We start from the raw sequence: 98402 nt of genomic DNA on the forward strand, positions 1-98402 counted from the left end.
TTAACAAAAGAATCGGAACTAATAAAGGTTTTTTCAGATGTGGGAAAATCCCCTAATCCTTTATAGTCTCCCCCAATTAAAATTGTACCTCCTCCGGTTAACCCCGATGCGTCTAAAATACTATTAATGAGTCCTATTTTTTCTCCAGCTAACTGAAGGGTTCCCCCGGTTTGGGTGGGAGAACTAACATTAATTGCTCCTGATAAAATCGTGGTTCCCGGTTCAGTGGGAATTGCAACCCCTGATGCGGTTAAAATTACCTGTCCTTGTTCATTAACTTTTACTTGATTAGCATTTCCTAAGTTTCCTCCTGTTAATAATTCGGGTAAGGATAGGGGAGTAAAAGGGGAGGGAGTTTGAGGAATATCTGAGGTTAATTCTAAATTTAATAAATGTCCGTCTTGGGAAATTCTAACTAAATTTTCTCCCGTTACCGCAGCAATGGTAATGTTTCCTCCGGGTGCGGATACTGTTCCTGTATTTAAGACAGTTCCTGCTAATAAAGTAATATTTTCTCCGGGGGAAACCGTGAGATTTCCTAAATTAACTAAACTCCCTGGATTTTCTGAATTAAAGACAAAATCCCTAGGAGTTCCCACTAAAGTTTGCCATTGATTTTCTCCGATAGCTTGGAACCAATTCTGATTCCCAAAACCAATCGAGCTTGCTGTTGTCGCGGTAAAAGAGGCGGGAATATTTAAACTAGCATTTTCCCCAAAGACAATTCCCGCCGGATTGATTAAAAATAGGTTAGAATTGCCGCCAGTAACTTGAATTAACCCATTAATAAAAGAAGCCTCTCCCCCAGTGACTCGTCCTAATATATTTTGAATTTTGGGATTTGAAATAAAATTGAGAATTTCCCCTTGAGACAGTCCCAATTTTTCAAAACTATGAAATAAATTCGCACCGTCTCCCGATAAACGGCCGCCATTAATGTTAAACTGATTTCCTTGAGGCGTAACTTGGGTTCGGTGTCCATCCTGCGCCGGAATAATCGTTTGTGCAGTTATCGAAGCAGGAAATAGGCAAATTAAGAGGGTTGTCGGAAAGATTATCCGGGTAGTGAACAGAACCGGAATTCGCTGGAATAGTTGCAAGTTGGGGACGCTCGTTTGTTTCCGATTCATATCTTAGCCAATCCAGAGAAACCTGGATATATCCTATTCTAATTCTGAGTGAGTGGCAACTATTAATCTTTGTCAACAATCGTGAATTTTTATAAAATTAGGAGATTTTCCTGTAAACTAAAATTATGAACTCAATCCCTTCTCATTGTCAATGGATCAACAACAACAGCAAGTAACTTTAAACGAGTCTGTCGCTACAACAGATTTAACAACTTTGCGACATTGGCTACTAGATTTATTTTGTCAGTTAGCCTATAAAGAAGGAGATTTTGTCCTATCTTCCGGTCAACAGAGTTCCTACTATATTAATGGTAAACAAGTCACCCTTCACCCTCAAGGCGCTTTAGCCATTGGCCGTTTATTATTAGCAATGTTACCCGAAAATACCCAAGCCGTCGCCGGATTAACCCTCGGTGCTGACCCAATGGTATCAGCCGTGAGTGTGGTTTCAGCCTATCAAAATCGGCCCGTTTTTGCCTTAATTATTCGCAAGGAAGCCAAAGGACACGGAACTCAAGCTTATATTGAGGGGCCAACCTTACCCGCAGGCGCCCCAGTAGTGGTTTTAGAAGATGTGGTCACGACGGGACAGTCGGCGATGAAAGCGGTTAAACGCCTACAGGATGCGGGTTATCAGGTGAATCAAATTATTGCTTTAGTAGACCGACAACAGGGAGGCGGCGAACTCTACGCGGCGGAAGGGTTAGAATTTAGTCGCTTATTCACGATAGATGACTTAAAAGCCCATAACGCTAGTATCAACTGTGCAAAAATGTGATATCCTCCTGATATTTTCAATTTTGCGATATACCATCCCTTCCCAAAAAATTATCGATGAACAGCAAACATTTAATCGGGCCTGGATTTGCGCTGCTGTTAGGTACAGTCTTCCTGGGGGCTGCGGTTGCTAAGGAACTGACCGCAGACGAGAAAACAGTGGTTTGTAAACTCAAAGAAGTGGTTAAGGAGGCGGGAAGAGACGGTTATGAATTGGCATTTTGGCCAGTTGTCCGTAAGGGGCCTCCAAAAGCAAATGCGCCTTTAACGATGCGGCTTGATCCTTCTGTAGAATATTTATTTGTGGGCTATTGTGACGAAAATTGTACCGACGTGAATTTGAGTATTAAAACCCTCGGTGGACAAGTTTTACAGTCGGAGAAAGATACATTATCGGTAATGACCTTTAAACCGCCTGAATTCAAGGATTATGAACTCAATCTCAATATGGCCAGTTGTAGCACTAAAGATGGGTGTGTTTATGGAATTGGAATTTTAGCCCCTAAAGGCGTTAAAGTTCCCCATGCTCCCGTATTACCCAAAGAAATCGCTCAATTTGAGTTTTGTAAATGATTTGTTGTCGGTTGTCTGTTAACAGCTAACCGTCAACCGTCAACATTTCCCCTTCCTCCCTAGTTAGTTTTTAAGTAACGGTTACTAATGAAGGGTGCAGAATTTTTCCACACAGCGAACAAACATTTCTACACCCATTCCTAAAACCGTTTCATCAAAATCAAAACGAGGATGATGATGGGGAAAAGCCAAATTTTTATCGGGATTTGATGACCCCAAAAAGAAATAACAACCGGGAACTTCTTGGAGAAAATAGGAGATATCTTCGGCTGCCATAGTTTGACATTCGGGAACAATTCCCGCCGGAGTTTCTACCACCGTTTCCGCGATGCTCTGCACCAAATCCGCTATCCGTTTGTCATTAATCACCGGAGGATATAAAGGCGCGTAATTGAGTTCATAACTGGCTCCATGAATTTGACAAACACCCGCAATAATTTGTTCAACTCGTGTTCCAAAAAACCCTTGATAGCTCGGGTTAAAATATCGAACCGTTCCCAACATTTTAGCACTATCAGCAATCACATTATCGGTTTTTCCTCCATGCAGGGAACCCACACTCACAACGGCCGCCTCTAACGGATTAACATTCCGAGAAACAATCGTTTGTAAGGCTAAAACAACATGGGAAGCAACAAGAATAGAATCAATGGTTTGATGGGGAATTGCACCATGTCCGCCTTTTCCATAAATCGTACATTGAAATTTTTCCACCGCCGCCATTAACGCCCCGCTACGGACTCCAATAGTTCCCAAAGGTAAATTATTCCACAGGTGTAAACCAATTAAAGCATCTACATCTGGGTTCTTTAAAACCCCCGCCTCAATCATCGGTTTAGCCCCTCCTGGCCCCTCTTCGGCGGGTTGAAAAATAATTTTAACTACGCCTTGAAAACGATGGCGATGATGGGCTAAATAATAAGCTGTTCCTAATGCGATCGCTGTGTGACCATCATGACCGCAGGCGTGCATAATCCCTGGATGTTGAGATTGATAAGAAACATCATTTTCTTCTTGAATGGGTAAAGCATCTAAATCCGCACGAATAGCTAAAACCGGCCCTGGTTTTCCACTATCAATAGTCGCAACAATTCCCGTTTTAGCAATTCCAGTTTGATGATCAATTCCCCATTTTTTCAGGTGTTGAGAGACAAATTCTGCCGTCAAGATTTCAGTAAATCCCAGTTCAGGATACTGATGTAAACGGCGTCGCCATTCCACTAACTGGGGTTGCAAATTACGAATATCGAGTCGCAGTTGCGATATATGAACTGAATTTAAGCCCGGAAGTGTAGAAACCATTGGTATGCAGAAAAGCTAAAAACTATATTAAGAAGTAAAATTAATTATAACATTTATGAACAAGCTATTTCTGATTCCTTTGTTACAGCCTATGTAGAACAGGCAAGATGCCTGTTCAGTAGGTGTTGGGTTTATTAATAAATTGTTTGAATTAAGAAAAAATTATTTCTAGGTTTAAATTGGAAGCCATTTGAGTCAATTTTTCCCGATCCGTCGGAGTGTCAAGATGAGGCAAAATTCCTAAAATGGGAATTTGGGTTAAAGACTCGATCAGATGAATAGGAGTCCAATGTTCGATATCTGCTTCTGAACAAGGTTCGACACAATTTAAGATTAACCCTTGTAGAAATACTCCCATTTGTCGAGCTAAGGCTACATTAGCAACGGCTTGAGCGATCGCCCCTAAACGTACAGGAACGACTAAAATTGTCGGTAAATGCCAATCTCTGGCTAAATCAGCCACCGTTAATTCGGCCGTAACCGGAGAACCTAACCCTCCCAACCCTTCAACTAATACAAAATCCCGACTTTGTTGTAACTGGCAAAATTGCGACCAAACTAATTTTAAATCGATGGTTTTTCCTTCCAATTCCGCAGCAATTGGAGGAGCCAGAGGAGCTTCAAAATGTATAGGATTAATCTCTTGCAGAGATTGATTTAAAGCAAAATATTCGCTATAAAATTCTCGATCCCCAATTCCCGTTTGTATCGGTTTAAATACTCCTAAACTCCGCGATAAATAATAGGTTTGCCAATAGGAAATTAACGCGCTGGTTAATACGGTTTTCCCAACATTCGTATCCGTTCCCGCAATCAATAAATTCTTTTTCACAATTCAACCAATTTAACCTTTATTAATTTATAGCAGGGAATAGGGAACAGGGAACAGGGAACAGGGAAGTAGGGGCTTGTGTCCCTCCTCCATCGGTGTCAACTTAGGCCGAAAAACCAAAAGTTCGTTGATTTTTTTAAGCGTCCTAGATCCCCCCTAACCCCCCTTGAAAAGGGGGGAACAGGAGATCAAAGTCCCCCTTTTTAAGGCAGGGCTGTTTCATTCTACAAAATTGGGGAGACAAATTGAGTCCCCAATTTTCTAAATTAAAACCCNTAATCTGGGCTATAATTCAGAGGTTTTCGGCTTAAGTTGACACGGATGGGTCTCCTCGCCCGTCAACCGTCAACAGTCAACGGTTTTATTCCAACTGAGGGGCAGTAATGGGTTGAGATTCAGGTGCTGGGATGGGACTGGGTTCAGGCGTCGGTTCAGGCGTCGGTTCAGGAGTAGGACTAGGTTCTAATGGGGGTGCTGGGGAAGGTTCAGGAGCAGGTTCAGGAGCAGGTTCAGGCGTCGGTTCAGGCGTCGGTTCAGGAGTCGGTTGGGGTGTGGGTTTTGGGGTAGGAACAGGAGCAGGAGCAGGTTCAGGTTCAGGTTCAGGTTCAGGTGCAAAGGTGGGTTGGGGTGTGGGTTCGGGTTCAGGAATCGGGGCGGGTTCGGGTTCGGGTTCAACTTCAGGCGGCACAATCGGGGAAAGGGTATTAATTAACGTCAGGTCTAACTTATAGTTACTTTCTGGTAGCCCAGGAATCGTATTCAGAATCACCGTATAGTCTCCACTAGAGGGCAGAGTTCCTTGCCATAAAGAGACCGCTTCTCCCTGATTAATCGGTTGTTGATCCGGGCCAAGCAACGTGAACAACACTCCATCCCCACTCACAGACGCATAAAACTGTTGTCCAGCTTCGGCGGGAACGACATAGTTAGCGGCTTGATTCGCTTTCAGATTTCCTTCAATTACCGTCGGTTCACCCTCGACTAAACTCAGACGTCGGGTAGTGGGTGTTGGCTCAGTTGGAGAAGGTGTCGGGACTTGATTCGGTGAGGTAGTCGGCGGTATAACGTTCGGTAAGGGCAAAGACGGTAAAGGACTTGACGGATTAGCGAGGGGCGGATTCACCTCCGAGGGGGTATCTTGGGAGTTGCGATCGGCAACTTTGAGAAATCCTTTTACTAACGCCCAAGAGCCCCAAGCTGCTAAACAGGCCACCAAAACACCCGCCACAATCACCGTTGCGGGTTTATCCCAGAGGGATTGAGATCCCGACCAAATCGGATCGGGAGTAGGAGTTGAGAACGGGTTGGGGGTAGGAGGTGGAACAACAGGACTATTATTATTCTGGGCTTGCTGTTGACCGGATTGAGTAATTAACGGTCGTCCGACAGCTAGGGTCGGGAGTTGAGAAAAATTCGGGTCTGGGGGTTGGGGTGTGGGTGAGGGAACTGGTATGGGTAGAGTTTGAGTGGGGGGAAAATTCAAGGGCTGATTCAGGGTTTGTAGCGCTTGCTCAACCTCTGGGGCCGATTGATAGCGATCGCTCGGTTGCCGACTCAACATTCGATTTAGAATTTGAGCGAAATTCGGACTCACCTTAACATAAGGTTGCCAATTCCAAGATAAAGCCGTTTGATCGAGTAAATATTGCGGTTCTTGACCCGTTAATAAAACAATTACCGTCACCGCTAAAGCATATAAATCACTACTGGGAAAAGCTTGTCCCGTTTGAATTTGTTCAAAAGGAGCATAGCCTAATTTTCCCACGCGAGTTGCTGGAGGTAAGGTTAAATCAGGGGTATTGATGCGAGTTGCTAATTCAATCACCACCCCAAAATCGATTAAAATAGGCAATTGATCTTGATGACGTAAAATAATATTATCAGGAGAAATATCTCGATGAATAATGCCTACACTATGAATATGGGCTAAAACAGGCAACATTTGCCGTAAAAATAGCACCATTTCTGCTTCTGTAAACGTTTTAGGAAGACCAGCAGCCCCATTTTTTCGTTCCATTAATAGGGCATGATAGGTTTTACCTTCCACATAATCTTGGACTAAAAATAACCGTTGATTTTCTTCAAAAACTGCCCCAAATTGGGGAATTTGAGCATGATGAATTTGGTAGAGAATTTGCGCTTCCCGGCGAAATAATTCTTGAGATTTTTGTAGTGCATAAGTTCCGGCTTGGACGGGAATAAATTCTTTTAAGGCGCAGCGCTCGTTAAATCGTCCTTGATCTTCGGCTAAATAAGTCCGACCAAATCCCCCCTGACCTAAAACGCTGATCAAGCGGTAGCGGTTTTGCAGAATTGTCCCAACGGGAATAGCAGTTTGCGTCATGCGTCTAGGAGATGAGTAATCGAAAAACCCGGATGAAAATTTAACCTTTGTATTATAAGGCTTAGGCACAATTAAGCTAATTTAATCAGAATGAACTACAGAAGCAAAGATGTTGATTCCGCAATTTAGATTCATTAGATTTAATCAGATTATTATCCTTAATCTGGTGGTTAGCTGTTAACCGTCAACCGTCAACCGTCAACAGCCAACCGTCAACACTCAACCTAATTTAGCTTTAACAAGTTCCTGAACCTTTTTACCGTCTGTTTGACCTTTTAAGCGTTGCATGGCCAGCCCCATAACTTTCCCCATATCTTTAGCAGAAGTTGCACCCATCTCGACAATAACTTGATCAATAATGGTACTCACTTCTTCATCGGTCAGTTGTTTGGGAAGATATTCTTCAATGATGGCGAGTTCAGCTTTTTCTTTGTCCGCTAAATCCTCCCGTCCAGCTTTCTGATATTGTTCAATGGAGTCTCGGCGTTGTTTAGCCGATTGAATTAACACTTCTAATTCTTGAGCTTCGGTGAGGGAATCTTTTCCGTCTCCCCCAGCACTGGTTTCTTTCTCTAGCAGCACTTTCTTAATGCTGCGAACGGTTTCTAGCCGCAGCTTGTCCTTAGACTTCATGGCGACTTTGATATCTTCACTAACTCGATCTTTGAGACTCATGGCTTTTAACCTGACTTGCATCTGCTCTCCAAATCATAACAGACAGACCTTTAGACCAAAATACAGTTTCTTCTTGTTCTATTTGCTGAACTGTTTTAACATAAATTTCAGTATTTTCCCTGTTTTAATTTCAGCAATTTTTCTCCACAATTAATATAGAGGACGTTCGTGATCAGAATTTCAAGCAGCAGTGCTTGAACTTATCGAAAAACGACGTTTTCCCTTGGCGTCTGACTGTTGTGCGTTTGTACATCGAGCAATAGAATTCAATCCGCCAAGGCTGTTCCGAATTCCAGTCTTTTCTGGAATGATAAGATTGCCATGAATGAACTGTGAGGGTTCGCTGTGATCCGTTCTGCTATATTACCCCTTCCGTACTCTGAGCCATTGGTTGCTGATCATAGTCGGTTACGACTGTTTTCAGGATCTGCCAATACTCCCCTATCGCTGGAAGTAAGCCGTTATTTAGGCATTGACTTAGGGCCAATGGTTCGCAAGCGATTCGCCGATGGAGAAATTTACATCCAGATTCAAGAGTCAATTCGAGGCTGTGATGTCTATCTGATTCAACCGTCCTGCTATCCGGTCAATGACAACTTAATGGAGTTATTGATCATGATCGATGCTTGTAGACGGGCTTCTGCGCGTCAAATTACGGCCGTTATTCCCTATTATGGATACGCCAGAGCCGATCGCAAAACCGCAGGTCGTGAGTCGATCACTGCCAAATTAGTGGCTAACTTGATTACTGAAGCGGGTGCTAGTCGGATTCTCGCAATGGATTTACACTCGGCTCAGATTCAAGGATATTTTGATATTCCCTTTGATCATGTTTATGGTTCTCCGGTAATTTTAGATTACCTGATCAGCAAACAGTTATCCGATCTGGTTGTTGTTTCCCCAGATGTCGGTGGAGTCGCCCGTGCGAGGGCTTTTGCCAAGAAACTCAATGATGCTCCTTTAGCAATTATTGATAAACGTCGTCAAGCCCATAATGTGGCAGAAGTGCTGAATGTGATTGGCGATGTTAAAGGGAAAACTGCCGTTTTAGTCGATGACATGATTGATACGGCGGGGACGATTTCTGAAGGCGCTCGTTTACTGCGTCGAGAAGGTGCCCGTCAAGTCTACGCCTGCGCCACCCATGCGGTCTTCTCTCCTCCTGCAATTGAACGTTTATCCAGTGGGGTGTTTGAAGAAGTGATCGTCACCAATACGATTCCGATCAGCCCGGAGAAACAGTTTGAGCAGTTAACTGTTCTATCTGTTGCTAATTTACTCGGTGAAACGATTTGGCGCATACATGAAGATAGCTCTGTGAGCAGTATGTTCCGGTAATCAAGTATCCGCATCATCAGTTATCAGTCAGTAGAGACGTTGCATGCAACGTCTCTACACAGTCAACGGTCAACAATCAACGGATTATTGTTATTAACAGCCATGATAAATTTGGGCTTGACTTAATCCGAAATCCCGGAGATAATGGAGCCAACGTTTAGCAATATCGGCGTTAAAAAACGGCCCTACAGCTACTTTGGGTTCAAATAAACTATCGCGTTGATAAACGCCTGTTTCGGGTACACCTAATAAAATCACTTGTTCGGCAATTTTTGGTAAATCTTCTCGTTTCCCAGGAATCACAACAAAATAAGCCGCGTTCGTTTTCCCTCCATAAACCCCATATTTTTGTTGTGCTTGTTCTAATGAGGCTTCTGTTTCTGAACTCCAACGACCATTAACTGCACCCGGATCATAACCCATTGCTTGCAGTCGCCGTTGTAACTCTAATACAATTAATTTACTATAGTGTTGTCGTCCGAATAAGGGCTTATCCATCTATTGATATTTTAAGTGGATTGAGCGATCGCAGATTCCCTTCCTGATTGTAGCGGTTTATCAGGAGAATGGTTAGAAAAACAGACTAAGTAAATGAGCTTAATCTTTCTTTTTATAGATTTTCTTCCTGTTTAAATAATAAACAAAAAAACCTTATTCCTCTGTTATCAAAATCCCAGTTAGATTAATTATGTTATATATCATTTAACCTTTTATATTTAAAATCAATAATTTGATCGGCTGAGGGCTCACTGCTGTTATTGGGCCATCTGAATTCATAAAATTTAATTCTGGGGCTTCTAACTAGAAGAAAAATCAAAGATAGAGTAGCATAATAGCCAGATTCTCAGTTTTCATCAGAAAAACCATAGAGGGTAGTTCAATTATCAGTCATAACAGGACAATTTATTTATGGACTCTTTCTTTTCAGATAATTTATCCGCCTCCAGCACAATTCCTTTTCTGAATGTAGAAACGCCATTGGACTCCATCAGGGAAGGCCGCCAAAACCCGGCTCCGGTGACAGTGGCTTCTGGACAAAACCTCAACGGTATTAACTTCGGAAATACCCAATTCGGTTCCATCAGTGGAATTAAGTTTAATGACCTTAATCAAGATAGCCTGCTCACGGCTGGAGAACCTAGTTTAGCCGGATGGACTATCTTTATTGATACCAACAATAATGGCACCTTAGAAGCCACAGAACCCACCACTGTCACCAATGCGACTGGCGCCTATGCCTTCACGAACTTAGCTCCGGCTAGTTATACCGTTCGAGAAGTACAGCAAGCCGGATGGGTACAAACCACTGCTAACCCTGGCCCGGTGAACGTGACTGGGGGTGTAGATATCACCGGAATTAACTTCGGGAATAGCCAATCGGGTACGATCACCGGAATTAAATTCAACGATAATAATGGTAACGCCTTGTTTGATGCTGGGGAAACGCCGTTACAGGGATGGACAATTTTTGCTGATGGCAACAATAATGGCGTTCTCGATACCGGAGAAGGCTCCCTAGTCACAGGCGCGGATGGTCGTTACACCTTCGCTAATGTTCCGCCAGGGAATTATACCCTACGGGAAGTTCAGCAACCCGGATGGACACAAACAACCCCGAACCCTGGCCCAATTGGGGTGAGTGGGGGTACAAATGCGATTATCAACTTTGGCAACCGTCAGTTTGGTTCGATTAGTGGGGTCAAATTTAATGATCTCAATAGTAATGCCACCTTGGATACTGGGGAACCTAGTTTAGCCGGATGGACAATTTTTATTGATGCCAATAATAATGGCACCTTAGAAGCCACAGAACCCACTACTGTAACCAATGCTACTGGGGCCTATGCCTTCACGAACTTAGAGCCTGCTAGTTATACCGTTCGAGAAGTGCAACAAGCCGGATGGGTACAAACGACCCCAAACCCTGGTGCTGTGAACGTAACCGGGGGTACGGACATCACTGGAATTAACTTTGGTAATAACCAATTTGGTACGATCACAGGTTTAAAGTTCAGTGACACCAACACCAATGCCTTGTTTGATGCCGGAGAAACCCCGTTACAGGGGTGGACGATTTTTATTGATGCCAACGGTAATGGTACGCTTGAAGCCACAGAAGCTAGTGCTGTTACAGGCGCGGATGGTCGCTACACCTTTGCCAGCGTTCCTCCAGGGAATTATACCCTGCTGGAAGTTCAGCAACCCGGATGGACACAGACGACCCCTAACCCTGGCTCCGTTGGCATCAGTGGTGGCACGAATGCGATCGTCAACTTTGGCAACCGTCAATTCGGTTCTATCAGTGGCATAAAGTTTAATGATACAAACGCCAATAGTTTGTTTGATGCGGGTGAAACCCCTTTGCAAGGGTGGACAATTTATATTGATTCCAATGTTAACGGCGTTCTTGACCCCACAGAACCTACAACCGTAACCGGAACTGATGGCAGTTACGTTTTTACTAACGTTCCGCCGGGGAATTATGTATTGCGGGAAGTTCAACAAGCTGGATGGACACAAACAGTTCCCCCAGTACAAGCTTAATTAGTAATCAGTGTAGAGACGTTGTATGCAACGTCTCTACACTAATATTATTTATAACTTAAAATACTGTTCCATCACTATCTAACTTTAGAGGTGGAGAACTATCAAAACGGCGTTGTTTAGCAATTTCTCGTCCGGCGTTCCAGGTTCCGCCTTGTAATATTTTAACTAGAGGAAATTCTAGGGGAGTAAGATTTAATTTTTGGCGAATAATTTCAGCCATTTGATCGAGTATAATAATAGTTAGCGATCGCCATTCTATTATAACACTAGAATCAGGTTTATGCAATTTTTCAGATAAACTGGGATCTTTTAATTCTAATAATCCTAAATCTAAGCATAATCCCCCATTGCGATATTCTGCTAATCCCGTTAACTGTTCTAAATCAATAATTTTTAATCCTAAATCCTGTAAAGGTTCCAGTAAAGAATAAGTTAACCATTGAGAGAGTTTATGGAAGGGAACAAAGGGATATTGTGAATCTAATGCTTCTAATCCTGGATAATACCAAACATCCCCTAAATTAACGTGATTCAGGGTTAATCGTCCTGGCCAAATTTCTCCTAATCCTTCTAAAATAGTCGTTAAAACCGTAACAGCACTGAGTTGATTGTCTGGGGTTTGGGTTAAGAAATAATCGGCTAATTTTCCGGGTCTAGGGTTGTTTTCTCCAAATAAATGAGGGTAATTATATAACGTTTCACCTAATTTTTGTAAGAGTTCTAATCTGCCTTTAATTCCGGTTAAGGGATTATTTTGATTAACTTGAAATCCCGTAGCTAATTGAGATTCTGTTAAATGAATTAATCCAACTGCATCCGCTTGAAAAGGAGATTCAGGATCACTCGAAAACATCCCCTGACAGAACATTTGATAACTCGCAACTGCTAACCCTTCAGAACGTTGCCAAATTAACCCAGTTTCCGGTTCTTGATAGTACCATTTTTCTCCTGCACCTGCATCCAATAATACACTAATAATGGCTAAATCAAGTTTAGCTTGGGTTTGTTTTATGACGGATAAAGAATTTAACTGTTTTTGTAAGGTTTGAATTCGAGGAATATTCCCAACTTCAAAATGTCGCCATCGGGAATGGAAAGGAACATTCAGGTCAGGATAGTTTTTAATAATATTATCTACAACAAAATTAGCTACAAATTCTAATTTTTCTGGGTGATAACGAAAATGTTGTAATTGATCAGATAAAGCTAAATTAAAAATAAAATTACAGCGTTCTCGAATTGTATGAGGAGAACGAAAATAAGCGATCGCATTTTGAGAGGTTTCTGAATTGTTCATAGTTAAATCAATGGTTTTGTCCGTAGGGGCGGGTTCTTTCAGGAGTTATAATATTTACAGATAACCTTGATAAACCCGCCCTCTTTATTGTCTTTATTGTCAGTTTAGGTTAGACACAGAAACCGAGTTTTTCGTAGGGGTGGGTTCTCTCAGGAGTTAAGCAGTAAAACCAAATAAATTGTATACTGATAATGGCGAGATTCTTCATTCCGCTATAGCGGAATGAAGAATGACAGTATTCCGCTATAGCGGAATGAAGAATGACAGTGGCAATAATTTTGTATCATTGCTGATAATATTTACAGATAACCTTGATAAACCCGCCCTGTTTATTTGTTCCGAAATTTCTCTTTAAAAACCCGGTTTCTATACCCTTAATACTCTCGACCTTTAACATCAAGTAAGCCTTCAGAGTCTAAAACTTCCCCTTCTGTATAATACCCTGCCGCTTTTTTAGCTTCAATTTCCACCTTGGCATCCGCCGGAATTAAATCGTCAGGAATAGCAATGCGTTTAACCACTTCAATTCCCGAATTTACAATAGCATCATATTTCATATTACTCATCGAAACCAACCGATCAATGCGAGTAATTCCTAACCAGTGTAAGACATCCGGCATTAACTCTTGAAGTCGCATATCTTGAACCCCAGCGACACATTCTGTCCGTTCAAAATAAGCATCTGCGCGATCGCCTCCCGTTTGACGTTTACGCGCATTATAAACTAAAAATTTCGTCACTTCTCCTAATGCTCGTCCCTCTTTTCGATAATATACAATTACCCCTGCACCGCCTTCGTGGGCTGTTCTAATACATTCTTCAATGCCATGAACTAAATAGGGGCGACAAGTACAAATATCCGACCCAAAAACATCAGATCCATTACATTCATCATGAACTCGAACCGCCACAGGACGATCAGGATCAGTAATGGCTGCAATATCCCCGACAATATAAACCGTAACTCCCCCAATAGGAGGTAAAAATACTTGTAAATCAGGACGGGTAATTAACTCAGGAAACATCCCCCCAGTTTGTTCAAATATAGCATGACGTAAATCGCTTTCTGTCACCTTCAAACGATGGGCAATTCCGGGTAAATACCACACAGGTTCAATAGCAGCTTTTGTCACCACTAAATCCCCATTTGCTTTCATAATTTTCCCATCAATTTTTAACCGTCCTTTAGCGGCTGCCTCATACAATTCTGGCATATTAATATGGGCTTTTGTAATTGCAATAGTCGGGCGAATATCATAGCCTTTTTCAAAATATTCAGTAAAAACATCCCCAACCACAGCGCCAAAAGGATCGAGAGCGACAATTTTATCGGGATCTGACCAACTGGGATAGGGGCCAATATTGACAATGGGGGAGGTATTGGTTAAGTCGGCGCGGTGGTCGGTTTTCAGGGTTCCCTGAACTACTGCTAAGGCGCGATAAATGGCATAGGAGCCCGAATGTGTGCCAATAACGTTGCGGTGAGTAGGATCAGCTAGGGTTGCAATTAAGGGGCCACGTTTGCGGGGGTCGGCGTTTCCCCAATGAATGGGGATAGGTTTGGCGCCGTAGGAGGTGGGGTGAGATGTTAGAACAATATGCCTAGGTTTGGAATCTCGCTTTTCTTTGGCCATTGCTGTGTCCTCTAATTGAAGATATCCCTATTATTGACATATTTTCGATGTTGACGGTTGACGGTGTAGAGACGTGTCATGGCACGTCTTTACTGACTCCTCCTCCAACAATAGTGACAATTTCTAATACATCACCTTGTTTTATTTCGGTAGTTTCCCAAAATTGACGATGGAGAATTTCACCGTTATATTCTACAGCAATTAAACGGGAATTTAAGCCCTGTTGTGCTAAAAATTCGGGCAGTTTGAGATCAGAAGCACAGGTTTTTAACTCTCCATTAAGTTTTAAAGTAATTGTTTCAGCCATTAGTAATTCTTAGATTAATTGGGTAACACTTTGTAAGCTTTTAAATTTCTAACACGATTTAATTGGGAAAGAAAATATTGAGTCACTAAAGTCGGTTGTTCCGCGTTCATAATTGAACGAACAACAGCAACACGCTCGCAACCCGTCGCCATGACATCATCAAAATTATTCATATCAATTCCTCCAATAGCAAACCAAGGAATAGGTGAATTTTTAACCGCATGACGAACATATTCTAACCCCGCAGCAGGTCTTCCGGCTTTGGTTGGGGTTTCATAAACAGGCCCGACTCCAATATAATCAGCGCCTTCTTGAATGGCTCGTTTTAGGTCTTCTGGACTATGGGTAGAACGACCAATTAACCGTTGAGGGCCTAAGACTTGTCTCGCTAATTCCAGGGGAATATCATCTTGACCTAAATGAACTCCATCAGCATCAACAGCCAAGGCAATATCTACCCGATCATTAACTAAAAATAAGGCATTATAACGATGACACAGTTGACATAATTTTTGGGCAGTTTTTAACCGAATTTCATCAGTAGAATTTTTATCTCGATATTGAACTAAAGTTAATCCTCCTTGTAACGCCGCTTCCACAATTGCAAATAATCGTTCCCCAGGAGAAGTCACTAAATAGAGATAGGAATTTTGTAAAACCTGATGGCGTTGATGGGCGAGTAAACGGCTTTCTAAGGTATAAACTTGATAGCGCATTTGTTTAAAGGTTTTTCCCATTTCCGGGTGATATAATTTCCCGTATTCTTCGAGAACTCGTAACGCTTCTTGCACCCGGCAAAAATTAGCTTGTAATAATTGCTCAATTCCTGAACGTTGTTCTTCTTGGGGATGGCTTAATTCTGTGCCCGGATCATCGGTAGTATTCCGATAGGAACGCAATGTCATTGTATGCCAACGGGCAATTTCTTGGCGCAGATGTTTACATTCTTCTGCGAGTTCTCCACTACCCAGTCCAAACCGACACCATTCTTCAATAATTCTTAACCCTTCACGGGTGCGGTCTAAGTTGGCATCTAAAATACGATATAGGATCGGTTGTGCCAGGGGACTGTATTGTTCCTCCATCCAATTTTCCTCAATATAGGGTGTGATTTTCTCAGATCCAGGGTATACTATTTGCCAATCAATATTGATATTGGGTGCGTCGAGGCAAAGTTCAAAATTCTTAACAGCCAAAATGTTAAATTTAAGGCAAAATTAAGGCTGGTTTGACGCAACTGACATTTTAAACTAATTTCAGTGCGTCAGAGTGCCTTAATTTCTGCGAGTCGTTGTAGCGATGGGATGTCACTAACAGCTAAATCTGAATAGAGACGATCCCTCGCTACCAAAAGAGCACTGAAGCGCTATAACCGATAGAGGCGATAATCCCTAATCCGAACATTCAGTCTTACCCCCCCTGCAATGACAAGGCAACTCGCTATTCCTCAATCTTGCTCATCTTTTGTCCGAACTGCGATCGCATTTCCTTCTCCATTTTTATTAATGGTACTGCGATCTTTTTCCCCATTAATATTAGTTAGTTTGGGTTTAGGACTGTTTTACCCCATATCTGGGTTAGCAGTTCCTCCAAGAAATCAACCCATTACCCAGGCAAGTAATCGTTCTAATTCAGTGATTTATGTCAGTTCTACCACCGGAAATGATGGCGGACAAGGGACACAACAATCTCCTTTGAGAACGATTACAAAAGCGGTGAGTATGGCTCAAGCTAATACGGCAATTATTTTAGCACCGGGAACCTATAGCAGCCAAAGTGGAGAACAATTTCCGATTATTCTTCACTCGAATATGATGCTACAAGGAAATCCGAATACAAAGGGCAAAGATGTTGTGATTAACGGAGGCGGGTTTTATACCAGCCGAACTTTTGCCCGACAAAATATTGCGGTATTGGGAGCCAATGGAGCCAAAATTAGTGGTGTCACGATTACCAATTCCAATGAACGGGGTTATGGATTATGGATTGAATCGAGTTCTTTAATTGTTACTCAAAATACATTTATTGGCAATACCCATGATGGCATTTCTGTTGTGGGAATGAGTGCGCCGATTATTCAAGATAATTATTTTGCTCAAAACGGGGCAAATGGGATGACAATTTATGGGAATTCTCGCCCGGAAGTTCGGAATAACGATTTTCAAAATACCGGATTTGGAATTAATATTGCTCAAAATGCCGCCCCGTTTGTGATTGGAAATCGTGTTTTTGATAATAAAGATGGGGTCGTAATTCAAGCAAACGCTCGACCGATTTTACGCGATAATCAAATCGAACGGAATCAACGGGATGGTATTGTGGCGATCGCTCAATCCTTACCCGATCTCGGCAATACTCAAGAACCGGGACGCAACATAATTCGCAATAATGGCCGTTATGACCTCAACAATGGGACAATCGGCCAACAAATTCAAGCCTACGGGAATCAACTCTCCGCCGCTAAGGTGTTTGGAGCGATCGCCTTATCGGGAACCTACACCCCGGCGTCCGCCCCTTCTCCCCTAGTTAGTCGGGTTTTAAACTCCTCCTCTGCTCGTCAACAGCCAGTGGCCGTTGTTGCCAATGATCCCTCGACGATGACCCCGATTAATACCACATCCGCCCTTCCCGTCTATCTTCCCGAATCCAATCCTACAACTCAAAGCACCATTCCGATTCCTGTTCCTCCTCCCACACCGACCCAAACCCCTACAGCCAGAGCGATTCCCATCCCCGTCCCTCCTCCAGAGTCCCCTGGTTTAACCCCTTTACCCAATACTCGCACCCCCCAACCTGCTGCTAGAACTTCCCCATCGGCAAACTCAACCGCAGTGGGATTAGTCTCAGTATTTTCTCGCTTAATCTTAAATCGTCCGGCGTCTGGCTCATCGGCCCCCCGTCCCCAATCTCAACAAACACCCCAGGCCATTACCCAACCCCCCCAACCCATTCAACCTACCTCTATTGCTGCAATTGGGATTTTAGCGGTTCCAGGGCCAGATATTCCCATCGGGTCAGGAGGCGGTTTACTTCCCAATGAGGTATCGAGTGCCGGAGGTGGCGATATTCCCCTGAGTCCGACGGCTTTGGGATTACGCTATCGGGTTGTGGTGGAAAGTAGTAATGATACTGAATTGCGTCGGATTCGGTCAATTGTCCCAGAAGCGTTTCAAACGGTGGTACAAGGGCGACAGGTGATTCAAGCGGGAGCTTTTCGAGATCAATATCGGGCCAATTCGCTATTACAACAGTTAACCAGTAATGGATTAAGGGCCAGGATTGAATTGATGAATTAGTCTCGTTTGTGGCGACAACCTATAGGTGTTCAAAATAGATCGGCAAAATTAAGGGCTGAAACCTTTGTCTATTCTGGGTTTGAACTCTCTCTTTGTTTCAATGAGGTTGTCGTAACTGCTGAAAGCTTGATTATAAGCGGGTTTTAGCCTTTTTTTATTTTTACCCCTTGCTAAGTCGATGGCTGAAATGGTATATTTAGATCAGGTTGTCAGAATCGTACCTCGAAAACTAAATATATCAAGGGTTTCAGAAGCCTGCGGTTGAAATCAGCTATAATCCCTATCAGGGATTGAAACACTCATCCACGCCGCCAAACGCCCCCTCGGTAAAGTTGAGTTGAAATCAGCTATAATCCCTATCAGGGATTGAAACTCATTTTTATATTTTTCCGTGCATAGGGGGGACGGATGTTGAAATCAGCTATAATCCCTATCAGGGATTGAAACTAACTCCCGTCAATGCCAACAAAGCCCCCTACAGTTGAAATCAGCTATAATCCCTATCAGGGATTGAAACCAGAATTCCCCTGAAAAAGCACCCCATCCAACTACCCTGAGTTGAAATCAGCTATAATCCCTATCAGGGATTGAAACATCATGATGTTCGTCAATTTGCCTTAGAAAATCAGTGTATGAGTTGAAATCAGCTATAATCCCTATCAGGGATTGAAACAAGTTAAGGTCACGACGTAAGAATTAGTCCCACGTTGAAATCAGCTATAATCCCTATCAGGGATTGAAACCTCATAATGGATGAGTGTGGGCAACTTTTCCATAGTTGAAATCAGCTATAATCCCTATCAGGGATTGAAACTGTATGTACAGCAACATTGAAACACTTGCGTCCATTATTGTTGAAATCAGCTATAATCCCTATCAGGGATTGAAACAAAAAATTTGGGAAAAACGTCATGGATGGCGCTTTCGGTTGAAATCAGCTATAATCCCTATCAGGGATTGAAACCTAAATAGTCTGACCATTCCGGCTCACGACATTGAGTTGTTGAAATCAGCTATAATCCCTATCAGGGATTGAAACAGATTGGAGTTTGGATCAGGGATAGGATGTTCCAGTTGAAATCAGCTATAATCCCTATCAGGGATTGAAACGTTCTATCCCGTCCGAGTCTTCCCCGAACATCAAAAGTTGAAATCAGCTATAATCCCTATCAGGGATTGAAACCAAGCATTTTATCGTTAACAGGGATGTTAAAGCACCGTTGAAATCAGCTATAATCCCTATCAGGGATTGAAACAATCTGAAAAGATGATGAGAATCTATGATGCGGGCGTGTTGAAATCAGCTATAATCCCTATCAGGGATTGAAACTACCTATTCGGGTGCACAACACTACACAGACAACGTTGAAATCAGCTATAATCCCTATCAGGGATTGAAACGTACCCGGATACAGATGATATCGGAAAAGCAGTAAATGAAGTTGAAATCAGCTATAATCCCTATCAGGGATTGAAACATCTAACCTAACTACACCTGTAGACAGTCCAGTAGGTTGAAATCAGCTATAATCCCTATCAGGGATTGAAACAACCCAACTGTTAAGAGTCGCTTCTTTAATACCCGTCCTTCTGGTTGAAATCAGCTATAATCCCTATCAGGGATTGAAACCAGAAAAATCCGCTTTACAACTCCGGGGTTCAAGGTTGAAATCAGCTATAATCCCTATCAGGGATTGAAACCCTTTCACAGTGCAGCGAGCGCCCGAAAGGCAAAGTTGAAATCAGCTATAATCCCTATCAGGGATTGAAACCAGAAACAATTGATTTCATCGGGCCGTAATTGGAGTTGAAATCAGCTATAATCCCTATCAGGGATTGAAACGCGACACTTCCGGCTAACCAAGCTGCGGGATCTTGTTGAAATCAGCTATAATCCCTATCAGGGATTGAAACATGGGAATAACAAATTCTGCTACAGGAATATTAAGCGGGTGTTGAAATCAGCTATAATCCCTATCAGGGATTGAAACGAGGATAAAAAGTTAAAAGGATTCTTAGAGGGATTTTTTGAGTTGAAATCAGCTATAATCCCTATCAGGGATTGAAACGTCCTTATAGCTATCGCAAAAAAAATTCTGTTAGTGTTGAAATCAGCTATAATCCCTATCAGGGATTGAAACTACAACACTGAAGGCAAAAGCCATCATATTTATGTAGTTGAAATCAGCTATAATCCCTATCAGGGATTGAAACGGAAAGCAGCTGCTTCTAGTAAATTTGCTAACGGCTCTAAATCGTTGAAATCAGCTATAATCCCTATCAGGGATTGAAACGGAAATGCAAAATTAAACCCGCACAAATTCGGGGGTTGAAATCAGCTATAATCCCTATCAGGGATTGAAACAATAGAAAGGATGCGATCGCGATAATTCTTTTATTGTTGAAATCAGCTATAATCCCTATCAGGGATTGAAACTTCCGTATTAATTGATGATACAGCAACCAATAATTAGTTGAAATCAGCTATAATCCCTATCAGGGATTGAAACTACGATTCCTCTTACAATATTGACACAGATTTGTCAATCGTTGAAATCAGCTATAATCCCTATCAGGGATTGAAACCCGATATTGCAAAAGAAAGTATTTCCCGTAAAAATACCAAGTTGAAATCAGCTATAATCCCTATCAGGGATTGAAACGGGAGCTAAAATTCATAATTCGTAATTCGTAATTCGTAATTCGTAATTCATAATTCGTAATTCGTAATTCCTTTACTGGGATGGGTGAAGAAGCCCTGAAGGGCTTACTACGGGGAAGAAATTTTATCCTTCGGAACGTTTATTCATCTCAAATTCTTCTAAAGCGGCTTCAGAATTGGGTGCTGAACTTAACCAAAATTGAAACTCATCCGCAAACCGATGATTTAAAATAGCATCTCGAATGCGTTGGGTAAAACGAATTAATTCGGTAACATTATGAATCGAGATTAATGTATAGCCTAATAGTTCCTTCGCCCGGATTAAATGACTAATATAAGCCCGACTAAAATTTTGACAGGTATAACAGGGACAGGTTTCATCTAAGGGTTGAAAATCTTCTCGAAATTGAGCATTTTTTAAATTCAATCGTTCTCCCTTAATTAACGCCGCTCCATGACGGGCTAAACGAGTGGGAATCACACAATCAAATAAATCCACCCCCGCAGCAATGGCTTGAGCCATTTCTCGATAGGTTCCTACTCCCATTAAATAACGGGGTTTATTAAAGGGTAAAATTGGCGTTGTCACCTGAACAATTTTTTCAATTAATGTTACAGGTTCCCCTACACTCACGCCCCCAATCGCATATCCAGGTAAATCAAATTCAACTAATTCTTGAGCCGCTTTTTCTCGTAAATCCGCATAAATTCCCCCCTGGACAATTCCGAATAAGGCTTGGTCGGTGCGTTGATGGGCATTAATACAGCGTCCTAACCAGCGTTGGGTGCGTTCTGTGGCTTTTAATACCGCTTCTCGACTCGCCGGATAGGGGGGACATTCATCAAACGCCATAATCACATCCGCCCCTAATTCATTTTGAATTTGGATGGAACGTTCTGGGGTGAAGTTAATGATTTTTCCATCATGGGGAGAACGAAACGTTACCCCTTCTTCGGTAATCGTGCGAATTTGACTTAAACTAAAGACTTGAAATCCCCCGGAATCCGTCAGCATCGGGCCATCCCAGCCCATAAACCGATGTAATCCTCCAGCCCCAGCCACAATCTTTTCTCCAGGTTGTAAATGCAGGTGATAGGTATTCGATAAAACCATCTGAGCGCCTGCATCTTTGAGGTGTGCTGGAGTGAGAGTTTTGACATTTGCCAAGGTTCCCACGGGCATAAATCGTGGAGTTTCTACCCAACCATGAGGGGTATGAAATAACCCAACACGGGCTTTTGTTTGACTACAGCACGCCTGAACTTCAAAAGAGAAAGGGTGTGACATAAAAAAATAGAAAAACGGCTTAGGAGAATCGGGGTTAAAAACGACCCCCCTGCTTCCTATTTTCTATTCTAAACCTCTAAGGGAGCAACCGAATTAAAATTTTCGGTTTGAGGAGATTCTCATCCTTTTATCGCTTAGAACGGGCAGTCATCATCATCAATTTGACTATCCCAATTAGAAGACAAAACTTGATCCATAACCGCATCTAAAGCCGCTGCATTAAAATTGCGATTAAATTGTTCTTGTAAGGGATTTGTTAAAGGAATTAATCGTAACAAACGCCCCCCTTCTTGAACCAGATCAAAATAAGTTTCCTGTTCAGGAGACTGTTTGAGTTCTAAGTAATCAAAACTATAAACATTCAAATACAACGAATGATTCGCAACTAAAGTTGCTTGTTGAGGATTAGCAAAAACTTCTAGGATGTATCCTTCTGCTTCTGTGCATATTTGTCCGTCCTGAATATGCAAATAACGGACACGACCCAAATCAACAAGCAGTTTTTGCATATCCCGCTTGTTAAAAACGATACCCGTATCAATAATGCAAGGAGCAGACACCCTGTAATCTAGTTGGTCGTAACTCATGGAGAAAAAGCCTCAGATGTAATCTGTGAATTACAGAATGGCAATGATTCTGTTGAATGAAATCCGTAGTGACAAAATTTTCCCATCCCTAGGTGTAGAGGAATTACGAACAAAGGGGTCTGGGGGTACAGGTAGCTAACTCCAATACACTTTCCAAACCGGGAACCTTGGATATCTTATTCCTCTTTGTCAATCTAATGGTTTTAATCTAATAATTGTTGAGGGAATAGCTAGACTGAAGCGGGAATTTTGTTCAAACTCCTCTACAAGACTGAGGCTATTCCTGGGGATGATTAAAACCATACTTTTTACTGAATGGTAGATGTGGTAATTGTAGCAAAACTACAACTTTCCAAGCGGACAGGCTGAGTTTATAAGTCATCGATTCCTTCTCTACATCCGAAATGATCGGCAGCAATTAAAAAGGATGGATTCGGTTTCAACTCGATCTGTGATTTAACAACCCTGGAGTTGGTAAACTCCAATTAGCTTTGGCTTGAGTCTGACAAAACATGAGTTGTTATTTCAATTCTGGCATAACCTAGAAAATATTTATAGATCTATGCAAATTTAATTTTTGCTATGTCAGATGATCAGATGATGCGATCAATCGCTCAATTTTTCCAGCAACAGGGTGCAGCGTTAGGGGCGGCGATCGCATTTTATACCTGTGTTCCCATCCCCCTATCTTGGACGTTGGAGTTCCGAGGAATAGCCCGTTTTGCGCCGCTAATTGGGGTGTTGATCGGCGGAATTTTAGGATTAATTGATGGCGGCTTATCCCTATTGGGTTGTCCGGTGTTAACCCGCTCGGTTTTAGTGATTGTGACTGGAATTGGGATCACCGGAGGATTACATTTAGATGGCGCAATGGATACAGCCGATGGTTTAGCGGTAACTGATCCGCATCGACGCCTAGAAGTCATGGCTGATAGTGTAACGGGAGCCTTTGGGGTGATGGCTGCGATCGCGATTATCTGCTTAAAAGTCGCTGCTTTAAGGGATTTGAGTGGGGATCGAGGCTTAATTTTAATGGCTGTAGCCGGGTGGGGACGTTGGGGACAGTTAGTAGCGATCGCTCGTTATCCCTATTTGAAAGCCACCGGAAAAGGCGCGTTTCACAAAGATACCCCCTATTCGTCCTGGGATTTAATTCCCGGTGCGCTATTACTGATTTTGTTCAGTGGGATATTAATGATTCTAAATCCCCAGCGTTGGTTAGTAGCTGTAGGTTTGGCGTTAGGGGGGAGTGCGATCGCTATTTTAATCGGTGCTTGGTTTAACGCTCGTCTGGGAGGACACACCGGAGATACTTACGGCGCCGTTGTTGAATGGACAGAAGCTTTTGTTTTGGTGTTAGTTGTCGCACTCCAAGGGTAGAAGAGGAGTAGGGGGTTTGTAGGGGCGAGGTGACCTCCATTAGTGTCAACTTAACGCTAGAAGTAGGCGCTCAAACTCGAATTCACGCGCTATCTGATTCCCAGTCAATGATCCCCCCTAACCCCCCTTAACAAGGGGGGAACAGGAGATCCAAGTCCCCCTTTTTAAGGGGGATTTAGGGGGATCTAATCTCGGCTATAATCAGAGGTTTTCGGCTTAAGTTGACACCCATGACCCCGCCCCTACCCGTCAACCATTAACTACTTTGCTTCAATCCAGATTTTAATGCCTTCAACCCGCAGACCTTGACCCTTTGTGCCGCAGTATTGGCCGTTGATGCACACGGGAACATCGCCTTTATTTTGGATGTGAGCGGTGTAGAAAACGGTATAGTTAGGGGCTTGGGGGCCGACGAGTTCAATGGCAAAACCTTCAATTTGTCGGTTTTTACCTCGTTCTCCCACCAGTTGACCTTCGGGAGTTAGAGGCGTGTCCCCAATGGTGGCGATATGAGCCATGTAGCGTAAACTTAAACCCGCAATTGCTGGATCTATATTTACTTGGAAGGCTTCTAAACGGCGTCCTTGACCCCGTGTTCCAGCATATTCTCTCGCGGAAAAGGTGCGATCGCCCAATCCTTGTAAATGCACTAAAATTTTTAAGTTAATATTAGAAAGAGTTGCCTTGCCTTGGGCTTTAGCCGCAATGGGAGTATTACCAAAGATAATATTTTTACCTTCAATAGTTGGAGGTAATTTTGTAACATCAATACTGGGAACAATAATTAATTCTGGACTCCCAGATCCTTGAGGTTCATCTAGGATGACAATATCAGGAATTGCAGGTTTAGGAGCAACCGTAACAGATGGGGCTGTTTGTTTGACTGTAAAATTAATTTTTCCTCTGGAAATCGCCACACCGAGAGATTTGCCAAAGGCGCTAGTAATTTGTTCTTCTAAAATTGCCCATTGATTATCATCTAAACTGTCTTGTTTTTCGACTAAGCTAACTAACGCTACTAAAGGATGATTTCCAGTGGCTAAAGCTTCGGCGACCGAATGCAGTTGGTTTGTTTGTTGAGCAATTGCTGTTTGCAATTCACGCGCTTGATTTTGAGCCGTTTGTAACGGAGGAAAGTCTTTTTGTTCGTTGTGGGTGAGGGTTAAAACTTGCTCAATAATTTGCAGAGCTTGTCGGTGAGTCTTGTGATGTCCAGATGTGGGGGTTAAATTCTGCAATAAATTCTGTAACTGTTGTACAGAGGTCGCTTGAATAGCGGGTTGTTGTCCTTGGATGAGCAGTTTTTGTTGAATATCGCTAAAATCTTTAGAGTAGGCGATCAGTTCATCTACTAAGGTTTGTGCAGGTGGAGTTCCTGCGGTTTTCAATTTTTGTGCAGTTTCCGCGAGACGGTTTCCTAAATTGGGATAGCGTTGTGATAATGCAGTCAATTGTTGTTTTAACGTTTCGTAAGCCTGTTCCACAAAGAATAATCCTCCTAGTTTACAATTCGGATCAGCATAGGTAAATATCTCCTATGTTTAATTTTACAGTGTGATTGACATCACCATGAAGCTTTGTTTAACATCACCCCACTCTCTCGGTGAAAATCAGTACAGTAAATGTATCAGGATCACTGAAGATTCCGTAAAAATCTCTAATACTAAATATTGTGATGACCAATCAAAAGAGGGAGTTCCTATGACTTGTATTCGTGAGGTGGTTCAAGAGGTAATCTCTACAGGCTATCTTAGCCTAAGTGTAGAAAACAAATTGAGACAAATGTTACAAACAACCCATTATGATTCTGAAGATATTCATGCTTTTGCAAATTTGCAGTTAGCTGCAATGTCAGGACAGGTAAAACAGGAGTCTCGTGAATTATATCAATTGGCAATTATGCAACAATTTTAAAAGCAGGATCGGTTACAGGAAGCCAAGGATAACTAATTTTAAAGCTTTAATTCTTTACTTTTAATAAACTCATTTTTAATTAAGTTTAATTTAATTTTTTTAATGCTGTTTAGCTGCTTGTGTGATCTAGATCACTTAAGAGGTGTTAATTCAGTCAAAACGAATCGTGCGTATTCTCACGGAGTGGTGATCAGAACATCACAAGGTCAACCCCTGTAGAATCACTGACTTTAAGCCAAAATCCCTAGATTATAAGAACACAAGTCAGGATAGTTCATTCGTGAGAAACAGAAAAATGATCGTGGTTGTCAAATCTACTCAAACCTTTCTCAGTGCTAATGGTTCCCTCAAAACCATTCCCTTATCCGCAACATTTGGCGAGATTGAGTTGGAACAACTCGGTAAAATCGCTGAACACAATCAGTGGAAAACAGAAGATCTCGAACATCGGATTGCTCAAGCTCGGTTAATGGTCGATGCCAATTGGGCGAGTCCTAAAGATCATACTCTTTTAAAATTAGAACAACGGGGAAAATTACATCTGGTGGATGGGATAGAGTATTGGATGGTGGAATTAGAGCAAAACCGGGCGGCGGGAATTTACTTAAATCCAGATACTTATACCCTCGAAGTTATGATTATCAATTTAGAGTGGTTTGCACCCATTCATCGAGAAACGGTAACAACTCTTGAACGATTGATGGAGTTAACCGAGTCCGATTATCCTTAAAAAACCAGTGTTAGCATTTAATTATTTTGGAGTTGGGGTGAACCTGAATTCATCTCAAAGTCAAGGGATGGAACTCCAATTAGCATTTCAAATCCATGAGATGTTAATAAATTTTCCCAAGTCGTTGTTAAAGCAGCGTCATTCGGATTTTGACGTCGCAATTCCTCTAATATAATCAGGGCATCGTACTCTAATCCAATCGATTGATAAAGTTTAAAGCGCTCATAAGCACTCATGGGTTGTAGAAGTTTTTTTTCTATTTCTGTATAAACCGGAAGCCGGAGAATTTTCCCTTCAATTGTAGCACTACCACTCAAATCTCCTGTATTGTCACAGTTTACTTGAAAAGACCAGAAGTAAGGCTTATCTGTTGCTACAAATAACTCAGAAACGGATACAGGTAAACTCAAACGTAATAAACCTGATTGAGTCGCTAAATTGAATTTAGCTTCATAAATTGTTTCTTGATTTTGATCGGAAATTTTAAAGTCCGCACTCATTAAGTATTTTTCAGGATCAGAATTCACCGTTTTATCCCCAGTTTTACCCGATTTCAAGGGAGGAATATAAAACAAAAAAGTAGGAGCATCTGCTATAGAAGTAGGATATTTATTCATTAAGAATTTTTACCCTGAGTTAAGTTAAGCTAGTTAATCAAAATTTCGACTAAGATGATTATAGCTTAAGCTGATTTAAAATCAGCTACCTGATCACCTAATCCCTTGTTTTCCGGTTGTCTTTCTCGTTACCCAGAAAATATTGATGGCAACTCGGTTAATCGATAAACCGTTCATTTAGGTGTGGTTTAATCTATGAAATATTGGCAAAAATGGCTGCTTAATCCATCCCACCAAATTCCTTTAATATATGGAATAATTGGGGGTCTTTGGATTGCTTTTTCGGATCACTTATTAGCATTATTGGCTAATTATCCCCATTCAATTACACTTCTTCAAACGGTCAAAGGGTGGTTCTTTATCCTAATTACCAGTCTTCTTCTCTATTATTTAATTCGTCGAGAAACCCAGCGTTTGCAACTCTCAGAAAAACGGTATCGAGATTTGTTTTTAAGCCATCCCCAACCGATTTGGGTTTATGATCTGAAAACTTTGAAGTTTCTGGCGGTTAATGATGCTGCGATCGCTCATTATGGCTATTCAGAGACAGAATTTCTGAGGATGACAATTTCAGATCTTTGCCCTCCTGAAGTATCTGAATCTTTGCAGGTTTTAATCACATCCGATGCAGGAGGAATTGAGCCGGAAAATCTGTTTAAACATCGCCAGAAAGATGGGACGTTAATTGATGTAGAAATTCGCTCTCATCCCTTACAGTGGAAAAACCGACTTGCTAAAGTTATTTTAGCACAAGATATTACGATTCGTCTACAAGCTGAACGACAATTAGAGCGATATGCGTTTCAAGATTTTCTCACAGGTTTAGCTAACCGTAGTCAATTAGTTTATTGCTTAAATCATTGTTTAGAAAGCTCCACTACTGATCAGAATTTTGCTTTAATTTATATTAATTTATACCCCTTAAAAACCTTAAGATATAGCTGGGGTCATGGTTTAGCTGAACAATTGTTAATCGAGGTCAGTCATCGTTTAAAACGTTGTGTCACTGTTCAAGATATAGTCGCCAGGGTGGATAGTGAAGATTTTGCTATTTTAATTCCTGATTTTATTAATATCAATAACTTAAATTCTCAAATCAATCAAATTAAACATCAGTTTTTAACTCCTTTTAATTTAAACGGAACTAATCTATCTTCAGCAATTAGTATGGGAGTGGTTTGTCGTGAATTTAATTGGGAAAATCCAGAACAGTATTTACAAGCCGCAGATATAGCTCTACACTATGCTAAAAAACAGGGAAAAAACGCCACCCTATTCTATCATCCTCAAATGTTAGAAACAATTACCCAACGGGGAGCGTTAGAAACGGATTTACAACAGGCGATCACCCATAATCATTTGCGCTTACATTATCAACCCATTATTCATTTAAACACAGGAAATCTGATCGGTTTTGAAGCCTTAGTTCGTTGGCAACATCCCACGAAAGGTTTAATTCCTCCGGCTCAATTTATTCCCATTGCAGAAGAAACGGAGTTAATTATTCCTCTAGGACGGTGGGTTTTGGAACAGGCGTGTCAAGATTTATTCAAGTTACAAAAACAGTATCCTCATCTAAGCATGAGTGTTAATTTATCAGAAGTGCAGCTTCATTATCCCCCTTTATTAGAGGAAATTGATAGTATTATTCTATCTAATGGTTTAGCGTTTGGAAGCTTAAAGTTAGAAGTTACAGAAACAAGTTTAATGGAAAGTTCGGCTAATTGTATTACAATTTTAACTCAGTTAAAAAATCGAGGAATTAAAATTTTAATTGATGATTTTGGAACCGGATACTCTTCCTTAAGTTATTTACAGAATTTACCGATAGATACCCTAAAAATTGATCGGAGTTTTGTCAAGAATTTGGAATCTCAAGGTAAGGATCTGGAAATCACTAAAACCATTGTTAATTTAGCCAAATGTCTTAATTTAGATATTATTGCTGAAGGTATTGAAACCTCAGTTCAAAAAGAAATTTTACAGTCATTAGGTTGCGAAGCCGGACAAGGATATTTGTTTTCTCCTCCCTTAAATTGGGCAGGAATTACCACTTTTTTATCTTCTTAACCGTTCAGATTGATCAAATTTAGGATAAACTAGAATATAGTTCATCTATATTAAGGTTTCAGTAACGCTATGGGACTATTTGATCAAATTTTAACGGCTCTGAATGATCCTAACCAAACGGGAAATAGCGATCAACTCAGTAATATTATCAATACGGCTCAACAGTTTGGCAATCAATTAGGGATTTCTCCTGAAACCAGTCAAATGGTGATGTCAATGGTGGGGAGTTCCGTGCGGTCTTCTTTACAAGAAAAGCAAACCCAAATTGGAAACGATGGGGTACAAAATATAGTCAATCAATTCGGAGGAATAACATCTAACCCCCAGGCGGTAGAAATGTTATTTTCTTCGACTCAGCAACAACAATTAATTCAAACAGTTTCTCAACGGACAGGTATTAGTTCCGAAACAATTCAATCTATTTTACCAATGGTTGTTCCTTTAGTTTTAAACTTGCTAAAAACCGGAACAAATACACAGCAGCCTCAAGGAAGTTCTAATTCTGTTTTGAATAGTTTTTTAGATGCAGATGGGGATGGAGATGTTGATATTGCTGATGCTATGCGTTTAGGAGGACAATATTTTAAAGGTTAAAGGTTAAAGGGAATTGGGAATTACGAATTACGAATTACGAATTACGAATTACGAATTACGAATTACGAATTACGAATTATAGATTTTTGCCACTTCCCTGTTCCCTGTTCCCTGTTCCCTGTTCCCTATTCCCTAGCAAAAATCCTTAATTTCCAACACAGAAAAACAATGATTATTGAATGGTTAAAATTTCAAGTTCCTCCTGAACAATGGGAGACATTTATTCAACGGGATGAGGAAGTTTGGACAGCCGGACTTCAACAATTTTCGGGGTTTTTAGGAAAAGAAGTTTGGGTTGATCCTGAAAAACACGAAATTGTCATGGTGGTTCGTTGGGAGTCTCAGGAAAAGTGGGATGCTATTCCAGTCTCAAAAATTCAACAACTCGATGAAGAAATGGGAGTTTTAAAAATGCCCATTTTAGAAAGTCGATCCTATCAAATTCGGAAATTTATGCACTAAAATAGGGTTAAATCGGGGATGAAAATTTATGAATTAAAGCCAGAATAAAATTCACACTCAGAAACCCGACCGCCATCACTAAAATCATAAAGGTAGTAATACTCAGAATTGATCTCAACGGGTTGGATTTTAAGGGTTGATTGGGTTTCATGGTTATTCATCTCCTAGGAATTATTGTTTTCTGTCCGTTGCGTTATCGCTGCGACAAACCTCGTTTTCTAAGATTGAGGGTTGAGAACAGGCGTTAAGGGTGTTAAAATCCAGACAACCCAATGGCATGAGGGCAAAAATTAGGTTATTGCTGTCCTCTGAAAAGATCTTAACAGTTAAGCGATTAGGAAAGGAGTATCAATTAGTAAATTATTCGTGCATTTAATGATTATTTTCTGTATTCTGGAGTTAGCTACTCCGTCCCATATTCCCAGTAAAATAGACTATTATGTTTCCTCCAGCGTCTTCTGCCCATCCCACTCGACCCCATGCTATAACTTCTAGTCCTATGCAGATGCCCAACTCTATTTTTCCTAGAACGGTTTTCTCCTCGTTGAAACAACGGCATTGGTTAGAGTGGGCAGAGTATGTTTCTCTCGTGAGTTCCGCCATTGGCTCAGGGGTTGTTGCCCTTTCGGGTCAAGCTTTTTATGGAGTTGCCCCCTTAACATTAGCACTATCGCTGAATGTTGCCAACCGCTATCGTTTGGAACAACAAACCTACCAGACTCAAATGGAAATGGTTCAGGTTCAAGACTCCGTTGAAAAGTTAGAAAAAAATACTGTTAAAGTGGTAATGGGGTTGAGACAACAACTCTTAAATGAAATTGAATCTCTCCAACAAAAATTAGAGGAATTTCCTAAAACTGAAGCTTTAGAATCAGTTTATCGAGCCAAACAAGTTGCTGCTTTAGGACAGTCAGTAACATCCATGCAAGAACATATTGCCACCGCTTTAGAAGAAGTTCGAGATCAATTTCGTCAAGAAATACAGAGTTTTTCCTCAACTGAAATCGCTCATTTAGAGTCTTTACAAGAAAATTTAAGACAGTTACAGGATGTTACTCACGAGTTAAGAAATAATGCCGTTACTCAACAGGATTTTCAAGGGCGATTTGTAGAAATTCAAGATGTTATTCATCAATTACAACAGGGAAAATCCATACAACCAACTTCTGAGGTAGATTTGTCACAAATTCAAACAAAATTAGATGCACTGACCCAAGAACATCAAGAGGTAATTAAACCTCATCTAAGACGTTTATTGTCCGTTGTCAAAGAATTACAAACAACCCAGACTCGAACGTTACCAATTCCTCCTAAACCCCTGCCTAAACATCCCCTAGAATAAGGATTATTACCTAATCCTAAAACTAAAAAACTTTCGTTGAATTGCTCACAAAATATTTTATAATTTCAAACAAATTCTCAATCCTATTTACTCTAAGAGGAAAGTTCAATGGCTGTTTCAGAAATCACAGAAAAGTTGTTAGCCGCCAAAAAAGCTAAAGGAGTGACCTTTTCAGATTTAGAACAACTGATTGGCCGAGATGAAGTTTGGATTTCCGCCGTTATCTATCGTCAAGCGAGCGCTTCTTATGAAGAAGCCAAAGAAATCGTTGAAGCGTTAGGTTTAAGTTCAGAATATATTGAACCTTTGACAGATTATCCGGTGAAAGGATCACTTGATCCTGTAATTCCAACTGATCCGTTAATCTATCGATTTTATGAGATTATGCAAGTCTATGGAATGCCTCTAAAAAGCGTTATTCATGAAAAATTTGGAGATGGCATTATGAGTGCCATTGATTTTACCTTAGATGTGGATAAAGTAGAAGATCCCAATGGTGATCGGGTTAAAATCACGATGTCTGGAAAATTTCTCTCCTACAAAAAATGGTAATTATTTAAGTATTTCTCCTAGATTTCTCCGGGTTAAATACTAGGAGAAATGTTAATTAAAGCTTTCAAATATAGACATTTTTGGGTTCCCAATTAATTCCTTGTTACTAAGGGATAATTCTGTGATAGGATAAACAGATCTGAGTCGGTTTTAGCGGGGAACAGTCGCTAGAAGTAAGGGGAAAGTTTGGCGCAAATCCAACACTGTCCCGCAACTGTGATGAGAGGATTAATCTCTAAGTCAGAACACCCACCGAAATCAGACTATTCTTTCACACATCTGCGCGGTACAGGTGATGTTTACAATGTTTAAGACTTTTCCCAATCTGAGTCAGTATTTTTCGCTGCAAAAAAGCAATCGAGTCTTTTTTTTAGGGCTTAGTTTATTATTACTAATGACTCCTTTAATCTCCTCTTTAGCCGGATTTACTGTCATCCAAATGGTGATTGCTGGAGCGACAATAAAACTCGCTCAATCCTTCCAGCAAACGTTAGAAAATCGTCAATTACCCCTGATTAAATATTCGGGTTTTGCCATTTTAGCCATTGGTGTAATCCCTTTATCTTCAGGGATTTCAGGCTAATTCAACCCCATAAAATTACAGTAGAGCTATCTAATCAAACGTCTCTACTTTTGACCTTTAAACTTTGAATGCAATCTTATGTCTGCCAAAATTCCTGTTACAGTTATTACGGGCTTTTTAGGGAGTGGAAAAACCACCACCATTCGTCATTTACTACAAAATAATCAAGGGCGGCGAATAGCCGTTTTAGTTAATGAATTTGGAGAAGTCGGAATTGATGGAGAATTGATCCGATCTTGTCAAGTTTGTGACGATGAAACCCCAGAAGTGAACTTAGTAGAACTGACAAATGGTTGTTTATGTTGTACAGTTCAAGAAGAATTTTTTCCCGCCATGCAGGAACTTCTAAAACGACGGGATAAAATTGATCATATTGTGATTGAAACCTCTGGGTTAGCATTACCTAAACCCTTAGTTCAAGCCTTCCGATGGCCGGAAATTCGCACGGGAGCAACGGTTGATGGAGTGATAACGGTCGTAGATTGTGAAGCCCTTGCAAATGGCACTTTAGTGGGCAATATTGAGGCGGTAGAAGCCCAACGTCAAGCTGATCCTAATTTAGATCATGAAACTCCTATTGAAGAATTATTTGAAGATCAACTCGCTTGTGCAGATTTAGTTTTATTAACCAAAACCGATCATGTTGATACAGAAACTCAACAGAAAGTTGAAACCTGGTTAAAACAAGAATTGCGACAGGGGGTTAAAATTGTTTCTTGTCAACAGGGAAATATTCATCCTGATGTGATTTTAGGGTTTAATTCAGCCGTTGAGGATAATTTAGAAGCACGTCCGAGTCATCATGATACGGAAGAAGAACACCAACATGATGATAATATTAATTCGATTCCTGTGGTTTTAACTCAAGATTTTGAGCCCCAAGATTTAATTGAACGGTTAAAAACGATGGTTAAACAACAGGAAATTTACCGAATTAAAGGGTTTGTTTCTGTTCCTAATAAACCCATGCGATTAGTATTACAAGGGGTTGGCGATCGGATTGAAACCTTTTATGATCGTCTCTGGAAACCCACAGAATCTCGTCAAACCCAATTAGTGTTTATTGGGGAAAATTTACAAGCGTCTGAAATTAAAAACGCCGTTTTAGGAAATTAAACACCCCGTAGGGGCGGGTTCGAGTCAACCTTTAATACCCATAAACAATCTAAATAAACCCGCCCCGATCTTCAACCCAAATAATAAATTAATTGCAGTTTAATGGTGGGGGTTGGGCGGGTTTATATAGGTGATCTGTGGATATCATAAATTGTTGCGGAACCCGCCCCTACAATTCAATATTGTACCCCGTAGGGGCGGGTTCGAGTTAACCTTTAATACCCATAAACAATCTAAATAAACCCGCCCCGATCCTCAACCCAAATAATATTAATTGCAGNATAAACCCGCCCCTACAATTCAATATTGTACCCCGTAGGGGCGGGTTCGAGTTAACCTTTAATATCGAGCAAAAATCTAGCTAAACCCGCCCCGATCTTCAACCCAAATAATAAATTAATTGCAGTTAATGGTGGGGGTTGGGCGGGTTTATATAGGTGATCTGTTGGTATTATAAATTGTTGCGGAACCCGCCCCTACGGGGATGGTTTATCCCATTGCTGAACGTCCCTGTTTTCCTAATTTGAAGAATACGAAATAACCCAAACACAACATATAAAATGCTAAACCCACTAAAGCCAAAAAACCTAAAAATTGAGGGGTTAAGTTAGGATGAAACGTTTCTTTGAATAACCAAGGAGGATCTAACCATAGCCGACAATTAGAATCAGCAATTAATTCTTTTTGACCCTTAGAAAATGCACAATGTAAAAAAGGAATTAAAGCGATCGCACCCAAAGTATTATAAACCGTTACCGCCCACCGCCAAGAGGTAAAGATTAACTTCAGACCCGAAGGCGGCATTTCTGATACTTCCTCATTCAAATCTACCCAAAACCAGAGGGAAATCGGAATTAAAACCCGTGCCATAATAGAAGCTAGAAAACTAATGGGTAGGGCTGCGATCATCAGATATAAGGCAATGATCAACAAACTAGCAACACGCCAATAGGTGATCATTAACCGTTGAAGCGCTTCTGCTTTCTGAACAAACGCCCAAATTAATATTACTAACGGGATAATGACTGTAAATATAACCGCCAGTCGATAGTCTGTCCAGACCAGCGATTCTAACCAAGGAGATTCCACAGCAAGTAAACGATTGAACATCCTAAATTATCAAATCCAATAAAGAAAAATTAAGCAACTGGGTTAACTGACGTTAACTCCCAGTTGCTTATCAATTAGCAGAAACTCTTAGAAAAGGTTTCACCTTTCACCCTAGAAAACGACTGATTAGTCTTCATAAAGCCGACATTCAGCCGCATCGGGGTTATCGTCGCAATAGACTTGAAAAGAAGTTTTAGGTTTTTCTTGTTTTTTGTGTGAAGCTTCAGCTTGTAATTCTTCTACAGCATCCCAAGCCGCTGCACATTCTTTAGAGTTAGCGCCACTAATATCGCAGACTGTACGCGCTTCTTCCAGTTCTTTCTCGATGAGTTCGTTGATGTTGTTCATAAACCTTTCGTTTAATCCAATCTACTAAGTACAGGTTTTAATCCCACTTTAGAACATTTAGCAAGGGTTGCTCACTTTGTCCATTTTACTGCCTGGTGCAGCTAAAGTCTGGATTTCCCCCCTCACTGTAATACATCAATCTTAATATAACCACAAATCAAAGCTGGATTTTTTAAGATTTGCTGACTTTGAACCAACTATGTTACTAATCAATACATTAGGCTAGGCTTTGACACTTGTAGTAAGGGAGTTAACCCAGAGGGCAACAGTCAGAAACATTGCATCTGCTGTATTTCCCACAATCTGTTATCTTAACACAAAAGAGCAGACTTTTCAGGGAGGGTGAAGATGGCAGAATCGACAACCAAACCGATGCGCTGGGCAAGTGCTTTATCTCAACGTCCTTCATTAGAAGCGGCAGTCAAGGAAGTCGTGGAAATGGCTCAAGATGACCTACGAGCTTCTCCCGACTTAGGCTTAGTGTTTATTTCCTCAGCCTTTGCTAGTGAGTATTCCCGGCTGATGCCCTTACTCCAAGAACAACTCGGTCTTTCCACTCTGATTGGTTGTGGCGCAGGGGGTATCGTTGGCATGAATGCGAATCACCAAGCAGAAGAAATTGAGGGAGAACCTGCTCTGGGTTTAACCTTGGGCTATTTACCCGATGTTGAGATTCATCCGTTTCATTTATCCGCCGACGATCTTCCCGATTTGGATAGCTCCCCAGATCAGTGGGTGGAGTTAATCGGGGTGAAACCAGAAGATCAGCCCCAATTTATTTTGTTAGTTGATCCCTACTTCAGTCAAATTAATGATTTTTTGCAAGGCTTAGATTATGCCTATCCCGGTTCGGTGAAAGTCGGAGGACTGGCTAGCACGGGTGTGATGGGAGGTTCAACGGGGGTGTTTTGTGGTTCCCGACTGTACCCGGAATCAATTGTGGGTTTGGCTCTGTGCGGTAATATTGTGATTGAAACCATTGTTGCCCAAGGTTGTCGTCCCATTGGTCATCCCTACCGAATCACCCAAGGGGAACGCAATATTGTTTTAGAAGTGGAAACCCAACCGGAAGATTCCGAACGGGAAATGGCTTCTTCTTCTGGGGTATCGGTGCGGTTATCCCCCTTAGAGGCGTTGCAAGACCTCGTACAGGAATTAAGCGAAGAAGATCGGCAACTGGCCCAAAATTCCTTATTTGTGGGGGTGGTGCGCGATGAATTTAAACAAAAATTAGAACCAGGGGATTTTTTAATTCGCAATTTGATTGGGGTTGATCCTAGGGCTGGGGCCATTGCCATCGGCGATCGCGTTCGTCCGGGACAACGAATTCAATTTCATCTCAGGGATTCTCGCACCTCGGCTGAAGATTTAGAATTATTAATAGAACGCTATCAACGACAAGCTTCTTCCTTTCCTCAAGGGATGACGAATGCAGCAGCGTTTATGTTTTCCTGTTTAGGACGCGGAGAAGGGCTTTATGGGGAACCTAACTTTGATTCGGGACTGTTTAGACGGTATTTTAATATTCCTCTAAGTGGCTTTTTCTGTAATGGTGAAATCGGCCCCGTTGGAAATGGAACCTTTTTGCATGGTTATACCTCAGTCTTTGGCATTTGTAGACAAAGAAAACAATAAACCAAGCTCCACTCTGATTTAAACGAAAAAAGATTGATACCTCCCTGTATGCAATCTCTTTAAAAATTAACGGCTGGAAGTTTATGAAGGAAAATTCAGAGCATCTTTTGATTTTGACACAATTGTTTAAAGTGGGCATTGATCGGGCAGATTTAATGTTAGAAACGATCTCCCGATCTCCGATCAAATTAAAATTAATCTCTTTAGAGTTATTCTCCCCCCAACACTTATTGATCCAGTTGGAACAACGCTTAGGTTCAAAGGCTTTGAAAGCAATGGAACTTGTATTTACAGGAGAGTTTCAAGGTAATACTCAACTGGTGTTTCCTAAACCCACTGCGGCGATGTTAATTGATTTAATTGATAATGAAGATCGGCGAAAATTAGATAAAGATGCTTTTGAAAAAGCGATTTTTAGTGAAGTTGGAAATATTTTCTATAATGGCATCATGGGAGTAGTCAGCACATTATGTGAGTATGGCATTACTTATATGATTCCTAAATATAAAGAAGGAGATCTGAGAAATTTATTATTAGGAACTTTATCTCCTAAATATTCAGTGGCTTTAATTGGAACAGTTGAAATTTTTCCAGATCGAAATTTGCTATTTTGGTTTCAATTTGACACCTTGGAAAAGTTGTTAGAAAAAGGGACTAATCTTTCCGATTATTTTGATGTATGAGGGAATAGGGAACAGGGAACAGGGAACAGGGAACAGGGAACAGGGAACAGGGAACAGGGAACAGGGAATAGGGAATAGGGAATAGGGAATAGGGAAAAAATCATTAACTCCTGGCTCCTGGCTCCTGATGCCTGACTTTTAAACTCTTTTTAGGATAAAATTAACTGAGCAAAATTATCAATCTGATCAGTTGCACTAAATCCTTCAAAGTAACGGCGAACGGTGGGGGGAAAAACTTCAAAGTTAAATTGAGCATCTCCGTTGGCAATATCTGCCCAAAAATAACGCAGATGGGGAACTAATTTTTCCGCTTCTTGATTCGTTAACTTTAACGGGGGATTTGTTAACAATTTCATCATAAAAGGAAAAGAACGCTCACCCATCCATTCCCGTGATTTTAACGGTAAATCCGGCCAATTTTCAACGGCTGTAATTCGATGGGATTCAATCTTTAATACAGCTTTTCCTTGTGAATTTGTATTAACATGAATCACTCGGTAAGGATGGGGATAACTCACTAATGATCCCGTTGTAATATCATAAATTCCTTGCCATTGGGCAATATCTTGGACGTGTAAATGTCCCGTAAACACCAACTGCACTCCGGCGGCTTTTAACAAGTTCAAAAAACGAGGCGCATTTTCTAACATATAGCGTCGTCCCAAAGGATTCGTCGCTTGTCCCGGTAAATGTTCAATCACATTATGATGAATCATCACAAAAACTAATTGATTTTTAACTTGGGATAGGGATAACACCTGTTCTAACCACTCTAACTGTTCTTCCAGTAAACAGCCAATTTGATTTCCCTGAGCATCAAAATGATTAGAATTTAATCCAATTAATTGTAAACCTGGTAAAATTTCTTGAGTATAATCTAAACCGGGGCTTTGTTGATATCCAAAAGCTCGATAATATTGAGGAAATTCATTAAAACATATTACATCTTTCTGAGATTCTAAAATAGGAATATCATGATTTCCAGGAATCACATAAACAGGATAGGGAAGTTGGCTTAACCGTTCACTTAACCATTGATGATTCTCCCGTTCTCCATGTTGAGTTAAGTCTCCAGGTAATAAAAGAAAATCCAAATCTAACTGGCTTAAATGTTCTAATACTAATTCTAAAACCGGAATACTCACTTCAACTAAATGAAAGCGATTTGGATGATCCCAAATGGTCTGAGGTAGAGCAATATGCAAATCACTGACAATGGCAAATTTAAAAGTTAAGCTCATAAAGAAATCAGTAAAAGGGGGGAATAAAAAGGCATTAGTAACACAAGAATTAACACAATTAGGTTAGATTCTAACCCTCATGAGTTTGATTGACTTTGTGAATGGGCTTTGATCTCTTTATTAAAAGAATATAGCGAAATTAACCTGATCCTTTAACGAATATTAATAATTTTAACATTTGTGTTACTTTTCTTAATATATTTAACGCAATTTTAGATTTTTATTTTAATAGATAAAATAAAAGCGAGTTTCAACAGTCTGAAAAAAGCTTGAATATCAACCGAAATGTGTACGTTTCCATACAGAAAAACTGAATTTTTTCTGAGTAGCAATCCGTATATTTGCTTATTTCTTAACATAACGCTAAAAAGAGTTGAAATTCTTAAAGAAGTGTAATATAATTGGTAAATAATTGTTAAAATTTGCAGTATTATCGATGCACAAGGACTATTACGGCTTGTTAATCTCGGCGCTTAGTGTCCGTCATCGCTGGAAATGGCAAATTATTCTCCCTGAAGGCGGGTATTTGACCTCTAGCAAGGACTATTCTTCCGCAGAAGAAGCTCTAAGCGGAGGAAAATATTGGGTAGAGCGTGAGTCAACCTTTAATGCAATTAATAGTTGTTTAGCTCAGTTTTATAGTGCAGGTGTGCTCAATCCTTCGGAATACAGCAGTTTAATGGATTCTCTGCGGGGGATTACTCAACGCTGTTAATTTGAGTCTCTAGTTGTTGAATTTGAGACAGCCAAGTTTCTAAGCAGGAGGGAATTTCTTCCAGGGTTACGACCTCTAATAAATAGTTTAAATAACGCTTAAGTGTAAGAGCGTGAGATTCTGGATAATCGGCACAACAATCAGAAATCATCGCGGTTAAAAATCCCAATTGAGCGGTTGAAGCCGCCGTAAACAAAACACACACAGAAGTCGCTAATCCGGCTGTGAGTAAAAATCGTTTACCTCTTGTTTGAAGATAATCAATCAGTTGGGTATTTTGACATCCATCTAAAGTGTATTTTTCAAAGACTTTTTCCCCTGGAAGTTCCCGTGCACAATCTAATCCCTCAGCGCCGGATGTTCCTCGAATACAAATCGCACGTTCTCTTAAACGATATCGCGGTAGCCAATTAGAACCATCTGGTTCAAAGACTTCGCGTAAATGAATAACTTCTAATTCTTCTTGGCGACAAAAGTTGAGAAGGCGACTAATATTGTTGGGAAATTCGGGAAAGGCTTCTTGAATTTGAGGTGCCCAAAAATCATTTTGAACATCAATCAAGAGCAGTGCAAAGGGTTGCCATTTGTGAGAAAAATTAACAGTCATAAACAAATAAAGGGGAAAAGTTTAAAATAAGCAAATTGATTCTGGAGAAACGGGACATTCTTTTTTAGAAAGCGGATTCCCGATTAAGTTCAGTTCTTTTTAATATAAAGTTCCGTCAGCGTTAATAAGGTTTGATTCGCTTGTAAACAGTCTGTAGTTTCTAATTTTTTTAAGATTTCACTAATCGTTTTTCCCACTTCCGAGGAAAGATTAGATCGATTTTCACATAAGTTTTTAAAATCTCTAACTTCTGGTGTGATCGAGGGGGAAGAAGGAGACGGAATCGGTTCAAGATTTTGAGAAATAATAGCACAATTTGACAATCCCAATGTCAGAATAATTCCTAAAGGGAATAACTGGGGTAAAATCGGGGTTGATGTCATAGAAATTTTGGGGTTTTCTGACTAGGAAGTAACAAAAAATTTCGCTCTCGACTCAGAGGGTTTAAATTGATCAATCCAAGAAGTTCGAGAGTGACCGACTTGGTTCGCTTGCCAAATTTGACCGCTATTAATATCTAAACCTGTTAACCAACCTGTCCCATATACCCAAGTATCAATACAAATAGCATAGCCTAAATTGATCGGTTTACCATTCTTTTGACGGGTATGACCACAAATCATGGTTTTTCCTGAAATATGGGGTTTAGCGTTATGAAATTTAGTCCCAAATAAATCTTGATCTGATTGTTGATTTAAGGGAAGTAGGGGGTCAACATTACCATGAACAAAAAAATGGTTTTCTGTTTCCCAATAGTTCACACAAGTCTTTTCCAAAAATTCCCAATGGTGGGAGGGAATATTCCCTAAATTTGTTGTTGTTTGAGTTGTCGGATAGGAGGCTAAAGTTTCAGACCCTCCCCACCGACGCCAAGCTTCTAATTGTTCGGGAGAATTCCGCGCCTCTAACATCAGAACTTCGTGATTTCCTCGCAATGCAACTAACTGTCCGGTTTGGTGGAGGTTAATCAGTCTTTCGAGCACGCCATTAGAATCTGGCCCTCGATCAACATAATCACCGAGAGTAATGATTAAATCATCGGGTTGAGGCTGAATCATCGACATCAGGGTATCCCAAGCCATTGAACAGCCATGAATATCAGCAATCGCAATAATCCGCATAGTTAATTATGCACAATAACGGGAGTTCCGACCGATGCCCAGTCAAATAACCATTTGGCATGATTGACCGCAACATTTGTACAACCGTGAGTAACGGGCGTACCAAATAAATTATGCCAATAAGCCCCATGAATTGCCATCCCTCCATCGTAGTACATCGTATAGGGAACATCGGGGACGTCGTAGTCCGGGCCTGTCATCCGGGTTATCTCATATTTGGTGTAGACTTTAAAGACTCCGGTACGGGTGGGAGTGTCCGATTTTCCGGTGGAAACAATTACCGCATAAACGGGTTGATTTCCTTCCCAAGCAATTAACCGTTGTCGAGATAAATCAATTAAAATCCAGCGTTCTGAAGATTGCTGTAATTCCATCATATTACGAGCAATGAGGTTATGTTCTTCATTGGCGATCGCTAAATTTGCTTCAGTTAATCCTACTATTATTGTTAAAATTGCCCCGGTTGTCAGAATTCCAAAATAACGAAATCTTTTTACAGAAAAACTTCGCACTGAATTCAACCTATTGAAAGGGTTAAATCGGGAAAAAACGATAGGTTTTATTAAAGAGTTTAGGGTGTTCATGGTCTACTCCTCTTATTTAACTCAATTGAAATCAATAGATGCTGTTCTGAGATTCCATTAAAGGTTAAAATGAATAAAAATTGACACAGAAACGAGATGTTACCTTGACTGACACATCTTGATTAAAGGGCAATTCTCAGATCGAAGACTGTCAGAACTCATTTTACCTCAAATTTTGATTCTGTTCTCCTGATTTATTCACAAATTTAAGGGGGAATTTCTGAGAACTGTTGCAGGAGGGTTTGGGTTTTGTGGGCGATCGCATCCCAATTTTGTTCAGCCATTAAAGCTGAGGGAAATAAATCTCCGGCGAGTCCCACCGCGATCGCTCCGGCTTGAATAAAGGCAGCCGCATTGTTTAATGTTACTCCTCCGGTGGGTATCAAGGGGATATTTCCCATCGGCCCTTTGATACTTTTAATATAATCGACACCCCCAACCGCAGAAATCGGAAATACTTTAACACAACTGGCTCCGGTTTGCCAGGCGTTGATAATTTCTGTGGGGGATAATGCCCCCGGAATCATCGGAATTTCGGCTTGTTTTGCCACTTGAATCATGGCAGAGTTAGTATGGGGAGAAAATAGGAATTGAGCACCCGATGCGATCGCATTTTTGACATCTTCAACGGTAAATAAGGTTCCGGTTCCGATCAGACATTCAGGAAGTTCAGACCGTAACTCAGCAATTAATTCAGGTGCTTGATCGCTATTCCAAGTAATCTCAATTAACCCCATTCCTCCGGCGGCGGTTGCTTGTGCCATTTGTTTTCCGAGTTGCCGTTTGGGAGCACGGATCACGGCGATCGCTCGATATTTTTTTAACAGAGATAACCAGATTTGAGGTTGCACGTTACCTTGAAGATCAGAATTAAGATTTATTTTTTACAAGACAGAGCTTGATTGAAGCAATTATATCGTAAAATAGAACGATCTAAGCTCGATTCTCTTGAGTTAGCATGATTGATAATTCTTGCTGTTTAATTAAGTTATGTTAAAGTCATTAAAAATCGAAAATTTTCGATGTTTTTCCACCTTTGAGCTACAACAGCTTGGGCGGATTAATCTGTTAGTTGGAACTAATAATAGTGGCAAAACTTCTATTTTAGAAGCGATTCAACTTTTTTACAAACGAGATAGCCTAGAAGGTTTATCTGAAATTATGATCAGTCGAGGTGAATATCTTTGGAGTGATGAGGAACAAAAAACTCGTGAGCTTGATCTTCGTCATTTATTCTATGGTCATCAAATAAATTTAGGGAGTTCTTTCTCAATTTCTGGAGAATATAAGGATTTTCAAGAAAATCTTTCGATTGTTATAGAACAAAATCCACAACTCACATTATTTGATTATCTAAAAGATTTTGTCCTGTTGATAAAATGGCTACGCCAAGAAAAGGAAAATTTAGAACTCTCCTTATCGGGTAATTTAGAATTCCCTTTATCCGCTAATTTAGGTTTGTCTACAGATTTAATCAAGAAAATTCGTAGAAATCCTTTAAACTCAACACTAAAAACTCAATTTATTACCTCATCTTCTTTGAGAACCGAAAAAATGATGGAGTTGTTTGATCAAGTTGTTTTAACCCCAGAAGAAGATTTGATTACAGACGCACTAAAAACCCTTGAACCTAAAATAGAACGAATTGCTGCCCTCGGTTCTGACAAAAATGGTTTCAGATCAAATAGAGGATTTGTTATTCGTTTATCGGATAGCGATCAACGCATTCCAATTGGAAGTATGGGAGATGGAATTAGGAGAATTTTAGGTTTAACCTTAGCCCTTGCCAATGTGAAAAATGGTGTTTTATTAGTTGATGAAATTGATACAGGATTACATTTTAGTGCCATGTCTGATATGTGGAAATTAGTCTGGAATACTGCCAAACGACTCAATATTCAAGTATTTGCTACAACTCATAATAGTGATTGTTGGATAAGTTTAGCGGATCTGGCTAATTCTGAAATCCTGGATGGAGATGGAATTAAAATTCATAGAATAGAGAAAAATAAACCCAACAGTATTGTTTTTAATGAAAATCAAATGGCAATTGCGGCTGAACGAGGGATTGAGGTACGATAAGAAATGACAAAAAATAGTCGTTCTAATATAAAATCCCATTGTAGATGCTACAGATGATCCCTCCTAACCCCCCTGTAGAGACGTTGCATGCAACGTCTCTACAGGGGGGTATTTGTAGGAAACATTAAGGGATGGAATATAATCATGTATTACTGGTCGAAGGAAAGGAATCACATTACAACAACAAAAAATACCGCCCCCAACTCAAGTTAAGGACGGCGTGGGAAGATGGAATTTCGGAATTACCGACGAATATCCATTAAATTTGCATTAATCATGGTGGTATTTTCTAAGGTAGCTCCGGCTAAATCTGAAGCCGTTAAATTTGCACCTGTGAGATTAGCACCTGTTAAATCAGCATCGCGTAAATTAACACCACTGATATCAAATCCATATAAGCTACCTTCTTTTAACTTCACTTGACCTAAATTAGCAACGGATTGTTGAGCATTTTTGAGGTTAGCACCTGTTAAATCAGCACTCTCTAAATTTGCCCCAATTAAATTAGCATGACTTAAATCAGCATTTTTTAAACTAGCAATCACTAAACCCGCTAAACTCAAGTTAGAACGGCTTAAATTGGCTCGTTCCAAATTAGCACCATGTAATTTAGCTGCCACGAGATTTGCACCTTCTAAATTCGCTTCGGTTAATGCAGCCCGATTGAAATTCACTTCATTTAGATTTGCACCTTGTAAGTTCGCGCCCTGTAAATTGGCTTCTCGGAGGTTAGCACCCTGAAGATTAACACCAACTAACTGAGCGCCACTGAGATCACATCCAGGACAGTTTTTACTTTCCAATAGCTGCTTGAGATGGGCGGGGTTCTCGGCTTGAGCGGGAACAGTTAAACCCAAGATCATTATCACTACTGTGGTGGCTACTGTTGCGAATTTCATGCCCACACCCTCAGAAAACTCTATGTTCTTTCTTACTATTAATCATTATCGGGCATAAGGGTATGAGTAGAATCCCGGTTGCGTGTGATATTGTTGTGATCCCCGTGTGACGGAAATCACTGAGAAAAACTGTTTCTGTTGATACAGTCCCCCCTAAATCATCACCTCTCGGATTAAATTGCCTAACTGTTCTGCACTATTGGTTACGGCGACGGAGGCTGTGGCTTCAGTCATTTGTTGTAACGGCTCTGGTGATTGTAGCAGATACAAAACTTTACTGGCTAGCAAGTCGGCGGTTAAATCCTGTTGTTGAAACACCCACGCCGCACCCGCTTGAGCAAAAACATTGGCGTTATAGGTTTGGTGGTCTTCGGCGGCAAAGGGATAGGGAATTAAAATTGACGGGGTGTGAGTAATGGCTAATTCTGTTAAAGTTCCTGCGCCTGAGCGACTTACGGCTAAATTCGCCCGTTTCAAAAGGGCTGCCATATTATCGTAAAAAGGCATTGTAATATACTGAGGATGGTTTAACGCCTCGACATTGGGGTCATTGTTTCCGGTTAAATGGACAACCCACGCTCCCGCCTGGAACCAAGTCGGAGCCGCCTCTCGAACCAATTTATTCACACTGACGGCGCCTTGACTTCCCCCAACGACAACAATAACGGGAACGTCATCGGGGAGGTGAAAAGACAAGGGTTGAGAAGCGTTGAGAAAGTTAGAACGCACGGGGGTTCCAACGACAACGGTATGAGCACGGGACAGGTAGGGAATGGAGGCTGCAAACCCCAAGGCGACAGCATTACACCAAGGGCCAAAACTGCGGGTCACTTTTCCCGGTAAGGCGTTGGACTCGTGTAAAATCACGGGTAAACCCAGGGAACGAGCCGCGAGAATTGCGGGTGCTGCAATATACCCCCCAGTGGTGAAGACCCCTCGGAACTTTCCAGTTTTGAGGAGATGGCGGACTTGTAACCAAGAACGGGCGAATTTGGCGATAATTTTGAGCGTTGTGAAACTCAAGCGTTGCTGGAAGCCTTCAACGGAGATGGTATGGAGGGGATATTGTTGGGGGACTAATTCCCGTTCTAAGCGATCGGGGACGCCTAACCATTCTATCTCAAAATCGGACAGGTGTTCGGCAGTGGCGATGGCCGGAAATAAATGTCCACCTGTCCCACTAGCAGCAATGAGTAAGCGAATGGGTGTTTGACTCAAGTTTTTTCCTTATTATGCGTTCAATTGAATTTTTAAGTTACCTTGACACTCCCGGTGCCTGAAGGCGTGAGGATTCTGGGTTCAACGAAACCACTTAATCAAAGTACCTTGCAGTGCTTTAACCAGAGGTGGGATTCTCCCCCAGCTTTCATAGCGGGTATGCCCTACCCTATTCGCATTGCTGCGAGTTCTTTTTTGCTTGAAACAAATTTGTTTCAAAAAAACGGGTTGTTGAGCTTCCCATGAATCTTTTACCCACTGCTGGGGGGAAACTAAAACTGTGCAGTAGAACCCTATAGATTCAATTGTCAAGGTTCAACGTTTTACCGTTAGGTGACTAGGTTTTTATACAGGTTTTTTACCTTTCCTGTTGCTGGAAATGGTATCACAATCGGATGTCAATAGACAACCTAATATAAAGCCTAAGTAGAACTTAGGGGTTTTAAACCCATTTTTCTGATAAAATTCATACAAAATCGCTATTGTTAAACCGTTTAGCGGTTAACAACCCCTCCTTACCCTAGAAATAGGTGTGTTTGAGACAACCACATCTCTACAGAGGGGCAACCATACCCTTCTACCCCGAAAGGGGAAATATAAAGCCTAACTAAAAGTTAGGGGTTTCTACCCATTTTTCCGATGACAAATTTCCCAAAAATTCAACCGCAATCTTTCCAGAAAGGATCTTTTGTCGAGATGCGCCCTAGCTTGTCTCGACGAACAATCCCATTATTTTCTATACTTCTGGGAGTAGTAATGTGGGGAACGGGTGCAGCAATTTCCTTACCTGCTGATGCCGAAACCCCGGAAACAGCCCCTGCCAATATTACCAATCTTTTAACTCAAATTGATGCCGCTGCTAATCGTCAGGATGTCGAAGCCGTCATGGGTTTTTATAGTCCTAATTTTACCAATTCCGATGGCTTGAATCATCAAACCTTAAAAGAAGTTTTAACATCTTTTTGGGATCAATATTCTCAGCTTAATTATCGCACAGAATTACAGTCTTGGCAACAGAATGGGAATACTTTAACCACCACAACGGTAACAGAAATTACAGGAACAAAAACGCTTAAAAATCGAGAATTTAGCTTAACCGCAACCCTCACCTCACAACAACAGATTGAAGCAGACAAAATTGTTCAACAGGAAATTCTAGCGGAAAAAAATCAATTAACATTAGGAAAACAGCCCCCAACGGTGGTTTTTAACGTACCGGAAGCCGTCAAAATCGGTCAGGAATATGCGGTCGATGCCATTGTTCAAGAACCCTTAAATAATGAAATCTTAATTGGAACAGCAATCACACAACCTGTAACCGCAAAAGCCTATACTCAATCTGAACTTTTACAACTCGAATTTTTACCTTCTGGGGGTGTTTTTAAAGTGGGTCAAGCTCCTAATACTTTAGGAGATAATTGGGTTTCTGCTATTTTAATGCGTCAAGGAGGAGTAACGTTAGTCACCCAACGTTTACGAATTGTTAAATAATCAGTTATCAGTTATCAGTTATCAGTTGTAGGGGCGGGTTCATCAAGATTGAGGTGATTAACAAAGATATAAAAGAACCCGCCCGTACCAGTTATCAGTTTATTACCCAATTCGTAATTAGTAATTAGTAATTCGTAATTTCCTAAAACCTTATGGTTCCTTTACTAGAGGTTAAAAATTTAGCCATTCAGTTTTTTACCCTCGATGGGGTTGTTCAGGCGGTGAATGGAATTTCTTATCAGGTGTATCCGGGGGAAACTCTGGGAATTGTTGGAGAGTCGGGGTCAGGAAAAAGTATTAGTGTGTTATCAATTTTAGGATTAATTCCATCACCCCCAGGGAAAGTTACCCAAGGTCAAATCTTATTTGAAGGAAAGAATTTACTCGAATTCAGTTCTCAACAATTACAACAAATCCGGGGTGATGAAATTGCGATGATTTTTCAAGACCCGATGACTTCCCTTAACCCGGTTTTAACGATTGGAAAACAACTAACTGAAGCTCTACAAATTCATTTAAAATTAACTTCTGAACAAGCTCAAAATCGAGCTATTCAACTCTTAAAACAGGTGGGAATTCCCAGTCCTGAAAAACGGTTAAAAAACTATCCCCATGAATTTTCTGGGGGAATGCGTCAACGGGTTATGATTGCAATGGGGTTAGGATGTCAGCCGAAATTATTAATCGCAGATGAACCCACAACAGCATTAGATGTAACGGTACAAGCTCAGGTTGTAGAATTAGTTAAACAACTCAAAAATACACAGGGAATGTCTGTGATTTGGATTACCCATGATTTAGCATTATTAGCAGGATTAGCCGATAGAATTATAGTCATGTATGCGGGGCAAATTGTTGAACAAGCAACGGTGCATCAACTCTATAAAAACCCTCGTCATCCCTATACTATTGGACTATTAGAAAGTTTACCCCGACTGGATCAAATTCGTCAAGAACCGTTAAAAGCTATTGAAGGAACTCCCCCCAATTTAATTGATTATCCCCTGGGATGTCCTTTTGCTCCTCGATGTCGATTTGCGATTGAACATTGTTTTCAAGAAAATCCTATGTTGGAATTGATTGAAACCGAGCATCAAGTCGCTTGTTGGGTGAAACCAACTTAATAATAACTTTATTCCTACTCTAAAAATGTCCATCCTAATTTATCACATTACCCATTTTAACAATCTTAATTCTATTTTAGAAAATGGTGGATTAATGTCTAAAAATCAACAGTTAAAAAACTCTATAAAATATATTAATATTGCTCACGATAGCATCCAAGATAGAAGAAATAGAAAAAATGTTCCTTGCGGAAATTATGGCACATTACATGATTATGTTCCTTTTTATTTTGCTCCTCGTTCTCCCATGCTTTATACGATTCATAAAGGAAATATTCAAGGCTATAAAGATGGACAAAACTCCATCATTCATCTAGTTGTAAAAGTCGATGAAATTATAGAGTCAGAAATTCCCTTTGTATTTACTGATGGTCATGCTATCATGGATTATTCGGATTTTTATACTGATCTTAATGCTTTAGAAATGATTGATTGGGACGTGATGGAGTCAAAGTATTGGTTTGATAGGGATGATGATCCTAATCGCAAATGTCGTAGACAAGCTGAGTTTTTAATTTACCAATTCTGTTCTTGGGGTTTGATCAAAGAAATTGGTGTCATCAACTTGAGTATGCAAAGTCAGGTTCAGAAAATTTTACAAAACTTTGAGCAAAAAACTCCTATTTTTGTGCATCCTCAATGGTATTATTAAGGTATATTGATCAAGAAATCATTGAACAAACACAGCAATTCAAGAAATGATTAAGTTTGAGCAAGGAAACCTTTTGACAGCCAATACTGAAGCCCTAGTTAACACTGTAAATTGTGTTGGTGTCATGGGTAAAGGAATTGCTCTGCAATTTAAACAAGGTTTTCCTGAAAACTTCCTTCACTACAAAAAAGCTTGTAATGCCAAGCAAATTCAACCGGGTCAAATGTTTACCTTTACAACGGGAAATCTATTTAATCCTAAATACATCATCAATTTTCCCACTAAATTGCATTGGCGTGAAAAATCTAAACTAGAATATATCGAAGTAGGATTAAAAGCATTAATAGAAGAAATTAAACAACTTAAAATTCAATCTATTGCGATTCCTCCATTAGGTTGTGGAAACGGAGGATTAAATTGGATAGAGGTTAAACCGCTTATTTTACAGGCATTTGCGGAATTACCAGATGTACAAGTTCTACTGTTTGAACCGATAGGTGCACCTAAAGCCGATCAAATTCAGGTGACAACAGAAACACCTGAAATCACCCGATCTCGTGCTTTGTTTATTCGTCTGTTAGAATTATATGGGATTCCTGGATATCGCTTAACAAAATTAGAAATTCAGAAACTAGCTTATTTTCTACAGGTAGCAGGCGAACCCTTAAAATTGCGTTATAAAAAGCATAAATTTGGCCCTTATGCAGATAATTTAAACCATGTTTTGCAAGTATTAGATGGGCATTTTATCCGAGGTTATGGTGATAGAAGCAAAAACTCCGAGATGTATGTTTTACCAGAAGGTCAAGCCATAGCACAACAATTTTTAGAACAACATCCTGATGCGAATAATCGCCTTGAACGAGTGCATTGTTTAATTGAAGGATTTGAAACTCCCTACGGGTTAGAAATGTTAGCAACGGTTCACTGGGTAACAATAGAAGATCCCCAAGCCGCAGTAGATTGTGAACAGGCGATTAGGAGAGTACAAGAATGGAATGAACGCAAACGTCAAATATTTAAACCTAACCATCTTAGTAAAGCATGGAAACGTTTATATGAACAAAAGTGGTTAAATTGATAGCAAAATCAAGATTTTAGTTAATCTGATCATTGACATAAATATATGGATTTAATAATATTTATTTTGATAAAAATATGCTTCTATCCTCATCACAAAAAGAATCCATTTCTCAAAAAAATACTCCCCTAATTCGGGTGGAAAACTTACAAAAATACTTTCCAGTAATGCAAGGTATTTTGCTACAACGTCAAGTTGCAGCGATTAAAGCCGTTGATGGAGTCACCTTTAATATTCAACGGGGAGAAACCTTAAGTTTAGTGGGGGAGTCGGGTTGTGGGAAAAGTACAACCGGACGAATGATTTTACAACTTTCTCGTCCCACAGGTGGAACAATTTACTTTGAAAATACCGATTTAACCCGTTTAAACGAAAAAGAATTACATCCCTTTCGTCGCCGGATGCAAATGATTTTTCAAGATCCCTATTCTTCTTTAAATCCTCGAATGACCGTTGGTAAAATTATTAGTGAGCCCTTAATTATTCATCAACTAGCCAATGCTAAAATAGCGCAAAATCGAGTTAAAGAATTATTGGGATTAGTGGGATTAAATTCCGATGCAATTAATCGTTATCCCCATGAATTTTCAGGAGGACAACAACAACGAATTGGGATTGCGAGAGCTTTAGCGATGAATCCTGATTTTATTGTTTGTGATGAACCAATTGCGGCGTTGGATGTTTCCATTCAAGCCCAAGTGATTAATTTAATGCAAAACCTACAGCAAAATTTAGGTTTAACCTATCTGTTTATTGCTCATGATTTAAGCGTAGTTCGTCATATTTCTGACCGAGTTGCGGTGATGTATTTGGGCAAAATTGTTGAACTTTCAGATCGTGTTTCTTTGTATGAAAATCCTTTACATCCCTATACTCAAGCCTTATTATCCGCAGTTCCCATTCCTGACCCAGAATTAGAAGCAAAACGACAACGAATTTTATTAACTGGAGAAGTTCCTAGTCCCGTAAACCCGCCAACGGGATGCCGATTTTGTAGTCGTTGTCCCTATGTTTTTGAACAATGTCGGGTTGAAGAACCCCTCTTAAAAGATATCGGTTCAAATCATTCTGTAGCGTGTCATCTTATTTAATTAGGACTTACGCACTCTCCACGAAATTCTGTCATTCTGAGCTTGCGAAGAATCTCAGAGAGGACTGAGATGCTTCACGCTTTGTTCAGCATGACACTTGAGTGCGTAAGTCCTGTTAATATAAGAAAACCCTTTCTACTGCATTGAATAGAAAGGGTGTATTATCTAAGAAACGAGCTTAATCAGTTCTTCATCTGTTAAGTTGCGTTTGAGTTGAGTTGATAACTGGCGAACGGTGTCTAAAATCGGTTGAACTTCCTCTTTTTGTAAGACAATTCCATGTTGTCTTAAAATATTTAATAGGGTATGAGATCCCGAATGTTTTCCAACAACAACCCGATGGGTTAAACCAACATCGGCGGGATCAAAAGGTTCATAGGTTTTAGGATTTTTGAGAACTCCATCCGCATGAGTTCCTGATTCATGGGTAAACACATTTTTTCCCACAATAGCTTTCCAACCCGGAAGAATATTTCCTGATGCCATTTGGACTAATTGAGATAATTGTTGAAAATAGTGGGTTTTAATTCCCACATCAATTCCCTCAATTTGTTTTAAGACCATCACCACTTCTTCTAAAGCGGCATTTCCGGCTCGTTCTCCTAAACCAATAACCGTAGTATTAACGGATAAAGCCCCGGCTTTAATTCCTGCTAAGGCGTTAGCCGTTGCCATGCCTAAATCATCATGGGTGTGCATTTCTATCGGAATGGATAATCCTTGTACCAGTTTATCAACTTTTTTATAAGTTTGAAACGGATCAAGAATTCCGACGGTATCGCAAAAGCGAAAACGACTAGCCCCGCACTCTTCAGAGATTTGTGCCATTTCTAAAAGGAAGTTTTCATCGGCTCGTGAGCTATCTTCCCCCCCCACAGATACCCATAAATCTTGATCTTTAGCAAAAGAAATGGCTGTCTTTAAACGATCTAAAATTTGAGATCGAGATTGATGAAATTTGGCTTCAATCTGAAGATCAGAAGTGGGAATTGAAATGTGAACTCGCTTTAAACCACAGGCCATTGAGGCTCGAATATCCGAGATAACTGCCCGGTTCCATCCTAACAATTGAGCTTTGAGATTTAAAGCAACCATGGCTTGAATTGCCTGGACTTCTTCTCGTCCCATTGCCGGAATTCCGACTTCTAACTCATGAACTCCTATCCGGTCTAAAAGTTGAGCGATCGCCAGTTTTTCCGACCTAGAAAAAGCCACCCCCGCAGCTTGTTCGCCATCTCGCAGGGTTGTATCATTAATCCAAATTAAATTCATATAAAATAAGTGCGTTCATTGAGGTTAAACTAATGTCTATTCAAACAGCCCATCGGGTTTTACCTCTTACCTTTGATTCCTCACCTGTTCTGAGCTAGTCTTGAACGGTCAATCTCTGATCAGGTTTAACTTTTTTCAGGTTAAACTTAATCTGTTTTTCTTAAAATTTCCGGGTTTTCTCCTAACGAATTGATTAAATTATAGCCGCTTATCTGTTAGAAATTTAGCCCCAATCGTTGAGTTATCTCTCAGATAATCAAAAGATTTTAGCTCATTTGACATAAAATAATCCTCAAGAAATTATTAAGTTCTTAACAAGGTATCAAGCTTTACAGTAATACAGTGAATGACTGATCTACCGATAGCCAAAACTCAACACCCGAATCAGAATTCAAGCTATCATGATCTCAAGTCAACCCCGATCATTTATGGAGGGCCAGGGAACTGGCGAAACGTGCCTATCGAAACGATTTATGGTCAACTACAAGGTCTAAAGCCCAGTCAGCTTAAACGGTTGCAAAGCCTGTATCATCAACGATTACCGGGCGATCTGATTACAACCGCAGAATTTGCCCAGCGACTGGCTGCCATTAGCACAGAACTCGATCAACCCCTGTGCGCCTATATCAACCGTCGGGGACAAGTGATTCGCGTGGGAGTTGGAACCCCCCGCCAGACTCAAATTCCCCCCTTAGAACTGCCCCGTTATGGGAATGGACGTCTAAGTGGAATTCGCTGTATTGCCACCCAAACTACCCCCGAACCTCCGAAAGAATCAGCCCTCACTGCAATGGCCATTCAACGGTTAGACGTTCTGGTGGTTCTCACCTTAACCGGAAGCGGGTTTCAACGACGAGGAGGGGGTGAAACGGGCTATGTTAAAGACACCTATCTGGCTCACCTTGTCCCAGAAATGGACACGGCGAGCGATCAACATATTGATAATGGCTTTTCGGCTATTCCCTATTATTTGTCGTTGCCGATGAGTCTGGATGCCCTCTCGCAACAGGACTTTCTGGATTTAGTCACTGGACTAGAGACGGAATTTGAACGGGAATTTGTCGCCCGTGAAGTCGATTCTAGTCAGGATAAAGTGCTGTTAGTGGGGGTGAAAACTGAGAAAATCTCCCCCCAACGGTTTGAAGATGGGTTAACGGAATTGGTGCGTTTAGTCGATACCGCCGGGGGCCAAGTGTTGCAAACCATGAGACAAAAGCGATCGCACCCTCACCCCCAAACCGTTGTCGGCGAGGGAAAAGTCCAAGAAATTGCCCTGGTAGCCCAAACCATCGGGGCCAATTTAATTGTCTTTGACCGGGACTTATCCCCCGCCCAAGTTCGCAACCTGGAAACTCAAATTGGGGTAAGGGTTGTAGACCGAACCGAAGTCATCCTTGATATTTTTGCTCAACGCGCCCAGTCGGGGGCGGGGAAATTACAAGTGGAACTCGCCCAACTGGAATATAGTTTACCCCGATTAACGGGTCGAGGTCGGGCGATGTCTCGGTTAGGGGGCGGCATTGGGACGAGAGGGCCAGGGGAGACGAAATTGGAAACCGAACGACGGGCCATTCAACGGCGCATCGCCCGGTTACAGCAGGAAGTCAATCAACTGCAAGCTCATCGTTCGCGGCTGCGCCAAAATCGTCAAGTGCGAGAGGTGCCCACCTTAGCGTTAGTGGGCTATACCAACGCCGGGAAATCGACGTTATTAAACGTTTTAACCCAGTCGGAAGTCTACACGGCTGACCAACTGTTTGCTACTCTTGACCCCACGACTCGCCGTTTAGAGATTCCTGACACGATAACGGAGGAGCCTTTAAATGTGGTAATTACGGATACGGTGGGATTTATCCATGAATTGCCACCTCCTTTAATTGATGCTTTTCGAGCTACTTTAGAGGAAGTGACGGATGCGGATGCGTTAATTCATTTGGTTGATTTATCCCATCCCGCTTGGGAAAGTCAAATTGAGTCCGTGATGCAGATTTTAAGGGAAATGCCTGTGACTCCTGGCCCTGCTTTATTAGCGTTTAATAAAATCGATCAAACCGATGGGGATAATTTACGATTAGCCCAAGAAAAATATCCGCAAGCGGTTTATATTTCTGCGTCTAAAGCATTAGGATTAGAAACCCTGAGACAACGGATGGCGGCGTTAGTTCATTATGCGGTTTCTAATCGTTAAAAGGCTGTTAGGATAGAAACTAGGTTTCTGAATCAAACTTTCAATGTCAGCCGAAAGATCATTTCAGAAACCGGGTTTCTCATAGAGATCTAGTTTTAGCCAACAATCTCCAAGCAGAAACCCGGTTTCTTTGGTCGTGCGTAAGACCTAATATTCTATAACCCTAAACAATAACGAATTATTGCTTCAATTTCTACCATTTTAGTTTTAGAAATTCGTCCTGCTTGTTCTCTGCCCTGAACCGGATTAAGATTAACAAAATAAATCTCGCCTCTTTGAATGGTCATAAATCAGTTAAACCATCCATTTCAGTGATTTTAAATTCCTGTTCTATTTGCTGAATCTCAGATTGAATAGATGGATCGTTTGCCATCGCTTCTAATTGTGTTGTTAAGTTAGAAACGCTAATTTCTATTTCTTGATCTCCATAAGTAGCTTTTAATCTTTCTAAAAAGCTCTGATCAAGTTCACTAGCTTTTAAACGATAGGTAGTTACCATTTTGATTAATTATTTTTGTTTTGATTTTCGGGCTGACTTCTCCCCCTATTATACCTCATCATCCGCTATTCTCCTTGTATATGATTAAGCTTGATCAATCTCTTCGCGGGTGAGAAACCCATTGACTTTAATCGGATTTTCTGTTAAAATATCGATGATATCTTGGGTTTTAGTATTGAGTTGAGAACTGGCTAAATTATCGAATTTGTTTTTAACACAATTACTCTTACTTGATCAAATTTTGGGTAAATAAACGATCTGATCTTGATACTCATTATCAAAAGAGGCTTCAGCAATAAAAATTAGTTGATTGATATTTTCACCAATACTAAGTTTAGTACCCAAAATAAAAATTCCTGGGACATGACCCCCGCGTTCAATATGTTCCGCCAAGTGAACTGGCATTGATTTACGATTGTTTGTCACTAAAACAAAATTGTGTTCTTCACACCAGCACAAAATCTCTGGGTCTAAAGTGCTTAAAGGAGGTACATTAGGCTCGCCTATTTTCCAGACAACAAAATTAGGATTGCTTTCGATTAATTGTCTTTTATAAATAGGGTCTAAATTTTCATCAAGCAAGTATTTTAGACTTATTGGCTTTCTGTTGAGATTCTAATTCAGCTTTAAGCTTTCTGAGTCGAATAATTCCCGGTGGGGGATTTAGTTCTTGAGCTTTCCATTGTTGGTGACTCCATTCAAGCCAATCAGCTAAATAGGCGCTAATGGCTTCTTTGTTATGCAAATAATAAGTGATAGTGGCATAAATTTGTTCTAAAGTTAAAGAGGGATAAGATTGCAGAATTTGCTCAGGAGTGCGGGCGCGATGGATAAAATCATAAAGGATGGTTTCAATGCCAATCCGCGTCCCTTTTACCCGAATGTCATCTGGGCGTAAAAAGTTGAAGTAATCTTCTAGTTGCATAAGAGCTAACTCCTATTAATTTTTAACAGTCGATCCTGTTTAAGTTAGTTAACAGTTTAATGATAGCATATAATACCAAATCCGGTTAAATATTTCCTTATTGTTTGTTTAATCTCGAAAAGAGTAAATCACGCCAAAAGTCATAAACCGGGTTTCTATCACTATCTAGTTTTTCCCAAAAGTTCCTAACTAGAAAACCGGTTTCTTCCCTAACATTCCTCTAACCAACTTTGAATTACTCCTAACAAATTATCTTGACTGGGAGGAAACCCGCGTAAAGGTGCTTCCAGGGGTGCATCGGTTTATTGAACTCGGAAAGATTGACCAATGGCTTCAAATTGATCTAAATTTTGTTGTGTTAATTTTCGTCTAATTTCCGCTTAACAGATAATTTGCACCCAGAAGTCACACAATCTTGCAAATAAAGATTAATTAGCTCCTGGTAAGATATCCCTTCTTCTTGAGCCATCATTAACAATAAATTACAAGTAATATAGCCTAGTCTGTGAACAGAATATTTAATCCTTGACAAAAATATCTTTCTTGGTTACGATCAAATTTAATACTAATATTTTAATTTATTCCCCATGAAAAAAACAAATTTGCTGCAATTAAAGGAACAAGTTTTGTTAGAGGAAACTGAGCCTTTAGCAATAGAGTACAATGGGCGATTAGTGGGTTATTTTTATCCAGTGAGTGCAATGCCAAGCGCGATCGAGGAAATCGATTTAACTTTTACAAATTTAGTACAACAATGGCGCAATGAAACGATAGGTATTTCCTCCACTACAGATTTAGTTATGCACCCTGCTTACCAACAAATTATTAGGATGGGGCCAGTAGTAATTCCTCTGTTATTAAGGGAAGTCGAAAGAAAATCAGGGCGTTGGTTTTGGGCTCTGTGTGAAATTACTGGAGAAGATCCAGTACCTTTAGAAAAACGGGGTAAAACTAAAGAGATGACTCAGTTTTGGCTAGAGTGGGGGAAAGCAAAAGGTTACAAATGGTAGGAAATAATGCTTGGATACAAAATATTAAAGAATGGATTGAACAAAATCATCCTAATTTAGTGACAACGGGATATCAAATTACTAGCCCAGACACAACTGATTATAATTGTATTGCTTGGGCGGCTGGAAGTACAGAAGAATGGTGGTGGCTAGATGCCAAAGGTCAAGACTACTGGCCAGCGAATATACTGCGAGAGGAATCTCTGACTGCTTTTATTATGGCTTATCAAACTTTAGGGTATGAAGTCTGTGAAAATGCTTTGCTGGAAACTGGTTTTGAAAAGATCGCGATTTATGTTTTAGATGGAAAACCGCAACACGCATCCAGACAACTTCCTAATGGAAACTGGACTAGCAAATTAGGTCAGTATGAGGATATAGAACATAATTCTTTAGAGGGTTTAGAAGGTAGTATATATGGTGCAGTTTCTTGTGTGATGAAAAGGCGTTTGATTGAGCAGGAGTAATAAACGCATCAAAAGCGCGATCGCACTTCCATTGAGTAAGAAACCGGGTTTCTGAGAGATATCTTGTTTTCACCGAAAGTCTGTGAAAAGAAACCCGGTTTCTTTGCCCCACTAGAACTGACAACCTTGTTTCCTTGGAGTAGATGGGAAACATGATCGGTATCAAGTATCCAAATTGTCATTATTTCTCCGATTATTAGCTCTATAGCTAAATTTATGCAATTTCATCATCGTTAGCTAAACGCTCTTTTCTCAGACTTTCTGCAATCTCAGAAAAGTCGGGATCGTCCTGAAAAATTCCGGCAAATTTTACCCAAGGATTTTCCGGTTGTTTAGGGGCTTGCCATTCAATTTCTACTGGAATAATCTCTAGTTTTTCCAAACGATTATGTAAGAGGTCATTCAATTTTTCGATAGCTTCTTCTTGTGTTGAAGCTTCTACTTGGCAGTTAGGGAGTTCCAGAAAAGATGCGCTTATTTTTGTTTCATTAGAGCGATCGATCAAAATATGAAACTTCAGGGGAACTGACTGAGATATTTTTTCTGTTGATACTTTACTAATCATAAAGTCTTTATTAATTGATGGAGATGAATGGGATAGAATAATTTTAACGCATTTCCTCTAACCAACTTTGCATCGCTCCTAACAAATTATCCTGACTGGGGGGAAAACTGCGTAAAGGTGCTTCCAGGGGTTCATCTCATCAAAGTTGAGTCTATATTGATTTGCCAATTTTCATCAATAAATTGCAGATTTTCATCATAAATAAGCGTCAGTTCACCAAGATTTTTGGATTCATTATGATTAGATGAATTTTCAGCAAAACTAGGGTTAACTTTAAGGCAAAACTTGAGTTTAAGCCAGCGTTTTTGACCTGTGAAACCAATAGCACTACTGACTAATTCAGAAGACAGGGAATGCGGTAAAATAATCTCTTCATAAAATTCATCTTGTTCATCCCAGTATCCAGATATTTTATAATCGCATAATTCCAAATGTTCTCTGACAAGTGCGTTAGCATTTAGATTTTCTAATACTTCTGTTAAATCTTGCCAAACTGGATGATTTTTAAATTCAAGTATTGTCATAACTTTCTGTAATTAATGTTCTGTTACCAAACCCGGAAAATGTAATACTCCATTAATGATTCTTGCATGAAATCGCCTATCTCCTCCTTTCCCTAACACTTTTGATTTAAAATCAAACCCTTCAATTTCTGAAGGAACCAGACCAATATTCCCGCGAGGGGAAACAATTCCTTTTTCAATGGCTTTTAAATGTTTATGATTTTGGTCATATTTTATCCCCAGTTGGATTTGCTCTTTGCTAAAAGACACTAACTGACCGTTAGTTGTTTGATATATTATATTAGGCTGAATTTCTGCCCAGCTATTGGGTAGATGTTCCATTCAATTTTTACTAAAATTATTCAATTTTATTCTATCATTTCCCCTAACCAACTTTGAATTACTCCTAACAAATTATCCTGACTGGGGGGAAACCCGCGCAAAGGTGCTTCGAGGGGTTCATCGGTTATCCAGAGGATGTGTAAACCCAGGTTAGTATCGGCAATTTTGCCACAGCAGGTGAGGAGTGGGGGATGAGGTTTACAGTCATAATTTAAACGGATTAATAATATTGAGTTGTCCAGAAACAATTAACCCATCCTGCATATCTTCAGAATACAGAGTATCTGCACCACCCGATAAAGCACTGGCAACAATCAAACTATCCCAAAACGAGAAATTATATTGAGTGCGTAAATCAGAAGCTATAACAATAATATTGCGATCAATATCCATGACAATACAACCCTGATAAAATTCTTCAATAATCTGTCTAATTTTAATTTCACTAAGTTTGGCTTTTTTGCATAAAACAGCACAAACTTCATTAATCACTTGGGTACTAATCAAAATGTTTTTTTGATTAGTCAAATTGATAGCAATGTTATGCTTTTTAATTTCTTCAGAACGATCGCTATCTGGATCTATCAAAAATTGATATAACCATATATTAGAATCACAAAAACTCAGAGGATTTGGCATAACTAGAGTTGATGTATGTCATCTTTGGTTAATTTACGCACACCCGGAACGGAAATTGGATTTTGCGTTAATTCGGCAATGATTCCCGTTTGAGAAATTCTTTTAGGTTGTTTGAGGATAATCACTGTCACCTCGTTTTCTTCTCTTAAATCCTGTTGATATTCTTCTGGTATCTCGATGATACCTTGTTGGATTTTTGCTTTAAATTCAACGGAATTAGCCATCTTGTATTCTCCTTGTCTATGATTAAGCTTGATCAATCTGTTCGCGGGTGAGAAAACCATTGACTTTAATCGGCTTTTCTGTTAAAGTATCAATGATATCTGGGTTTTTCATATTGACTTGGGAACTGGCTAAATGATCGAGTTCGTTTTTAGCTTGAAACCCCTCGATAATGGCTTGGATTTGGGTAATCTGTTCTGGGTTTAACCCACTAATATTAATAGTTTTGCTCATCGTTGATGTGGATGAATAGGATAGGGTAATTTTAACACATTTCCTCAATCCAACTTTGCATCGCCCCTAACAAATTATCCTGACTGGGGGGAAACCCGCGTAAAGGTGCTTCGAGGGGTTCATCGGTTATCCAGAGGATGTGTAAACCCAGTTTAGTATCGGCAATTTTGCGACAGCAGGTGAGGAGTGGGGGATGAGGTTTACAGTTATGGAAAATTAGGGCTAGGTGGCGTTTTTGCAGTTGTTTTTTGAGGCTGAGAATCTGTTGTTTGAGTTGGGCAAAGTTGCTGACAGTGGGGATGTCTGTATCGGGGAGTGCGAGGGAGTAAATTAGGGTGCAAAGTTCTTGACAAATAGCGCTGGTGTCTGTTTCATCTGCTAAGGATTAAAATCTTGGGCGGTTTAAGTATTGCCATAGCTTTTGCAAGACATTGTTGGTTTTTTGATTATATGCGGTATAAAATTCTGGGTAGGTGAGGTTTTGGGCGCATTGCCAAATAAGTTGGTAGCATTGTTCGTAAAGGTCAAATTTATTTTGGTAAATATTTTTATTTAGATTATGCTTGAGTACAGCAACTAGCCGACAATATTGCTCGTCAGTCACAATGATTTTCCCCAATATATAGGCAACAATTCTTCTAGTATTTTCATCCGAAGTTTTATCTAGCAGTTGGAGTAAACGGAAAATCGCTTCCTCATTTCCCACTGCTATTTTACCTAAACTATTGGCAATAACCCTCCGGGTAGATTCAGCAGAAGTTTCACCAAGCAGTTGGATTAAGCATTTAATCGCTCCTTCATGTCCTGCTTCTATTCGACCTAAAATATCGGCAACCATTCTCTGGATTAATTCGTCTGAATTTTGATCTATGAGTTGGATTAAGCGGTCGATTACTCCTTCAGTACCGATTTCTATTCTATTTAAAATATCAGCAGCAGTCGCACGAGTCAATTTATTATTTTCATCTAGTAGTTGAATTAATCGGTCAATTGCTCCCTTATTTCCCTTTGCTGTTTTACTAAATAGATCGCTAACCCTTCTCTGACTAGATTGATCTAATATTGGGGATTTTGAAGAATATAATTGATCCACCTGCTTATCATTATGAGAAGTTTTATTAAACAGTTGGCTTAACTGGGCGATCACACCTTCATTTCCCACTGCTATTTCTCCCAAAATATCGGCAACACGACTACGGGTGTTATCATCAGAAGTTTCAGCAAGTAGTTGGCTTAACCGGGCGATCGCTCCTTCATTTCCCACTGCTATTTCTCCCAAAATATTAGCAACACGACTGCGGGTGTCATCATCAGAAGTTTCAGCAAGCAGTTGACTTAACCGGGCGATCGCTCCTTCATTTCCCACTGCTATTTTTACCAAATTATCGGCAACACGACTATATTCAGGAGAAGTGTCAGCAAGCAGTTGGTTTAACCGGGCGCTCGCCCACTCATTTCCCACTGCTATTTCTCCCAAAATATCGGCAACACGACTATGGGTATATTCATGAGAAGTTTCAGCAAGCAGTTGGCTTAAATGAGCGATTGCCCCCTCATTTGCCCCCGCGATTTTACCCAAATTATCGGCAGCACTCCTGCGGGTAGATTCATCAGAAGTTTCATCAAGTATGCGGATTAAATGATTGATTGCCCTTGAGCTATCAGTTTCTACTAATACTGCGTTTGCTCCTGCTTTAATTGAATACAGATAACTAACGCAACTTTTAAAAATTTGACTAACAATTTCATCAGCCAAACGACTATCTTTAAACTCAGGAACTATAGCCCCCGCGAGAAAATAAGCCCGATATTCATAGAAACCTCTATCCACTTTCGGATAATTCCAACTACCACAACCATCATCAAAATTTACCAACTTCTCAATAAACGCCTCTTTTTTCTCCTTTTGCACATCCTCCCGCCCAAACCACAGCAAAATCACCTCTTTCCACTGCTTCTCAAAAATCCGATAAGTCCCCAAACTTGGATTATCCGGTACATGATGCAAAAAATAACCCCAATCATCTACCGCCAACGCTGCAAAATACTCCTGAAACGTGGGATGATAAAACGCATAAACCCGCTCATCGGGATTTTCCACCGCCACCCCTACCAAATTCAACCAACCCAAATCTAAAGCCAACTTACACAACGGCTCATCAGTTTCCCCCAAAACCTCCGTTACCAAACCTTCCCTTAACCGAAACCGAGACTCAGATTGCTCCATCCCCCGCAGCGCCAACCTTCCCAACGCCGCATTCAACTCCTTTCGCTGCTTGGATTTCGTAGGAAAAGCCTCCTGCTTCCACTCATACAGCGCCTCGGCAAACTGCCTATAAAGCCCCGCCTTGGTTTCCGGTAAACCCCCCTGACGAATTTGCCAAGCACGACACAACAGCGCCAACCGCAGGGGATTTCGCACCGTATCCCGAATCCGCTCTTTTCCGTCTTTGGCTAATTCTGCCAGCAACCGCTCCCCTAACTCTGGGTGACGCGCAAACCAGCGATGAATAAATTGCCCCACCCCCTCCGGGTAGTCAAAATCGAGATTGCGATAAACATCAAACCCTTCCAGGGCATTTTTCCCCGCATCCCACACATTCTGGCGACAAGTCACCACCACTCGCGCTGAAGCAACCCAACCGCTAATCTGATTCGCCACCGTCGCTAGGGGGTTGCTACTCCCCATTTCATCCACCCCATCCAGCAACAGCCACACTCGCCCACTCTTAAACAGCAACGCCAGTGCATCTTCCATTTCCGGCGTTACCCGCACCGCCCCCAGAGCATCCTTGAGCCACTTTTGCAGTAGGTACTCCTCAACATTTCGCCTCTGCAAATCTGCCAAAGACACCCAAATTGCCACATCCCGCTCTGTCTCTGCTGCTACCCATTGGGCTATTTTCTGTAAAAGCGTGGTTTTCCCCGCCCCCGGTTCCCCCGTCACCGCTAACCTGCGCCCTTGACTTTTCGGACTTTGCCCCTGTTTCAGCACTTGGGCGAAAAACTCATCATTTTTATAAGTGCGGGTGACTTCTTCATACTCCTTTTCTGGCTGATAAAATTGGGAACCTTCCTCTGGCGAAACCTCCCCAGGGCGTTTTTCTTTCTTTACCTTTTCTACTAATCCCAGAGGCACATAAATATCATCAAGAGTATGCTCTACCCCATCGCCCGTAGTGAGGGGATTAGTGGTGAGTTTTTGTCTTTCTGCTAAGGCGTTTTGAGAGACTTCGCGCCAATTAATCGGCACATTTTTGGGTGCTTGACTCTCACTCGCACCCAATTTTTGCCAAAAATTAATCGCTTCTCCCAGTAAATTCGAGCGAAATCGCTGCTCAAATGTCTTTAATTTTGGATCTTTTTGCCTCTCATCATTAATAAAAGCATTCAAATTTGTGCTATTAATCCAGTCCCCCCGCTCATCTTGATGAGGATTGAGTCCCCGTAACAGCAACCTTGTCAACAAACCATGATCTTCCACCGCCACCGCCTCCTGAAATTGGCGACAAGCGGCAACCAACCAACGACTTACTTCTGGCCGATTTTGATTTGTGGTATATGCCTGATCAAAATTCTCATTAGTAAATGCTCCACTATGGCAACAGTCTAACCAAACAATTTGATTTCTTACTTGACTCTTGATTAATTCATCTCGCAACCAATCAAAAGGAATGGCAAACTCTCCACTGGGCTCGACATCACTAGGGCATAAATATCCCTTAAGTTCATTTTGTGCTGAGGTTTGTAGCAAGCCATGTCCGGCAAAAAATAGCAATGCTGTATCGGGATAATTATTATTAGCAGGATTGAATAGTTTAGAGATTTCCTCTTGGAGAATTTCCCCTTTCACCAAACCTTTTTCCTCCACCTTAATCGCCCCATCTTGGCAGATTTCTGGAAGCACTTTCACAGAATCAAATTGCCCGTAATCTCTGAGTACACGGGCAATTTCCTCCGCATCTTTTGAGGCTAGTGTTAAATTTTGTTCAGTAAAAGGATAGCGATTAATCCCCACCACCAAAGCCTGCCTGGTCATCCATCATTCCTCAATATGACTAGAGTTATGTCTGAGATTGCTAAATTCATTATACTCCAACCGCCACTGATCAGATAATTCGGGTAGTTGGTGTTGAGGAGGTAGTTTACCATCAAGGGATGTGTGGGAGCGATCGCCGTTTTCGGATATCTGCAAATTGACAATTGAGATAGGAGAAACCGGGTTTCTTCACAAAACTTTTTATTTTTACCGAGAGATGATATTAGAAACCCGATTTCTGGGGAAAATTAAACCGCAATAAAACGGCCTTGCAATTGTTCAGGAGAAACGTTAGAAACTACACCTAAAATTTGATTTGATCCCGTAACCCGAATCAGCGTTTCCGGTAAATAGGAATAGGAATTTGTTGATAATTCTAAGGTTAAATTTGCTTCTGTTAAACCTTCTGTTAAGCCAATTTGATCAATACCGGGTTCAAAATCTTCAATAATATCTGCTAACAATTCATCTGAATTAGAGGTACTTAAGGAAAGAATAAATAGATCTGAACCTGTTCCTCCGGTTAAATAGTCGTTCCCTAAATCTCCAGTTAATGTATCATTTCCTTCTTCTCCATAAAGATAATCAAAATCTTGACCTCCGGCTAAAAAATCATTCCCAAAACCCCCAAAAAGGATATCAAACTCTAAATTTCCATAAAGATTATCATTTCCCTCATCTCCATAGAGATCATCACCACCTTTTCCCCCAAATAGATTATCATCTCCCCCCAAACCATTGAGAGTATCATCCCCTTCATACCCATAGAGAAAATCATTATCGATTGTACCAATAATATCATCATTTCCGCTATAAATAGAAGGATTAATTGTTTGATTAATCCAATCTGCATAGACCGAAACTCTGGTATCAGAAGCATATTCACCAAAGCTATCATCTAAGGTATTAGTAACATCAATACCCGGTGTTCCTGAAGTAAAACCTGTGGAAGTCAAACCCGCAATTTTGCCATTAATAAAGGCTGGCCCCCCCGAATCCCCAGGACTAATATTGACTTCTGATAATCCTAATCCTAAATCATTAATACCAAATTCTCGTCCAAAGGCATCATTTTCGGGTAAACCATTATCAAAATCATAAACTAATTGTTTACCGGGTTGATTATTATAATAATAAGGGTAGCTATTAAATAATTCCCCAAAAGCATCATAACGATTTTGCCCCATTCTTTTTGTCGAAACAATATCAGCATACTCCTGTTCTCCTGAATTTCCAGTAGCAGCAAACCCATAGCCTACTTTTTGAATAATTTGCCCCAGTTCATCCGAACCCGTATAAATATCATAGCGATTGGCGGCTTCTGGTGCAGGTTGAGAGAGTTCTAAAATTGCAATATCATTGTTATAATTAAAATCAGAAGTCCAATCAGGATGAATATAAATTTGAGAAACAGGAATTGCAATTTGACCCGATGGTAAATCAAAATAAATGGTATAGTCTGAAGGAGAAAAATAATCAGGTTGTGCCAATTCATTCGTTACACAATGAGCAACGGTTAAAATATGACGTCCGGTTGTTAATAATGATCCTGTACAACTACCCCCATCAAGTCCTTGAATTTTAACAACACCATCTAACCCCATTCCGGGTTGTACTAAATAAGTCAAATCGTTGGGATTAGAGGTCGGAACAGAAATGCGAGGTTGGGGTGCAATTATGGGCAAAGAAGTTGACATTTTGTTTAACTTAAATCAGGATAATTTTGGAAGATATAGTCTGGGTATTCAGAAGAGAATGGGACAAAGACAGCCGCCAGGTTTCTGGTTTTTTTGAAAGATGATCCTGTAGAACCTTAATTTATATTAACATTAAGAAAAACTACTCAATCGCAGAACTCTCTATGGCCGCAACTGTTGAAATTTACACTTGGAGTACCTGTCCCTTCTGTATTCGAGCTAAAGCATTACTGAAGAAGAAAGGTGTAGACTTCACCGAATACGTTATTGATGGGGATGAAGCCGCACGAGAGCAAATGACAGAACGATCAAATGGCCCTCGTTCCCTTCCTCAAATCTTTATTAATGATCAGCACATTGGGGGTTGTGATGATATTTATGCCTTAGATCGTCAAGGAAAACTTGATCCCTTACTGGTTTAATTCTATTCTAAATCCTGGCATAATTAAAAACTTCTTATTTATTTAGGGTAAGTTTAAAATGCCAGGATTAAAAATTTAACCTTTGTTCTAATTTTAGCCTAATCTGTTAACCTTTAAGTGTGAATAAAGATGAGATTTGCTTTCATTATTGACCCGATAGAAAAATTAAATCCCAGTCATGATACTAGCGTTGCATTAATGGAATCAGCGCAACTTTTAGGACATGAAATTTGGGTGACACAAGCTCACCAATTAAATGTCATTGAAGGTCAAACTTGGGGACTTTTAACCCAGGTTAACCTCACACCCATTGTTAGAGATCAGAATCGTTGGGTTGTAAAAGAACCTTGGTTTTCTGTTGATCAATCCATTCTCCAACCGCTAGAAAATATGGATGCGGTGTTCATGCGAATTGATCCTCCGGTCACAATTCCCTATCTCTATGCAACTTATCTTTTAGATTATATTAACCCCGAAAAAACCTTAGTGATTAATTCACCTCATGGGTTAAGAACAGCGAATGAAAAAATGTATGCGATGCAATTCAAAGATTGTATTCCTAAAACGATTGTTAGCCGTGACAAACAAGTCATTAGAGACTTTGTTGAACAGGAAGAAGCGGGAGTTTTAAAACCTTTAGGAGGAAAAGCCGGAGAAGGAATTTTATTTTTAGAAGGGAGCGATCGCAATCTCAATTCTTTAATTGAAATTAGTACCCAACAGGGTTTATATCCGGTGATGATTCAACGGTTTTTACCCGAAGCAAAAGATGGAGATAAACGGATTATTTTGCTGAATGGTGAACCCATTGGAGCCGTTAATCGCATTCCTACGGGTCAAGAATTTAGAGGAAATATGGCTGTTGGGGGACGAGTTGCTAAAACTGAAATTACGGATCGAGAATATCAAATTTGCCAACAATTAGCACCTAAATTAGTTGCTGATGGCTTATATTTTGTTGGAATTGATATTATTGGAGGTTATTTAACAGAAGTTAATGTTACCAGTCCTACGGGAATTCGAGAAATTGATTTATTGGATGGGGTTTATTTAGGAAAGCAGGTGATAGAATGGGTAGAAAATAAAATCACGAACCGCTTTTGATCTGAGTTAATTTATAACTCTATTCTTCGGAGTAGTTCTGTATTATTTCTCCAAGCAATAACTCGCCCAGATTGATAAACTTTAGCTATAAAAGGCGGATAATTATTTATAGCAAATTTTGTCATTTTTGGCAAGGAATTCACAAACGTTAAAGCGATCGCATCTCCTGACAAATTTGTTGACGCTAAAACAAAAACTCTCACATTAGCTTGAGCAATACTGAAAAGCTGAGAGGTGCGATCGCCAATTTTTTCATTTTTTGTTAAAACAACCCAATGGCGATTTCCAACGAATTCCCTCTTCAATTAGGGTACGATCACATTGATAATCGATTGCTAGTTCATCAATAGATTCTCCGGCTTTATACCGTTCTGCTAAAATAATAGTGGGAATTCCTGTCCCCATTAAGACCGGACGACCAAAGGAAATGTGGGGATCAATCACAACAATTCGGGGTGAATTTATATCAAAATTCCGAGTAAAAGGAAATAGTTTAATCGGTAATCCTGATGGATCTCGTTCAATTCTGCTTAAAAATTGATAAAAAACTTCTTTTAAAGCTAATTGACCTTTTAAAGAAACATTTAATAATTCCCCAAACTGTTCCACAAATAGATTAACACCATCGGTTTGAAATTCCAGTTGAGCTAAGGGGTGCGGTGCAGAAAATTCTTGATTGAGATAATCTAAAGCTGCACGAACTTTAGCTAAAGGGACTTGATGAAGTCGTCGGATAGCACTTAAAACATGAGCTTCAATTAAATTAGTAAAAGATAGTTGTTTCTCGGAAGTAGAAGGTAATTCAATTAATGGTGTAAAATATTGTTTTCCTTGACGAGTGGGATAATAACGACCATAGACCCAAGACCTCAATGTTCCAGTCGGAAGTTGCAAATATTTTGCCACTTCTGTTAAGGAATAATTCGGCAAATCACGAACCTCTAAACCCATAGACATGATCTCTAATCCTTCAGTCATTTTAAGGCTGTTCATAACTGATAATATTATATCAAATTCGTGTTAAAATTTGATCAATATTTTAATTTCTTGAATCAGGAGAAACCATGACAACAGACACAAAAATTGGCATTGCCATAATTGGGACGGGATTCGGTAAAAAAGTTCATCTTCCTGCCTTTCAAGATCATCCTAAAACCCAAGTAGTTGCAATTTATCATCGAGATTTAGAAAAAGCAAAAGCGATCGCTTCTAGCCATAATATTCCCCATGCTCTGAATAGTATTGATGAAATTGTTGCCTTACCTGAAGTTCAAGGCGTTGCAATTTCAACCCCGCCATTTTTACATTTTGAAATGGCTAAAAAAGCCCTAAATGCTGGCAAACATCTATTATTAGAAAAACCCACGACGTTAACGGTTCAAGAAGCTAAATATCTGTATCAACTAGCGGAATCTAAAGGCTGTATTACCAGCTTAGATTTTGAATTTCGGTTTATTCCCGCTTGGCAACATTTTGCCCAACTCTTAAGCGAAAATTATGTCGGTCAAAAAAGACTAATTAAAATTGATTGGTTAGTTTCCAGTCGGGCGGATGAAACTCGTCCTTGGAATTGGTATGCACAAAAAGACAAAGGAGGCGGGGTATTAGGAGCAATTGGTTCCCATAGTTTTGATTATATTTCCTGGTTATTTGGTTCAATTAAACGCCTCTGTGGACAACTTAATACTTCAATTTCTTTGCGTCCTGATCCTGAAGCAGGAGGAGAATTAAAAACCGTTGATGCGGATGATATTTGTACCCTAATTTTAGAACTTCATGATGGCACACCTTGTCAAATTTGTTTAAGTTCTGTTACCTATCAAGGACGAGGACATTGGGTAGAAGTTTATGGAAGTAAAGGAACCTTAATTTTAGGAAGTGATAATCAACAGGATTATGTACACGGATTTCGCTTATGGGGAAGTCAAAAGGGGGAATCTTTAAGCGAAATTTCCATTCCTGAAGGGTTAGAATTTCCTCGGATTTATCCTGATGGTCGAATTGCGCCTTTAATGCGAGTAATTGATCGATGGATCAGGGGAATTGAACAGGGTAAAAGTTTAGAACCTTCCTTAAAAGAAGGGGTTTATTCTCAACTGTTAATGGATTTAACCCAGGAATCGAATGCAACTGGAACTTGGGTGAATGTACCCGCTTTTGAACCCTTTTTAATGGCTGAGTAGAACTGACAAAACTGATCATTTTAAGTCCTCAATATTGTGTAGTGATGGGCTACGCCCATCCTACCTGATTTTTTCTTGACACCCGACGGACTATTCAACGAATATCAATTGTGGTATTATAAATTTGCAACTCCTGTGAAAAATTTACTTTTCTGGCGTATTTTAGATTTTTAAATGTCTAATTTTATCGAATAGCTGGTATAATACAAGGTGATGTTGCTTTAAATTGGAACAATATCCGATGAATATTCGCATTGGCAATGGTTATGATATTCATAAATTAGTCACCGGACGGCCGTTAATTTTAGGCGGGATAAAAATTCACCATGAATTAGGTCTATTAGGACATAGTGATGCGGATGTTTTAACCCATGCCATTATGGATGCAATGTTAGGAGCTTTAAGTTTAGGAGATATCGGATATTACTTCCCGCCAACGGATGAAAAATGGGCGGGTGCAGATAGTTTAGTATTATTAAAACAGGTGAATCAACTGATTTTAGATCAAGGTTGGAAAGTGGGGAATATTGATTCTGTGATTGTCGCAGAACGTCCGAAATTAAAACCCCATATTAGCGCAATGTGCGATCGCCTTGCTACAACCTTAAACTTAAATTTTGATCAAATTGGGGTGAAAGCAACCACCAATGAACAATTAGGCCCCGTTGGTCGAGAAGAAGGAATTGCGGCTTATGCAGTGGCGTTATTAGAAAAAGTGAATTAAAATTGATTACGAGTCAAAAACACCGAATAGAAAATAACAGGAGTTTATGCCTCTAATGCCAATGGGCTATTAATATAATTGGGAGTTCAATTCATTTCTGAATCAATGATTATATTCAACAAACTGAATGGGTTAAAAAAGGCTTTAGTTATCCTATTAGCACTGGTTCTGAGCGCCTGTAGTGCCGTTCAATCCCAAATTCCGTCTCGGTTGGTGGTTCCTAGTCCTAGCGGCCCAGATACCTTTAATTCGCCTCTGAATCAATCCGCCTATAGTGTGTTTGGATATCTGTATGATCCTTTAATTCAAGATGACCCTGTAACGGGAGAATTAATTCCGAAATCGGGGTTAGCGGAAGCTTGGGAAATTTCTCAAGATAAACAAAAAATTATTATTACCTTAAAAGATGGGTTGAAGTGGTCGGATGGTGAACCTTTCACCGTTGATGATATTATTTTTACCTATAATGATATTTATTTAAACGATCAAATTCCCACCAGTTTTAAAGATATTTTGCGAGTAGGAAAAAGCCGAACCTTTCCGACCGTTAAAAAATTAGATAATCGTCGGGTTGAATTTGTTGTTGCTGAACCCTTTGCTCCTTTTTTGCAATATGTAGCGGGATTAACGATTTTACCTGCTCATATTTTAAAAGCTTCGATAACCGAAACTGATGCTCAGGGAAACCCTAAATTTTTAACCACTTGGGGAACCGATACGAACCCCCAAGATATTGTCGGGAATGGTCAATATCGCATCCAAAGTTATACTCCTTATCAACGAGTGATTTTACAACAAAATCCTTATTATTGGCGCAAAGATAAACAGGGAAATCCTCAACCTTATATTCAACAAATTGTCTGGCAAATTATTGAAAGTACCGACACTCAATTATTGAATTTTCGTTCGGGTTCCTTAGATACTTTACAAATTCAACCCGAAGCATTTCCCTTATTAAAACCCGAAGAAAAACGAGGACAATTTACCATTTTTAATGCGGGGCCAGAGATGGGAACAGTGTTTATGGGATTTAACCTAAATCAAGGTAAAAATGCCCAAGGAAAACCCTTTGTTGATCCGATTAAATCCAAATGGTTTAATAATAAAGCCTTCCGCCAAGCGATTTATTATGCCATTAATCGGGACGTAATGAAAAATAATCTCTATTTAGGATTAGGAGAACTGCAATTTTCTCCCTTTCCTGTACAAAGTCCGTTTTATTTATCTCCCGAAGCCGGATTAAAAACCTATCTCTATGATCCTGAAAAGGCGAAAAAGTTGTTAATCGATGCTGGATTTAAGTATAATAATCAAGGACAATTAACCGATAGTGAAGGGAATCAGATTCGCTTTACCCTTTTAGCCAGTGCGGGTAAAAAAATTAGAGAACAAATGGGAACCCAAATCAACCAAGATCTCGCTAAAATTGGCATTCAAATTGATTTATTATTTCTCAACTTTAATACCTTAGTAGAACGCATCTCCAGTTCTCGCAACTGGGATACTTATCTGGGTGGATTCTTGGGAGGAGGAGTTGAACCTCATGGGGGTTATAATATTTGGTCAGTGCATGGACGGTTACACACTTTTAATCAAGGGCCGCAACCCGGAGAACCCGAAATAAAAGATTGGAAAGTATCAGATTGGGAACAAGAAATCGATGATTTATTTGTGAAAGCTTCCCAAGAATTTGATCCCAAAAAACGCAAAGAACTCTATGGAAAAGCTCAACAAATTATGGCTGAAGAAATACCTTTTTTATATATGGTTAATCCTCTCGTCTTGGAAGCCATCCGCGATCGCGTTCAAGGCATTAAATATACCCCATTAGGAGGAGGATTTTGGAATTTGTATGAATTAAGAATTGCTAGATAATTAGTTATTGAATCCTGATGAATCCTGAAGCCTTACAACAGTTACTTGAATCCGTTGCATCCGGTCAAATTACCCCGACAGATGCGTTAGAAAAAATTAAATATTTTGACTTTGAACCCGTTGGAGATTTTGCCCGAATTGATCATCATCGGAAATTAAGAACAGGATTTCCCGAAGTAATTTGGGGACTGAATAAAACCCCGGCACAAATTATCAGTATTATCGAGGTGATGCGATCGCAAAATCCGGTGGTGATGGCGACTCGGATTGAACCAGATGTTTATCAACAATTACAAGCCAAAATCCCCGATTTATACTATTATGAATTAGCTAAAATTTGTGCGATTCAACCTGCTCAGATTCCCGAAGTAAATTCTAACGGAAACATTACCATTGTAACGGCGGGAACTGCCGATTTACCCGTCGCTGAAGAAGCTGCCATCACCGCTACCTTATCAGGTTTTGAGGTAAAACGGTTATGGGATGTGGGAGTAGCGGGAATTCATCGCTTACTGAGTAGTTGGCCTTTAATTGCGGATGCGGATGTGTTAATTGTGGTTGCTGGAATGGAAGGAGCCTTACCCAGTGTGGTTGCAGGTTTAGCCGATTGTCCGGTAATTGCAGTTCCCACCAGTGTCGGTTATGGCGCCAGTTTTAATGGGTTAGCACCCCTATTAACCATGTTGAATTCCTGTGCGGCGGGAGTCGGTGTTGTTAATATTGATAATGGCTTTGGGGCTGCGATTTTAGCTTGCCAAATTTTACGTCTGGGAGAACGATTAAAACCCCGAATTCAGCCTTAAAAAAAGGTTCAAATTCGTTTCTGTAAAAACAAGCGTCGAGGTTGTCCTAATAACACAGAATCCCAACCCGAATCAATCTCTTTTAATCGATAACCCATTTTGTAATAAAGACGTCTGGCTGGAGGATTATTTTCTAGGACATGAAGATAAACCTTAGAAAATCCCCAACATTGGGCCGTTTGTTCACAAATTCTAAGTAACTCTTGAGCAATTCCCTGCTTTCGATAGTGGGGATGAACTGCCAAATTAGACAAATAGGGATATCGAGAAGCCAAGGATAATTGCCAAGCATAACGCGATCGCAAACCCATTTCTACTGTTCCCAAAACATACTCTTTCGGATGTCCATAACCCGGCGTCGAAACCTCCGGCGAGGAAGCAACAGCAACTAAACATAGATATTGATCTGATCCCATTAAGAGACGAGTGCGTAAATCCTCATAAATCCCCAACCGTAAAATCGGATAAACCCAGCCCCAAATGCCCTCACGCCCATGAAAACTGTCGGCCAAAACATCTGTTAATGCCGTTAGATCTTCCAAGGTTGCGGGCCGAATTTGCAAACGAGAACAATCAATAGAATATCCTGTCGGTGGGGGGTTTCCCGTCCCACAGAGGTTTTCCCATCCAGCCCGGTTTCGGCATCCCAGGAAAGATGTATTCAATCTCGAAGTGGAAAACAAATGATTCACCAGTTTATGGATAACAAAATATTAGTAAAGATCAGCCAATTATTTTTAATTCTTGCACATCTAACTTCCAACAGAGAATCAGGGAATTCCGCACCCACGATTATCCAGGGTACAATAAATATTGTGCATCAATATCCTGATTGTGGTTTAACCAACATTTTTACAACAAAACTAGACAAAGATTAAAAAGGGTCTGGATTTCGGGCCTTAAAAATTGAACCCAAGAGCGAGTTTAACCCTTGGGAATCGATTCAACCTAGAATAGCGATGGATTCCAGTTAGGATTGATCAATAAGGTGTAGGGTTTGACGGTTAACAGCCCATCTGCCAACAGTCAACACCAACTTGTTGTCAGATGAAGCCAAGTTGAGGGTTTTCTGATCAGATCCTCTCATCAGGGATTAAATCTGTCGATTCTGACTGACCACCAACCTACAACCCTTGAAGAATAAGATCAATAGGGGGCATCCTCAACAATCAAGCAACTTGACACTTTGTTAACCCTGATAACCCGGTAGGGGCGGGTTCACCCCAGAAGATCTGTGTCACCCACACAGAACACAAGCCCCCTACAGCCCTTGCAGCAGGAGATCGGTGCATGAATTCCCAGAAACAATCTAAGCCGACTATCTTAGTTGTCGATGATGAACCCGATAACCTAGATCTGCTGTATCGCACCTTTCATCGGGAATACCGTGTATTGCGAGCAGAAGGCGGACTAACGGCGCTAGAAATTTTAGCGTCTCAGTCTGACGTGGCTGTGATTATTTCCGATCAACGAATGCCGCAAATGAGCGGGACGGAATTCCTGAGTTTAACGGCTGTTCAATATCCCGATATTATTCGGATTATCCTCACCGGCTATACCGACGTTGAAGATTTAGTCGAAGCGATTAACTCAGGTAAAGTCTTTAAATATGTTACCAAACCTTGGGACGCCGACGAACTCAAAGCCATCGTTAAACAGGCCTTAGAAACCCATACCGTTCTCAAATCTCGCACCGAAGAACTACGTCGCGCTCTCCAACAAGAATCTCTCCTCTACGCCGTTACCAATACCATTCGCTCCGCCCCCAACTATCGGGAAATGCTGCAACGGATTGTGGAAACGGTGGGTCAAATGTTTGAAGCCCAGTATTGCATTCTGCGACCCTTCCAAGACGGGCAAATGGTGGATGAATGGTTTATGTATCAGTCGGGACGAGGGGATATTCTGGAAACCCCCGATCCCCAAAAGCCCTCAACAGATCTGTTGCGATTATTGGTCTGGGAAACTACCGATGTGGAAGTGATCCAAGCTGTTGATACCGATGAACGGGTAATATCGGTACTGGCCCGCCAACAAGCTTATACCCAAACCCAGATTCGCTCCAGTTTAGTCGTACCCCTATTTTACCAACTGGACTTAATGGCCGTGTTAGCCCTACATCACTGCCAGGAGTCCCATATTTGGCTTGATCATGAAGTTCAATTAGTGATTACCGTTTCCGATCAAGCGGCTTTGGCCCTATCCCAAGCTCGCGCCTATGAACAGGTGCGAGAACTGGCGAAACGGGAAGCGTTAGTCAATACGATTACATCGGCGATTCGTTCTAGTTTAAATCCCCGCACGATTTTTGCCGCCATTACCCAACAATTGGGAGAAGCGTTACAAGTGGATGGATGTGCTTTATCCCTGTGGACAAAAGATGATGAATATGTCCAATGTGTAGGATTATATGATGCGGCTCGTCAGGCGTCGATGGTCAGCGATGAATGGTCGTTAGAGTCTCCCCCCACTTCCGTTGAATCCGTTGCCTCCGTTGAACCCTCGCTTCAGCTACAGCAGCCCCAAGAAATGCTGCCTCAATCTTTAGTTCCGATTCGGGGAAACCCGGTATTGCAACAAGTGTTACGCACCGGAAAACCCGTTGTGATTGATGATTTAGACCGCCAACCGGAATCGCATATTGCGGAATTCCCTCTGCGTTCGGCTTCCAAAGCGTTGATGGTGATGCCTTTGCTCTCCGATGGTCAGATTATTGGCAGTATTTCTCTGCGACAAAACACTCGAATTCGCAAATGGCAAGAAGCGGAAATTAATTTAGTGCAAGTGGTGGCGGTACAAGCGGCTTTAGCCGTACAACAGGCTCGTTTATATCAAAAAACCCGACAACAAGCCGAACGATTATTAGAAGCAGATCGGGTAAAAACGGAATTTTTTCAAAATATTTCCCATGAGTTTCGGACTCCTTTAACGTTAATGATTGGGCCGTTAGAATCGGCGATTAATCAACAGCAAGATTTACCCTTAGAACAATCGAAAATTGCCTTAAGAAATTCTAGGCGATTGTTACGGTTAGTCAATCAATTATTAGATTTACAACGGTTTGATGCGGGACGAATGCAACCTAGTTTTCGCCCCTGTGATTTAATTTCCTTTTGTCACAGTACCGTTGAATCGTTTCAACCCTATTGTCATAAGAAAGAAATTTACTTAGAAACAGATTTAAAAACCTGTCCTTTGTTGTATTTAGATTTAGAACGGTTTGATAAAGTTCTCTATAATTTACTCTCGAATGCGATGAAGTTTACGCCCACTGGAGGAACAATTACCTTAAGAGTTGAACCCCTGGGAGATCATTGTCGTTTGCAAGTTGCAGACACCGGAATTGGGATTAAACCGGAACAAATTCCCTATTTATTTGAACGCTTTCGTCAAGCGGAAGGTTCTGCAAATCGTTCCTATGAAGGGTCGGGTTTAGGATTAGCATTAGTTAAAGAATTAGTGGAACTGCATAAAGGACAAATTTCTGTGGAGTCGATTTATGGCAAAGGTACAACCTTTACCGTTTGGTTACAACAGGGAACGGCTCATTTACCCGGAGAACAAGTTTTGGAGATTCCGGCGGAGTTAAATTCGAGTCGCGCCTCGGTGGAATTTTCGGATGTGGAAGTGGATATAACGGAGGATGATAGCAATAATGGGGGGGAAACGGCGGAAGAAAATATACTTTTAGGGGAAAATACTTCCTCGACGAATTTAGTGTTAGTGGTGGATGATAACCCCGATTTACGGCGTTATGTCTCGAAGATTCTCCGCCAGTCGGGATACAACGTAGTGGTGGCTTGTAATGGGGCTGAAGGGTTTGAAATAGCCCAACGCTATCAGCCGGAAGTGATTATTACCGATTTAATGATGCCTTTGGTATCGGGGTTAGATTTAATTCGGTTAATTCGAGAAAACCCGGAATTGAAGGGAACTCCGATGATTTTATTAACGGCTAAGGCGGATGAAGAAACCCGTTTAGAGGGTGTGGAACGGGGGGCCGATGCCTATCTGTCCAAACCGTTTAATGATCGGGAACTGTTGGCAGAAGTGAAAAATTTACAATCTTTAAAAGAGAACGAACGCCGAATATCTGAGTTAAATCGATATTTAACAGAGTCAGTATTAAAACGATTTTTACCGGAAACAATGGTTAAAAAAGCCGCTACGGGGGAATTGGCGTTGGATCTGAGTCCTGAACCTCGGTTAATTACGATTTTATTTAGTGATATTGTCGGATTTACCCAGATGTCGAATCAGTTACAATCTCAGGGAATTGCGGTGGTGTTAAATGAGTATTTAGCAGAGATGACACGGGTAATTTTTGCCAATGGGGGCACGGTCGATAAGTTTGTTGGGGATGCGGTGATGGCGTTATATGGTGCGCCAGAGGAGTTATCTGCGGAAAAACAGGTCAAACAGGCGGTGAATTCAGCGCGGCAAATGTTGCGATCGCTTGATAAGCTGAATCAACGCTGGCGAGAACAGGGAATCATCAATCATCATGGCGTTGAACCCGTGCGTTTCCGATGTGGAATTCATATCGGGACGGCTGTTGTCGGGATGTTTGGATCTCAGGAACGTTCAGATTATACCGCCATTGGCCCTGCGGTGAATATGGCCGCTCGCTTACAAGAAGTTGCTCATCCCAATAGTATTTTAGTCTCTACAGAAGTAGCGAATTATCTCCCCGCCACTGAAATTTTAGCTGAAGAATTCCACAAATTAAAAGGTATTGGCGATCAAGTATTAACGTTTATGGTTAACCCCGAACCGTAGGGTGCGTAAGCTCCGCGCACGCACCATCCGTAGGAACCTGTTCTAAGTATTGTAGTGAGTCCTTTAGGACTCTGAGGCGTGAACGCCTCACTACAAGGAACCTGAGAGGATTAATTTAACCACCAAGACACAAAGACACAAAGGAGTTGTGTAGATTTTCAGAAACCGGGTTTCTTCAACTATCTTTTTGTAGATGCAAGAAAATGGCAGGATATTTAAAATCTATCTATTCTGCATATTTCATAATCCAGAAATCTGTAAATTAACTGAATTTGCGATCTCTGAATTACAGGGGTATATCTATTTCGGGTTTGGAAACTGATCAGATGGTTCTCCTGGGAAAAAGTTGGTGTCTAAAACTTCGTCTAGGGTATAGAGACATTCTGTGGGAAAATCTTGATCATTCAGGGAGGTTTCGCGTACAGCTAAGTCAATTCCACTTTGATAACCTTTGTGTAATGCTTCAGGAAGATAGGGTTTTAAACTAGGATTTTCTGTTAATAAATAGCCAATCTCTCGGCGTTGTTCGCGCAGGGTCACAAACCAACTTTTAGAGCGTTTATTCGGTTGAAACTGCCACTTGAGTAAATGACCGAGTAGAATTCCTAAACGGTTTTTTAACTCTTGGCGTTGTTGTTTTCCCAAAGATTGAATTTCCTCAGCCAGATTAATAATATCAAGGTGATCTAATGCGCCTTCGCGTAGCAGTTTGGCTTGTTGCTGTGTCCATCCATAAAAGTCTTGTTCATAAAGAGATGAGCTTTTTTGAAAGGATGGGCTCTGTTTTATATCCATAATATTAATTCAGAGGATAGAAAGAATTATATTATTTTTTAAAATCAGTGTCAAATTGTGCGATCGCAACTTTAATAAAAAAAGCGATCGCATCTTTTCATACCCCTCGTTTCTAGGTAGAAGTAGGGGAGATCGGATTAATTTAACCACTAAGACACAAAGACACAAAGGAGTTGTGTAGATTCTCAGAAACCGGGTTTCTTCAACTATCTTTTGATGATTCAACAAAGGTGATGGTAGAAACCCGGTTTCTCAAAGTTATTACCTGATTATATCACATTTTTTAAAATAATTAAAGACTGCGATCGCTCTATTAAAAACCTTTATATCGCAAGTTTAAATCAGTTGTAGATCCGACTTAAAATCCAATTAATCGTAGGGGTGAGGCGCGCCCAAAGTCCGTCAACTTAACGACAAAAGCCTTGAAATAAATTTCAGGCTTAAAGCTAAAGTCATCTAAAGATGACTGAAGGCTTGTCTTTCTTAACCCGTTTTAACGGGTTTGAGCTTTTAGCCCGAAATTTATTTCAGGGCATTATGACTTTCTAAACCCGCCCTTAACTAATTTTTGAAAAAAGCCTGTAGGGGTTTGATTCCTAAACGCAGGTGCAAAGAGGGTTTGGTTTCCAAACCCCTACAATAAAATTTTATAATTATAAACTAGGTTTTAGCTAGAAACAAGGTGTAGTTTTTAACGGCTTCGGGTTGAGAGGGAACGCCTTTTTTCATTAATATGACTCCATCTCTAAAGTCAATAATACCGTATTCTTTGTTAGCAGTTAACTGTTCAATGCGTTGAGTAATTTCTTTTAAGGCATTGCGATCGCCTGAAAACGCTACACCATATTTTTTTAATTGCCATAAATCGGCTAAAATATATTCAACAGAAATCACCTCTCCCGCATCATTTCTTAACTGATATAACGGAAACCTTAATATTTCTCTGCGACCGGATAAATGAGGCACAATATAAGTCGTTGTGGCGACACTGGCATCAGCAGGAATGGCATCCATTAACGGTCTAAAGTGAGCAACGTGTGACCATTGGGTTGTGATGGGAATATAAACCCAAGGATCAATAGAATCGGGAATAATAAAATAAAGGGTACGATTGGGGTTAGCGGTGAAACTAAAGAATAAGGATAACCCTATACAAAATAGCCAAAATCGTTTAAATTTAGGGGAAGGGAGGGAAACTTTAGCAACTGTTTCAGCAGTTAATTGAGCTTGTTCTGTTAAATGCTGTTGTCGATTTCCCCACCATAATATTGTTCCATAAAATAACCCTGGAACTACGGTTAAGGCATAACGAATCGTAATTGATAATACGGATTCTCCCTTAGCCATAAATAGTTTTAATAAGGGAAAACCTGCTATCATCCAAGAAGCGGGAGCAATGGCGGGAATAAAGGCTAAGGGCAACCATTGACCTAATAAATATTTTAATGTTCCCCAAAAGGGTGTAAAAAGTTCAACAATTAATCGCCCCGGATTACTAATAATTCCCCAGAGAATTTCTAAGGTTGAAGCTTCTTCTCCATCGGCATATTGACCAAACCGTTCCATCATAAACCGTTCGGAAATATCCGCCGAAAATAAAGGCATGATAAAATTAGTTAAGGTTAAAATATAACCAAAACTTAGAAGACAAACTAAAACTCCTTGCACCGGATAACGTTTACTTAAAATTAGATAAACCCCAATCCCAAATAAATTGATGCCGGAATCTTCCCGAACCATTAAAATTAAAATGGCACAGACCCAAAATAACCACCACCAGCGTTTTTCTATGGCTAGTAACGCAGTGAACATAAATAACGGAATTTGACAGATATCATGAAAATTACTCAGGGTGGGGCCGATCACGGCATTCGCAGCATAAAAGCTAACCGTAATTAAGGTGGCTAAGGGAGGTTCTAAGTATTGACGAGCTAGGACATAGAGCACCAGTCCAGCAACCGTGATTAATGTTACCTGTAATACGGTTAGGGTGACAGGGGAGGGAAATAATGTATACAGGGGCAACCACAGTAACAAAGCTGGAGTAAAATGCTGTCCTAAACGATGGTAGCTAACGCTAGGAAACTCTCCCTGGTGAACAACATTCGTGGACAGTGCAGAAGACAGGGAACTCTGAAACAACCGTCCGTGAGCGCTATTCCAAAACACTTGATTAAAAATGCCTTGGTCATAAGAGGCATAAAAACTGAAGTAACGGTGTAGAGTTAAGCCTAAACATAAGACAAAGAATGCGATCGCAACGCCTACGACCCATCGGAATGAGGAATTTTTTTGCCAGTTTTGCCAGCTTAGGAACATTCTGGATCTACCCTAATTTTTTACACGGTTATCACGCAAGCCCCCGATACACTCAAGACAGGTGGGGGACACAAGCAACGCTTCCGGTGAACAGTCTACCACTCTCTCCTAACTTCCCGGCTTCCCCAATTCCCCAAAAAAAATCAAATCTAAAGAAGATATTAAATTACACTATAGATAAAAGCAGTTGCCAATGCACTATCCTTCTTCGTTCAAAGACAGTGAAAACAGCTTATCGCACCTGCTCCAAACCGATTTCATGCAGGCATTTCCCGAAAAACAGTCTCCGTCTCCAGAAGCCTCCTTGCAGCTTCTTCTGTTTGTTGATCAACGTCCTAGCGCCGAGGAGCATATTCGGCAAATTTGTCAGTTCCTAGAGGAGTTAAACGCTCAAGACGAATTTGAGCTTCAAATTATTGATGTCGGTGAACAGCCTTATTTAGCCGAACATTTTAAGCTGGTTGCAACTCCAACCTTGATCAAAATTCGCCCCGAACCTCGGCACGTTCTCGCCGGAACTAACTTAGTGGCTCAATTAGAACATTGGTGGCCCCGTTGGCATCAAACGATGGATCTATTAGAGTTAGAAGCAGAACAGCCTTCTGCTTTGAGTTCGGCTTATCCGGTGGCTAATTCTGTGAATTCGGTGGCTTATGTGGCGGAATTAATTAAACTCAGCGATGAGACGTTTCGCCTCAAACAAGAGAAAGAACTGTTACAGCAACAATTACAGTTTAAAGATCGGATTATTGAAATTTTAGCTCATGATCTGCGGAGTCCTCTGACGGCAACTTCCTTAGCCTTAGAAACGCTATCTTCTGAGCAAATTACTCCGGCTTTGAAAGTGCGTTTAGTTCAGCAGGCTCGCGCTCAAATTAATATTATTGATCGGATGATTACGGATATTTTACAAACGGCAAGCAGTCCTAATATTCGTTTACAAATTCAACCGAATCAGTTAGACTTAACGGTTTTCCTTAACCGAATTTTAGGAGAATTAGAATCCCAATTTCAATCAAAATCTCTGAATCTAAAAATGGATATTCCCCATGATACCCCTTTAGTTTATGCTGATCAAGAATGGATTCGACAAGTGGTTGTTAATTTATTAGATAATGGGATTAAATATACTCCCAGGGGCGGAAGTTTACAAGTGAGTGTTTTACACCGCACCAGTCAAAAAGTGCAGGTGAGTATTTGTGATAGTGGGCCGGGAATTCCTGAAGAAAACCGCGATCGCATTTTTCAAGACCATTTTCGTTTAGCACGGGATGAAGCTCAAGAGGGTTATGGTATTGGTTTATCGCTATGTAAACGAATTATTGCGGCTCACTATGGTAATATTTGGGTAGATTCTAGCTTCACAAAAGGCAGTTGTTTTCACTTTACTTTACCTGTTTATCATTAAAGGGAACAGGGAACAGGGAACAGGGAACAGGGAACACTTCGACAGGCTCAGTGCTTCGCAGTAAGCAGTGAATGAGTTTCAGGATTTAGTAGAGACGCGCCATGGCACGTCTGTACAATTGTAATGGGTAAGCGCTATATAATTCTACCCAGTTTTCAATGCTTAATTTGTTGATGCGATCGAACTCTTTTATATAGGTTTTTGTTTGATAATATAGATACAAATATTCGTATCAAGCAGATATTTCATAGAAAAATATCCTCTCGCTGGGGAAGGTTAGGCTGTTCTCGATCATCGAGAAAATCCGGTGTAAATCGAGATAAATTATCCCACCAGTCTTCGTTTAAACTTGTTCTCAAGTCCGGTTGCTTCTCTAATTGTAAAAAATGACGATGCTTAATAAAAGCAATGTAATCTAAGACTTGATCGATAAGTTGATCGGGAAGATTTTCGAGTTCTTGAATCAGTTGATCTTTAGAAGTCATGGGGAATCATCCTATTATGGATTACTTAAGAATTGTTCTTCAAAGCGGCAATAATTTTTTCGTTAGCTTTAGGAAAGGGAAATTGATCGATTTCATCTAATGTTACCCAGCGAATTTCATCAGATTCTAAAGGCTGGGGTTCCCCACTGATATAACGACAGTGATAAACATTTAACGTTACTTTAAAATGAGTATAAGCGTGTTCAAGGGTCATTAAATGATCTTTGACTTCAATTTCTATTGCTAATTCTTCTTGAATTTCGCGTTTAATACACTCTTCTAGGGTTTCTCCCGCCTCTAATTTTCCCCCTGGAAATTCCCACAGCCCTCCTAATAACCCTTTCGCAGGTCGTTTATCAATTAAAATTTGTCCCTGTTGATTCCAAATAACACCCACACCAATAATTTTATGAGGTAGAGGAGAGGAAATTTCACGCATAGGAATTTGAGATTGAAGATTTAATAAATAGGCTTGACAATACAGTGTCCAAGGACATTCGGAACAATTAGGCGTTTTTGGTGTACAGACCGTTGCTCCTAAGTCCATAAGGGCTTGATTAAACTCACGCGGATGATTAGAATCAACTAACTGATCGGATAACTCCCAGAGGGATTTTAAAGCTTTTCCGGGGGGTACAGATAAAGCTATGAGTCGAGCTAAAACTCGTTTAACGTTTCCATCTAAAATAGAAATGGGAAGATTATACGCAGAACTAAGAATACCTCCGGCGGTCGTTCGACCAATACCCGGTAAACTCAAAACCGCTTCTAATTCATAAGGGAAAACCCCATTATATTGTTGCACAATTTGTTGAGCGCAGGCGTGCAAATTTCTGGCTCTGGCATAATATCCTAATCCTTGCCAAAGTTTTAACACCGTTTGTAAATCGGCTTCAGCTAAGTTGTGAATGGTAGGAAACGCTTCTAACCAACTTTGATAATAGGGAATTACCGTTTTAACTTGGGTTTGCTGAAGCATAATTTCAGAAATCCAAATTTGATAGGGATCGCTACTGTTTCGCCAAGGTAAATTTCGCCCAGTTTGAGCATACCAATTGAGAAGCGATCGCCTTAACTCAATAACATCAAATTTCGGCAAACTCATGGTTTAGGCTGCCGAAATTTTATCGGTTTCATCATCATTGAATGGAACATGATCAAGGGTTTTGATTATTCGTCCGAGGCTTTCTCACCCACTTGAATTGATTGCTCAAAAGCCATTCGTTGTTCGGCGTTGCGAAGAAAATAACCACTGATCATCGCGGACGCTAACAGTCGTCCTAAATGTTCACGACTTGTTGTTACCGTGATCCCAAAATGTTCTGAGGGTAAATTCCCCAAGAGTCCGATAATATTCCGTTCCATGACTTGAAAAACTTCAGTAGAATTGGGTTTAGAAAGTTGAGAAACGGTGTCAGGACTCATAGATTGGACATATTGCCATAGTAAGTTACCAATTTCTCCCCCCTCTTCTTGAAAAAACTCGGAATTTCGATTGGATCTGTCGCTCATGCTTCTGTCTCCCTTCTGCAAGAGTTTCAACGGCCTTAAATCTGAATTAGATTTTCAACTCAATAGATTCTTTATTTCTAATCTAGCAGGAAGTAGAGATGGTTTTCATAAAACATCTCTACTTGATCCCGGAGTATTACCCGACTCTTAAGAGAGGGTTAATTAACTGGCCATATAGTCGTCGATATCTTTTTTACGTTTTCGGAGTTTTGTTAACGCTTCTCGTTCAATTTGTCGAACTCGCTCTCGACTAATATTGAGGCGCTCCCCAATTTTAGCCAGAGTTAAACTTTGCCCATCTTCCAAACCAAATCGCAACGATAACACCTGACGCTGTTGTTCGGTGAGGTCGGCCATCATCACTTCTAAATCCGTGCGGAGGGAAGATTGCAGAGCAAAATCTTCAGGTGAAGTTCCTGTATCTTCTAAGAGATCTCCTAACTCCGTGTCTTGGTTATCACCAACTCGCAGATCCAGAGACAGGGGAAGACGGGCGCGTTCTAAATATTCTCGAATTTGTCGAGGTGTGAGTTCTAATTCCACCGCCAGTTCACCCATGGTAGCGGAGCGCCCCAGTTGTTGAGCCAATTGGCGTTGAGCTTTTTTGATTTTATTGAGTTTTTCGGTGATATGAATGGGTAAGCGAATAGTACGGCCTTTTTCTGCGATCGCACGGGTAATCGCCTGACGAATCCACCAATAGGCATAGGTGGAAAAACGATAGCCTTTGGTGGGATCAAATTTTTCGACCCCCCGTTGCATCCCAATAGTGCCTTCTTGAATTAAGTCCAGCAAGTCTACATTCCGCTTGATGTACTTTTTAGCAACGGACACCACTAGACGCAAATTGGCTTCCACCATTTTACGTTTCGCAGCTTGGCCTTGGTCAAGCACTCGTTCTAATTCGGCTTCTGAGAGCCCTAATGCCTCCGCCCATTCTGCTGGACTAGGCGCTCGACCTAAACGGGTCGCTAAGTCTTCCCATTCATCTTGAACAGCACTCAAGCGTTGAACTTGTTTACCGTAGAGAATTTCTTGCTCATGGGTTAGCAGGGGAACACGACCAATTTCTCGTAGATAAGCGCGTACAGAGTCTGTGTCTGAGGTTTTAGCAGTTTTCATGGCTCATCTCCGGCTGGATACCTTGACCTATATAGGTTTGATACGTCAAGCCCCTACTCGAAGCCCGAAAGAGTAGCAACCAAGTCTTGATGCTATTCTTTCGTCTAAAGTACGGACGGTTAGCCTAGGTGTTAAGACCTGGGATTTTTTTCCAATGTTAAGGACTGTAACTCGAATGTGGAGTCACAGTCTTAACATAACTCAATTATATGTTAAGAAGTTTAACATTTCTTAAAAATACTGACTATCTTCCCTAGGGCCTAATATACACCTGTCCAGATGCTATGTAGCAGGGGACAGGGGAAGCAGGGGAAGCAGGGAGACAGGGGGACAAGGAGAAGGAGAGAGGTTATACTCCTACGAGGGTAGCCCTTAACTCAACTTTTGACTGCATCAGATAAAACAAAATAGTGTAAATTTTATAGGCTGTTGTTTCTTGTCTGTCAAACGTTAACAGCCAACTGCCAACAGTCAACCGTCAATTTGGTCAGCACCCCGCTCTGAAGAGACGGGGCTTCATGCCTCTCCTTTGGATAGCTCGTACCCGCCTAAGCCTTAACGGGCTACGTTATCGGGAAGCGTTAAAGTTCTTACCTTGGGATGCGAAGCTAGTCCCAAGCTCTAAAACTTGAAAGTTAAACAGTTTTACGAGGGGTAAGACAGTGATGACCGAGATAGTACCGACCGATAACATTGGCGAAGCTAACATTACCTGAGAAATCAGTGGGGTAGAAATACCAAAAAAACCGGGAATCGGCAAATACAAAAATTTTTGTCGATTCCTAATCTAGTATTCACCGAGAATAAATTCTCCTGATGTGTCCCACTGAGCTTGCCGAAGTGTCGTTTTTCCTCCGCGCTCTGAACAGACGCGGTTTCCAAACTTCCCATTTTTTTATTATGACCTATTGTTTGGGGATCATTACTAATACTGGCTTAGTGATAGCGGCGGACTCGCGCACGAATGCTGGGGTTGATCATATTTCTACCTATCGGAAATTATTCGATTTTTCTAAGTCGGGCGATCGCGTGATTATGCTGTGTATGGCGGGAAACCTCTCCATTACCCAGGGTATTGTTAGCGAATTAGATCGGGATCTCAAAACCCAGGAAGATATAAATTTACATACCTTACCCTCAATGTATGAAGTGGCTCGATATATTGGGGTAAAACTCAGAAAAATTCAAGAAGTGGATGAAAAATGGCTCAAAAAAGACGGAATTGAACCCCAATGTTCAATGCTGTTAGGCGGTCAAATTAAAGGACAAGATCCCGCCCTGTTTTTGATTTACAGCCAAGGTAACTTTATTCATGCCACCAGAGAAACGCCCTTTTTACAAATTGGAGAAACTAAATACGGTAAACCCATTTTAGATCGAACCCTCAGCTTTCATACCCACTTAGAAGCCGCTGCCAAATGTGCACTACTTTCGATTGATTCTACCATGAAATCCAATATTTCTGTAGGGCCTCCGATTAATTTAGTTATGTATGAAAAAGACACTTTCGAGATCAAAAATTGGCTAAAACTGCGTTTAGGAGATCCTTATTTAGCACAAATTCGTAAAGTTTGGGAAGAATGTCTCAAACAAGGATTTAATGAAATTCCTAATATTAATTGGCAGCATCGAGGTAGCGATTCTTCTGAAGATATTTTAATTGATTAGATCTTTTTTTAGATTGTTTGTTGTGCAGGATACGGTTCAATTTTGGGAGTTATCCTATCTTTTGAATAAGGTGGAAAATTAAACTAATCCGCTAAATTTTTACAGGTGCTTAATCCTTTGCTGACGCACCCTCCTCAGACAGAAATCCGTCCCTTTTGCAATTCAAAAACCTGAAAAAATTATGTTAAAATCTGGTCAAATCTACTGTTTTCGGGCGAGTTGGGAACTCTCAAGCCCGATGAGAGAACATACCATCCCAGATTGGTTATCAGTCGGATCAAATTGGCAAGGATACACCATTTGGACTGTTCCTTGGATTGCAGATGTTGCTAGGGTAATTGTTAAATTCTAGCCCTATTATTGTATAGGTTGTAAGATTTAAGCAACTGTAACTGATGATCAAAAGTTCTAGTCAATGGGAGTTAACATCAAATGAGAATTGGAATAATCGGAACCGGGTTAATGGGGTTTCCGATGGCGCTGCGACTCTTGGAAGTTGGATGTCAGGTGATGGTGTATAACCGCACAACATCCAAAGTAGAACCGTTAAGAGAAGCAGGGGCGACAGTAGCAGGAACGCCTCAAGGTTTAATCGCTACCAGTGATTGTATTTTGTTGATGTTAACTAATGAAGATGCAATTGAGTCGGTTTTGTTCCGTTCAGAATTTCAATCGTTTTTATCTGGAAAAACAATTATTTCAATGGGAACGATTTCCCCAACCAATAGTAAAAATATCCAAACAGAAATTATTAAAGCGGGAGGAGAATATTTAGAAGCGCCTGTTTTGGGGAGTATTCCTGAAGCTAAAGCCGGAACATTACAAATTATGGTCGGTTCCACAGAAGCCCAATTTAAACAGTGGTTTCATGTTTTACAACCGTTAGGAGAACCTAAATATATTGGAGAAGTGGGAAGCGCAGCCGCGTTAAAATTAGCATTAAATCAATTAATTGCTTCCCTAACAACTGCATTCGCCCTAAGTTTAAATTTTGTTCAACAGCAAGGAGTTGATATCGAATTATTTATGGAGATTTTACGCAAAAGTGCGTTATATGCTCCTACTTTTGATAAAAAATTACAACGGATGTTAGAAGAAAATTATCAAAACCCCAATTTCCCCACTAAACATTTATTAAAAGACACGAATTTGTTTCTACAAGAAGCTGTAAAAATGGGGTTAAATGCGAGTTCGTTAGAAGGAGTACGAACCCTATTAGAAGCAACGCAAAAACTCGGAAAATCAGACGACGATTATTCCGCCCTATTTACCACCATTAAACCGTAGGGTGCGTAAGCGCAGCACACGCACCACCTCCATATAGTAGGGTGCGTAAGCGCAGCGCACGCACCACCTCAAAGTTTATAGATCATTCTTTCTTGAATTTATGAGTATTGATTTATAAAGAGGAAATGGTGCGTGCGCGTTGCTTACGCACCCTACGAATAAACTACGGTAGAAAGGAATAATCAACGATGAATCAAACCCGTCGCCAATTGCTGCAACAATTCCTAACAATAACGGCTACAACGTTAATTTTACCCCCAGTTTTTAATCGGGTTTCTCAGGCTGAAATTCCTAATAATTCTGGAAAGGTTTATTCTGTTTCTCCAATGGGAAATGATCGCCATTTAGGAACACTAGATCAACCTTGGGCAACTATTCAAAAAGCAGCAAATACCATTCAAGCGGGAGATACAGTTTATATTCGAGGAGGAAAATATAAGATTAATCAACCCATTCGTCCCCAATTTTCAGGATTATCAAATCAATGGATTATTTATGCAGGATACCCCGGAGAACAGGTAATCATTGATGCCGATGGAATATTTGTTGAACCTGCAACGGGTTCCCCTCCCTATCCTCATGATCAAGGGGCATTTTTAATTATCGATCAAAGCTATATTCTGATTCAGAATTTAACGGTGATTAATTCCCATAATGCCGGATTTACAGTCAGAAATAGTCACCATATTAACTTTTATAATAATACCACAATTAACACCTATTCTTCAGGAATTGCGATTTGGAATAACTGTTATCAACATCAGGTGATCGGAAATACGGTGATTAATGCTAATCGGCCCAATATGAAAAGCCAGCCTCCTAATTCACCCCCGGCGACAAAATCACCCCATGAAGCCATTACTTTAGCCGGGGTGAAGGATTTTGAAGTGGCTTATAATCTCGTTTGTTATAGTGAAAAAGAGGGAATAGATTGTAAAGAAACCTGTGCTAATGGTCGAGTTCATCATAATTATACCCATCATCTAAAACGACAGGGGCTTTATGTCGATTCTTGGTTTGGGGTGTTAGAAAATATTGAATTTGATCATAATATTGTCGAAGAATGCGAGACAGGAATTGCGATTTCCGCAGAAGATGGCCCCAGGGTAGAAAATATTAAAATTCATCATAATTTAGTTTATAATAATCGAGCATCAGGGATTTTTATTTCTCGATGGGGAAAGGATCGACTGAAAAAAAATATCCATATTTATAATAATACAATTGTTCTTAATGGTTATGGACAAATTGATAAATCCCAACCTTATTGGTTAACAGGAGGTATCTATCTCTATTCAACTCAGTTAGAAAATTTGGTAATTGAGCATAATATTTTGAGTGAAAATAAATATTTCCAGATTGGATATAGTCGGGATTTTCAAGCAGATGATTTTACTCGAAAGCAGATTAGAATTGAGAATAATTTAATATTTCAATCTCAAGCTGTGACCTATCCGGTTTATTTAGAAGCCTGGACAAAGGATTATGTTTATAGTACAAATGGGGATAATTTTATTGAAGCTAAACCTAATTTTAAAGACCCATCTTTAGCTAATTTTTATTTACAGCCTAATTCTCCTGCAATTACTGGGGGAAATCCTACCTATTTGGGGGCTTTTCCTCCTGACCCGGAAGCAATATTTTGGTGGTTAGGGGATTTTCCCCCTCAATTTAAAGTTGATAGCGGGAGTTTAAATCAGTTATCAAGAGCGAAATTTACGTTCTGATTCTTGAATCGGTAAATCGTTAATACTGGCTTCCCGTCGCTGCATTAACCCATTAGGAGCAAATTCCCATTGTTCATTCCCATAGGCGCGATACCATTTACCCGAATCTGTGCGATATTCATACTCAAATTTAACAGAAATTCGGTTATCGGTGAAACTCCATAACTCTTTTTTCAAACGATAATCTAGTTCTGTGTTCCACTTGCGAGTGAGAAATTCCCGAATCTTTTCCCGTCCGGTAAAGAATTCAGCCCGATTTCGCCAAACGGAATCCTCTGTATAAGCTAATGCTACTCGTTGAGGATCACAGGTATTCCAAGCATCCTCGGCCGCTTGGACTTTGGCTTTAGCGGTTTCTAGGGTAAAGGGTGGTAAGGGGGGTCTAGTTTCCATTAGCAATTCTCCTTGATGATTATGATTCAGTTTAGGGGTCGTTGGAAAGGTTGCTTAATTGCTGTTCTAACTCTACAATTAGATCTACAAAAGACTCAAGACGCAGCGATCTAATCTGCGATCGCAAAGATTAAATTTCTTGAACCGATCTGTACATACTTGCTTTGATTCTGATAAAGTATAAAAAAATATCCCTATTTTGAGTTTTACCGACCTAACTATGAAAACTCAGTTATTTGTCAGGTTGCTCACCGTTTGTGCCTTAACCTTGGGGTCAATACCTTTTTTAAATAACCCTGCCGAGGCTCAAAATATCACTTATTCTTGCGGTAAATCACGGGATGGCGTGCCAACGACCTATGCTGTGAATTCCACTGGAAGACGCATTGCGGTCATCCGATGGCAGAGAGATTGGGGAAGTATCAGTGGAGAAGCTCGATGCAAAGAAGTTTCTTCTCGGTTTCAAAACGCATCTAATAACGGAACCCTCAGTTTTCTAACTCATGGGGTGATGAGTGGGCAAAAAGTGATTTGTACCGCTAAGGAGTATGGTGGCCCTTGCAGCAGTTTACTATTTACCCTTAGACCGGAGGATAATCCTAGACAGGTGATTAACGACTTGTTTGGTGTTGGTTATCGCGCCCGTGGCCCTGTTGTTCAATCCGATGACGGAGAACCTCAGATTTATATTGACATGGAATTGTTACTGCAAAATGCCGCTAACGCTACTGAAAAATAATTGAGAAATTTCAGATGTGGAACAGGCATCTTGCCTGTTAAGTCAGGTATGTAGAACAGCCATCTTTCCTGTTAACAGGGATATGTAGAACAGCCATCTTTCCTGTTAACAGGGATATGTAGAACAGCCATCTTTCCTGTTAACAGGAATATGTAGAACAGCCATCTTTCCTGTTAACAGGAATATGTAGAACAGCCATCTTTCCTGTTAACAGGAATATGTAGAACAGCCATCTTTCCTGTTAACAGGGATATGTGGAACAGGCATCTTGCCTGTTAACAAAGGTTTCAGGTTTTTGGTTATGCTTGATTGTGCAGCAGGTGTCCGCAGGGTTACAAGGTTTTAGAAGGTTATGATCCTAAATTGTTATCCTAAATTGTTAAGCTTTCTGCTTCCGACACTTTATTTAACAGGCAAGATGCCTGTTCTACATTTAACAGGCAAGATGCCTGTTCTACTTTATTTAACAGGCAAGATGCCTGTTCTACTTTATTTAACAGGCAAGATGCCTGTTCCACTTTATTTAACAGGCAAGATGTCTGTTCTACTTTATTTAACAGGCAAGATGTCTGTTCCACTTTATTTAACAGGCAAGATGCCTGTTCCACACTTCCTTGAAAATGCTAATGAAACCTAGTTATTTCTATCAATCTCTGAGTTGGATATTGGGACTGGGAACGTTGTTTGTGTTGCCGATAACAACGGTTCAACTCATGGCTTTTCCCCCGGTTGCGGTTGCCCAATCTTCTCAGAATTCTGCCCGGTCTGAGAATCAAATTCAAGTTATTGCTGAAGGGATTACTGTTAAAGTGATTTCTGGGGAAAGTAGCGGTTCTGGGGTGATTATTAAAAACCAAAATCAAGTTTATACGGTTCTCACCAATCAGCACGTTATTGAACCGAATCAACCGCTACAAATTCAAACGAATGATGGCAAAATTCATCCCGCAACTTTAGTTAATAATATTGATTTTCAAGGGAAAGATTTAACTTTAATTCAATTTCAAGCTAATGAAAATTATACCGTTGCCAATTTAGCAAATTTAGCGGCTGTCAAAAATAAGGACTCTATTTATGCCGCAGGTTATCCCTATGAAAGTGAACCTAATCAACCCTTTGTTTTTACCACTGGACAAGTTTTATATATTCCTCCCAAACCCTTTCGAGAAGGTTATCAAATCGGCTATAATAATGATATTCAAAAAGGCATGAGTGGGGGCCCGATTCTGAATGTTTATGGTCAGGTAATTGGGATTAATGGCATCCACGCCGAGCCCTTATGGGGAAATCCTTATATTTATGAAGATGGCTCTAAACCAACGGCCGCCGAACAGGATTTAGCGAGTCGTTGTAGTTGGGGAATTCCTATCGAAACTTTTGCAGAATTGGCGGGAAATTTTGCCCCCACTGCCAGTTTACCCCAAACCCGTCAGACTCCAATTGCTCCTAATAATATTGTATCACCAATTGCCAATGATGTTAATAATATTGCTGAAAAAATTACCGTTAAAATTGAATGGCAAAATGGCAATGGTTCTGGGGTAATTGTAGCAAAACAGGGAAACACTTATTATGTTCTCACGGCTGAACACGTCGTTAGAAATAAGCTGAATTTTCAAGTTGTTACTCCCGATGGCAAATCCTATCCCGTGACGGTTAATGAAACCAATGTTAAAACTTTACCTGGGGTTGATTTAGCGGTAATTCAGTTTATCAGTAATGAAATTTATCCCGTTGCAACTCTGGCTAATTATGATTTTAAAAATAGTGGTTTTATCTTTGCCTACGGATGGCCGGCTAATCAATTAACGAATACTCAAACCCCAGATTTTTTTAGTGCAGGTAATATTTTTGCTCAAAATTATGGCGATTTTCAAGGTCAATATTCCACATCTTTGAGTTATGGCTATGAGTTAGTTTATACGAATATAACCGCCTCCGGTATGAGTGGTGGCCCTTTGTTGGATAATCGGGGACAACTCATCGGAATTCATGGACGCGCCGATGGAGAAATTGCCTCCGAACAGGTGGGACAGGGGGGGATTTCAATTCAGTTAGGCTATAGTTTAGGGATTCCCATTCGTTCTTTTTTAACTCAGCTTCAACCATTAGGAATACAGCCAGAATGGTTAAAAGTGCAAACGGGGATTCCTCCAGCTTTTACGGAAGCAGAAATCAACACGATTATTACAGCTATTCTTAAAAATGTTGCCAGTCCTACACATAGTCAAGATATCGTTGCTTGGTTAAATTATGGCAATCAGTTATGGCGGTTAGGTAAAAATCAAGAGGCTTTAAATGCTTTTGGTCAAGTTGTCACCCTGCAACCCAAGTCCTATCTCGGTTGGTATGGCAAAGGATTAACCCTTTATTCCATGTTTCAATATACCGAAGCCTTAAATGCCTTTGACCAAGCAATTCAAAATAGTCCCCCAAATTTCGCCCCTCCTTGGTATTGGCGAGGGCAAGCTTTAGTTCAGTTAAAACGATATGAAGATGCCTTAGCTGCGATTAAAAAAGCCCTAGAAATGGATAGAAAGAACTTTACCTTTCATTTCCGACGGGGTTATATTTTGGCGGAATTATTAAAACGTTATCAAGAAGCGATTGTTGCTTACACAGAAGCAATTAACATTAACCATCATCCCTTTTTCTACAACAACCGAGGCTTGGCTTACTCTAACTTAAAAAACTATCAACAAGCGATATCGGATTACAACCAAGCGATTCAACTTAATCCCAATGATGCAGTAGCCTACAGCAACAGAGGCAATGCCTACTCTAACTTAAAAGACTATGAAAAAGCGATATCGGATTTCAACCAAGCCATTCAACTTAATCCTAATGATGCTGATGTCTACACCAACAGAGGCAATGTCTACTCTGACTTAAAAGACTATGAAAAAGCGATATCGGATTTCAACCAAGCCATTCAACTTAATCCTAATTTGACGGAAGCCTATAACAACCGAGGCAATGTCTACTCTGACTTAAAAAACTATGAAAAAGCGATATCGGATCTCAACCAAGCCATTCAACTTAATCCTAATTATGCTGAAGCCTACAACAACCGAGGCATTGCCTACAGAAACTTAGAAGACTATGAAAAAGCGATATCGGATTTCAACCAAGCGACTCAACTTAATCCTAATTTGGCTGAAATCTACAATAACCGAGGCAATGTCTACTCTGACTTAAAAGACTATGAAAAAGCGATATCGAATTTTAACCAAGCCATTCAACTTAATCCTAATTATGCTGAAGCTTACACCAGCCGAGGCAATGTCTACTATTACTTAAAAGACTATGAAAAAGCGATATATGATTACAATCAAGCGATTCAACTTAATCCTAATGATGCAGAAGCCTACTACAACCGAGGTCACGTTTACGCCAATATAGGAAATGAAGAAACTGCTATTTCCGATTTTCAAAAATCAGCCCAACTTTATAAACAGCAAGAAAAAACAGCCGACTATCAAGATGCTTTAAACAGAATTGCCCGGTTGCACAATACAAATCAAACGACAGAATCTAATTCTGATCCATATTTAGCTTATGTTCAGCAGGGAAAGACTTATTATAGACTAGGAAATTATACGGCAGCAGTGAATGAATTTACTCAAGCCATTAACATTAATCCTAATTATTTCTTGGCTTACAATGGTCGAGGCAATATTTACTTTATGTTAAAAGAATATGAAAAAGCAATATCGGATTACAACAAAGTCCTTCAACTCAATCCTAATTTTGATGCTGCCTACAACAACCGAGGTGTTGCCTACTTTAACTTAAAAAACTATCAACAAGCGATATCGGATTACAACCAAGCGATTCAACTTAATCCCAATAATGCAGATGCCTACAACAATCGAGGTGTTGCCTACTTTAAGTTAAAAAACTATCAACAAGCGATATCGGATTACAACCAAGCTGTGATCCAAAATCAAGATTTCTGGCCAGCTATGATCAATATTGGTTTAATAAAATATGAAATGGGAGAAATTTCAGTTGCGATTCAACAGTGGCAAAAAGCTATCGAAATTAATAACCAAGCCGCAGAACCTTTATTGGCTTTAGCCGTTGCTTTATATCATCAAGGGGAAATTGAAAAAGCTTTAGCAATGGCTGAAGCTGCCTTAAAATTAGATCATTCGTTTAGTCAATTAGAGGTATTGAGAGAGAATCTTTGGGGTGATAAACTGTTAGCAGATGCGGAAAAACTGTTAAAAACCCCAAGAATTCAAGCCTTTTTAAGTCAAAACCGTTAATAGCATTAACTAACGGCTACCGAAAAACCCGGTTTCTGTCCTAAATCTAGGTAATGCAGTAATAAATTGATATAGAAACCGGGTTTTTGACCCCCGGCAATAACAGAAATTATCACAATTTTGTTATTATTGATATCATCAGGGAAGGAAGGGAACACCCGACACCCGACAGCTACTATAAAACCTTGAGAGGGGTTAATCAAAATTATGGATAATTCCCAAAGATTTACTGTTATTATTGAACGAGAAAAGGATGGATATGTTTCGTTGTGTCCAGAATTAGATATTGCCAGCCAAGGAAACAATATTGAGGAAGCCAGACAAAATTTAATTGAAGCCCTTGAATTATTCTTTGAAACAGCCGAAGCTTCAGAAATTCAAAATCGATTACAATAAGAATTGGGACTTTAAAATCTATTATTCGTCAGTCAGGGATACCGCGATTTTGGTTTGAAACCCAGTAATATTAACACATTATTAACAAATTCCCCTTTTTCTCCGACACCCGATACCCGACAGCTACTATAAAACATTGAACAGGCAAGATGCCTGTTCCACAGAGTCTATTAATTAATTTTAAGCGATCGCATCATCTTTTCTACCTGCCCTTCAAACCGATCAAACTGTTGAGCCGGAGCCGTATAAGTAATAATATAAACCTGATTATCCTTAATCGTCCAAATCTGCTTGGTTTTTAACCTTAAATCTTCCTTATTGTGATAAACAACTTCAGCAGCATCTAAACCCGATAATTCTGTTTTTATAGCAGAAATTGGGTCATTTGTCAAGAGTTGACTAATTCGTTGTACCGCCTGATTGCTATAATCTTCTAAAGAAAACATCGGTGTCGGTAAAGGTTCAATTGTAATTCTTAAACTTTCTTGAAACCCTTCCGATGACCCCTGAACAGGAACAACAAACCGGGCTACTTCTCCCAAAATGGGGTCTTTTGTTACCTGCCAATTTTTCGGATATTTTAACTCAATTCCCTGTTCAGAAAACAGTAAAATCTGATGAAATTGTTGCCAGACTCCCACCCCCATTGTTCCTAGTAAAAATACCCCAGCTATTCCTAAATAAACTAATCCTTTTAACGGTTTTTTCGGCCATAATAAAGGTGTCACCGTAGGATGTTGACATAAAATTGGCAACCAAGTCGCCCCAGGAATTTCCTGATCTAACCCCTCATCCTGTAATCGTTCTCTTGCGGTTTTAATTGCTAAATGTAACGGTTCTCCCTGAGAAAAACGACCTAAAAAATGCTTCAAAAAATTTTGCGCCACAACATCAGGAACAGGTTCTCGCATCACAATTACCTGGGGAATATTTAACTCCTCTAATTCTTTCGCTATTCCTAACCCCTGACAGGAATTAAAAATAGCTAATTGTAACCCGTTTTTAATCGCTAAACTTAACCCATGTTTTAAGTCTCCTAATGTTAAACTATCCTTAGAATTAATAAAAATTTTGCCCTTCTCTTGTTTCGTACAACTATGACCCGCAAAAAATAAAATATCCCAAGATTGATCCCACAATTGATCCGTAATTTCTCGACGTTCGGGCTGGACTAAAAAATGTACCTTAGCTTTGGGTAAATTCTCTAAAAATTTCCGATCAGCATCAATATTAATTCCCTGACTATCCCCTAAAATTGCTAAAATTCTCAATTGTTTTTGACCACTATTAACAATCGGTGGATTCTCTGGATCAAAAATTGGAGCGCTGAGAATAACTTCCGCTTGTTTATAGGTTTTAAAAAAATCCCACAAATGCCAAGGTAAACACCTTAATTGTAAATCAGAAGTTTGAATAAAAACTCGCACCGATTCAGATCGATGTAATTTTTCTAATAACTTGTCTTTTAGAGGTCGAAACGTTTCAGAATTTAACCAACAATTGAGACTTATTTCTAACTCCTGGGCCGCCTTCTGACAATTATTAAGAATTGCGGAGGAATTAGTCGCTTGATTTGGGGATGCACTCACCCTTCCATAACGCAGAAGATATAAATAACTGGACTGCCAGGTTTGATAATATTGAGGAAGATCAGCACTGCTAGGAAGTTTACCCGGAAATTCAGGGCGAGAACTTTGTCCCTCCTCTCCAATTTCCATAATAACAGAAAAACCTTGTTGCCAGTCCCCCTCTGTGATCTTAAAAACCACGATTTTACTCATCACCCATTCCCCTAACTCTTTTGTTCTATGATACCGCTCAACTGGGTTATCTAGCGATATTTATAAGTAACTTTAAGTAAGTTTAGATAACTTTTTTATTTCTGTATGTACCCCTGACCAATATTGTCAGGATGATCTTTAAGAGAACTTCTGCATTGTAACCCCAAAGACACAAAGAAAGGAAAAGGTTGATTAAGGGGATATGGGTTGTGGCGAGGGTATTGTCATCCGTGTCAACTTAACGCAAAAGCCCTGAACTAAAGTTCGGGCTAAAAACTCAAACCCGTTAAAACGGGTTAAGAAAGAATGATCTTAGTCATCTTTAGATGACTTTAGCTCTTAGCCCGAACTTTAGTTCAGGGCTAACGTGGGTTAA

96 protein-coding genes, 1 pseudogene, 1 CRISPR repeat array and 1 riboswitch (1 of these 99 only partly in view) are annotated in these 98402 nt (G+C 40.4%); of the genes and pseudogenes, 43 read left to right on the forward strand and 54 right to left on the reverse strand.

What is annotated here, in order from left to right:
* Positions 1-1130, reverse strand: partial view of a CHAT domain-containing protein gene (locus tag PL8927_RS21910; RefSeq protein ID WP_083625578.1) — the 5' portion only. 7711 nt of this gene lie to the left of the window's left edge; the window shows 1130 of its 8841 coding nt (coding positions 1-1130); the start codon lies at positions 1128-1130; the stop codon falls past the left edge of the window.
* A gap of 151 nt (positions 1131-1281) precedes the next feature.
* Here PL8927_RS21910 and pyrE point away from each other — a divergent pair, with 151 nt between their 5' ends.
* Entirely contained in the window at positions 1282-1908 is a 627-nt protein-coding gene (gene pyrE, locus PL8927_RS21915; protein ID WP_083625579.1) for an orotate phosphoribosyltransferase, read from the forward strand.
* Between the two features lie 56 nt (positions 1909-1964).
* On the forward strand, positions 1965-2480 hold the full coding sequence (locus PL8927_RS21920; protein WP_083625580.1) for a hypothetical protein: 516 nt from the start codon (positions 1965-1967) through the stop codon (positions 2478-2480).
* Between the two features lie 84 nt (positions 2481-2564).
* On the opposite strand, the gene PL8927_RS21925 is transcribed toward PL8927_RS21920, so the two are convergent.
* The 4 genes from PL8927_RS21925 to PL8927_RS21940 form a co-directional block, all read right to left on the reverse strand.
* The gene (locus PL8927_RS21925; protein WP_083625581.1) at positions 2565-3782 is read right to left on the reverse strand and encodes a M20 family metallopeptidase; all 1218 of its coding nucleotides are present in this window, start codon (positions 3780-3782) and stop codon (positions 2565-2567) included.
* A gap of 151 nt (positions 3783-3933) precedes the next feature.
* A complete protein-coding gene (gene bioD, locus PL8927_RS21930; RefSeq protein ID WP_083625582.1) occupies positions 3934-4614 on the reverse strand; it encodes a dethiobiotin synthase in 681 nt (226 codons plus the stop codon).
* Positions 4615-4975: 361 nt separating this feature from the next.
* On the reverse strand, positions 4976-6958 hold the full coding sequence (locus PL8927_RS21935) for a serine/threonine-protein kinase (protein ID WP_083625583.1): 1983 nt from the start codon (positions 6956-6958) through the stop codon (positions 4976-4978).
* A 219-nt stretch (positions 6959-7177) separates the two neighbouring features.
* Positions 7178-7633 (reverse strand): GatB/YqeY domain-containing protein, encoded by a 456-nt coding sequence (locus PL8927_RS21940; protein WP_083625670.1) that lies wholly within the window; start codon positions 7631-7633, stop codon positions 7178-7180.
* Between the two features lie 345 nt (positions 7634-7978).
* On the opposite strand from PL8927_RS21940, the gene PL8927_RS21945 reads away from it, so the two are divergent.
* On the forward strand, positions 7979-8971 hold the full coding sequence (locus PL8927_RS21945; RefSeq protein ID WP_083625584.1) for a ribose-phosphate pyrophosphokinase: 993 nt from the start codon (positions 7979-7981) through the stop codon (positions 8969-8971).
* A 93-nt stretch (positions 8972-9064) separates the two neighbouring features.
* Here PL8927_RS21945 and PL8927_RS21950 read toward each other — a convergent pair whose 3' ends face one another.
* Complete coding sequence (locus PL8927_RS21950) at positions 9065-9469, reverse strand: peptidoglycan-binding domain-containing protein (RefSeq protein ID WP_083625585.1); 405 nt, start codon at positions 9467-9469, stop codon at positions 9065-9067.
* A gap of 411 nt (positions 9470-9880) precedes the next feature.
* On the opposite strand from PL8927_RS21950, the gene PL8927_RS21955 reads away from it, so the two are divergent.
* A complete protein-coding gene (locus tag PL8927_RS21955) occupies positions 9881-11515 on the forward strand; it encodes an MSCRAMM family protein (RefSeq protein ID WP_083625586.1) in 1635 nt (544 codons plus the stop codon).
* A gap of 58 nt (positions 11516-11573) precedes the next feature.
* Here the strand turns inward: PL8927_RS21955 and PL8927_RS21960 are convergent, their stop codons facing one another.
* From PL8927_RS21960 to PL8927_RS21975, 4 genes are all read right to left on the reverse strand, one after another.
* Positions 11574-12815 (reverse strand): URC4/urg3 family protein, encoded by a 1242-nt coding sequence (locus PL8927_RS21960; protein WP_083625587.1) that lies wholly within the window; start codon positions 12813-12815, stop codon positions 11574-11576.
* A 374-nt stretch (positions 12816-13189) separates the two neighbouring features.
* Positions 13190-14449 carry a GTP cyclohydrolase II gene (locus PL8927_RS21965; protein ID WP_083625588.1) on the reverse strand — a complete coding sequence of 420 codons (1260 nt, stop codon included), beginning with the start codon at positions 14447-14449 and terminating at the stop codon, positions 13190-13192.
* A 76-nt stretch (positions 14450-14525) separates the two neighbouring features.
* On the reverse strand, positions 14526-14756 hold the full coding sequence (gene thiS / locus PL8927_RS21970; RefSeq protein ID WP_083625589.1) for a sulfur carrier protein ThiS: 231 nt from the start codon (positions 14754-14756) through the stop codon (positions 14526-14528).
* Between the two features lie 14 nt (positions 14757-14770).
* On the reverse strand, positions 14771-15841 hold the full coding sequence (locus PL8927_RS21975; protein ID WP_083625590.1) for a thiamine phosphate synthase: 1071 nt from the start codon (positions 15839-15841) through the stop codon (positions 14771-14773).
* A 339-nt stretch (positions 15842-16180) separates the two neighbouring features.
* On the opposite strand from PL8927_RS21975, the gene PL8927_RS21980 reads away from it, so the two are divergent.
* On the forward strand, positions 16181-18052 hold the full coding sequence (locus tag PL8927_RS21980; RefSeq protein WP_156093283.1) for a DUF1565 domain-containing protein: 1872 nt from the start codon (positions 16181-16183) through the stop codon (positions 18050-18052).
* A gap of 260 nt (positions 18053-18312) precedes the next feature.
* Positions 18313-20715: a CRISPR direct-repeat array (repeat unit 37 nt; unit sequence GTTGAAATCAGCTATAATCCCTATCAGGGATTGAAAC).
* Between the two features lie 123 nt (positions 20716-20838).
* Here the strand turns inward: PL8927_RS21980 and tgt are convergent.
* Both tgt and PL8927_RS21990 read right to left on the reverse strand, forming a co-directional pair.
* A complete protein-coding gene (gene tgt, locus PL8927_RS21985) occupies positions 20839-22002 on the reverse strand; it encodes a tRNA guanosine(34) transglycosylase Tgt (protein WP_083625592.1) in 1164 nt (387 codons plus the stop codon).
* Positions 22003-22136: 134 nt separating this feature from the next.
* Entirely contained in the window at positions 22137-22589 is a 453-nt protein-coding gene (locus PL8927_RS21990; protein WP_083625593.1) for a hypothetical protein, read from the reverse strand.
* Between the two features lie 582 nt (positions 22590-23171).
* On the opposite strand from PL8927_RS21990, the gene cobS reads away from it, so the two are divergent.
* Positions 23172-23969 carry an adenosylcobinamide-GDP ribazoletransferase gene (cobS, locus tag PL8927_RS21995; protein WP_083625594.1) on the forward strand — a complete coding sequence of 266 codons (798 nt, stop codon included), beginning with the start codon at positions 23172-23174 and terminating at the stop codon, positions 23967-23969.
* Between the two features lie 260 nt (positions 23970-24229).
* On the opposite strand, the gene PL8927_RS22000 is transcribed toward cobS, so the two are convergent.
* Positions 24230-25453, reverse strand: a complete 1224-nt coding sequence (locus PL8927_RS22000) for a hydrogenase (protein WP_083625595.1) — start codon at positions 25451-25453, stop codon at positions 24230-24232.
* A gap of 217 nt (positions 25454-25670) precedes the next feature.
* On the opposite strand from PL8927_RS22000, the gene PL8927_RS22005 reads away from it, so the two are divergent.
* A complete protein-coding gene (locus PL8927_RS22005) occupies positions 25671-25883 on the forward strand; it encodes a hypothetical protein (protein ID WP_083625596.1) in 213 nt (70 codons plus the stop codon).
* 295 nt (positions 25884-26178) lie between these two features.
* Entirely contained in the window at positions 26179-26613 is a 435-nt protein-coding gene (locus tag PL8927_RS22010; protein ID WP_083625597.1) for a hypothetical protein, read from the forward strand.
* A 17-nt stretch (positions 26614-26630) separates the two neighbouring features.
* On the opposite strand, the gene PL8927_RS22015 is transcribed toward PL8927_RS22010, so the two are convergent.
* On the reverse strand, positions 26631-27230 hold the full coding sequence (locus PL8927_RS22015; protein WP_083625598.1) for a DUF928 domain-containing protein: 600 nt from the start codon (positions 27228-27230) through the stop codon (positions 26631-26633).
* A 195-nt stretch (positions 27231-27425) separates the two neighbouring features.
* Between PL8927_RS22015 and PL8927_RS22020 the strand changes: the two genes are divergently transcribed.
* From PL8927_RS22020 to PL8927_RS22030, 3 genes are all read left to right on the forward strand, one after another.
* Positions 27426-29300, forward strand: a complete 1875-nt coding sequence (locus PL8927_RS22020) for a putative bifunctional diguanylate cyclase/phosphodiesterase (RefSeq protein WP_083625599.1) — start codon at positions 27426-27428, stop codon at positions 29298-29300.
* A gap of 69 nt (positions 29301-29369) precedes the next feature.
* On the forward strand, positions 29370-29894 hold the full coding sequence (locus PL8927_RS22025) for a DUF937 domain-containing protein (protein WP_083625600.1): 525 nt from the start codon (positions 29370-29372) through the stop codon (positions 29892-29894).
* A gap of 168 nt (positions 29895-30062) precedes the next feature.
* The gene (locus PL8927_RS22030; protein WP_083625601.1) at positions 30063-30356 is read left to right on the forward strand and encodes a TIGR03792 family protein; all 294 of its coding nucleotides are present in this window, start codon (positions 30063-30065) and stop codon (positions 30354-30356) included.
* A gap of 7 nt (positions 30357-30363) precedes the next feature.
* Here the strand turns inward: PL8927_RS22030 and PL8927_RS28110 are convergent, their stop codons facing one another.
* Complete coding sequence (locus PL8927_RS28110) at positions 30364-30507, reverse strand: hypothetical protein (protein ID WP_197047512.1); 144 nt, start codon at positions 30505-30507, stop codon at positions 30364-30366.
* 288 nt (positions 30508-30795) lie between these two features.
* Here PL8927_RS28110 and PL8927_RS22035 point away from each other — a divergent pair, with 288 nt between their 5' ends.
* From PL8927_RS22035 to cobW, 4 genes are all read left to right on the forward strand, one after another.
* Positions 30796-31698, forward strand: a complete 903-nt coding sequence (locus tag PL8927_RS22035) for a hypothetical protein (protein WP_083625602.1) — start codon at positions 30796-30798, stop codon at positions 31696-31698.
* A 108-nt stretch (positions 31699-31806) separates the two neighbouring features.
* Positions 31807-32250 carry a cyanase gene (cynS, locus tag PL8927_RS22040; protein ID WP_083625603.1) on the forward strand — a complete coding sequence of 148 codons (444 nt, stop codon included), beginning with the start codon at positions 31807-31809 and terminating at the stop codon, positions 32248-32250.
* A gap of 128 nt (positions 32251-32378) precedes the next feature.
* Positions 32379-32521: riboswitch (cobalamin riboswitch) on the forward strand.
* Positions 32522-32644: 123 nt separating this feature from the next.
* Positions 32645-32833, forward strand: a complete 189-nt coding sequence (locus tag PL8927_RS22045; RefSeq protein ID WP_156093284.1) for a hypothetical protein — start codon at positions 32645-32647, stop codon at positions 32831-32833.
* A 78-nt stretch (positions 32834-32911) separates the two neighbouring features.
* Positions 32912-33949 carry a cobalamin biosynthesis protein CobW gene (gene cobW / locus PL8927_RS22050; protein ID WP_083625605.1) on the forward strand — a complete coding sequence of 346 codons (1038 nt, stop codon included), beginning with the start codon at positions 32912-32914 and terminating at the stop codon, positions 33947-33949.
* Between the two features lie 489 nt (positions 33950-34438).
* On the opposite strand, the gene PL8927_RS22055 is transcribed toward cobW, so the two are convergent.
* Together PL8927_RS22055 and PL8927_RS22060 are read right to left on the reverse strand one after the other, a co-directional pair.
* A complete protein-coding gene (locus PL8927_RS22055) occupies positions 34439-35059 on the reverse strand; it encodes a DUF3177 family protein (RefSeq protein WP_083625606.1) in 621 nt (206 codons plus the stop codon).
* Positions 35060-35185: 126 nt separating this feature from the next.
* Entirely contained in the window at positions 35186-35407 is a 222-nt protein-coding gene (locus PL8927_RS22060) for a Calvin cycle protein CP12 (RefSeq protein ID WP_083625607.1), read from the reverse strand.
* Between the two features lie 372 nt (positions 35408-35779).
* Between PL8927_RS22060 and PL8927_RS22065 the strand changes: the two genes are divergently transcribed.
* On the forward strand, positions 35780-37042 hold the full coding sequence (locus PL8927_RS22065) for an FIST signal transduction protein (RefSeq protein WP_083625671.1): 1263 nt from the start codon (positions 35780-35782) through the stop codon (positions 37040-37042).
* Positions 37043-37125: 83 nt separating this feature from the next.
* Positions 37126-37725, forward strand: coding sequence for a hypothetical protein (locus tag PL8927_RS22070; protein ID WP_083625608.1), 600 nt, complete (start codon positions 37126-37128; stop codon positions 37723-37725).
* A gap of 149 nt (positions 37726-37874) precedes the next feature.
* Here PL8927_RS22070 and PL8927_RS22075 read toward each other — a convergent pair whose 3' ends face one another.
* The gene (locus PL8927_RS22075; protein ID WP_083625609.1) at positions 37875-38966 is read right to left on the reverse strand and encodes a metallophosphoesterase family protein; all 1092 of its coding nucleotides are present in this window, start codon (positions 38964-38966) and stop codon (positions 37875-37877) included.
* A 436-nt stretch (positions 38967-39402) separates the two neighbouring features.
* Between PL8927_RS22075 and PL8927_RS22080 the strand changes: the two genes are divergently transcribed.
* Positions 39403-39681 carry a hypothetical protein gene (locus tag PL8927_RS22080; protein WP_083625610.1) on the forward strand — a complete coding sequence of 93 codons (279 nt, stop codon included), beginning with the start codon at positions 39403-39405 and terminating at the stop codon, positions 39679-39681.
* On the opposite strand, the gene PL8927_RS22085 is transcribed toward PL8927_RS22080, so the two are convergent.
* From PL8927_RS22085 to PL8927_RS22105, 5 genes are all read right to left on the reverse strand, one after another.
* Positions 39665-40288, reverse strand: coding sequence for a cysteine hydrolase family protein (locus PL8927_RS22085; protein WP_083625611.1), 624 nt, complete (start codon positions 40286-40288; stop codon positions 39665-39667). The two genes, PL8927_RS22080 and PL8927_RS22085, sit on opposite strands and share 17 nt — an antisense overlap.
* 89 nt (positions 40289-40377) lie before the next feature.
* The gene (locus PL8927_RS22090) at positions 40378-40671 is read right to left on the reverse strand and encodes a hypothetical protein (RefSeq protein WP_083625612.1); all 294 of its coding nucleotides are present in this window, start codon (positions 40669-40671) and stop codon (positions 40378-40380) included.
* 21 nt (positions 40672-40692) lie between these two features.
* Positions 40693-41409 carry a metallophosphoesterase gene (locus tag PL8927_RS22095; RefSeq protein WP_083625613.1) on the reverse strand — a complete coding sequence of 239 codons (717 nt, stop codon included), beginning with the start codon at positions 41407-41409 and terminating at the stop codon, positions 40693-40695.
* Positions 41410-41411: 2 nt separating this feature from the next.
* On the reverse strand, positions 41412-41864 hold the full coding sequence (locus PL8927_RS22100) for a L,D-transpeptidase (protein WP_231506114.1): 453 nt from the start codon (positions 41862-41864) through the stop codon (positions 41412-41414).
* A gap of 335 nt (positions 41865-42199) precedes the next feature.
* The gene (locus PL8927_RS22105; protein WP_083625615.1) at positions 42200-42844 is read right to left on the reverse strand and encodes a bifunctional 4-hydroxy-2-oxoglutarate aldolase/2-dehydro-3-deoxy-phosphogluconate aldolase; all 645 of its coding nucleotides are present in this window, start codon (positions 42842-42844) and stop codon (positions 42200-42202) included.
* Between the two features lie 139 nt (positions 42845-42983).
* Between PL8927_RS22105 and PL8927_RS22110 the strand changes: the two genes are divergently transcribed.
* Positions 42984-44075: an AAA family ATPase gene (locus tag PL8927_RS22110; protein WP_083625616.1), complete on the forward strand. Its 1092-nt coding sequence runs from the start codon at positions 42984-42986 to the stop codon at positions 44073-44075.
* A 242-nt stretch (positions 44076-44317) separates the two neighbouring features.
* Here the strand turns inward: PL8927_RS22110 and PL8927_RS22115 are convergent, their stop codons facing one another.
* Positions 44318-44974 carry a pentapeptide repeat-containing protein gene (locus tag PL8927_RS22115; RefSeq protein WP_083625617.1) on the reverse strand — a complete coding sequence of 219 codons (657 nt, stop codon included), beginning with the start codon at positions 44972-44974 and terminating at the stop codon, positions 44318-44320.
* A gap of 153 nt (positions 44975-45127) precedes the next feature.
* Positions 45128-46192 carry an undecaprenyldiphospho-muramoylpentapeptide beta-N-acetylglucosaminyltransferase gene (murG, locus tag PL8927_RS22120; protein WP_083625618.1) on the reverse strand — a complete coding sequence of 355 codons (1065 nt, stop codon included), beginning with the start codon at positions 46190-46192 and terminating at the stop codon, positions 45128-45130.
* A gap of 639 nt (positions 46193-46831) precedes the next feature.
* Here murG and PL8927_RS22125 point away from each other — a divergent pair.
* The 5 genes from PL8927_RS22125 to PL8927_RS22145 all read left to right on the forward strand — a co-directional run bounded on the left by PL8927_RS22125 (position 46832) and on the right by PL8927_RS22145 (position 51631).
* Complete coding sequence (locus PL8927_RS22125) at positions 46832-47683, forward strand: nuclear transport factor 2 family protein (protein WP_231506108.1); 852 nt, start codon at positions 46832-46834, stop codon at positions 47681-47683.
* Positions 47684-47835: 152 nt separating this feature from the next.
* Complete coding sequence (locus PL8927_RS22130) at positions 47836-48807, forward strand: ABC transporter ATP-binding protein (protein WP_083625619.1); 972 nt, start codon at positions 47836-47838, stop codon at positions 48805-48807.
* A 25-nt stretch (positions 48808-48832) separates the two neighbouring features.
* The gene (gene darT / locus PL8927_RS22135) at positions 48833-49459 is read left to right on the forward strand and encodes a type II toxin-antitoxin system toxin DNA ADP-ribosyl transferase DarT (RefSeq protein WP_083625620.1); all 627 of its coding nucleotides are present in this window, start codon (positions 48833-48835) and stop codon (positions 49457-49459) included.
* Positions 49460-49505: 46 nt separating this feature from the next.
* Positions 49506-50540 carry a type II toxin-antitoxin system antitoxin DNA ADP-ribosyl glycohydrolase DarG gene (gene darG, locus PL8927_RS22140; RefSeq protein ID WP_083625621.1) on the forward strand — a complete coding sequence of 345 codons (1035 nt, stop codon included), beginning with the start codon at positions 49506-49508 and terminating at the stop codon, positions 50538-50540.
* Positions 50541-50617: 77 nt separating this feature from the next.
* Entirely contained in the window at positions 50618-51631 is a 1014-nt protein-coding gene (locus tag PL8927_RS22145) for an ABC transporter ATP-binding protein (RefSeq protein ID WP_083625622.1), read from the forward strand.
* A 165-nt stretch (positions 51632-51796) separates the two neighbouring features.
* Here the strand turns inward: PL8927_RS22145 and nifV are convergent, their stop codons facing one another.
* A complete protein-coding gene (nifV, locus tag PL8927_RS22150) occupies positions 51797-52903 on the reverse strand; it encodes a homocitrate synthase (RefSeq protein ID WP_083625623.1) in 1107 nt (368 codons plus the stop codon).
* 346 nt (positions 52904-53249) lie between these two features.
* Here nifV and hflX point away from each other — a divergent pair, with 346 nt between their 5' ends.
* Positions 53250-55091: a GTPase HflX gene (gene hflX / locus PL8927_RS22155; protein ID WP_083625624.1), complete on the forward strand. Its 1842-nt coding sequence runs from the start codon at positions 53250-53252 to the stop codon at positions 55089-55091.
* A gap of 155 nt (positions 55092-55246) precedes the next feature.
* Here hflX and PL8927_RS28900 read toward each other — a convergent pair whose 3' ends face one another.
* From PL8927_RS28900 to PL8927_RS29170, 5 genes are all read right to left on the reverse strand, one after another.
* Positions 55247-55378, reverse strand: coding sequence for a hypothetical protein (locus PL8927_RS28900; protein ID WP_269322031.1), 132 nt, complete (start codon positions 55376-55378; stop codon positions 55247-55249).
* Positions 55375-55590, reverse strand: a complete 216-nt coding sequence (locus PL8927_RS22160) for a hypothetical protein (protein WP_083625625.1) — start codon at positions 55588-55590, stop codon at positions 55375-55377. Before PL8927_RS22160 ends, PL8927_RS28900 begins: the two co-directional genes overlap by 4 nt.
* 234 nt (positions 55591-55824) lie before the next feature.
* Entirely contained in the window at positions 55825-56172 is a 348-nt protein-coding gene (locus PL8927_RS22165) for a DUF5615 family PIN-like protein (protein ID WP_231506109.1), read from the reverse strand.
* The gene (locus PL8927_RS22170; RefSeq protein ID WP_083625627.1) at positions 56165-56515 is read right to left on the reverse strand and encodes a DUF433 domain-containing protein; all 351 of its coding nucleotides are present in this window, start codon (positions 56513-56515) and stop codon (positions 56165-56167) included. Before PL8927_RS22170 ends, PL8927_RS22165 begins: the two co-directional genes overlap by 8 nt.
* A 209-nt stretch (positions 56516-56724) precedes the next feature.
* The gene (locus PL8927_RS29170) at positions 56725-56805 is read right to left on the reverse strand and encodes a hypothetical protein (RefSeq protein ID WP_407947429.1); all 81 of its coding nucleotides are present in this window, start codon (positions 56803-56805) and stop codon (positions 56725-56727) included.
* Positions 56806-57102: 297 nt separating this feature from the next.
* Between PL8927_RS29170 and PL8927_RS22175 the strand changes: the two genes are divergently transcribed.
* Complete coding sequence (locus PL8927_RS22175) at positions 57103-57525, forward strand: hypothetical protein (RefSeq protein WP_231506110.1); 423 nt, start codon at positions 57103-57105, stop codon at positions 57523-57525.
* On the forward strand, positions 57519-57992 hold the full coding sequence (locus PL8927_RS22180; protein ID WP_083625628.1) for a DUF7689 domain-containing protein: 474 nt from the start codon (positions 57519-57521) through the stop codon (positions 57990-57992). Before PL8927_RS22175 ends, PL8927_RS22180 begins: the two co-directional genes overlap by 7 nt.
* Before the next feature lie 8 nt (positions 57993-58000).
* Here the strand turns inward: PL8927_RS22180 and PL8927_RS28115 are convergent, their stop codons facing one another.
* From PL8927_RS28115 to PL8927_RS22225, 12 genes and pseudogenes are all read right to left on the reverse strand, one after another.
* Positions 58001-58174, reverse strand: coding sequence for a hypothetical protein (locus tag PL8927_RS28115; RefSeq protein WP_197047513.1), 174 nt, complete (start codon positions 58172-58174; stop codon positions 58001-58003).
* A gap of 32 nt (positions 58175-58206) precedes the next feature.
* Positions 58207-58557 (reverse strand): type II toxin-antitoxin system HicB family antitoxin, encoded by a 351-nt coding sequence (locus PL8927_RS22185; protein WP_083625629.1) that lies wholly within the window; start codon positions 58555-58557, stop codon positions 58207-58209.
* 131 nt (positions 58558-58688) lie between these two features.
* Positions 58689-59081 (reverse strand): hypothetical protein, encoded by a 393-nt coding sequence (locus PL8927_RS22190; RefSeq protein WP_083625630.1) that lies wholly within the window; start codon positions 59079-59081, stop codon positions 58689-58691.
* Positions 59082-59093: 12 nt separating this feature from the next.
* Positions 59094-59402: a hypothetical protein gene (locus PL8927_RS22195; RefSeq protein ID WP_083625631.1), complete on the reverse strand. Its 309-nt coding sequence runs from the start codon at positions 59400-59402 to the stop codon at positions 59094-59096.
* A 26-nt stretch (positions 59403-59428) separates the two neighbouring features.
* Complete coding sequence (locus tag PL8927_RS29175) at positions 59429-59650, reverse strand: NACHT C-terminal alpha/beta 1 domain-containing protein (RefSeq protein ID WP_083625632.1); 222 nt, start codon at positions 59648-59650, stop codon at positions 59429-59431.
* Positions 59607-60041: a PIN domain-containing protein gene (locus tag PL8927_RS22200; RefSeq protein ID WP_083625633.1), complete on the reverse strand. Its 435-nt coding sequence runs from the start codon at positions 60039-60041 to the stop codon at positions 59607-59609. Before PL8927_RS22200 ends, PL8927_RS29175 begins: the two co-directional genes overlap by 44 nt.
* Before the next feature lie 2 nt (positions 60042-60043).
* Positions 60044-60265, reverse strand: coding sequence for a hypothetical protein (locus PL8927_RS22205; RefSeq protein WP_083625634.1), 222 nt, complete (start codon positions 60263-60265; stop codon positions 60044-60046).
* A gap of 22 nt (positions 60266-60287) precedes the next feature.
* A complete protein-coding gene (locus PL8927_RS22210; protein ID WP_083625635.1) occupies positions 60288-60497 on the reverse strand; it encodes a hypothetical protein in 210 nt (69 codons plus the stop codon).
* 31 nt (positions 60498-60528) lie between these two features.
* Positions 60529-60867: pseudogene (locus PL8927_RS29180) on the reverse strand (NACHT C-terminal alpha/beta 1 domain-containing protein); the annotation flags it as partial.
* 15 nt (positions 60868-60882) lie between these two features.
* Positions 60883-64536, reverse strand: coding sequence for a HEAT repeat domain-containing protein (locus tag PL8927_RS22215; RefSeq protein WP_083625636.1), 3654 nt, complete (start codon positions 64534-64536; stop codon positions 60883-60885).
* 3 nt (positions 64537-64539) lie between these two features.
* Positions 64540-64692 (reverse strand): hypothetical protein, encoded by a 153-nt coding sequence (locus PL8927_RS22220; protein WP_156093285.1) that lies wholly within the window; start codon positions 64690-64692, stop codon positions 64540-64542.
* A 92-nt stretch (positions 64693-64784) separates the two neighbouring features.
* Positions 64785-66233, reverse strand: a complete 1449-nt coding sequence (locus PL8927_RS22225) for a trypsin-like serine protease (protein WP_083625637.1) — start codon at positions 66231-66233, stop codon at positions 64785-64787.
* A 164-nt stretch (positions 66234-66397) separates the two neighbouring features.
* Here PL8927_RS22225 and grxC point away from each other — a divergent pair, with 164 nt between their 5' ends.
* Both grxC and gshB read left to right on the forward strand, forming a co-directional pair.
* Positions 66398-66655, forward strand: a complete 258-nt coding sequence (gene grxC / locus PL8927_RS22230) for a glutaredoxin 3 (RefSeq protein ID WP_083625638.1) — start codon at positions 66398-66400, stop codon at positions 66653-66655.
* A 129-nt stretch (positions 66656-66784) separates the two neighbouring features.
* Positions 66785-67759, forward strand: coding sequence for a glutathione synthase (gene gshB / locus PL8927_RS22235; RefSeq protein ID WP_083625639.1), 975 nt, complete (start codon positions 66785-66787; stop codon positions 67757-67759).
* Positions 67760-67770: 11 nt separating this feature from the next.
* Here the strand turns inward: gshB and PL8927_RS22240 are convergent, their stop codons facing one another.
* A complete protein-coding gene (locus PL8927_RS22240) occupies positions 67771-68064 on the reverse strand; it encodes a hypothetical protein (RefSeq protein ID WP_156093286.1) in 294 nt (97 codons plus the stop codon).
* The gene (locus PL8927_RS22245) at positions 68012-68752 is read right to left on the reverse strand and encodes a DUF433 domain-containing protein (protein WP_231506111.1); all 741 of its coding nucleotides are present in this window, start codon (positions 68750-68752) and stop codon (positions 68012-68014) included. The genes PL8927_RS22240 and PL8927_RS22245 overlap by 53 nt, the downstream gene beginning before the upstream one ends.
* Before the next feature lie 71 nt (positions 68753-68823).
* Between PL8927_RS22245 and PL8927_RS22250 the strand changes: the two genes are divergently transcribed.
* The 4 genes from PL8927_RS22250 to larB all read left to right on the forward strand — a co-directional run bounded on the left by PL8927_RS22250 (position 68824) and on the right by larB (position 73344).
* Positions 68824-69942, forward strand: coding sequence for a Gfo/Idh/MocA family protein (locus PL8927_RS22250; RefSeq protein WP_083625641.1), 1119 nt, complete (start codon positions 68824-68826; stop codon positions 69940-69942).
* A 241-nt stretch (positions 69943-70183) separates the two neighbouring features.
* Positions 70184-70666, forward strand: coding sequence for a 2-C-methyl-D-erythritol 2,4-cyclodiphosphate synthase (ispF, locus tag PL8927_RS22255; protein WP_083625642.1), 483 nt, complete (start codon positions 70184-70186; stop codon positions 70664-70666).
* A gap of 105 nt (positions 70667-70771) precedes the next feature.
* Positions 70772-72541 carry an ABC transporter substrate-binding protein gene (locus tag PL8927_RS22260; protein WP_083625643.1) on the forward strand — a complete coding sequence of 590 codons (1770 nt, stop codon included), beginning with the start codon at positions 70772-70774 and terminating at the stop codon, positions 72539-72541.
* A gap of 17 nt (positions 72542-72558) precedes the next feature.
* Positions 72559-73344, forward strand: coding sequence for a nickel pincer cofactor biosynthesis protein LarB (gene larB, locus PL8927_RS22265; protein ID WP_083625644.1), 786 nt, complete (start codon positions 72559-72561; stop codon positions 73342-73344).
* 8 nt (positions 73345-73352) lie between these two features.
* Here larB and PL8927_RS22270 read toward each other — a convergent pair whose 3' ends face one another.
* Entirely contained in the window at positions 73353-74009 is a 657-nt protein-coding gene (locus PL8927_RS22270) for a GNAT family N-acetyltransferase (RefSeq protein ID WP_231506112.1), read from the reverse strand.
* 625 nt (positions 74010-74634) lie between these two features.
* Here PL8927_RS22270 and PL8927_RS22275 point away from each other — a divergent pair.
* Complete coding sequence (locus PL8927_RS22275; RefSeq protein WP_083625646.1) at positions 74635-78123, forward strand: response regulator; 3489 nt, start codon at positions 74635-74637, stop codon at positions 78121-78123.
* Between the two features lie 300 nt (positions 78124-78423).
* Here PL8927_RS22275 and PL8927_RS22280 read toward each other — a convergent pair whose 3' ends face one another.
* Entirely contained in the window at positions 78424-78918 is a 495-nt protein-coding gene (locus tag PL8927_RS22280; protein ID WP_083625647.1) for a DUF29 domain-containing protein, read from the reverse strand.
* 660 nt (positions 78919-79578) lie between these two features.
* Entirely contained in the window at positions 79579-81237 is a 1659-nt protein-coding gene (locus PL8927_RS22285; protein ID WP_083625648.1) for a DUF2079 domain-containing protein, read from the reverse strand.
* Between the two features lie 259 nt (positions 81238-81496).
* Between PL8927_RS22285 and PL8927_RS22290 the strand changes: the two genes are divergently transcribed.
* Positions 81497-82645, forward strand: coding sequence for a histidine kinase (locus PL8927_RS22290; protein ID WP_083625649.1), 1149 nt, complete (start codon positions 81497-81499; stop codon positions 82643-82645).
* Between the two features lie 245 nt (positions 82646-82890).
* Here the strand turns inward: PL8927_RS22290 and PL8927_RS22295 are convergent, their stop codons facing one another.
* From PL8927_RS22295 to PL8927_RS22310, 4 genes are all read right to left on the reverse strand, one after another.
* A complete protein-coding gene (locus PL8927_RS22295; RefSeq protein ID WP_083625650.1) occupies positions 82891-83130 on the reverse strand; it encodes an AbrB/MazE/SpoVT family DNA-binding domain-containing protein in 240 nt (79 codons plus the stop codon).
* A 25-nt stretch (positions 83131-83155) separates the two neighbouring features.
* Complete coding sequence (mutY, locus tag PL8927_RS22300) at positions 83156-84235, reverse strand: A/G-specific adenine glycosylase (RefSeq protein WP_083625651.1); 1080 nt, start codon at positions 84233-84235, stop codon at positions 83156-83158.
* Between the two features lie 65 nt (positions 84236-84300).
* The gene (locus tag PL8927_RS22305) at positions 84301-84642 is read right to left on the reverse strand and encodes a DUF760 domain-containing protein (RefSeq protein ID WP_083625652.1); all 342 of its coding nucleotides are present in this window, start codon (positions 84640-84642) and stop codon (positions 84301-84303) included.
* 162 nt (positions 84643-84804) lie between these two features.
* Positions 84805-85764: an RNA polymerase sigma factor, RpoD/SigA family gene (locus PL8927_RS22310; protein WP_083625653.1), complete on the reverse strand. Its 960-nt coding sequence runs from the start codon at positions 85762-85764 to the stop codon at positions 84805-84807.
* Positions 85765-86664: 900 nt separating this feature from the next.
* Between PL8927_RS22310 and PL8927_RS22315 the strand changes: the two genes are divergently transcribed.
* From PL8927_RS22315 to PL8927_RS22330, 4 genes are all read left to right on the forward strand, one after another.
* On the forward strand, positions 86665-87432 hold the full coding sequence (locus PL8927_RS22315; RefSeq protein WP_083625654.1) for a proteasome-type protease: 768 nt from the start codon (positions 86665-86667) through the stop codon (positions 87430-87432).
* Between the two features lie 181 nt (positions 87433-87613).
* Positions 87614-87784 (forward strand): hypothetical protein, encoded by a 171-nt coding sequence (locus PL8927_RS22320; protein ID WP_156093287.1) that lies wholly within the window; start codon positions 87614-87616, stop codon positions 87782-87784.
* Positions 87785-87864: 80 nt separating this feature from the next.
* The gene (locus PL8927_RS22325) at positions 87865-88719 is read left to right on the forward strand and encodes an NAD(P)-dependent oxidoreductase (RefSeq protein ID WP_083625655.1); all 855 of its coding nucleotides are present in this window, start codon (positions 87865-87867) and stop codon (positions 88717-88719) included.
* Between the two features lie 188 nt (positions 88720-88907).
* Positions 88908-90446: a right-handed parallel beta-helix repeat-containing protein gene (locus tag PL8927_RS22330; RefSeq protein WP_083625656.1), complete on the forward strand. Its 1539-nt coding sequence runs from the start codon at positions 88908-88910 to the stop codon at positions 90444-90446.
* Here PL8927_RS22330 and PL8927_RS22335 read toward each other — a convergent pair.
* A complete protein-coding gene (locus tag PL8927_RS22335) occupies positions 90423-90839 on the reverse strand; it encodes a nuclear transport factor 2 family protein (protein WP_083625657.1) in 417 nt (138 codons plus the stop codon). The genes PL8927_RS22330 and PL8927_RS22335 overlap by 24 nt on opposite strands.
* Before the next feature lie 220 nt (positions 90840-91059).
* On the opposite strand from PL8927_RS22335, the gene PL8927_RS22340 reads away from it, so the two are divergent.
* The 4 genes from PL8927_RS22340 (at position 91060) to PL8927_RS22355 (ending at position 96245) form a co-directional block, all read left to right on the forward strand.
* Positions 91060-91578, forward strand: a complete 519-nt coding sequence (locus PL8927_RS22340) for a COP23 domain-containing protein (RefSeq protein WP_083625658.1) — start codon at positions 91060-91062, stop codon at positions 91576-91578.
* Between the two features lie 418 nt (positions 91579-91996).
* The gene (locus PL8927_RS22345; RefSeq protein WP_156093288.1) at positions 91997-92215 is read left to right on the forward strand and encodes a hypothetical protein; all 219 of its coding nucleotides are present in this window, start codon (positions 91997-91999) and stop codon (positions 92213-92215) included.
* Positions 92205-95849, forward strand: coding sequence for a serine protease (locus PL8927_RS22350; protein WP_197047514.1), 3645 nt, complete (start codon positions 92205-92207; stop codon positions 95847-95849). The genes PL8927_RS22345 and PL8927_RS22350 overlap by 11 nt, the downstream gene beginning before the upstream one ends.
* Positions 95850-96056: 207 nt before the next feature.
* The gene (locus PL8927_RS22355) at positions 96057-96245 is read left to right on the forward strand and encodes a type II toxin-antitoxin system HicB family antitoxin (protein ID WP_083625662.1); all 189 of its coding nucleotides are present in this window, start codon (positions 96057-96059) and stop codon (positions 96243-96245) included.
* Positions 96246-96415: 170 nt separating this feature from the next.
* On the opposite strand, the gene PL8927_RS22360 is transcribed toward PL8927_RS22355, so the two are convergent.
* Entirely contained in the window at positions 96416-98026 is a 1611-nt protein-coding gene (locus PL8927_RS22360) for a CHAT domain-containing protein (RefSeq protein ID WP_083625663.1), read from the reverse strand.
* Positions 98027-98402 lie beyond the last annotated feature (376 nt).

This window comes from Planktothrix serta PCC 8927, from assembly GCF_900010725.2.
Lineage (GTDB): Bacteria > Cyanobacteriota > Cyanobacteriia > Cyanobacteriales > Microcoleaceae > Planktothrix > Planktothrix serta.

Excerpts from the sequence above, each read along its gene's own strand:
- pyrE (WP_083625579.1), top strand. The coding sequence starts at position 1,282 with ATGGATCAACAACAACAGCAAGTAACTTTAAACGAGTCTGTCGCTACA.
- PL8927_RS21920 (WP_083625580.1), top strand. The coding sequence starts at position 1,965 with ATGAACAGCAAACATTTAATCGGGCCTGGATTTGCGCTGCTGTTAGGT.
- PL8927_RS21925 (WP_083625581.1), bottom strand. The coding sequence starts at position 3,782 with ATGGTTTCTACACTTCCGGGCTTAAATTCAGTTCATATATCGCAACTG.
- PL8927_RS21935 (WP_083625583.1), bottom strand. The coding sequence starts at position 6,958 with ATGACGCAAACTGCTATTCCCGTTGGGACAATTCTGCAAAACCGCTAC.
- PL8927_RS21940 (WP_083625670.1), bottom strand. The coding sequence starts at position 7,633 with ATGAGTCTCAAAGATCGAGTTAGTGAAGATATCAAAGTCGCCATGAAG.
- PL8927_RS21950 (WP_083625585.1), bottom strand. The coding sequence starts at position 9,469 with ATGGATAAGCCCTTATTCGGACGACAACACTATAGTAAATTAATTGTA.
- PL8927_RS21955 (WP_083625586.1), top strand. The coding sequence starts at position 9,881 with ATGGACTCTTTCTTTTCAGATAATTTATCCGCCTCCAGCACAATTCCT.
- PL8927_RS21960 (WP_083625587.1), bottom strand. The coding sequence starts at position 12,815 with ATGAACAATTCAGAAACCTCTCAAAATGCGATCGCTTATTTTCGTTCT.
- PL8927_RS21965 (WP_083625588.1), bottom strand. The coding sequence starts at position 14,449 with ATGGCCAAAGAAAAGCGAGATTCCAAACCTAGGCATATTGTTCTAACA.
- thiS (WP_083625589.1), bottom strand. The coding sequence starts at position 14,756 with ATGGCTGAAACAATTACTTTAAAACTTAATGGAGAGTTAAAAACCTGT.
- PL8927_RS21975 (WP_083625590.1), bottom strand. The coding sequence starts at position 15,841 with ATGGAGGAACAATACAGTCCCCTGGCACAACCGATCCTATATCGTATT.
- PL8927_RS21980 (WP_156093283.1), top strand. The coding sequence starts at position 16,181 with ATGACAAGGCAACTCGCTATTCCTCAATCTTGCTCATCTTTTGTCCGA.
- tgt (WP_083625592.1), bottom strand. The coding sequence starts at position 22,002 with ATGTCACACCCTTTCTCTTTTGAAGTTCAGGCGTGCTGTAGTCAAACA.
- PL8927_RS21990 (WP_083625593.1), bottom strand. The coding sequence starts at position 22,589 with ATGAGTTACGACCAACTAGATTACAGGGTGTCTGCTCCTTGCATTATT.
- cobS (WP_083625594.1), top strand. The coding sequence starts at position 23,172 with ATGTCAGATGATCAGATGATGCGATCAATCGCTCAATTTTTCCAGCAA.
- PL8927_RS22005 (WP_083625596.1), top strand. The coding sequence starts at position 25,671 with ATGACTTGTATTCGTGAGGTGGTTCAAGAGGTAATCTCTACAGGCTAT.
- PL8927_RS22010 (WP_083625597.1), top strand. The coding sequence starts at position 26,179 with ATGATCGTGGTTGTCAAATCTACTCAAACCTTTCTCAGTGCTAATGGT.
- PL8927_RS22015 (WP_083625598.1), bottom strand. The coding sequence starts at position 27,230 with ATGAATAAATATCCTACTTCTATAGCAGATGCTCCTACTTTTTTGTTT.
- PL8927_RS22020 (WP_083625599.1), top strand. The coding sequence starts at position 27,426 with ATGAAATATTGGCAAAAATGGCTGCTTAATCCATCCCACCAAATTCCT.
- PL8927_RS22025 (WP_083625600.1), top strand. The coding sequence starts at position 29,370 with ATGGGACTATTTGATCAAATTTTAACGGCTCTGAATGATCCTAACCAA.
- PL8927_RS22030 (WP_083625601.1), top strand. The coding sequence starts at position 30,063 with ATGATTATTGAATGGTTAAAATTTCAAGTTCCTCCTGAACAATGGGAG.
- PL8927_RS28110 (WP_197047512.1), bottom strand. The coding sequence starts at position 30,507 with ATGAAACCCAATCAACCCTTAAAATCCAACCCGTTGAGATCAATTCTG.
- PL8927_RS22035 (WP_083625602.1), top strand. The coding sequence starts at position 30,796 with ATGTTTCCTCCAGCGTCTTCTGCCCATCCCACTCGACCCCATGCTATA.
- cynS (WP_083625603.1), top strand. The coding sequence starts at position 31,807 with ATGGCTGTTTCAGAAATCACAGAAAAGTTGTTAGCCGCCAAAAAAGCT.
- PL8927_RS22045 (WP_156093284.1), top strand. The coding sequence starts at position 32,645 with ATGACTCCTTTAATCTCCTCTTTAGCCGGATTTACTGTCATCCAAATG.
- cobW (WP_083625605.1), top strand. The coding sequence starts at position 32,912 with ATGTCTGCCAAAATTCCTGTTACAGTTATTACGGGCTTTTTAGGGAGT.
- PL8927_RS22055 (WP_083625606.1), bottom strand. The coding sequence starts at position 35,059 with ATGTTCAATCGTTTACTTGCTGTGGAATCTCCTTGGTTAGAATCGCTG.
- PL8927_RS22060 (WP_083625607.1), bottom strand. The coding sequence starts at position 35,407 with ATGAACAACATCAACGAACTCATCGAGAAAGAACTGGAAGAAGCGCGT.
- PL8927_RS22065 (WP_083625671.1), top strand. The coding sequence starts at position 35,780 with ATGCGCTGGGCAAGTGCTTTATCTCAACGTCCTTCATTAGAAGCGGCA.
- PL8927_RS22070 (WP_083625608.1), top strand. The coding sequence starts at position 37,126 with ATGAAGGAAAATTCAGAGCATCTTTTGATTTTGACACAATTGTTTAAA.
- PL8927_RS22075 (WP_083625609.1), bottom strand. The coding sequence starts at position 38,966 with ATGAGCTTAACTTTTAAATTTGCCATTGTCAGTGATTTGCATATTGCT.
- PL8927_RS22080 (WP_083625610.1), top strand. The coding sequence starts at position 39,403 with ATGCACAAGGACTATTACGGCTTGTTAATCTCGGCGCTTAGTGTCCGT.
- PL8927_RS22085 (WP_083625611.1), bottom strand. The coding sequence starts at position 40,288 with ATGACTGTTAATTTTTCTCACAAATGGCAACCCTTTGCACTGCTCTTG.
- PL8927_RS22090 (WP_083625612.1), bottom strand. The coding sequence starts at position 40,671 with ATGACATCAACCCCGATTTTACCCCAGTTATTCCCTTTAGGAATTATT.
- PL8927_RS22095 (WP_083625613.1), bottom strand. The coding sequence starts at position 41,409 with ATGCGGATTATTGCGATTGCTGATATTCATGGCTGTTCAATGGCTTGG.
- PL8927_RS22110 (WP_083625616.1), top strand. The coding sequence starts at position 42,984 with ATGTTAAAGTCATTAAAAATCGAAAATTTTCGATGTTTTTCCACCTTT.
- PL8927_RS22115 (WP_083625617.1), bottom strand. The coding sequence starts at position 44,974 with ATGAAATTCGCAACAGTAGCCACCACAGTAGTGATAATGATCTTGGGT.
- PL8927_RS22125 (WP_231506108.1), top strand. The coding sequence starts at position 46,832 with ATGACAAATTTCCCAAAAATTCAACCGCAATCTTTCCAGAAAGGATCT.
- PL8927_RS22130 (WP_083625619.1), top strand. The coding sequence starts at position 47,836 with ATGGTTCCTTTACTAGAGGTTAAAAATTTAGCCATTCAGTTTTTTACC.
- darT (WP_083625620.1), top strand. The coding sequence starts at position 48,833 with ATGTCCATCCTAATTTATCACATTACCCATTTTAACAATCTTAATTCT.
- darG (WP_083625621.1), top strand. The coding sequence starts at position 49,506 with ATGATTAAGTTTGAGCAAGGAAACCTTTTGACAGCCAATACTGAAGCC.
- PL8927_RS22145 (WP_083625622.1), top strand. The coding sequence starts at position 50,618 with ATGCTTCTATCCTCATCACAAAAAGAATCCATTTCTCAAAAAAATACT.
- nifV (WP_083625623.1), bottom strand. The coding sequence starts at position 52,903 with ATGAATTTAATTTGGATTAATGATACAACCCTGCGAGATGGCGAACAA.
- hflX (WP_083625624.1), top strand. The coding sequence starts at position 53,250 with ATGACTGATCTACCGATAGCCAAAACTCAACACCCGAATCAGAATTCA.
- PL8927_RS28900 (WP_269322031.1), bottom strand. The coding sequence starts at position 55,378 with ATGACCATTCAAAGAGGCGAGATTTATTTTGTTAATCTTAATCCGGTT.
- PL8927_RS22160 (WP_083625625.1), bottom strand. The coding sequence starts at position 55,590 with ATGGTAACTACCTATCGTTTAAAAGCTAGTGAACTTGATCAGAGCTTT.
- PL8927_RS22170 (WP_083625627.1), bottom strand. The coding sequence starts at position 56,515 with ATGCAACTAGAAGATTACTTCAACTTTTTACGCCCAGATGACATTCGG.
- PL8927_RS22175 (WP_231506110.1), top strand. The coding sequence starts at position 57,103 with ATGAAAAAAACAAATTTGCTGCAATTAAAGGAACAAGTTTTGTTAGAG.
- PL8927_RS22180 (WP_083625628.1), top strand. The coding sequence starts at position 57,519 with ATGGTAGGAAATAATGCTTGGATACAAAATATTAAAGAATGGATTGAA.
- PL8927_RS28115 (WP_197047513.1), bottom strand. The coding sequence starts at position 58,174 with ATGACAATTTGGATACTTGATACCGATCATGTTTCCCATCTACTCCAA.
- PL8927_RS22185 (WP_083625629.1), bottom strand. The coding sequence starts at position 58,557 with ATGATTAGTAAAGTATCAACAGAAAAAATATCTCAGTCAGTTCCCCTG.
- PL8927_RS22190 (WP_083625630.1), bottom strand. The coding sequence starts at position 59,081 with ATGACAATACTTGAATTTAAAAATCATCCAGTTTGGCAAGATTTAACA.
- PL8927_RS22195 (WP_083625631.1), bottom strand. The coding sequence starts at position 59,402 with ATGGAACATCTACCCAATAGCTGGGCAGAAATTCAGCCTAATATAATA.
- PL8927_RS22200 (WP_083625633.1), bottom strand. The coding sequence starts at position 60,041 with ATGCCAAATCCTCTGAGTTTTTGTGATTCTAATATATGGTTATATCAA.
- PL8927_RS22205 (WP_083625634.1), bottom strand. The coding sequence starts at position 60,265 with ATGGCTAATTCCGTTGAATTTAAAGCAAAAATCCAACAAGGTATCATC.
- PL8927_RS22210 (WP_083625635.1), bottom strand. The coding sequence starts at position 60,497 with ATGAGCAAAACTATTAATATTAGTGGGTTAAACCCAGAACAGATTACC.
- PL8927_RS22215 (WP_083625636.1), bottom strand. The coding sequence starts at position 64,536 with ATGACCAGGCAGGCTTTGGTGGTGGGGATTAATCGCTATCCTTTTACT.
- PL8927_RS22225 (WP_083625637.1), bottom strand. The coding sequence starts at position 66,233 with ATGTCAACTTCTTTGCCCATAATTGCACCCCAACCTCGCATTTCTGTT.
- grxC (WP_083625638.1), top strand. The coding sequence starts at position 66,398 with ATGGCCGCAACTGTTGAAATTTACACTTGGAGTACCTGTCCCTTCTGT.
- gshB (WP_083625639.1), top strand. The coding sequence starts at position 66,785 with ATGAGATTTGCTTTCATTATTGACCCGATAGAAAAATTAAATCCCAGT.
- PL8927_RS22245 (WP_231506111.1), bottom strand. The coding sequence starts at position 68,752 with ATGAACAGCCTTAAAATGACTGAAGGATTAGAGATCATGTCTATGGGT.
- PL8927_RS22250 (WP_083625641.1), top strand. The coding sequence starts at position 68,824 with ATGACAACAGACACAAAAATTGGCATTGCCATAATTGGGACGGGATTC.
- ispF (WP_083625642.1), top strand. The coding sequence starts at position 70,184 with ATGAATATTCGCATTGGCAATGGTTATGATATTCATAAATTAGTCACC.
- PL8927_RS22260 (WP_083625643.1), top strand. The coding sequence starts at position 70,772 with ATGATTATATTCAACAAACTGAATGGGTTAAAAAAGGCTTTAGTTATC.
- larB (WP_083625644.1), top strand. The coding sequence starts at position 72,559 with ATGAATCCTGAAGCCTTACAACAGTTACTTGAATCCGTTGCATCCGGT.
- PL8927_RS22275 (WP_083625646.1), top strand. The coding sequence starts at position 74,635 with ATGAATTCCCAGAAACAATCTAAGCCGACTATCTTAGTTGTCGATGAT.
- PL8927_RS22280 (WP_083625647.1), bottom strand. The coding sequence starts at position 78,918 with ATGGATATAAAACAGAGCCCATCCTTTCAAAAAAGCTCATCTCTTTAT.
- PL8927_RS22285 (WP_083625648.1), bottom strand. The coding sequence starts at position 81,237 with ATGTTCCTAAGCTGGCAAAACTGGCAAAAAAATTCCTCATTCCGATGG.
- PL8927_RS22290 (WP_083625649.1), top strand. The coding sequence starts at position 81,497 with ATGCAGGCATTTCCCGAAAAACAGTCTCCGTCTCCAGAAGCCTCCTTG.
- PL8927_RS22295 (WP_083625650.1), bottom strand. The coding sequence starts at position 83,130 with ATGACTTCTAAAGATCAACTGATTCAAGAACTCGAAAATCTTCCCGAT.
- mutY (WP_083625651.1), bottom strand. The coding sequence starts at position 84,235 with ATGAGTTTGCCGAAATTTGATGTTATTGAGTTAAGGCGATCGCTTCTC.
- PL8927_RS22305 (WP_083625652.1), bottom strand. The coding sequence starts at position 84,642 with ATGAGCGACAGATCCAATCGAAATTCCGAGTTTTTTCAAGAAGAGGGG.
- PL8927_RS22310 (WP_083625653.1), bottom strand. The coding sequence starts at position 85,764 with ATGAAAACTGCTAAAACCTCAGACACAGACTCTGTACGCGCTTATCTA.
- PL8927_RS22315 (WP_083625654.1), top strand. The coding sequence starts at position 86,665 with ATGACCTATTGTTTGGGGATCATTACTAATACTGGCTTAGTGATAGCG.
- PL8927_RS22320 (WP_156093287.1), top strand. The coding sequence starts at position 87,614 with ATGTTAAAATCTGGTCAAATCTACTGTTTTCGGGCGAGTTGGGAACTC.
- PL8927_RS22325 (WP_083625655.1), top strand. The coding sequence starts at position 87,865 with ATGAGAATTGGAATAATCGGAACCGGGTTAATGGGGTTTCCGATGGCG.
- PL8927_RS22330 (WP_083625656.1), top strand. The coding sequence starts at position 88,908 with ATGAATCAAACCCGTCGCCAATTGCTGCAACAATTCCTAACAATAACG.
- PL8927_RS22335 (WP_083625657.1), bottom strand. The coding sequence starts at position 90,839 with ATGGAAACTAGACCCCCCTTACCACCCTTTACCCTAGAAACCGCTAAA.
- PL8927_RS22340 (WP_083625658.1), top strand. The coding sequence starts at position 91,060 with ATGAAAACTCAGTTATTTGTCAGGTTGCTCACCGTTTGTGCCTTAACC.
- PL8927_RS22345 (WP_156093288.1), top strand. The coding sequence starts at position 91,997 with ATGCCTGTTCTACATTTAACAGGCAAGATGCCTGTTCTACTTTATTTA.
- PL8927_RS22350 (WP_197047514.1), top strand. The coding sequence starts at position 92,205 with ATGAAACCTAGTTATTTCTATCAATCTCTGAGTTGGATATTGGGACTG.
- PL8927_RS22355 (WP_083625662.1), top strand. The coding sequence starts at position 96,057 with ATGGATAATTCCCAAAGATTTACTGTTATTATTGAACGAGAAAAGGAT.
- PL8927_RS22360 (WP_083625663.1), bottom strand. The coding sequence starts at position 98,026 with ATGAGTAAAATCGTGGTTTTTAAGATCACAGAGGGGGACTGGCAACAA.